The organism is Pseudomonas sp. FFUP_PS_473 (assembly GCF_002858665.1).
Classification (GTDB): Bacteria; Pseudomonadota; Gammaproteobacteria; order Pseudomonadales; family Pseudomonadaceae; genus Aquipseudomonas; species Aquipseudomonas defluvii.
On the sequence record NZ_PJQQ01000010.1, the window covers coordinates 57,672 to 156,231 of the forward strand.

The following is a 98,560-nucleotide window of genomic DNA, read 5'->3' on the forward strand; positions in this document are numbered from 1 at the left end:
CTTGCCGGTGGACATGTTCTGCTGTGCCGTGCTGCTCAATATGAGTTTTCAGCGGCGTACGGTGGAGGTCTGGAACGGCGGGATGCCTGATGCCTACCTGCTGCGGGTCGGTGGCGGTGAGCCGTTGCCGCTGGTGTCGCATTTTCTGCCGCTGGGTGTTCTGCCGCCTGAGCAGTTCGATGAGCATACGCAGGTACTGCCCATGACGGTGGGTGATCGCCTGTTTCTGCTCAGTGATGGGGTTGTTGATACCCGTGATGAGAATGAGCAGTTGTTCGGTGTCGAGCGCTTGCGTGAGGTGCTCATTGCCAATCGGGTGCCGGAGCAGTTGTTTGACGATATTCAGATGGCGTTGGCACGTTTTGGTGGGCATCCACGTGATGACGTCAGCATGATGGACCTGTGCATGGTCGAGCATCACGCGCTGTCGCTGCCGCCGCTCGCGTACACCGACAGTGGGCAGTCCAGCCCGTTGGACTGGTCGCTCAATCTCGAATTTCGTGCCGAAAGCCTCAAGCGCTTCAACCCACTGCCTTTCCTGTTGCACCTGCTGCAGGAAATTCACGGTTTGCGCGCCCAGAGTAGCGAACTGCACAGTGTGCTCAGCGAGTTGTACTCCAATGCGCTGGAACACGGCGTGCTGGCGCTTGATTCAAGGCTCAAGCGCGATGCCTGTGGGTTTACCGAGTACTACCGCGAGCGAAACAGGCGTCTACAGGCCTTGCAGGAAGGCTGCATCCGCTTGCGTCTGCAGGTAGAGCCGGCCGCCTCGGGCGGGCGGCTGACCATCGAGGTCGAAGACAGCGGTGCGGGTTTCGATGTCGAGCGCGTCCTTGGCTGTTCGCAGGGAGGGCACGGGTTTTATGGCCGGGGCCTGAGCTTGATACGTGGTTTGAGCCAGCAGGCGCAATGGTTTGATGGCGGGCGTCGTGCGTGCGTAGTGTTCGCTTGGGTGTCTGAGGCATAATCAAGCTTGATCAAGGAGTGAGCAAGTGTCTGACAATCATATTGATCGCAAGGTACTGAGCGATTTGCAGGAAGTCATGGAAGATGGCTACTTGTACTTGCTCGAGACTTTTCTCTCGGACTCCGAGACGCGCCTCAGTCAGCTCCATGAGGCCAAGAACGCCGAGGAGTTGGGGATGGTTGCCCATAGCTTCAAAGGCAGTACCAGCAATATGGGGGCTGTGGCGCTGGCCGAGCTGTGTCAGCAGCTTGAAGAACGGGTCAAGCAACGTCCGCTCTACGGCATCGAGGACCTCATCAATCGTATTGATCGTGAGTATGCCGCGGTTCGTCAGCTGTATTGCGCGGAGCGTCAACGGGTTCAGATAGGGTGATGTGTGTGGCTGGCGTGGAGTGTTGCTGCGTCCTGGCGTGACTTTTGCAGTGCCTTTTCCATTCCTGTATCAGACACGCTGCCGCGGAGACTCTTTCATGCCTGTCGCCACAAACCCATTGCTGCAATCGGGCTCCGTCGCCAATTCATCGCGCGCATCAGGTGCGTCATCGGACAAGTCGCAGCAGGCGCTTGGCGACAAGGCTTCAGGCTTCTCCCAAGTGCTTTCGCAATCCAAGGACAAGTTCGCGGGCGGGCCTTCCGTCGACAAGCCGTTCGCGCCAGCCAACACCGCCAGCAGTGGCAATTCCAAAGTGGACGGGCAGCAGAAAGTTGCCGGTAGCGGCAAAAGCTTGCCTGCCGATAACGCGAGTAAAAAAGAGGTTCAGGGCCAGGATGACGCACAGGTTGCCGACACGGCGCCGGCGCAAGATGCTGTAGCTACAGAGGATTCAACCGATCAGGCCGACCCGCAGTTGCTTGATCCGAGCCTGGTTGCCGGCCAGGTCACCGATGCCCAGCCAGGGGCGCAATTGATTCAGGCTCAGGCCGAGGCGGTGGCGCCAGTGGTGCAGGCTGCGCAGCTTCAGGCGCAGGTGCAGGCGCCCGCCAGTGATAGTGCTCCACAAGAGCCGCCTTTCGATCCGGATGTCGATCCGCTTGCCGATCTGCCAACGCTGCGCCTGGCGCTGGAGCAGAGTGCTCAGGCCCAGGGAACCACATCGGTGAATGCCGCGCCAACGGGCAAGTCTGCTCAGGCACAGCCAGAAGCGACGCAGGGGCAGTCTGCCGTCAATACACTGGCGGCCATCGTCGACAAGCCGGGTGCTGAGGCGGAGCAGGGCGAGCCGGGCGAGAAAGCCTTTGGCGCGCTGATGGATGATGGCCTGAAAGATCTCAAGGGGGCTGCCAGCGACACGCGTGTCGATAACTTTGCCGAGCGCTTGAGCGCCTTGACCCAGGCGGCAACCGCCAAGACCGCCAATGCCGTGCCGGTTCCGGCCGCGCCCCTTAATCAGCCGCTGGCGATGAACCAGAGCGGCTGGACTGAAGGGTTGGTCAACCGCGTCATGTACCTGTCCAGCCAGAACCTGAAGTCGGCGGATATTCAGCTTCAGCCGGCTGAACTGGGGCGCCTCGATATTCGCGTCAACCTGGCGGCGGACCAGCCAGCCCAGATCACCTTCGTCAGTGGTCATGTGGTGGTTCGTGATGCGCTGGAAGGGCAGGTTCATCGTCTGCGTGAGTTGTTTGCCCAGCAAGGCCTGGCGCAACCGGATGTGAATGTTTCCGATCAGTCGCGCGGCCAGCAGCAGGGTGCTCAAGAAGGCCCGCGCCTGAGCGGCGTTGCCGGGCGACGCGGTGAGGCGGGTGATGCCGCAGAGCAGGCGGAGGCTGATGCTGGCGTCAAGGCTGTCGAGCGCCAGGTGGTGATCGGTTCCAGTGCAGTAGATTATTACGCTTGATGTGAGCCGCGGCGCCTCGCGTAAAGCCCCTGCAGGCGCCGCCCCTCCAGGGGCGATCTTGCCGGTGCGCCATGGATTCCATCACCTGTTCCGGGAAACTGGCATAACACTTGCTGAACCCTCGCCATCTGAGTGAAATCTCGTGTGAGTGACGGATTATTGGCATGGCGAAGAACGACGCAGTGAAAGACCCCGCCTCGAAAGGCAAACTCAAACTGATCCTGTTGTTGGTGCTGGCATTGCTCCTGGCGATTGGTCTGTCCGTGGGGGCAACCTGGTTCTTCCTGCACAAGGCCGACAGCAAACCTGAGGCAAGCCCTGCGCAGGCGACCAACGTCAAGCCGGCAGCGATCTACGAACCCCTGTCTCCTGCATTCGTAGTCAACTTCAACCAGAACGGTCGTCAGCGTTTCATGCAGGTGAGCATCACCATGCAGGGCCGTGACCAGGCTGCGCTGGATGCACTGAAAGTGCACATGCCGGTGATCCGCAACAACCTGGTCATGCTGTTCTCGGGCCAGGGCTTCGATACCCTGGCAACCCCGGTAGGTCAGGAAATGTTGCGCCAGAAGGCCACTGCCAGTGTTCAGGAAGTGGCGCAGAAGGAAGTTGGCAAACTGGTTGTTGACCAGTTGCTGTTCACCAATTTCGTATTGCAGTAGGAGCCCAAGATGGCCGTGCAGGACCTGCTGTCCCAGGATGAAATCGATGCCCTGTTACACGGTGTCGACGATGGTCTGGTGCAAACCGAAAGCGCCGCTGAGCCCGGTAGCGTCAAAAGTTATGACCTGACCAGCCAGGATCGGATCGTCCGCGGACGCATGCCGACCCTGGAAATGATCAACGAGCGTTTCGCCCGTTATACCCGTATCAGCATGTTCAACCTGTTGCGTCGCTCCGCCGACGTGGCGGTGGGCGGGGTTCAGGTGATGAAGTTCGGTGAGTACGTGCATTCGTTGTACGTGCCGACCAGCTTGAACCTGGTGAAGATCAAGCCGTTGCGCGGCACGTCACTGTTCATTCTTGATGCCAAGCTGGTATTCAAGCTGGTGGACAATTTCTTTGGTGGTGACGGCCGTCACGCCAAGATCGAAGGCCGTGAATTCACCCCGACCGAGCTGCGCGTGGTGCGCATGGTGCTGGATCAGGCCTTCGTCGACCTCAAGGAAGCCTGGCAGGCGATCATGCCGGTCAACTTCGAGTACATCAACTCGGAGGTCAACCCGGCCATGGCCAACATTGTCGGTCCGAGTGAGGCGGTGGTGGTCTCGACCTTCCACATTGAGCTCGATGGCGGCGGTGGCGACCTGCATGTGACCATGCCGTACTCGATGATCGAGCCGGTGCGCGAGATGCTGGATGCCGGCTTCCAGTCTGACCTGGATGACCAGGATGAGCGTTGGGTCAAGGCCCTGCGCGAAGACGTACTGGACGTCAGCGTGCCGTTGAGCGCGACGGTAGCCCGGCGTCAGTTGCGTCTGCGCGACATCCTGCACATGCAGCCCGGTGACGTGATCCCTATCGAATTACCCGAAGAGCTGATTCTGCGGGCTAACGGCGTGCCGTCGTTCAAGGCCAAGCTGGGCTCGCACAAGGGCACCCTGGCCCTGCAGATAACCGATCCGATCGAGCGTCGCTAAGCGGCGCTGCTGGTTTACCCCCCGAATTGATTGCCCGTCGAGGACAAAATGGCTGACGAAAACGATATCACCTCCATGGAAGATCAGGCGCTGGCCGATGAGTGGGCCGCTGCCTTGAGTGAAACTGGCGAGGGCGGTCAGGCCGACATCGATGCCCTGATGTCCGGCGGTAGCTCCACGCCTGCTTCGGGCCGCCTGCCGATGGAGGAGTTTCCTTCCTCGCCACGCAGCAATGAACAGGTCAGCCTTGAAGGCCCGAACCTGGATGTGATCCTGGATATTCCGGTGAGCATTTCCATGGAAGTCGGCAGTACTGAAATCAACATCCGTAACCTGCTGCAACTCAACCAGGGTTCGGTGATCGAGCTTGATCGCCTGGCCGGAGAGCCGCTGGATGTGCTGGTTAACGGTACGCTGATTGCGCACGGTGAAGTGGTTGTGGTCAACGAGAAGTTCGGTATTCGTCTGACTGACGTGATCAGCCCGAGCGAACGTATCAAGAAGCTGCGCTAAGTGAAAAACACTCTGCTCAAGGGCCTGGCTGCGGCCAGCCTGTTCTGCGTCGACGTGGCCCTCGCGGCGCAGCCGGCGGCGACAGCGTCCGCGCCAGCTGCGCCGGGAAGTGTCGGTGGGCAGTTGGCGCAGTTGGTGCTGGGCTTGCTGTTGGTGGTGGGGTTGATCTTCTTTCTGGCCTGGCTGCTGCGCAGGGTGCAGCAGGCTGCGCCGCGAGGCGATCAGGTCATTGAGATCATCGGTACGCGGGCCTTGGGGCCGCGCGACCGCCTGCTGCTGGTCAAGGTAGGCAATGAGCAGATTTTGCTGGGGCACTCGCCTGGCACGATCGAAGCGTTGCATGTGTTGCGTGAGCCGGTCGAAGTGCCGTCGGGTGCGCGACAGGCTACACCGGAATTCGCTCAGCGCCTGATGGAGTTGCTGGGCAAGGATCAGAAGGACAAGACGTAATGGGCGCATTGCGCATGATGTTGACGCTGCTGCTGATGCTGGCGGCGCCGTTGGCCTTGGCTGCCGATCCGCTGTCGATCCCGGCGATTACCTTGTCCAATGGGGCGAATGGGCAGCAGGAGTACTCCGTCAGCCTGCAGATCCTGTTGATCATGACGGCGCTGAGTTTCATCCCGGCGTTCGTCATCCTGATGACCAGTTTTACCCGGATCATCATCGTCTTCTCGATTTTGCGCCAGGCCCTGGGCTTGCAGCAGACTCCGTCGAACCAGATCCTTACCGGCATGGCACTGTTCCTGACCATGTTCATCATGGCCCCGGTGTTCGACCGGGTGAATCGCGATGCGCTACAGCCTTACCTGAACGAGACGCTTACCGCGCAGGATGCGATTGCCAAGGCCGAAGTGCCGCTGAAGGATTTCATGCTGGCGCAAACCCGGCAGAGCGACCTTGATCTGTTCATGCGGCTGTCCAAGCGTACCGACATTGCAACGCCCGACCAGGCGCCGTTGACGATCCTGGTGCCCGCCTTTGTGACATCGGAACTCAAGACGGCGTTTCAAATCGGCTTCATGATCTTTATTCCGTTTCTGATCATTGACCTGGTGGTCGCCAGCGTACTGATGGCCATGGGTATGATGATGCTCTCGCCGTTGATCATCTCGTTGCCGTTCAAGATCATGCTCTTCGTGCTGGTGGACGGCTGGGCGCTTATCATTGGTACCCTGGCCGGCAGTTTCGGCGGCGTCTAGGAGAATCGCGCATGACCCCGGAAGTCGCTGTCGACCTGTTTCGCGATGCGCTGTGGCTGACCACGATGATGGTGGCGGTACTGGTAGTGCCGAGCCTGCTGGTCGGCCTGGTGGTCGCGATGTTTCAGGCGGCCACCCAGATCAACGAACAGACCCTGAGCTTCTTGCCGCGGCTGTTGGTGATGCTGGTGACCCTGATCGTGGTAGGGCCGTGGTTGGTTCGCACGTTCATGGAGTACATCCTGTCGCTGTACGGCAGTATTCCGCAGCTGATCGGTTGAGTACGGCATGCTCGAGTTGACCGATGCGCAGATCAGCACGTGGGTGGCGTCGTTCATCCTGCCGCTGTTTCGCGTCGCTGCCGTACTGATGACCATGCCGATATTCGGTACCACCTTGTTGCCAGCCCGCATCCGGCTGTATTTCGCGGTGGCTATTACGGTGGTCATCGTGCCTGGCTTGCCGCCTCTGCCTGAGGTCAATCCCTTGAGCCTCAGTGGGCTGCTGCTGATTGCCGAACAGGTGATCATCGGTGCCCTGTTCGGTATGGCGCTGCAGCTGTTCTTCCAGGCCTTCGTGATTGCCGGGCAGATTGTTGCGATTCAGATGGGGATGGCGTTTGCCTCGATGGTCGATCCGGCCAACGGCGTCAATGTCGCGGTGGTCAGTCAGTTCCTGACGATGCTGGTGACCCTGTTGTTTCTGTCGATGAATGGCCATCTGGTGGTTTTCGAGGTGCTCACCGAGAGTTTCACCACCTTGCCGATTGGCAGCGGTCTGTTGGTCAATCATTTCTGGGACATGGCCGGGCGCCTGGGCTGGGTATTGGGCGCAGCACTGCTGCTGGTACTGCCGGCTATTACCGCACTGCTGGTGGTCAACATCGCCTTTGGCGTGATGACCCGCGCCGCGCCGCAGTTGAACATTTTTTCCATCGGTTTTCCCTTGACCCTGGTATTGGGGCTCGGGATTTTCTGGGTCGGTCTGGCCGACATTCTATCCCATTACCAGTCATTGGCCTCCGAGGCCCTGCAATGGCTGCGTGAACTGGCGAGGGCGCGCTGAGCATGGCTGAGAGCGAGAGCGGTCAGGATAAAACAGAAGACCCCACCGACAAGCGCAAGAAGGACGCTCGTGAGAAGGGCGAGATTGCGCGCTCCAAAGAACTCAATACGGTTGCCGTGACCCTGGCGGGCGCGGGCGGGTTGCTGGTCTTCGGCGGTGCGTTGGCGGAAACGCTGATGGAGCTGATGCGGATCAATTTCACCTTGTCCCGCGAGGTGCTCATCGACGAGCGCTCCATGGGGATCTTTCTGTTGGCCTCGGGCAAGATGGCCATACTCGCCACTCAGCCGGTGTTGCTGGTGCTGCTGCTTGCAGCGATCATCGGGCCTATTTCCCTGGGCGGGTTTTTGTTTGCCGGCAGTAGCCTGGCACCGAAGTTCAGCCGAATGAACCCGATGTCCGGGATCAAGCGGATGTTCTCCATGCATGCGCTGACCGAGTTGCTCAAGGCGCTGGCCAAGTTCTTTGTGATCTTGCTGGTGGCCTTGGTGGTGCTGTCTTCAGATCGCGACGACCTGATTGCCATCGCGCACGAGCCGCTTGATCAGGCGGTCATCCATAGCGTTCAGGTGGTGGGCTGGAGTGCCTTGTGGATGGCGGCGGGATTGCTGCTGATCGCCGCCGTGGACGCGCCATTGCAGCTTTGGCAGGCACACAAGAAGCTGTTGATGACCAAGCAGGAAGTGCGTGACGAGTACAAGGACAGTGAAGGTCGCCCCGAGGTCAAGCAGCGCATTCGACAGACCCAGCGCGAGATGTCGCAGCGCCGGATGATGGCGGCGATTCCCGAAGCCGATGTGGTCATCACCAACCCGACGCACTATGCCGTGGCACTCAAGTACGACCCTGATAAGGGCGGTGCGCCATTGCTACTGGCCAAGGGCACTGACTTCATTGCGCTGAAGATTCGTGAAATCGCGGGTGAGCACAAGATCCAGATTCTTGAGTCGGCGGCGTTGGCGCGTTCGATCTACTACTCCACCGAGCTTGAGGAAGAAATCCCGGCCGGCCTCTACCTGGCGGTAGCCCAGGTACTGGCCTATGTCTTCCAGGTCCGCCAGTACCGTGCTGGCAAAGGCAAGGCGCCGGAACCCCTCAAGGACGTACCGATTCCGCCGGATTTGCGTCGGGACTCCTGATCCTGCCCTGATGTGATGGCGTCCTGTGGCCAGCCGGCTTGCCTGCGATGACCGTACCGCATACGTTCTGATCCCCCTGAAAGCCTCTTATTGCGTGACAGACGCAAAGTTGGAAGGCTTCTTGCAAAGGCAGCGCCACGCGCCTTCGTGGCGTCAAAAGTTTGCTTGAGAGGAATACCGGTGGATCGCACTCAGTTAATCAACAGCGCCCGTAGCAACCTGGTCGGCCTTGGCCGAGGAAACCTGGGTGTGCCGCTGTTGCTGCTGGTGTTGCTGGCAATGATGATGTTGCCGATCCCGCCGTTCCTGCTCGACGTGTTCTTCACGTTCAACATTGCCCTGTCGATTGTGGTCCTGCTGGTGTGTGTCTACGCACTGCGCCCACTGGATTTTGCTGTTTTTCCGACCATTCTGCTGGTGGCGACGCTGCTACGGCTGGCGTTGAACGTAGCGTCGACGCGGGTGGTCATGCTCCATGGTCATGATGGTCACGCTGCGGCCGGTAAGGTGATTCAGGCCTTTGGTGAGGTGGTGATCGGCGGTAACTACGTGGTCGGTATCGTGGTCTTCGCCATCCTGATGATCATCAACTTCGTCGTGGTTACCAAGGGTGCAGGGCGTATCTCCGAAGTGAGTGCGCGGTTTACCCTCGACGCGATGCCGGGCAAGCAAATGGCAATCGACGCCGACCTCAACGCCGGCCTGATCGATCAGGCCCAGGCCAAGGCGCGCCGCTCCGAGGTGGCTCAGGAGGCCGAGTTCTATGGTTCCATGGACGGTGCCAGCAAGTTTGTGCGCGGTGACGCCATCGCCGGCCTGCTGATTCTGTTCATCAACCTGATCGGCGGTATGGCCGTCGGTATGTTCCAGCACAACATGACCTTCGCCGATGCGGGCAAGGTGTACGCCTTGTTGACCATTGGTGACGGTTTGGTGGCGCAGTTGCCATCGCTGCTGTTGTCCACCGCCGCGGCGATCATGGTGACGCGTGCCTCGGGTTCCGAGGACATGGGCAAGCAGATCAACCGGCAGATGTTCGAGTCGCCGAAGGCCTTGGCGGTTTCGGCCGGGATCATGCTGGTCATGGGCCTGGTGCCGGGCATGCCGCACGTTGCCTTTATCGGCCTGGCGGCGCTGGCCGGTGGTGCTGCCTACATGGTGTGGCGCAAGCAGAATCTGGCCAAGCTCAAGGCGCAGGAAATGGCCCAGATGCAGCAAGACCTGCTGCCGTCTCCGCAGCGAGCGATGGAAACCAAAGAGCTGGGTTGGGACGACGTCACGCCGATTGACATGATCGGCCTGGAAGTGGGTTATCGCCTGATTCCGTTGGTCGACCGCAATCAGGGTGGGCAACTGTTGGCGCGGATCAAGGGCGTGCGCAAAAAGCTCTCCCAGGACCTCGGTTTCCTGATGCCGACGGTGCACATCCGCGACAACCTGGATCTTGCGCCAAGTGTTTACCGCCTGACGCTCATGGGGGTCATCCTGGCTGAGGCGGAAATTTATCCTGACCGGGAACTGGCGATTAACCCGGGGCAGGTCTTTGGTACGCTCAATGGCATTGCCGCCAAGGACCCGGCCTTCGGCCTGGAGGCTGTGTGGATCGACGTGGGGCAGCGCAGCCAGGCCCAGTCGCTGGGTTACACCGTGGTCGATGCCAGCACCGTGGTTGCTACGCACTTGAACCAGATCCTGCACAAGCATTGTCATGAGCTGATTGGTCACGAAGAGGTTCAGCAGTTGCTGCAGGTGTTGGCCAAGGGCTCGCCGAAACTGGCCGAGGAGCTGGTACCGGGCATTATGTCGCTGTCTGGGTTGCTCAAGGTGTTGCAGGCGCTGTTGTCCGAGCAGGTACCCGTGCGCGATATCCGCAGCATTGCCGAAGCCATCGCGAACAACGCCGGGAAGAGTCAAGATACCGCCGCTTTGGTGGCTGCGGTGCGCGTCGGATTGTGTCGCGCCATCGTGCAAAGCATTGTCGGCACTGAGTCTGAGCTGCCAGTCATCACGCTTGAGCCAAGGTTGGAACAGATTTTGCTCAATAGTTTACAAAGGGCCGGGCAAGGTCAAGAAGAGGGCGTTCTTCTTGAGCCAAGCATGGCTGAAAAGCTTCAGCGTTCGTTAATCGAGGCTGCCCAGCGTCAAGAAATGCAAGGGCAACCAGCGATCTTGTTGGTCGCAGGGCCGATACGGGCAATGTTGTCGCGTTTTGGTCGCCTGGCAGTACCGAATTTGCATGTTTTGGCGTATCAGGAAATACCTGACAACAAGCAAGTCACCATCGTTGCCACAGTAGGCCCCAACGGCTGAGGTAGTGGGTTATGCAAGTTAAGCGTTTTTTCGCAGCCGATATGCGTCAGGCCATGAAGTTGGTTCGTGATGAGCTGGGGGCTGAGGCCGCCATCATCGGCAACCGACGGATTGCTGGCGGTGTCGAGCTGACGGCTGCGCTGGACTACAAGTTGTCTGCCTTGTCGCCACGTGTTCCCAATGTCGAGCTTGAGGACGAGCTGCGCAAGACTCAGTCGCGCATCGTCACTGCCCAAGCCGAATTGAGCAGTCGCGTCGAGGGTGACGAGACGGCGAATCGTCAGTTGTTCGCCGGCCTGCCACTGACTGCGTCGGAGCCGCTGATCGAGCCGCATGTCGATGAGCCGGAGCGCCCTCGGGTCGCGCCGGCGCCTGCGGTAGATCAGCGCCTGTTTGACTCGATGCGTAACGAGCTGTCCGGTTTGCGTGAATTGCTGGAAGTGCAGCTGGGTTCGCTGGCGTGGACTCAACTGCAGGGCAGCAAGCCGCAGCAAGCGAGCCTCTGGCGCCGCCTGCAGCGTATTGGCTTGTCGGGACCGCTGTCGCGCGAGCTGCTTGACCTGACCGCCGAAATTGAAGAACCACGCCATGCCTGGCGGATGTTGCTGGCCCACCTGGCGCGGATGATCAGCGTGCCGGAAGTCGATCCGATCGAAGAGGGTGGCGTGATCGCCATGGTCGGTCCGGCGGGTATGGGCAAGACCACTACGCTGGCGAAGTTGGCAGCCCGCTACGTGCTCAAGTACGGCGCGCAGAACCTGGCCCTGGTGAGCATGGACAGTTTCCGCATCGGCGCCCAGGAACAACTGAAGACGTTAGGGCGTATCCTTAATGTTTCGGTCACCCATGTCGATCCGGGGCAGTCCTTGGGGCAGGCGTTGGAGCCCTTGCTGCGCAAGCGCGTGGTACTGATCGATACCGCAGGTTTGCAGGCCAGTGATCCGGCCCTGCGCATGCAGTTGGAGACGCTGGCCGGTCGTGGTATCCAGGCGAAGAACTACCTGGTGTTGGCGACGACCAGCCAGAAACAGGTGCTGACGGCGGCCTACCACAGCTACAAACGCTGCGGGCTGGCCGGTTGCATCCTGACTAAACTTGATGAAACCGCCAGCCTTGGTGAAGTGTTGAGCCTGGCGATCAGTCATGAATTGCCGGTGGCCTATCTGACCGATGGGCCGCGCATTCCGGATGACTTGCACTTGCCGCGCCGCCACCAGTTGGTCAGCCGCGCGGTCAGTGTGCAAATGCAGGACGAGCCCAGCGAGGAGGCCATGGCCGATATGTTCGCTGATCTCTATCACGGCCCCAAGCGTGTTGGCTGAGGTGTCGGTGAAGACGTTGCAAAGTATCTACATCAATGGTCTGCCAGGCATTTTTCAGGTGTTTGAAAGTGCAGCCAGTCATGTGGCCTCGGTCTAAGCAAGACAAGGTAAAGAACAAACATGGGTAGCATGCATCCCGTACAGGTGATCGCCGTGACCGGCGGCAAAGGTGGCGTTGGCAAGACTAACGTGTCAGTGAACTTGTCACTGGCGTTGGCCGAGCTCGGCCGTCGCGTCATGCTGTTGGACGCCGACCTGGGCCTGGCTAACGTCGACGTGTTGCTGGGCCTCACGCCCAAGCGAACCCTGGCCGACGTTATCGAAGGGCACTGCGAGCTGCGCGACGTGCTGCTGCAGGGGCCGGGCGGTGTGCGCATCGTGCCTGCCGCTTCGGGTACGCAAAGCATGGTTCACCTGGCGCCCGCTCAGCATGCCGGCCTGATTCAGGCGTTCAGCGATATAGGCGACAACCTCGATGTGCTGGTGATCGACACCGCTGCGGGTATTGGTGACTCGGTGGTCAGCTTCGTTCGAGCAGCCCAGGAAGTGTTGCTGGTGGTCTGTGACGAGCCGACCTCGATTACCGACGCCTATGCGTTGATCAAGCTGCTTAACCGTGATTACGGCATGAACCGCTTCCGCGTGCTGGCGAACATGGCGCAAAGCCCTCAGGAAGGGCGCAATCTGTTCGCTAAGTTGACCAAGGTCACGGATCGCTTCCTCGATGTCGCCCTACAATACGTCGGTGCAGTGCCGTATGACGAGTGCGTGCGTAAAGCCGTGCAGAAGCAGCGAGCGGTCTATGAAGCCTTTCCGCGTTCCAAGTGCGCGTTGGCGTTCAAGGCCATCGCCCAGAAGGTCGATAGCTGGCCGCTGCCAGCCAACCCACGCGGCCATCTGGAGTTCTTCGTCGAGCGTCTGGTGCAGCCGACCAGTGTGGGGCCTGCTCTATGAGTGCCAGCGGTTTCCGGATGTACAGCAAGGCTTCGCGCGACGCGCAGTATGAGTTGGTCGAACGCTACGCGCCGCTGGTCAAGCGCATCGCTTACCACCTGTTGGCGCGTTTGCCCGCCAGTGTTCAGGTTGAAGACCTGATTCAGGCCGGCATGATCGGTTTGCTTGAGGTGGCGAACAAGTATGACTCAAGCAAAGGTGCCAGTTTTGAGACCTATGCCGGTATTCGCATCCGCGGTGCGATGCTGGATGAGGTGCGCAAGGGGGATTGGGCGCCGCGTTCGGTTCATCGCAATACCCGCATGGTCAGTGATGCAATTCGCGCTGTTGAAGCAAAAACAGGTCGTGACGCTAAAGATCATGAGGTTGCTGCCGAACTTCAATTGAGTCTCGATGATTATTACGGGATTTTGAATGACACCTTGGGCAGTCGCCTGTTCAGCTTCGACGACCTGTTGCAGGACGGCGAGCATGAAGGGCTGCACGAGGACGGCGCCAGCGCCCAGGTCGAGCCTTCGCGCGATCTGGAAGACGAGCGCTTTCAGGCAGCGTTGGCAGATGCGATTGCCAACTTGCCTGAGCGTGAGCGGCTGGTGCTGGCGCTGTATTACGACGAAGAGCTGAACCTCAAGGAAATCGGCGAGGTGCTTGGGGTCAGTGAGTCGCGGGTCAGCCAGTTGCACAGCCAGTGTGCTGCACGCTTGCGTGGGCGGCTGGGAGAATGGCGCGCGCGTTGATTGCTGGGTTTCATGCAGTCGTGAAAATGTTGTGCCGGATTTGATTGAGTGCGCGTTCAGCGCTGAGCGCGTTAAAGACTGCTTGGAGGTCTAATTGGACAAGAACATGAAAATCCTCATCGTTGACGATTTTTCGACGATGCGGCGGATCATCAAGAACCTGTTGCGTGACCTGGGCTTCACCAATACCCAGGAAGCGGACGACGGCGTCACTGCACTGCCAATGCTGCACAGCGGTAACTTCGATTTTCTGGTAACGGACTGGAACATGCCTGGCATGTCCGGCATCGACCTGCTGCGTACGGTGCGCGCTGACGAACGCCTGAAACACCTGCCGGTGCTGATGGTAACGGCAGAGGCCAAGCGTGATCAGATCATTGAGGCGGCTCAGGCTGGCGTTAATGGTTACGTGGTAAAACCATTCACGGCTCAGGTGTTGAAAGAAAAGATCGAGAAGATCTTCGAGCGCGTCAATAGCTGAGGTACGCCACGGGGGCGCTTATGGAGCATAAACAATCGTCGTTGGGCGACTTCGAGTCGACACTGAAGAAACATGCCAACGAGCTTGTCGATAGCCTTGAACGAGGTAAATTCGGCGACGCGGTACAACTGATCCATCAGCTGAACCAGACCCGTGATCGCGGCCTGTATCAGGAAGTCGGCAAGCTCACCCGCGAGTTGCATAGTGCGATCGTCAGTTTTCATATTGACCCGCAGATGCCGCAGGCTGAGGAAGTGTCGCAGATCACCGATGCCACCGAGCGCTTGTCCTATGTGGTCAAGCTCACCGAGGGCGCGGCTAACCGGACCATGGACCTGGTCGAGCAAAGTACGCCGGTGCTTCAAGAATTGAGTGCCGAGGCAAGTACCTTGAGTGCCGACTGGCAGCGTTTCATGCGTCGAGAAGTGGCTGCGCCGGAGTTTCGCGAGCTGGCGCGTCGCGTTGACAGTTTTCTGACGCGCAGCGAGGCCGGCACCCGTGAAGTGGCAGGCCACCTCAATGACATTCTGTTGGCTCAGGACTACCAAGACCTGACCGGCCAGGTGATCAAGCGCGTCACGCAACTGGTTACCGAAGTAGAAAGCAATCTGCTCAAGCTCGTATTGATGGCCAGTCAGGTCGACCGCTTTGCCGGTATTGAACATGACCACCAGCAGCTACGTGCTGAAAAAGATCAAGAAAAACATCCGACTCGAGGTGAAGGTCCGCAGATTCATGCCGATAAGCGTGAAGACGTCGTGTCCGGTCAGGACGATGTCGACGATCTGTTGTCCAGCCTGGGTTTTTAGGGAGCACGTTTAATGAGCTTCGGCGCCGATGAAGAAATCCTCCAGGATTTCCTGGTAGAAGCCGGCGAAATTCTTGAGCAACTGTCCGAGCAATTGGTCGAGCTGGAAAGCCGGCCTGATGATGCGGATCTGCTCAATGCAATCTTTCGCGGCTTTCACACTGTAAAAGGGGGCGCCGGCTTCCTCCAGCTCAATGAGCTGGTGGAGTGCTGCCATATTGCCGAGAACGTGTTCGACATTCTGCGCAAGGGTGAGCGTCGCGTTGACTCCGAGCTGATGGACGTGGTCCTGGAAGCCCTGGACACGGTCAACAGCATGTTCGGCCAGGTCCGCGAGCGCAGCGATGTGACGCCGGCCACGCCAGAGCTTCTGGCTGCGCTGGCACGCTTGGCTGAGCCGGCTTCGGCCCAGCAGGCCGCTGCACCCGAGCCAGAGCCAGAGCCGGTTGCCGAGGTGCCCGCTGAGCAAGCCTCTGGCGACATTACCGATACGGAGTTCGAGCAACTGCTCGACTCGCTCAACGCCGTCAAGGCCGAGGCCGAGGCGCCTGCTGCTCCGGCAGCAGCGGCGGGTGATGAAATCACCGATGCCGAATTTGAGTCATTGCTCGACCAACTGCACGGCAAAGGCCAGTTTGCTGCCGACAGCCTTCCCACACCTGCTGCGCCTGCGTCGGCAGCGGTTGTCGAGGCAGGCACTGAAGCCAGCAACGAAATTACCGACGACGAATTTGAAGCGCTGCTGGATCAGCTTCATGGCAAGGGTACCTTTGCTGTGGATGCACTGCCGGCCGCGGCTGTCGAGCCCGCTGCTACCGAAGCGTCTGGCGACCATATTTCCGAGCACGAGTTCGAAGCGTTGCTCGATCAGATCCACGGCAAAGGTAAATTTGCCGAGGGCGCAGCAGCAACGGCCTCGGTCGCAGATGCGGCAGTAGCCAAGCCTGAGGCCAAACCTGCGGCCAAGCCCGTGCCCGCTGCAGCACCTGCACCTGCTCCCGTCGCCAAGCCTGCTGCCGCTGCAGCGGCAGCACCTGCGCGTCAGGCCGCTCCGGCGTCAGCCGACAAGCATGCCGCCAGCGAAGCCGAAACCACGGTGCGCGTCGATACTGCCCGCCTCGATGAGATCATGAACATGGTCGGCGAGCTGGTACTGGTGCGTAACCGCCTGGTTCGCCTGGGCTTGAACAGCGGCGATGAGGCCATGTCCAAGGCAGTGTCGAACCTTGACGTGGTCACCGCTGACCTGCAAACCGCGGTCATGAAGACCCGCATGCAGCCGATCAAGAAGGTCTTCGGGCGCTTCCCGCGCCTGGTTCGTGACCTGGCGCGCCAGTTGAAGAAAGAGATCAACCTGGAGCTGGTGGGCGAAGAGACCGACCTGGACAAAAACCTGGTCGAGGCCTTGGCCGACCCGCTGGTTCACTTGGTGCGCAACGCTGTCGACCACGGTGTCGAAACACCGGAAGAGCGTGAAGCCGCAGGCAAATCGCGTGGTGGCAAGGTCGTACTGTCGGCTGAGCAGGAAGGCGATCACATCCTCTTGTCGATCTCTGACGACGGCAAGGGCATGGACCCCAACGTGCTGCGCGCCAAGGCGGTGGAAAAGGGCCTGATGGACAAGGATGCAGCCGATCGCCTGAGCGAGTCGGACTGCTACAACCTGATCTTCGCCCCGGGCTTTTCCACCAAGACCGAGATCTCCGATGTGTCTGGCCGTGGTGTCGGCATGGACGTGGTGAAAACCAAGATCTCCCAGCTCAACGGCTCGATCAACATCTACTCGGCCAAGGGCCAGGGTTCGAAGATCGTGATCAAGGTGCCGTTGACCTTGGCGATCATGCCGACGCTGATGGTCATGCTGGGCAATCAGGCGTTCGCGTTCCCGCTGGTCAACGTCAACGAAATTTTCCACCTCGACCTGTCGCGTACCAACGTGGTTGACGGCCAGGAAGTGGTGATCGTACGCGACAAGGCGTTGCCACTGTTTTACCTCAAGCGCTGGTTGGTCAGCTCTGCCGCTCATGAAGAGCAGCACGAAGGCCATGTGGTGATCCTCTCGGTGGGCACTCAGCGGATCGGCTTCGTCGTCGATCAACTGGTCGGCCAGGAAGAGGTGGTCATCAAGCCGCTGGGCAAGATGCTGCAAGGCACCCCTGGGATGTCGGGCGCCACCATTACCGGTGACGGGCGCATTGCGCTGATCCTCGACGTTCCGAGCATGCTCAAGCGTTACGCTGCCCGGCGTATTTGATCCCGGTGGCGCGGTCTTTCGACCGCGCCCCGTAATGGAGTGTTTATGGCAGTCAAGGTCCTGGTGGTGGATGATTCCGGTTTCTTCCGCCGCCGTGTCTCGGAAATTCTTTCAGCGGACCCGACTATCCAGGTCGTGGGCACCGCGACCAACGGCAAGGAAGCGATCGACCAAGCACTGTCGCTCAAGCCTGATGTGATCACCATGGACTATGAAATGCCCATGATGGATGGCATCACTGCCGTTCGGCACATCATGCAGCGTTGCCCGACGCCGGTGTTGATGTTCTCCTCGCTGACCCATGAAGGTGCTCGCGTTACCCTTGATGCACTGGATGCCGGTGCGGTGGATTACCTGCCGAAGAACTTCGAGGACATCTCGCGCAACCCGGAAAAGGTCAAGCAACTGCTGTGCGAAAAGGTTCATACCATTTCCCGCAGTAACCGCCGCTTCAGCAGTTTCGCCACGCCAGCACCGGCTCCAGCGCCCAGCGCCCAGCACAGTGTCAGCAGCATGGCGTCGCCAGGCCTCTCGCGCCCAGCGCCTGCTAGCGCGCCAGCACGTGCGGCCGCACCCAGCTCGCCTGCACCCAAACGCAAGTCCTACAAGCTGTTGGCCATCGGCACGTCGACAGGCGGCCCGGTTGCCCTGCAGCGCGTACTGACCCAGCTGCCGGCAAACTTCCCGGCGCCGATCGTATTGATCCAGCACATGCCGGCGGCGTTCACCAAGGCGTTTGCCGAACGCCTGGACAAGCTCTGCAAGATCAGTGTCAAGGAAGCCGAGGACGGTGACGTGTTGCGTCCAGGCCTGGCGCTGCTGGCCCCTGGTGGCAAGCAGATGATGGTTGATGCGCGGGGTACGGTGAAAATCCTCCCGGGCGACGAGCGTCTGAACTACAAACCGTGCGTGGACATCACCTTTGGTTCTGCCGCGAAGTCCTACGGCGACAAGGTATTGGCCGTGGTGTTGACCGGCATGGGCGCTGATGGCCGCGAAGGTGCTCGCCTGCTCAAGCAGGGCGGCAGCCAGGTCTGGGCTCAGGATGAAGCCAGCTGCGTGATCTATGGCATGCCCATGGCGATCGTCAAGGCCAATCTGGCGGACGCGGTGTACGGCCTGGATGACATCGGTCGGCATCTGGTCGAGGCGTGCGTCTAATGGATGTCTTGAGCCTCATCGGGATCATCCTGGCCTTTGTTGCCATCATTGGTGGCAACTACCTGGAAGGCGGCCACCTGTCTGCGTTGATCAACGGCCCTGCGGCGCTGATCGTGCTCGGCGGCACGTTGGCGGCTTCGTTGCTGCAGTCGCCGATGAGCGCTTTCAAGCGCGCGATGCAGATTGTCATCTGGATCCTGTTCCCGCCACGGGTTGACCTGGCCGGTGGTATTGATCGGGTAGTCAACTGGAGCCTGACGGCGCGCAAAGAGGGCCTGCTGGGCCTGGAAGGGGTGGCTGACGCCGAGCCCGATCCCTATGCGCGCAAGGGCTTGCAACTGCTGGTCGATGGTGCGGAGCCGGAAGCGATTCGCAGCATTCTCGAGGTGGATTTCTACACCCAGGAAAGCCGCGATATCCAGGCTGCAAAAGTGTTCGAGAGCATGGGCGGCTATGCGCCAACCATCGGCATCATCGGTGCGGTAATGGGTTTGATCCATGTGATGGGCAATCTGGCCGACCCGTCCCAGCTGGGCAATGGCATTGCCGTTGCGTTCGTGGCGACGATCTATGGTGTTGCCAGTGCCAACCTGATCCTGCTGCCGGTCGCCAACAAGCTCAAGGCGCTGGCCCTGCGTCAGTCGCGTTACCGGGAAATGCTCCTGGAAGGCCTGTTGTCGATTGCAGAAGGTGAAAACCCGCGTTCGATCGAGTTGAAGCTTCAGGGCTTCATGGAGTAATACATGGCTCGTCGTCGCGCCCCCGAGGAACATGAGAACCACGAACGCTGGCTGGTGTCGTACGCCGACTTCATTACCTTGTTGTTCGCCTTCTTCGTGGTCATGTACTCGATCTCCTCGATCAACGAGGGCAAGTACAAAATAATTTCCCAGGCCCTGCTCGGGGTTTTCAATGACCCCGAACGGAGCATGCGGCCGATTCCGATTGGCGATGAGCAGCCGCTCAGCGTCAAACCAGCCGAACCGCTGATCCGCGATAGCGAACAGGTCGATGCCGGGCTTGCTCAAACCAACAGCGATCCACTCAAGACCATCACCAACGATGTTCGGGACGCCTTCGGTGATTTGATCAAATCCGATCAGATGACGGTGCGCGGCAACGAGTTGTGGGTGGAGATCGAGTTGAACTCTTCGCTGCTGTTTGGCAGTGGCGACGCCATGCCCAGCGACGCGGCCTTCAATATCATCGAAAAAGTGGCGCGGATCCTGAAGCCTTTCGCCAACCCGGTGCATGTCGAAGGGTTCACCGACGATTTGCCGATTCGCACGGCGCAGTACCCGACCAACTGGGAGCTGTCGTCGGCGCGTGCGGCCAGCATTGTGCGCCTGTTGGCGATGGAAGGCGTTAACCCCGCACGCATGGCGTCGGTGGGCTATGGCGAGTTCCAGCCGATTGCCAGCAATACCACGGCAGAAGGGCGTGCGCGCAATCGTCGGGTGGTGCTGGTGATCTCGCGTAACCTGGAGGTGCGCCGCAGCCTGACCGGTACGGGCAGTGCCAATGCCACGCCAGATGCAGCAATGAAGCGAGCTGGCACACAAACTGCACCGCGAGTGGTATCACCGACGGTCGGGGCCAGCCCCGTCAATTCCCCGTCACCGACCTTATAACCGATCCCGGTAGGGCAGGTTGCCGTAGCGGGAGGAAGCAGCGCAATGAGAGTCTGGGCAGTAGCCAATCAAAAAGGTGGCGTCGGCAAGACCACCACGTCCATCGCCTTGGCCGGTTTGCTGGCTGATGCGGGCAAGCGCGTGGTCGTGGTTGACCTCGACCCTCATGGGTCCATGACCAGCTACTTCGGGCACAATCCCGATACCCTGGAGCACAGCAGCTTCGACTTGTTCTTGCACAAGGGCACTGTCCCCGAAGGCTTGCCGGGGCAGCTGCTGCTGCCGACCAGTCACGACAATATCTCGTTGTTGCCATCGAGTACCGCCCTCGCCACCCTGGAGCGTCAGTCTCCCGGGCAAAGCGGCCTGGGCCTGGTGATCGCCAAGAGTCTGGCGCAGCTGTGGCAGGATTTCGACTACGCCATCATCGACAGCCCACCGTTACTCGGCGTGTTGATGGTCAACGCCCTGGCTGCCAGCCAGCAACTGGTGATTCCAGTGCAAACCGAATACCTGGCGGTCAAAGGCCTGGAGCGCATGGTCAGCACGCTTGCGATGGTGAACCGCTCACGCAAGCAGGCGTTGCCGTTCCATATCGTGCCGACGTTGTTCGATCGGCGTACCCAGGCTTCCATGGGCACGCTGCGGGTGCTGCGTGACAGTTACCCGGAACATATCTGGCAGGGCTACATCCCGGTTGATACGCGCCTGCGTGATGCCAGCCGGGCCGGTTTGACGCCTTCGCAATTCGATGGCAAAAGCCGTGGCGTAACCGCTTACAGGGCGCTGCTCAAGCAGTTGCTTACCCACAACGCTGCAGCGCAGGTGGCTTGATGACTCGCCCCGCGTTGATCGCCACCCGGCCACAACTGGCCCTGCAATCCTACCTGGATGGCTTGTTGCAGGAAGCGACCGAAGAGCTGGAGCCGCCGCGTGTTGAAACGCTTCGCCCGCCTGTCGAAGTGCCAGCGGAACTGGACGAATTTCAGGCTGCCGTGCTTGAAGAGCAGGTGCGTGATGCCAAGCGCCAGCCGTCTGTATCGGTAGAAGTCACCACAACGGTCTTTGCCGAGCCGAGCCCGCTGGTAATGCCTGTTATCGCGCCACCGCTGGAGGTCGCGGTAGCACCAGCGGCTCCGGTGGTTGAGGCGCCAGTGCCGGTTGAACCCTTGGTTGAGGTTCATCTGCCGCCTGCGCTCAATCCGCCAGTGCCTCCGGCTACCACAGACGGTCGCCCAGCCTGGGCTGCCGAACCGTTTGAATGCCTGTTGTTCGATGTCGCCGGGCTGACGCTGGCCGTTCCGCTGGTCTGCCTGGGCTCGATCTACTCGCTGGCGGGTCAGGAACTGACACCGTTGTTCGGCCAACCTGACTGGTTTCTTGGCATTCTGCCGAGCCAGGCCGGCAACCTGAAAGTGCTGGACACTGCCCGTTGGGTCATGCCGGACCGCTACCGCGATGATTTCCGTCAGGGGCTGCAGTATGTGATTTCGGTGCAAGGCTACGAGTGGGGGCTGGCGGTGCATCAGGTCAGCCGCTCGCTGCGCCTGGACCCCGGCGAAATCAAATGGCGTAGCCAACGTGGCCAGCGGCCATGGCTGGCCGGTACCGTGATTGAGCATATGTGCGCGTTGCTGGATGTCGCCGAATTGGCTGAGCTGATTGCCAGCGGCGCGGTCAAGCAGATGCACAAACAACCATAAATGATGGCCGCACCGCGTGCGGTCACACTGAGCACACCGCCAACGGCGGATTTTGAGGGTTAGGGGAATGAAAAAGACATCTGCACAAGGTTCCGAAGATCCGATTCTGCAGTGGGTGACCTTCCGCCTGGACAACGAGTCCTACGGCATCAATGTGATGCAAGTGCAGGAAGTGCTTCGCTACACCGAGATTGCGCCTGTGCCGGGTGCGCCGAGTTACGTGCTGGGCATCATCAACCTGCGCGGTAACGTCGTCACCGTGATCGATACGCGTCAGCGCTTTGGCCTGGCACCGACCGATGTCAGCGACAACACCCGTATCGTCATCATCGAAGCGGACAAGCAAGTCGTTGGTATTCTGGTCGACAGCGTTGCCGAAGTGGTTTACCTGCGCCAATCGGAAGTTGAAACCGCGCCGAATGTGGGCAACGAGGAATCGGCCAAGTTCATTCAAGGCGTATGCAACAAGAACGGCGAGCTGCTGATTCTGGTTGAGTTGGACAAGATGATGACCGAGGAAGAGTGGTCAGAGCTGGAGAACATCTGATTTGATTTTCGAGGTTGCAGTCATTTTTCTGGCGCTGCTCTGGGCGGTGAGCCTGTGGCTGTTTCTGGGGTATAGCAAGCGCCAGCGTGAGCTGGCCTCGCAACAGGCCCAGGGGGATGCGCTGCGCGATCAGCGCATCAAGGACCTGGCCAAGCGCCTGGACGACTACCAGAATGGCACCGTGCGAATGGGCGAAGCCCTGCATGAGTTGCGTGCGGTCGTGGCACCGTTGCCTGACAAGCTGATGCAGTTGGAGCAGCGTGACCCCAACAGCCTGTCGTTTGCCCAGGCCGAGCGCTTGGTCGGCATGGGTGCCAGCGTTGACGAACTGACCCAGTCCTGCGGCCTGACCCAGGCCGAGGCAGAGCTGATGAGTAAGCTGCACCGCGGCTAAGCACCCAATCAGCTGCATCAAGGCCAAGATAAACCGCCGTTTACCTTCACGGATAAGCGGCGAGTTCCTCCCTTATCCCGACAACCGGCCCTGCGCTACGTGAAGCCTTCGCGGACAAGCGAAGCAGCGAGCATCTGCGAGTGCTTTGCTGGTTAGTGCGCGGAATGTCAGGCGCTGCAAGGCGTCCCTTCAGGAGGCTGAGTGGAGCCATCGCGTAGTGGGGTGCGAGGCATGGATGCCTCGCAAGTGCTGATGGGCCATGGATGGCCCGTCGGCGCGTCCACACGGGAGCGATGGCGTAAGGAAGGAACCCGAAGCGCAGCGTAGGGCCGGATGTCGGGACAGGGCGTTTTGCCCACTTTTGTGCCGTTCAAAAGTGGGTCGCCGTAAAAGGCGAAACCAGCCGGTGGTGCCGCTGCAGGGAATGGATATGTCCGCGAGACAAGTGCCACAAATCACAAACCTGTATCGCCGCTAATGCAAGCAGGCATATCCATTCGCGATGTCGGGCCTGATACCCCGTTCCGCCTTTACGGCGTGTCACTTTTGTCGGGGCAAAAGTGACCAAAACCCCTCGTCCCAACATCCGGCCCTACGCTGCGCTGCGGGTTCTCTCACTCCGGCAGTGCTCCCGCCGGGGCCGTGCTGAAGGGCCTTCCTGGCCCTCAGCCCTTGCCAGGCTCCCTGCCTGGCACCCGACTACGCACTGCCTGCGTTCGACCTCCTGAAGGGACAATTTGGCGGCGCCTGCGAGTTCAGTGCATAAAAAGCAACGCTGAAAAGCCCAAAATCTTCGCAGGCAGGCAAAACAGCGAGCCTCTGCTTGTCGGTGCGCGGAATGTCAGGCGCTGCAGGGCGTCCCTTTGCAGGGAATGGATAAGTTCGCGAGACAAGTGCCAAAAATCCCCCGTTTCCCTTTACAGCGGTGCCTGTAGGCCCAGTGCCTGTGGCGTTACATCCCGTTCCTGCGGTCCCTCATCTACAAAATCCACCGGCACCTTGCCTTTGAGTTGCCAGGCGAAGGCGATGATTTCGGCGATGGTCAAGTACAGCGCTTCGGGTATACGGTCGCCCAGTTCCATCCGTGCCAGCAGTTTCACCAGGTCGGCGTTTTCATAGATGGGCACTTCGTGCTCGCGCGCCAGGGCCAGGATCGCCTCGGCCAGTGCGTCATCGCCTTTGGCCGTGAGGGTGGGCGCTTGTTGGCCGTCGTAGCTCAGGGCAATGGCCTGGCGGGGTGTTTGCTCAGTCATGCGTTTTCATCTACCCAACGTTGTTCCAGGCGTGTACGCGGCCCTTGCGGCGGCGTGCCGTGATGACAGTTCAGCTCGCCGACGCTCAGCCCCCGTGCTAGTAAACGAGTGCGCAGCTCGCTCAGCTGGCTTTCGATCAGGCGCACTGTGCTGGGCAGCTCGGCCCACAGCTGGCTCGACAGGCAGCCCTGGGCAAGCTGCGCCTGCACTTGCAACGGCCCCAGCGGGCTGAGGTCGAACGACAGCTCAATCTTCCAGAGCATTTCCAGAGGGTCGCGCTTTTCACGTTCCGGGTCGGCCTGTTGCTCAGGCGTTTCTTCGCGTTGCAGCTTGACCTGCAAGGGCATGAAGTCCTGGCCAGTGCGCAGCGGAATTTCCAGTTGCCAGGTGGTCTGCAGGGTGCCGTCGGCGGTACTGCCGGTTTGCTCCAGGCTAGCCAGTTGATGGCTTTGCAGTCGAGAGACGGCCGCCGCCGCGAGGCGCAGCACGTGCTCAAGGTCGCCTTCGCCCTCCAGGCTCTGCAGCAGCCGCGAGGGCAGGGGGAAGCTGGAAGGGGTGATCCGTGCACCCACCTGGCCGAGCATGCCCAGTGCGTTGCGCAGCATGCCCGGCATGGCCTGGGACAGGGTGGTCGCTGCGGTGGCGGGGTTGAATGGAGTGCTGGTGGGCAGCCCCGGCAGTATCTGTGCGATCAGGCGTACTACCTGGGCCTTGAGGTCCGGTGCAAGGCCGCTTGGCAGGCCGTTGAGCAACTTGGCTTCCAGAAACAGGCCGCTGTTGTTCATGGCGTGGGCCAGGCCCTTCGCATCGCTGAGCTGGCGTACATCCGGCAGGCTGGCGAGCAGCGTGTCGATACGGGTACGCAATGGGGCAGGTTGTTGATCATCGCTGGCGATCCGCTGCAAGGCCGCCAGCAGGCCTGGTAATGATGCCTGGCGGGTTTGCTGGCTGCTCAGGTGTTGGGCGATTGCCAACTGGTCCTGGCGACCACTCAGCGGCATGAACGACAGCTGTTGTTCACCGCGTACGACGGCGCTGAGCAAGCTGCCCAGCGGCAGCGGGCGCGGGCTGTCCACGGCCAGCGTGGCGCCTGCCTGGACAGTATTGAGCAGGCTCACCAGTGAGCGGAACACGCTGGCCTGGCCGTTGGCCTGGGGCAGGGCCTGGCCGTTGGCCTGGGGCAGGGCCTGGCTGGTCAGTACCTTGCCTTGCAGCAGGGTGCCGACCGGCAACTGGCGGGTGTCGATCTGGGTCAATGTGGTGACAGTACTGGCCTTGGCCTGTTGCACGCCAATAGCCAGGGCCGAGGCGCTGGGCTGGCTGACGGTAAGCTGGGTGCCTTGGGCCAGCGGCTGGCTGCTGTTGGCTTGTACATTGGTTTGCCGCCCGCTGTCCTGGGTCAACTTGATCAATAGCTGGAAGTCTTGACCATTCTGCTTCAGCGAGAGAACTTCGGCGTCTGCCGTTTCGCCGGGGGCCAGCAGGCCCTGCTGAGGCTGCAAAAGCCTTAGCAGTTCGCCGGTCATGGCGGCACCGCGCGCCTGTGGATTGGCCAGTGCCTGCGTGCCGACGCTGTTGATTTCGCCTGTCATCAAGTTACAACCTGTCGAAATAGCCCTCTTTGCAGTAGGACATGGCATGTATAATGCGGCCCGAACTTTCGGGGAGCCTTGAGCTCGCGGTCTGGTGCTCTTTTGAACAGACCAGTCGGCCGCGTCACCGTTCCAGTATAACGGCCGCGCCGGGACCGACTTGAGACAGTCATCCGAACCAATAAGGCAAACCTGTGACCCCTCAACTCGAAGCGGTGGATCTGGCCTGCGAGCGCGACTGGCGAATGCTCTTCGAGCATCTCGATCTGCAGTTGGCCGCCGGCGACATGCTCCAGATCAGCGGCCCCAACGGCAGCGGTAAAACCAGCCTGTTGCGGTTGCTGGCCGGTTTGATGCGCCCGACCAGTGGCCAGATCCTGGTTCAAGGCAAGCCCTTGGCTGAGCAACGCGGCGAACTGGTCCGGCTGCTGCTGTGGATCGGCCATGCGGCGGGGATCAAGGACCTGCTGACGCCAGAGGAGAACCTTGCCTGGTTGTGTGCCTTGCACCGCCCGGCCGGGCGCGAGGCGATCTGGCAGGCACTGGCGGCGGTTGGCCTGCGTGGCTTCGAGGACGTGCCTTGTCATACCCTGTCGGCCGGTCAGCAGCGTCGCGTGGCCCTGGCCCGGTTGTACCTGGACAGCCCGCCGTTGTGGATTCTCGACGAACCGTTCACCGCACTCGACAAGCAGGGGGTGGCCCAGCTCGAAGCGCATCTGGCACACCACTGTGAAACGGGTGGCATGGTGATCCTCACCACGCACCACACGCTGGAGCGCAAACCCTCCGGTTACCGTGAACTGAACCTGGGGCAGTGGGCCGCATGAGTGTATTTGTCCTGTTGCTGAGCCGCGAAGCGCGGCTGCTGTGCCGTCGTCCGGCCGAGCTGGCCAACCCCTTGGTGTTCTTCGCCATCGTCATTGCACTGTTTCCTTTGGCGGTCGGTCCTGAGACACAATTGTTGCAAACCTTGTCACCTGGGTTGGTGTGGGTGGCTGCACTTTTGTCCGTCCTGCTCTCGCTGGACGGGCTTTTTCGCAGTGATTTCGAGGATGGATCACTGGAACAGTGGGTCCTTTCGTCGCACCCCCTGCCTCTTCTGGTATTGGCCAAGGTGCTGGCACACTGGGCCTTTTCCGGCCTGGCACTGGTATTGTTGGCACCGCTGCTGGCCTTGATGCTCGGCTTGCCAAGTGCCAGCCTGCCCGTGCTGCTGGCATCACTTTTGCTCGGCACCCCGGTGTTGAGTCTGTTGGGCGCTGTGGGTGCAGCCCTGACAGTCGGCTTGAAACGTGGTGGCCTGCTACTGGCGCTGCTGATTCTGCCGTTGTATATCCCGGTGTTGATTTTGGGCAGTGGCGCGTTGCAGGCGTCGCTGCAAGCGATGCCGGCGACCGGTTATCTGCTCTGGCTTGGTAGCCTGACCGCCCTGGCAGTAACGTTGGCACCCTTTGCAATAGCGGCTGGCCTGAAGATCAGCGTCGGCGAATAATGAGGTCTGGGCTCGCTGCCCAGCAAAGACCCTGGATGTACCGTGATGAAAAGCAGCGCAATCAGCTGGACGTGGTTTCATAAACTGGGTTCGCCCAAGTGGTTCTATTCCATCAGTGGGCGGATGCTGCCTTGGCTGGCGATCGCCGCCGTGCTGCTGTTGACGGTCGGTGTGGTCTGGGGCCTGGCCTTTGCCCCTCAGGATTACCAACAGGGCAACAGTTTTCGCATCATCTACATCCATGTGCCCGCCGCCATGCTGGCACAGTCCTGCTATGTGATGCTGGCAGTGGCCGGCGTGGTCGGCCTGGTCTGGAAAATGAAGATCGCCGACATTGCATTGCAGTGCGCTGCGCCCATTGGCGCCTGGATGACCGCCGTGGCGCTGGTTACCGGCGCCATCTGGGGTAAGCCGACCTGGGGCAGTTGGTGGGTCTGGGATGCCCGACTGACGTCGATGCTTATCCTCCTGTTTCTGTACTTCGGTCTGATTGCCCTGGGGCAGGCGATCAGCAATCGTGAGAGCGCGGCCAAGGCCTGTGCAGTGCTGGCGATTGTCGGGGTGATCAATATCCCGATCATCAAGTATTCGGTGGAGTGGTGGAACACCCTGCACCAGGGCGCAACCTTTACCTTGACCGAGAAACCGGCGATGCCGGCGGAAATGTGGTTACCGTTGCTGCTCACGGCACTGGGTTTCTACTGCTTCTTCGGCGCGGTACTGCTGATGCGCATGCGCCTTGAAGTACTCAAGCGCGAAGCCCGCAGCAGTTGGGTGAAAAGTGAAGTCATGAATACCCTGGGTCGGGAGTTGGCACGATGAGTTTCACCTCCTTCAGCGATTTTCTCGCCATGGGCCACCACGGCCTGTATGTCTGGTCGGCCTACGGCATTAGCCTGTTAGTGCTGGCGATCAACGTCGCGGCGCCGATCCTGGCCCGTCGCCGTTACCTGCAAGAAGAGGCGCGCCGTCTGCGCCGGGAGAGCAATCAGTGAATCCGCAACGCAAGAAGCGCCTGTTCATCATTCTCGGCCTGCTCGCCGGCCTCGGCGTTGCCGTGGCACTGGCATTGAGTGCCTTGCAGCAGAACATCAACCTGTTCTACACCCCAACCCAGATCGCCAATGGCGAGGCGCCCCTGGACACCCGTATCCGTGCGGGTGGCATGGTTGAAAAAGGTTCCCTGCAACGTTCCGGTGATTCGCTGGACGTGCGTTTCGTGGTCACCGACTTCAACAAGTCCGTGCCCATTACCTACCGCGGCATTCTTCCGGATCTGTTTCGCGAAGGGCAGGGCATTGTCGCACTCGGCAAACTGAATGCCGAAGGTGTGGTAGTGGCGGACGAAGTGCTGGCCAAGCACGATGAAAAGTACATGCCGCCAGAAGTGACCAAAGCCCTGAAGGAAAGCGGTCAGGCTGCGACTGACGCTGGCCAGGCCGGAGGCAAACCATGAACGCCGCTTTGGTAATCCCCGAACTGGGCCAATTGGCCATGATCCTGGCGCTGTGCTTTGCCTGCGTCCAGGCCAGTGTGCCATTGCTGGGTGCCTGGCGCGGTGACAGCCTGTGGATGAGCCTGGCACGGCCTGCGGCCTGGGGCCAGTTCGCATTCCTGGCCTTCGCCTTTGCCTGCCTGACCCACGCCTTCATGACCGATAACTTCTCGGTTGCCTATGTCGCCAGCAACTCCAACAGCGCCCTGCCTTGGTACTTCAAGTTCAGCGCGGTGTGGGGCGCTCACGAAGGGTCGCTGCTGCTCTGGGCGCTGATCCTCGGCGGCTGGACCTTTGCCGTGTCGATCTTCTCCCGGCAGTTGCCACAGGTGATGCTCGCCCGCGTGCTGGCGATCATGGGCATGATCAGCGTGGGCTTCATGTCGTTCCTGATCGTCACCTCCAACCCGTTCCAGCGGCTGTTGCCGCAGGTGCCGACCGATGGTCGTGACCTCAACCCGCTGTTGCAGGATGTGGGCCTGATCGTTCACCCACCCATGCTCTACATGGGCTATGTCGGTTTCTCGGTCGCGTTTGCCTTCGCCATCGCTGCGTTGCTCGGCGGTCGTCTTGATGCGGCCTGGGCGCGCTGGTCGCGGCCCTGGACCATCATCGCCTGGGCCTTTCTCGGCATTGGTATCACCCTGGGCTCCTGGTGGGCCTACTACGAGTTGGGTTGGGGCGGCTGGTGGTTCTGGGACCCGGTAGAGAACGCCTCGTTCATGCCGTGGCTGGTCGGCACTGCCCTGATCCACTCCCTGGCCGTGACTGAAAAACGCGGCGTGTTCAAGAGCTGGACGGTACTGCTGGCCATTGCCGCATTCTCGTTGAGCTTGCTGGGTACCTTCCTGGTTCGCTCGGGCGTGTTGACCTCGGTGCATGCCTTCGCTTCCGACCCGGAGCGCGGTGTGTTCATCCTGATGTTCCTGCTGTGCGTGGTCGGCGGCTCGCTGACCCTGTTCGCGCTGCGTGCGCCAGTCGTCAAGAGCCAGGTTGGCTTTGCCCTTTGGTCGCGTGAAACCCTGCTGCTGGCCAACAACCTGATACTGGTGGTCGCGGCCTCGATGATCCTGCTCGGCACGCTGTATCCGCTGGTGCTCGACGCGTTGACCGGGGCGAAGCTGTCCGTCGGCCCACCGTACTTCGATGCGCTGTTCCTGCCGCTGATGGCCCTGTTGATGGTGGTGTTGGCCATAGGCGTTCTCGTGCGCTGGAAAGACACCCCCGGCAAATGGCTGCTGGGCATGCTCACCCCGGTACTGGTCGGCAGCGCCATTCTGGCGCCGATCGGCGGGCTGATCGTGGATGACTTCGATTGGCCAGTACTGACCACCTTTGCCCTGGCGGCCTGGATCGTGCTTGCCGGCGTGCGTGACCTTCTCGACAAGACGCGCCACAAGGGTGTGTTCAAGGGCATGCGAAGCCTCACCCGCAGCTACTGGGGGATGCACGTCGCTCACTTCGGCCTGGCGGTTTGCGCGCTGGGTGTGGTGCTGTCGAGCAACAACAGTGCCGAGCGCGACCTGCGCCTGGCGCCGGGCGAGTCAGTGGAACTGGCGGGCTACCACTTCATTTTCGAGGGCGCCAAGCATTTCGAGGGGCCGAACTTCACCTCCGACAAGGGCACGGTTCGGGTGGTCAAGGATGGGCGTGAGATCAGCGTCCTGCACCCGGAGAAACGCCTCTACACCGTGCAGCAATCGGTGATGACCGAAGCGGGCATCGATGCCGGCTTCACTCGCGACCTCTATGTTGCTCTCGGCGAACCGCTGGACAACGGCGCCTGGGCTGTACGGGTTCATGTCAAACCGTTCGTGCGCTGGATCTGGCTGGGCGGTCTGCTGACTGGCCTGGGTGGCCTGCTGGCCGCGTTGGATGGGCGTTATCGGGTCAAGGTGAAAAGCCGTGTACGTGAAGTACTGGGCATGTCTGGAGCAACTGCATGAAGCGTTGGATCATGGTGCTGCCGCTGGCGGTGTTTCTGCTGGTGGCGGTCTTCCTCTATCGCGGGTTGTACCTGGACCCGGCTGAACTGCCTTCGGCAATGATCGGCAAGCCGTTCCCGCATTTCTCCCTGCCAGCCGTGGAGGGCGAGAGCACCCTGACCCAGGCCGACCTGCTGGGCAAGCCGGCACTGGTCAACGTCTGGGGTACCTGGTGCGTGTCCTGCCGGGTCGAGCACCCGGTGCTGAACAAGCTGGCCGAACAGGGCGTGCGGATCTACGGGGTCAATTACAAAGACGACAATGCGGCGGCGCTGAAGTGGCTGAAGGACTTCCACAACCCGTATCAGCTCAATATCCGCGATGAGCAGGGCACCCTGGGTCTGGACCTGGGTGTATACGGCGCGCCGGAAACCTTCCTGATCGATGCCAAGGGCATCATCCGTCACAAGTTCGTGGGTGTCGTCGACGAGACTGTCTGGCGCGAGCAACTGGCGCCGTTGTACCAAGGCCTTGTCGACGAGGGCCGGCAATGAAGCGCTGGCTAGCAGCGGCCTTACTGGGCCTGAGCCTGGCCGGCGTGGCCCAGGCGGCAATTGATACCTATCAGTTTGCCGATGATGCTGAACGTGAGCGTTATCGCGACCTGACCAAGGAACTGCGTTGCCCCAAATGCCAGAACCAGGACATCGCAGACTCCAACGCACCCATTGCCGCCGACCTGCGTCGGGAAATTTTCCGGATGCTGGGCGAGGGCAAGAGTAACCAGCAGATCATCGACTTCATGGTTGACCGTTACGGTGATTTCGTCCGTTACAAACCGGCTCTGACTGCGCGTACCTGGTTGCTGTGGTTCGGCCCCGGTGCACTGCTGCTGGGCGGCGTCGTGGTGCTTGCGGTGATCGTGCGCAAGCGCCGCGCCCCGGTTGTGAACGGCACCGCCGACCTTTCTCCCGAGGAGCGTGAGCGCCTCGCCAAACTGTTGGAAAAAGAACAGACCCATGACTGATTTCTGGCTTGCTGCAGGCCTGCTGTTACTGGTAGCCCTGAGCTTTTTGCTGATCCCGGTGCTGCGCGGACGTCGTGCGCAACTGGAAGAAGACCGTACCGCACTGAACGTTGCCCTGTATCAGGAGCGCGTCGCCGAGTTGCAGGCGCAACAGGCTGCCGGTGTACTTAGCGCCGAACAACTGGCGAGTGGGCGTGACGAAGCGGCCCGCGAGCTGCTCGACGATACCGAAAATGCCGAGCCTGCACGGCTGGCTCGCCTTGGCAAACCGCTGCCACTGCTGGCTGCGGTATTGGTGCCATTGATGGCCCTGGGCCTGTACCTGCATTTTGGCGCCAGTGACAAAGTGGCCCTGACCCAGGAATTTGCCCAGGCACCGCAGTCGCTGGAAGAAATGACCGCACGCCTGGAGCGCGCCGTTGCTGCCCAGCCTGATTCGGCCGAGGGCCTGTACTTCCTTGGTCGTGCCTACATGGCGCAAGAGCGTTCCGCCGATGCCGCCAAGACCTTCGAGCGTGCCGTGGGCCTGGCCGGGCGCCAGCCCGAGCTGCTCGGGCAGTGGGCGCAGGCGCTTTACTTTGCCAACGGCAAGCAGTGGACCCCGCAGCTGCAGGGGCTGACCGACGAAGCCCTCAAGGCTGATCCGCAGGAAGTCACCAGCCTTGGGCTCTTGGGTATTGCCGCGTTCGAAGGTCAGCGCTATCAACAGGCCATTGATTACTGGAACCGCCTGTTGGCGCAACTGCCTGCCGGTGATGCCTCCCGTGCGGCGCTGGAAGGCGGCGTGGCACGTGCTGCCGACAGGCTCAAGGCCAGCGGTGTTGAGCCCGTAACAACCCCTGCCGTCAGCGACAAGGCACCGGCGCGGCTCAAGGTACGGGTCGAACTGGCGGCAGCGCTGAAGGACAAGGTTCAGCCAGGTGACAGCGTGTTTATCTTTGCCCGTGCGAGCGAAGGCCCGCCCATGCCGTTGGCAGTGAAGCGGGTGACGGTGGCCCAGTTGCCCATCGAGGTCGAATTGGCGGATAGCGACGCAATGATGCCGAGCATGAAACTGTCGAACTTTCCTGAAGTCCAACTGGTTGCGCGCGTCTCTCGCGCAGGCCAGCCGACCAAGGGTGAGTGGATCGGCCGCAGTTCGCCGCTGGCCAGCAGTACCGAGGCGCAGCAGCACCTGACCATCGACAGCCCGGATCCTTAAGCGAGTAGCCTCATGAACAGCACCGTACGCCTCACCCTGATTACCCTGTTTCTGGGCCTGAGTGCGTGTACGGTGCAGCAGCCTTCGACTTACCCTGAACCGCCCATAGGGCGTCAACCACCAGGGCCGGTGATCAAGCCGACGCCGCGCCCGGGCACAGTGCCGAGCAAGCCAACCGTTACCCCTTCGCAGAAACCGATGCCGCGCACCTCGGCCAGCTTCGCACCGCCACCCGGCGGTGCCAGCCACTGGGACCCGCGCCTCGGGGTTTACGTCCTCGAAGGCCAGACCAACACCTTCTACCGACAGCGCACCTACTACCGCTGGAATAACGGCTGGAGCTGGTCGACCAGCCTCCAGGGGCCTTGGCAGGAAACCGACAGCAGCGGTGTTCCGGGTGGTCTGGGACGGGCCTTTTCCAACTAGTCCGTGCTGGCGCACAATGCGCCCTCGCGGACAGTTCTGGAGCAAGGCATGACAAAGACGGTACTGGTGCTGGTAGAAACGGTCGACGACTACCTGCACCTGCTGCGCAACAACGGTTTCAACCTGATTCTTGCGCAGACGCCAGCGCTACGGCGCGAGGCCATTGCTCGCCATGGCAGTGAAATCGATGTGGTGCTTACGCGCGGGCCGCTGGGCCTGCATGCCGATGAAATGGCGGCATTGCCACACCTGAAAATCATCTGCGTGATTGGTGCCGGCTATGAGCAGGTTGACCTTGCGGCAGCGGCAGGACGCGGCATCACCGTCACCAATGGGGCGGGCGCCAATGCATCGACGGTGGCTGACCATGCCATGGCCCTGCTGTGTGCGGTGGTTCGTGATATCCCCCGTGCCGATGCTTCAACCCGTCGTGGCGAGTGGAACCGGGTAATCAGCCCATCGCTGGCCGGCAAGCGTCTGGGCATTCTCGGCTTGGGGGCAATTGGCCAGGCCATCGCCAAGCGTGGCGCTCTTGGTTTCGACATGCAGGTCAGTTATCACAGCCGCCAGCCACGTAGCGGCCTGTCCTACACCTATTGCGACAGTGTGCTGGCGTTGGCACAGGCCTCGGATTTTCTGGTGGTTGCCACGCCGGGTGGTGCCAGTACCCGGCACCTGATCGACGCCACGGTGCTGGAGGCATTGGGTGAAGCGGGCTTCCTGGTGAACATCGCCCGCGCCAGCGTGGTCTGTACCGCCGACCTGGTCGATGCGTTGCAGCGAAAGCGTATCGCCGGTGCTGCGCTGGACGTTTTCGATGAAGAACCTGCGGTACCTGAAGCGCTCAAGGCACTGCCGAATGTGGTGTTGACCCCGCACGTTGCCGGGCAGTCGCCGGAAGCGGCGGGTGACACGGTGCGTCTGGTGCTGCAGAACCTGCAGGCGTTCTTTTCCGGTAAGCCTGTTCTGACCCCGGTCACCGCCTGATACGCACCACGCAGTAACACGCGGGCGTGGTCAACCGTTCGCCATCAGCCAGTCAGCAAAGACCTTCGCCGCAGGCGAAGGCATCACCTGTTTGTCGTGCACCAGGTAGTCAGCCTGCCCGGTATGCACGACAAAGTCCGAAACCGCGCGGATCTGCCCACTGTCGATCCGCTCGCGCGCCATGAACTCCCAGCCCAATCCCACACCCATGCCCTGCATCACTGCATCGAACACCAGATTGACCTGGTTGAATGTCACCGCGTCGGCCGGTGCTTTGTAGCGCACGCCCTGATGGTTGAACCAGTCGTGCCAGTCCAGGCAGTTCCAGGCTGAGGCGTCCAGTTGAATCAGGGGCAAGGCCTGCAGCTCACTGAGTGAGTGCACCGCTGGCAGTGGGCGTTGGGCACTGACAATCGGATAGATGCATTCGTCAAACAGCTTGTTGGCCTGCAGCGAGCGCCAGCGGCCATGACCGTAGAGGATGCCGAAGTCGTAGTCGGCGATCACGCTCTCGCTGATCTCGTTGCTGGCGTGAATGTTCACCGTCAGTTCGGGGTGTTGTTCGTTGAAGCGCAACAGGCGCGGGAACAGCCAGTACTGCGCCACAGCGTGTGTACAGATAACGCTGACATTGCGGCTGCCATGACCGCTCTTGAGCCGCAGCACATTAGCCAGCAGGCTCTCCAGCAGGGGTTCGACGATGGCATTGAAGGCGGTACCGGCCTGGGTCAGGGCAATACCGCGTGCGCGCCGCTCGAACAACGGCGCCGACAAGTGATCCTCCAGCACCTTTATTTGCTTGCTGACTGCGCTTTGCGTCAGGCATAGCTCGCTGGCAGCGCGGGTAAAGCTGCCAGTGCGGGCGACCGCTTCAAAGGCAATCAAGGTGTCGAGAGGCGGCAAGTGTCGGTTGAAGCGGCTCATGTTCCAGGCCTGCGTTTACGGAATGCCCTGATCATAAGATCGAAGGCTGACGGGGGAAAGGTATTCCATATGGGAATGGCTGCATGCCGAATGATCTTTTGTCGAGGGGCGTGTGAGCGGCTAGCCTGCCCGCATCAATCCATCAAGAGGTGTGTGCGGTGAAACGGGGTGTGGCCTATGCCGGCGTGGCCGGAGCGATGTGGGGAATGGTACTGATGGTGCCGCAGTTGTTGCCGGAGTTCAGCCCGGTGCTGCTCAGCTGCGCACGCTTCGTACTGTTCGGGGTGATTTCGCTGGTGCTTGCCATTCCCCTGCGTCAGGCCTTGCGCAAATTGACCCTGAGCGACCTGTGGATGCTCACGCGGCTATCAGTGATCGGCAACCTGATCTACTTCATTTGCCTGGTGGCCGCGATTCAGCGCCTGGGCGTGGCGCCAGCTTCGCTGATTGTCGGGGTACTGCCCTTGACCATCACCCTGTACGGTCGCCATGACAGCGGCGCAATTGCCTTGTCGCGGCTGGCCGGCCCATTAGGTTTGATCCTCGCCGGCATGCTCTGTATCAACCTGCAAACCTTCGCCGTAGAGCCGGGCGCCATGGCTGACAAGTTTATCGGTGTGCTGTACGCCTTGGGTGCGCTGCTGAGCTGGACCTGGTACGCCGTCCACAACAGCCGCTACCTGAAGCAGTCCGGGCATTTCGACAGCCACCAGTGGTCGGTGTTCTGTGGTGTGGCCACGGGCCTGTTCAGCTTGCTGCTGGTCGCTGCGATCTGGCTGTGGCAACCGGCTCAGTTGCACGTCGAGGCGCCGGCTGGCCGCTGGAGCCTGTTCTGGCTTTACAGCCTGGGCAGCGCCTTGTTTGGCTCGTGGTTGGCCGCCTTGCTGTGGAACGCCGCGTCCAAGCGGATGCCGTTGACCATGAGTGGCCAGTTGATCGTATTCGAAACGCTGTTTGCCCTGCTGTATGCCTTCATCTGGCGGCACAGCGGCCCGAGCGTGCTGGAAGCCGCCGCGATTGTGCTGGTGATTGGCGGCGTGTGCTGGTCGATGCGTCAGCATGAACCCCAGCGGGCGGTAAGCGTTGCCTGAACTGAGGGTGTTGCCGGCTTACAGATTGCCGAGATCGGCTGGGACAATGGGGGATGGTGGCACTCGTGCAGAGCGTGGATTTCCTGCGTGGGCTTTGTTTTTCAGTGCGCGAAGTAGCAAGTGCTGATGGGCCATGGATGGCCCGTCGGCGCGTCTACACGGGAGCGATGGCGTAAGGAAGGAACCCGAAGCGCAGCGTAGGGCCGGATGTCGGGACAGGGCGTTTTGCCCACTTTTGTGCCGTTCAAAAGTGGGTCGCCGTATAGAGGCGAAACCAACCGGTGGTGCCACTTCAGGGAATGGATAAGTTCGCGAGACAGGTGCCACAAATTACAAACCTGTATCGCCGCTGGTTTTTGTCGGTGCTTGCCAAACGTGCGCATTCCTGAGAAAAGGCTGCGGCAATAGCGTACGTACGTTTCAACGAGGACAAGCATGAGCAGCGAACTGCAAATTACCGATATCCAGGTGGGCGAAGGCAAGGCCGTGGTAAAGGGGGCCTTGATCACCACCCAGTACCGCGGCTTTCTCGAAGACGGCACACCGTTCGATTCTTCCTATGAGCGGGGCAAGCCGTTCCAGTGTGTCATCGGCACCGGGCGCGTGATCAAGGGCTGGGACCAGGGCCTGATGGGCATGAAGGTTGGCGGCAAGCGCAAGCTGTTCGTGCCATCTCACCTGGCCTATGGCGCACGCAAGATGGGCCCGGTGATCAAGCCTCACTCGAACCTGGTCTTCGAGATCGAATTGCTGGAAGTACTGACCCGCGACGATTGACCGCGGGCCCAGGCTGGCACGGCCATTACCCACCCGGCTGTGCCAGTGCGTGCCCACTCTACCAGCCATCTGTTTTTAGGTTTCTTGCCCCTCCTTTGAGCTGATTTTTTGTCTGTCTGTAGGACAAGATTGGTAGCATAGTGCTATCGACTTGGTCTCGTTGCTCGCGTCTTCGGACACTGGGTTCTTGCTCGGTCGACGTGTTAATGGACGATTGGCGGCAATGAGTGCAATGACCCTAGATAATTCAGATGTGATGTACAGGTTGCTGGTGCAGGGTGTGGTCGATTATGCGATCTACATGCTAAGCCCAGAGGGTACCGTGGCGAACTGGAACGCCGGTGCCGAACGCGCCAAGGGGTATCGGCAAGAGGAAATAGTCGGTCGGAATTTCGCGTGCTTTTACTCCCCGGAGGAACAGGCCGCAGGTGTGCCTCAGCGAGGGCTTGAGATCGCACGTCGTACGGGCCGCTTCGAGGCCCAGGGTTGGCGTTTTCGCAAAGACGGAAGCGCGTTCTGGGCGAACGTGGTCATCGACGCCATTTACGATGAACAGGGCGCGTTCATCGGCTTCGCCAAGGTCACCCGTGATATCACGGAGTTGCGTAACCGAGAGCAGCAACTGCTCGAGGCCAAGGAGCTGGCTGAACGTTACAGTGAACAGATGGCATCAATGTCGATGTTCCTGGATACGGTGATTGCCAATATCCCCTCCAGCGTTGTGGTTCAAGATGCCGTGACGCGGCAGATCCTGTTGGCCAACCGACAGGCTGAAACACTGTTCGATTGCCCGCACGCGGACATGGTCGGTAAACGCAGTGAGGAATGCCTGGCCCCGCAGATAAGCGAATATTTTGAGCAGCTAGCGGACATAGCCCTGCTTACCGAGGTTGCACACCGTTCTGAGGACCAGCTTGAGACACCGCGAGGTACTCGCACGCTGCGCTCACGAGCACTGAGCATTCATGGCCATGAGTCAGGCAAGCGCTACTTGATGTTGATTGCCGATGACATTACCGAAGAGAACGCGGCCAATGAAAAGATTCGCTTTCTGGCGCATCACGACATCCTGACGGGCTTGCCCAACCGCGTGCAACTGCGCCAGCGGCTGCACGACGCGTTGCTCCTCGATAACCTGATGTCATGTGTGACAGCAACCCTTTGTCTGGACCTGGACAACTTCAAGAACGTCAATGATGCCCTCGGGCATCAATACGGCGATGAACTGCTGCGCCAGCTTGCCGAGCGATTGCGCAAGGTGTTGCGCGGCCACGACACCCTGGCCCGTCTGGGTGGGGATGAGTTTGCGGTAATTCTTCCGGGCCTTTCAAAACCTGCTGATGCAGCGGAAGCGGCTCAACGGCTGATCGAGGCGGTAGAGCCGGAGTTCCTGATCGATGGGCATCGCGTATCGGTGGGGATCAGTGTGGGGATCGCCTTGGCTCCGGGTGATCACACCACCCCGGAAAAGCTGCTGCGTTATGCCGACATGGCGTTGTATGAAGCCAAGCGCAATGGGCGTAACTGCCATGCGTTTTTCCGGTTGGATATGGATGAGGCGGCGCGTAACCGGCGCACCATCGAACTGGAACTGCGCGATGCGATTGCCAACGAACAGTTGCAGTTGTACTACCAGCCGATCACGGATCAGGACCACACTGAGGTGGTGGGATACGAAGCGTTGATGCGTTGGCGTCATCCTGTCAACGGTCTGGTCGGGCCCCTGGATTTCATACCGATCGCCGAAGAGTCCGGCCTGATTCACGAAGTGGGAGCATTGGCGCTGAAGGAGGCATGTCGTGAAGCCGCCAGTTGGCCGGGCCAGCAGACGGTGGCGGTAAACCTGTCACCCATGCAGTTCAGAAACAGCCAGTTCGTCGCGCTGGTTGAACATGCGCTGAAGAGCTCGGGCCTTGAACCTCATCGGCTGGAACTGGAAATCACCGAATCCGTGTTGTTGGAAAATTCGCTGGGCAACATTGAAGCCCTGCGGCAGATCAAAGCCTTGGGCGTACGTATTGCCCTGGATGATTTTGGTACGGGTTATTCGTCATTGGGCTATCTGCGCTCGTTCCCGTTTGACAGAATCAAGATCGACAAAACCTTTACTCAGGATATGGAGCGCAGCCGTGAGGCGCTGGCCATTGTCAGTGCAATCACCGGTATTGGCAGAAGCCTCGACATCCAGACCACCGCTGAAGGTGTCGAAACCCGTACCCAGTTCAAGGGCCTCGTAGAGCAAGGCTGTTCTCACTTCCAGGGTTATCTGTTTGGCCGGCCTGAGCCTGCCGAACGGCGCCTGGAGAGCATTTCCTCACTGATCTGACGCAATGGAGACGTATCGCATGGATGCTGTTGTACAGCAGGAACCTACCGGATGCGGCATTGCCGCCTGTGCCGCCCTGGCACAGATTGATTATGGTCAGGCGCGGCAGGTGGCCAATGCGCTGGGTATCTTTGCCGAGGACCGCGCGCTGTGGTCGGACACTCACTATGTTCGCCGTCTGCTCGGCGAACTGGGTATCGTTGCGGCCCCTGAGCAGCACCCCTTTGACGGGTGGGAGGCGTTGCCCGACCGCGCCCTGTTGGCGATCAAGTGGCGGCTGGTGGCTGGCCGGCCTTTTTGGCATTGGGTTGTCTTCGTGCGCGATGCAGAGGGCTGTTTTGTGCTGGACTCAAAAAAAGCCCTCAAGCACAACCGGCGCCAGGATTTCGGGCGCATGAAGCCCAAGTGGTACATCGCCGTGCCACGTTGAGGTTGATGGCCCTTTGCCTGTTCTGTGACCGTTAGTGTGTCAGGAATGTCGAATAGGGGAATTGTTTCCCTTGTTGGCGATCTCGCCAGGTTAGTCGGGCGTGAAACAACACCCTGAGCGGCATTACGGGCAGTTGCCAAGAGGGCAGCGTACGGCCGAGGCAGGGTTTCAGGGTCGTTTTGCATCAGTTAAAGGATGAGTGTTGATGCTTTCGATTTACCACCTCAAACCGCGCTTCCAGCGCGTACTGCGTCCGTTCGTCACCCGCTTGCAGCAGCGCGGCGTGACGGCCAATCAGGTCACTGTGACGGCGGCAGTTGTTTCCTTGCTCATTGGGTTGCTGGTGGCACTGTTTGCCAGCCGGGCCTGGCTGTTTGCCCTGATACCGGTGTGGATGTTCCTGCGCATGGCCCTCAATGCCGTGGATGGCATGCTGGCCCGTGAGTTCGGTCAGCAGTCCAGGCTGGGGGCTTACCTCAATGAGCTGTGCGATGTGATCGCCGACAGTGCCTTGTACCTGCCGTTTGCCCTGCTGGTTGGGGTGTCGCCATTGCTGGTGGTGTTGGTGGTGGTGTTGGCCGTGATCAGTGAATACGCCGGGGTACTGGGCCTGATGGTCGGGGCTGAGCGCCGTTACGACGGGCCGATGGGCAAGAGTGACCGTGCGTTTGTTTTTGGCGTGCTGGGCGCAGGTGTCGCCAGCGGCCTGTTGAGCAGCGTCTGGATCAACGGCCTGTTGGCCCTGGTATTGGCCCTGCTCGTGTACACCATCGTCAACCGTGTCCGCCAGGGGCTGGCACATCCTTGCACCTCCATCAATCCAACGGAATGAATCAATTGATGCGCGAAGCCCTGCAGCAGTCCTTCAGTACCCATGACAACGTCAGCCTGTTTTACCGCCACTGGCCGGCGGTTCAGCGCGATGAGGCCACGCCTCGCCGAGCGCTGGTGCTGTTCCACCGAGGGCATGAACACGGTGGCCGGATGGCTCACCTGGCCGATGAGCTGGACCTGCCGGACTTCGATGTGTTTGCCTGGGATGCACGTGGTCATGGCGAGTCGCCAGGTGCGCGAGGCGACAGCCCTGGCTTTGCCACCAGCGTGCGCGATGTACAGACCTTCATCGAGCATATCCGTGACCAGTACGGTATTGCGGTTGACCACATGGCGGTGGTTGCGCAAAGCGTCGGTGCGGTATTGATCGCGACCTGGGTTCACGACTATGCGCCGCCAATACGTGCACTGGTTCTGGCTTCGCCGGCCTTCAAGGTCAAGCTGTATGTACCGTTTGCCCGTACGGGCCTGAAGCTGATGCGCGCCTGGCGCGGCAACTTCTTCGTCAACAGCTACGTCAAGGCCAAGTTCCTCAGCCATGACCCGCAACGCATTGCCTCTTACGAGAGCGATCCCCTGATTACCCGACCGATTTCGGTCAACATGCTGCTGGGGCTGTATGACGCCGCCGAGCGGGTGGTGGCTGATGCGCAGTCGATCCAGACACCGACCCAACTGCTGATCTCCGGTGCCGACTTTGTCGTGCACCGCAAACCGCAGGAGCAGTTCTTCGACCGGCTGGGCAGTGTGTGCAAGGAAAAACACATCCTGCCAGGCTTTTTCCACGACACCCTGGGTGAGCGTGAGCGCGCACAGGCTACCCAGCGTATGCGCCGTTTCATTTTGCGCAACTTCGCCGAGCCTATCGTCAGGCCGTCATTGCTCGACGCCGACCAGATCGGCTGGAGCTGCGCCGAGTCCGAAGCCCTGGCTGCCCCCCTGCCGCTGAACTCGCCGCGTGAACTGTATTGGCGGGCGACTCGTGCCGGGCTGAAACTCGGCGCTACCCTCAGTGCCGGTGTCAAGCTGGGTTTCGACACCGGTTTCGATTCGGGCAGTACCCTGGACTACGTCTACCGTAACCAGCCCACCGGCAACTCGCCGCTGGGCCGCCTGATCGACCGCAACTACCTGAACGCTATTGGCTGGCGCGGTATCCGCCAGCGCAAGGTGCACGTCGAGGAGCTGTTGCGCCAGGCGATGGCATCGTTGCGTGAACAGCAGCGCCCCGTGCATATCGTCGACATTGCTGCCGGGCATGGTCGCTATATCCTCGAATCGTTGGAGCAGGGCGCGCAACGGCCTGAGTCGATCCTGCTGCGCGACTACAGCGACCTGAACGTACGTGATGGTTCGGCCCTGATCGAGCAGAAAGGGCTGGGTGATATCGCCCGCTTCGTCAAAGGCGATGCCTTCGACCGTGAGGACCTAGCCGCGCTGGAACCCAAGACCCTGGCCGTGGTTTCCGGGCTCTATGAGCTGTTCGCCAGCAATGCCATGGTGAGTGATTCGCTGGACGGTCTGGCCGCTGCAGTGGAAGAGGGGGGTTACCTGGTGTACACCGGGCAGCCTTGGCACCCGCAACTGGAATTCATTGCCCGCGCCTTGACCAGCCACCGTGAAGGGCAGGCCTGGGTGATGCGTCGGCGCAGCCAGGTTGAAATGGACCAATTGGTTGAGCGTGCCGGTTTCCGCAAGGTGACCCAGCGTGTGGACGAGTGGGGTATCTTCACCGTGTCTCTGGCTCAACGGGTGTCGTGATGGCGCCTGTTGAGGCAAGGGAGGCCGGGCTTTGGAAGCGCGGTGTGCTCTGGCTGTTACTGCTCGGGCCACTGTTTTTCGCCAGTTACGGCTTCGCCAACCGGTTTACCGGCCAGCGTGATGATGTTGGTAGCCTGGTCTTTGCCTGGGAACAACACCTGCCGTTATGGCCCTGGACAATCGTGCCTTACTGGTCGATTGACCTGCTGTACGGTTTGTCATTCCTGCTACCGGCCAGTCGCCGCGAAATGGACCGGCATGGTCTGCGGCTGCTCAGTGCGCAGGTGATCTGCATTGCCTGTTTTCTTCTCTGGCCCCTGCGTTTCACCTTCGAGCGCCCGCCACTGGAAGGGACGTTCGGGCTGATGTTCGACCTGCTGATGGGCTTCGATAAACCCTTCAATCAGGCGCCTTCGCTGCACATCACCTTACTGGTCGTGCTCTGGGCCTGCTTTGCCCGGTATGCCCGTGGCGTCTGGCGCGTTCTGTTGCACGGTTGGTTCGTGCTGATTGGTCTGTCGGTCCTGACCACCTGGCAGCACCATTTCATTGATGTGCCGACCGGTGTGGCCGGGGGCTTGTTCTGCCTGTGGCTCTGGCCCAGCGAGGGGCAAAGCCCCTTGCGTACGCTGCAGCGGGCGACCGACCCGAAACGCCGGCTGTTGGCTGTGCGCTACGGTCTGGGCAGCGCGGTGCTGGTGGCGCTGGCCTTGACCCTGAAAGGCAGCGCACTGTGGCTACTGTGGCCGGCGCTGTCGTTGCTGTTGGTGGCGCTGAACTACGGCCTGTTCGGTGCCGAAGGCTTTCAGAAGCGTGCGGACGGGCGCCTGTCAGCCGCTGCGCAAGGGTTACTGGCGCCTTACCTGCTGGCTGCCTGGGTCAACTCCCGGGTATGGACGCGGCAGCACCCACATCCCGTTCAGGTCGCTGACAACGTCTGGCTTGGGCGAATTCCAGCCGCCGGGCAGGCCCAACCGTTTGCCGCGATCGTAGACCTGTGTGCGGAATTGCCGGTCGACAGCCGTGGCAAGGCCTATCGCAGCTTCCCGGTGCTCGACCTGACGGCGCCAAGCGCAGCCCGCTGCGAGGCGGCGGCGCAGGCCATCGAGGCCTTGCGCCAACAGGGGCCGGTACTGGTGTGCTGTGCGCTGGGTTACTCGCGTAGCGCAACGGCGGTGGCGGCCTGGTTGTTGTACACCCGCCGTTGCCGCGACATCGACAGCGCCCTGGCCTGTGTGCGCAAGGCTCGACCGCAGGTGGTGCTGGCCCAGGCTCAGCGCCAGGCCCTTATGCCTCTTGCAACGGTGGTGTCCGATGGCTACTGAGATGCACCTGAAACTGGTCGTCAACCTGCTGCGCCGGGGGCGTGACCTGGACCGGTTTTCCACGGTGCTGACAGGGGTAGCGCTGCTTGTCGGGTTGGCGCCGTTGTTTGGGGTTGCACCTTCGTTGTTTGCTGCGCTGCTGGCCTCAGCCTTGCTGTTCTGTGGGGTGGTACAAAAATACTTCGCCCTGCGGGTTGCCTTGGATGCCGACCTGTTCACCTGCCTGGCACAGCCGCCACAGGCCTTTGACCTGAAGGCCGAGGCCCTTGATAGCGCATTGCACGAGCTGGGCTTGCAGCCTGTGGCAACGGATTGCAGAAGCCTGTTTGAACGTAGCCGGGGCGCATTGCGCTTGCTTCGGTTCCAGGCGTTCTGGGTGTGTGCGCAATGCCTGATCGTGCTCCTGGCGTGCCTGTGCATGCCGTGGTTTTCCCTCATCGCGTAAGGAATTCTCGATGCTTGTTTCTCTGGTTGCCTTCGCCATAACCTCCGGTGCGCGGCTGCTGACCGGCGCACGTGCACTGTGGCTGGGGTGTAGCCCTGAGCCGGTGCAACGTATCTACTTTGCCAACCACAGCAGCCACGGTGACTTCGTGCTGTTCTGGGCCTCGCTGCCCGCCCATTTGCGTCAGCGTACCCGCCCTGTGGCCGGTGCCGATTACTGGCTCACTGGGCGGTTGCGGCGTTTCCTGATCCAGCGGGTGTTCAACGGCGTACTGATCGACCGCCAGCATGCGCTTCCAGACAGCCAGCCGTTGCAGGCGATGCTTGATGCGCTGGAGCAGGGCGACTCACTGATCCTGTTCCCTGAGGGCACGCGCAACCTCAGCGACGAAACCTTGCTGCCGTTCAAAAGTGGCCTGTACCACCTGGCGCGGCAACGACCGGACATCGAGATCATTCCGGTGTGGATCGCCAACCTCAACCGTGTGATGCCCAAAGGCCGGGTGTTGCCGTTGCCACTGTTATGCACCTTGAACTTCGGCGAACCGATTTCGCTGGCGGCGGATGAGAGCAAGGCCATGTTCCTTGAACGATCACGGGACGCCTTGTTGGCCCTGGCAAAGGAGGGGGTCTGAAATGGACAGCACAACACTGCAACTGTTTGCCGGTATTGGCGGCATTCTGGTTCTGGCCACGGTCGTCGGCCAACTCCTGAAATGGCGGGCCTCGGCACCTAACCCGGTGATCGACAACCTTAATGCCCGCATCAATGCCTGGTGGGTGATGGTCGCGGTGATCGGCATCGCCTTCATGATCGGTCAGGTTGGCGTGATCCTGCTGTTTTATGGCGTGTCGTTCTATGCCCTGCGCGAGTTCATGACCCTGACGCCTACCCGGCGTAGCGACTATCCGGCGCTGGTGGCCGCGTTCTACTTTGCCTTGCCGGTGCAGTACCTGTTGATCGGGATGGACTGGTACGGGCTGTTCTCGATCTTCATCCCGGTCTACCTGTTCCTGCTGATGCCGATCCTGTCGTCACTGGGCGGCGACACCACGCACTTTCTGGAGCGCACCTCGAAAGTCCAATGGGGCCTGACGATTGCGGTCTACTGCGTGTCCGCCGTGCCCGCGTTGCTGACCCTGGATATTCCAGGCTATGAGGGGCGCAACCTGTTGCTGATCGCCTGGCTGATCCTGGTGGTGCAGCTGTCGGACGTGTTGCAGTACGTCTGCGGCAAACTGTGGGGCAAGCACAAGATTGCGCCTAACCTGTCGCCGTCGAAAACCACCGAGGGCTTCTTCGGCGGCATCGCGCTGGCGACCCTGATCGGTGCGGCGCTGTACTGGATTACCCCGTTTGCGCCCTGGCAGGCCGCGCTGCTTGCGTTGGTGGTGTGCCTGCTGGGCTTTGCCGGTGGCCTGGTGATGTCGGCCATCAAGCGTGATCGTGGCGTCAAGGATTGGGGGCACATGATCGAAGGCCACGGCGGCATGCTCGACCGGCTGGATTCCGTCTGTTTTGCCGCCCCAGTGTTTTTCCACCTGGTGCGCTACGGCTGGAGTTGAACCGGCCATCGGCCATTCAATTAATTCATCGGCGGTAAACGGCGCTTGACCGGGGTCTTCTTGACGATGGCGGTGTTGGTCTCGGCATGGCTGTTGAGGCGGTCGAGCAGGGTGTCGAGCTGTTCCATCGAGCGCACATGCAGGCGGGCAATGAAGCAGTCGTCACCCGTGACCTTGTCGCATTCAGTGAATTCGGGGATGGCCTGGATCTGCCGTTCGACCTCCTGCAACTGACCGGGCAGGGGGCGGATACGCACGATGGCCTGCAACTGGTAGCCAAAACTGCGTGGGTCGACGTCCACCGTATAGCCCTTAAGTACGCCGCGCTCCTCCAGGCGGCGCAGGCGCTCACTGACACTTGGCGCCGACAGCCCGCTGAGCTGGGCCAGGGCCTTGAGCGAGCGTCGAGAGTCTTCCATCAGGGCGTTGATCAGCAGTTGGTCGATGTCGTCAGTCATATCCGCCTCGTTAGGCAAAAAGGAAAAAGTGCCTTGATAAAAAAGGTTAACGCCAAGTTTAGCCTGCTTTTTCCGCTGGAATGGCCACCTCGGCGCTCGTCATACTTTGTCCATCGTATCGGAGGTGAGTGATGGACAGTTCAATACGTCGTGGGTCGTTGGAAATGGTCGCCGCCATGTTGATTTCGGGGACCATCGGTTGGTTTGTGCTGGTGTCCGGGCAACCGGTGCTGGATGTCGTGTTCTGGCGTTGCGTGTTCGGTGCCGGCACCTTGCTGGTGATTTGCGCGCTGTTTGGTTTCCTGCGCCCGGGCATCCTCAGCTGGGCTACCTTCGCCTTGGCGGTGCTCAGTGGCGTGGCCATCGTCGGCAACTGGGTGTTGCTGTTCGCCTCCTATTCGCGGGCGTCGATTGCCATTGGTACAGCGGTGTACAACGTCCAGCCGTTCATGCTGGTGGCACTGGCCGCAGTGTTTCTCGGCGAGAAGATTACCCTGCCGAAAGTGTTCTGGTTGAGCATTGCCTTTGCCGGCATGCTGGCGATTGTCAGCGCTCATGGTGCTCAGCAAGGTTCGGGGGATGACTACCTGGCGGGGATTGGCCTGGCCTTGGGGGCAGCATTCTTGTATGCCGTTGCCGCGTTGATCATCAAGCGTCTGAGCGGCACACCACCGCACCTGATCGCGTTGATTCAGGTCGGCACCGGCGTGTTGCTGCTGGCGCCCTGGGCCAACACCAGCGGGTTGCCGCACGAAGCGAGCGAGCTGGCCAGCCTGGTGACATTGGGTATGGTTCATACCGGGCTGATGTACGTGCTGCTGTACGGCGCCATTCAAAAACTGCCAACCGCCCTGACCGGCGCCTTGTCGTTCATCTACCCGATTGCGGCGATCTTCGTCGACTGGCTGGCCTTTGACCATCGCCTGAGCCTGCTGCAGTGGCTGGGTGTCGCCGCGATCTTGCTGGCGGCGGCCGGTATGCAGCAGCGCTGGTGGTCCAAGCCGGCAAGGCCTGCGCCCGGGGTGGGGGAGTCGGGTTAGAATAGGCCGCTTTACAGCCTCGATCCTTGCCATGACTTCTGTTATCGACACCCTGCGCGAACACCTGCTCGACGCCCTCAACCCCGCTCCGGCGGAAACCCGGCGCCTGTTCCATGGCCGCGGTCGCTGCTGGCTGGGGCTTGAGCAGATCACCGTCGACTGGTTGCAGGGCGTGTTGTTGGTGTCATTGTTTCGCGAACCGCCTGAGGGCCAGTTGCCGGCCCTCGAGCAGATGCTGTTGGCGCTGGCGGCAGGCCCGCAGTGGCCCGGGCAGGCGATTCTGATTCAACACCGCTATCTGCCGGACAGCCCGGGGCATTGGTTGTTGGGTACACCGAGCGAGCATTGGCTGATCGACGAAGACGGCCTGCGCTACAAGCTCGACCTGGGCCTGAAGCAGAACACTGGGCTGTTTCTCGACATGCGCCATGGCCGTCGCTGGGTACGTGAGCAGGCAGCGGGCAAGCGCGTATTGAACCTGTTTGCCTACACCTGCGGCTTTTCCGTGGCGGCGATTGCCGGTGGCGCCGAACAGGTGGTCAACCTCGACATGGCCAAGGCCGCCTTGAGCCGTGGGCGCGAGAACCACCGGTTGAACGAGCATGAACTGGCGCGGGTAAGCTTCCTCGGCCATGAGTTGTTCAAGTCCTGGGGCAAGGTGCGCAAGGGCGGCCCCTATGACCTGATCATCATCGACCCGCCGACCTTCCAGCGTGGCAGCTTTGTCCTGACCCACGACTACAGCAAGATCTTGCGCCGCTTGCCAGAACTGCTGACAGAGCAGGGCGTGGTGCTGGCGTGCGTCAACGATCCGGCCATTGGCCCTGAGTTTCTCATCGAAGGCATGGCCGCCGAAGCGCCACAACTGCATTTCGTCGAGCGCCTGAGCAACCCGCCGGAGTTTCCCGACAACGACCCGGCGGGCGGCCTCAAGGCACTGGTGTTTACCCGAGGGGGCTAGTGGTTTTGCGCGTCACGGTGCGCGTTCAGGTTGTGGCTTTCGATGCCGTCGAGCACGGCATCGACCAGCCCTTTGGCCATTTGCACGGAATGTAGTGTGCTCCAGGCAAAGCCACGGCCCGTTTCATCGGTGTACTGCACGGCCTGAGGGCACGTGTCGATGGCGCACTTGAGGTAAAGCGCTGCATGGACCAGTGCGTCTTCAGCACTGATGCCCGGCCGCACGGTAAACAACGGCGGGTGGCCTTCGCACTCGCCAAAGGTGGTTTCGGCTGTTTTGGCGAAAAGAAACGCGGGGGGATCGGGGACGATTTTTTTCACGATGAACTCCTGTATTGAACTGGAGCTACCACCTGAATCGTCGCCAAACGAAAGGGTGGCAGCTGTACGCAGGTTGGCGAACCGGTCAACACAGGAAATCCGGCAGGGCCGAAGCCCTCCCGCGCACAGCCACCATAAAAACGACGCAGACGTCTAACACGCCAACCATCGAAATCGGGGCATCTCTGCATATATTCCCGGGTCGCCAAACCCGATCGCTGAAACGTCAGCGACCATTCGAGACTACGTGCGAAGCGCTTCCCCGTGCAATCATTCGAGGTGGACAGAGGTTGTAGGATAATTCCTATGGCTGGGTTCAGCCAATAAGGTGAGAGGGCATATGCGTACCTTGTTGGAGTTGGCTTGCCAACGATGCCGACACCGCGCACTCGTTGGCACCCCGTCAAAGCCATCGCAGGCAAGCCAGCTCCAACAAAGACCGCACCAGCTGTTGTGGGAGCGGGTCTTGCCCGCGATGCAGGCACCGCGTACTTGCAGGCAAGCCTGCTCACACAGAACGCAGTGTTCTTCGCTTACTGCCCGGTGTAGATCTGGTCGAAGACGCCGCCGTCATTGAAGTGGGTCTTTTGCACGGTACGCCAGTCACCGAAGGTCTTCTCTACCGAGAGGAAGTCGACTTTCGGGAAGCGGTCGGTGTATTTGGCCAGTACGGCAGGGTCGCGTGGACGCAGGTAGTTGTTGGCGGCGATTTCCTGGGCCTCGGGCGACCATAGGTACTTCAGGTACTCTTCGGCGGCGGCACGGCTGCCTTTCTTGTCGACCACCTTGTCGACCACGCTCACTGGTGGCTCAGCTTCGGCGGAAACGCTCGGGTAGATCACTTCAAACTGATCGCGCCCAAACTCCCGGGCAATCATCTCGGCTTCGTTCTCGAAGGTTACCAGCACGTCGCCAATCTGGTTGGTCATGAAGGTGGTGGTGGCGGCACGGCCGCCGGTGTCGAGCACTGGCGCCTGTTTGAACAGTTTGCCGACAAAGGCCTTGGCCTTGTTCTCGTCGCCACCGTTCTTCAACACATAGCCCCAGGCCGAAAGGTAGGTGTAGCGGCCGTTGCCCGAGGTTTTCGGGTTAGGCACGATGACCTGTACGCCGTCTTTGAGCAGGTCTGGCCAGTCTTTCAGGGCTTTCGGGTTGCCCTTGCGGACGATGAACACGGTGGCCGAGGTAAAGGGCGCACTGTTGTTCGGCAGGCGGGTCACCCAGTTGTCCGGGACCAGTTTGCCGTTGTCGGCCAAGGCGTTGATGTCGGTGGCCATGTTCATGGTGATGACATCGGCAGGCAGGCCGTCGATCACCGAGCGTGCTTGTTTGCTCGAGCCGCCGAAGGACATCTGTACGGCGATTTTCTCTTTGTGCTCGGCTTCCCAGTGCTTCTGGAAGGCGCTGTTGTAGTCCTTGTAGAAGTCGCGCATCACGTCATAGGAGACGTTGAGCAGGGGTGGCGCGGCCTGGGCCAGGTTGCCCAAGGCCAGGCCTGCGGCGAGAAGCGAGGCACTGAAGAGTTTTTTCACTGCGCATTCCTTGTTCTAGTGGGGTTAGCGGCATTATGCCTGCGACTATAGCGGTTCGGCCTTAGTCGATAAAAGATTAAAAAGTGATTTGTTTATTCGCTTTTCTTGAACAGTGCATTGCCACAGCGTGAGCAGAATGCTGCGCTGTTTTCATGGCTGTCCTTGCGGCATACCGGGCAGGGGTGCTGCAGCTTTTCACCGCGCATGGCGTTGGCCAGCTCGGCAGTGAAGATGCCTGTGGGCACGGCAATGATCGAGTAACCGGCAATCATCACCAGTGATGAGAGCATCTGCCCTAAAGGGGTCTTCGGCACGATATCGCCGTAGCCGACGGTGGTCAGTGTGACGATGGCCCAGTAGATGCCTTTCGGGATGCTGGTAAAGCCACGGTCCGGCCCCTCAATCACGTACATCAGGGTGCCGAACACCGTTACCAGGGTCGACACGCTGAGCAGGAACACGATGATCTTCTGGCGGCTGCCTTGCAGGGCCGCGAGCAGGTAGTTGGCCTGCTTGAGATAGGGCATCAGTTTGAGTACCCGGAAAATCCGCAGCATTCGGATCACGCGGACAATCAATAGGTACTGCGCATCGCTGTAGTACAGGGCAATGATGCCAGGCACGATCGCCAGCAGGTCTACCAGGCCGTAGAAGCTGAAGGCATAGCGCAGCGGTTTGGGCGAGCAGTACAGGCGCAGAATGTATTCGACCAGGAAAATCGCGGTGAAGCCCCACTCGAGCGTCGTCAGCAGCCCAACGTAGTCGCGGTGTATCTCGTCGATGCTGTCCAGCACCACGGTGACCAGGCTGGCGAGGACGATCAGCAGCAGGATGCTGTCGAAGAGCCGGCCCGCGCGGGTGTCGGTTTGGAAAACAATGATGTAGAGCCGCTCTCGCCAGCTCACAGGGGTGTCCATAGGCTCGTTCCGGTAATTAACGGAGCAGAGCCTAGGGGTTGGGTCTTAGCTGTGCAAGCGATGTGAGCCTTGGGCGTGCGGCTGGCGCACTACACGAATACCGATATGCAGCAGCCAGCACGCCAGCACGAACGGTGCAGTCAGGCCCGGTATGGCGAGGTGGGTGAAGCACGGCTGCAGCAGGATTGCCAGGATGATTGCCAGCAGTGGGCGCCAGGGCTGGCTTCGGGTCTGGCTGAAGGCGAGCGCGGTGAGTGCGGCGTTGAAGCCATAGAGGCCATTGAAGGCCGCATGGGGTTCACCGCCAACCAGCAGTGCCACGCTGCCGCCGAGGGCTGAGCCAAGCAGGGCCCAGGCTGCGGCGTAACGGTTGGCGATCAGCAGGCCGAGGGCAATCAGCAGGCCGGCCAGAGGCTGGTCGAGCAGGAAGATCTGGCCCATGCCACGGGCGAGGGCGAATAACAGGTTGCTATCGACCGCTGTGTTGCTCACGGCCGGCTCGCTAAGCGCCAGTGTGGCCCAGCCGAGCAGTACGAACGGTGCGGTATAGGCAGGCAGCCAGCTGTTGGGGCCCGCGCGCTTGAGCCACTGGTGGACGAGTATGCTGCTCATGCCGCCTGCGGCAATGATCAGCGGCGGCAGGATTGCCGTCCAGGGCAACGCGTGGCTGAGCAGCAGGCCAATCAGGACGCCGTTGTAGCTGTACAGGCCCGCTTGGCGGTCGCTGCGGGTGTAGCCACGGCGCTGGGCAGTGAGCAGCCCGGCCAGCGCTCCCAGCAAGGCGCCGCCAATCAGGTCGGGGGCCGTCAGCAGGATGGCCAGCAGGCAGAACAGGCCGCACAGCGGGTTGCGCTGCAGCAGTACCTGGCTGAAGCCGTTGAGCAAGGCCGTGGCCCAGTCGGGGCACGGGTTCACGAAATTCTTGGTGTACATGGCAGTCGGTCTGGGTGAAACGTATTTTGGGGTTGCTCTATCGCAGACAAGCCTCGCAGGCAAGCCAGCGCCAACACACAGGTAGGCGCTGGCTTGCCTGCGATTTGCTATCAGATCAGGGTTTCGATCCGCAGTGAGTTAGTCGATCCTGGCTTGCCGAAAGGCACACCGGCGGTGATCAACAGGGTGTCGCCACGCTCGGCCATGCCCTGCGCCTGGGCGATTTCCAATGCGGTGGAGCAGACTTCGTCAACCTGGCGCAAGCGGTCGTTGACCACCGAATGCACGCCCCAGGCAACGGTCAGGCGGCGTGCGGTGTTCAGGTTCGGGGTCAGGTTGAGGATCGGTGAGCGTGGCCGCTCGCGGGCCGTGCGCAGGGTCGAGTTGCCCGACTCGCTGTAGTTCACCAGGACGGCAATCGGCAGGATGCTGCTGATGCGCCTGATTGCGCAGCTGATGGCATCGGACACGGTCGCCTCGGCCTGGGGCCGGCCAACATCGAGCTGGGCCTGGTAGTCCGGGCCGCTTTCCACCTGGCGGATGATCTTGCTCATCATTTGCACGGCTTCGAGTGGGTAGTCGCCCGATGCGGTCTCGGCGGAGAGCATCACCGCATCGGCGCCTTCGGCTACCGCATTGGCAACGTCGGTGACTTCCGCACGGGTCGGTGCCGGAGAGAAGCGCATCGACTCGAGCATCTGCGTGGCCACAACCACGGGTTTGCCCAGTTGTCGGCAGGTGCCGATGATGCGTTTCTGGATGTGCGGCACGCTTTCGGCGGGCACTTCTACACCCAGGTCTCCCCGGGCAACCATGATCGCGTCACTCAGTTCGGCGATGGCCTGCAGTTGGGTGACTGCCGAGGGCTTTTCGATCTTGGCCATCAGGTAGGCGCGGTCGCCGATCAGTTCGCGGGCTTCGCGGATGTCCTCGGGACGCTGTACGAACGACAGGGCCACCCAGTCCACACCCAGGTCGAGGCCGAAGGCCAGGTCGCGGCGGTCTTTGGCGGTCAGCGGGCTCAGGTCCAGCACGGCCTGTGGCACGTTGACGCCTTTACGGTCGGATAACTCGCCACCGTTGAGCACTTGGGTTTCGATGGCGTCGGCGTGCTTGGCGGTCACTTGCAGGCGCAATCTGCCGTCGTCGACCAACAGGTCCATGCCCGGCTCCAGCGCGGCGATGATTTCCGGGTGTGGAAGGTTGACCCGGCGTTGATCGCCCGGGGTTGGGTCCAGGTCCAGGCGCAGGGCCTGGCCGCGTTGCAGCTGGACCTTGCCTTCGGCAAACCGGCCAACACGCAACTTGGGGCCCTGCAGGTCCATGAGGATGCCCAGCGGGTAGTTCAGCTGTTGCTCGACTTCGCGGATCCACTGGTAGCGTTGAGCGTGGTCGGCATGTTCACCGTGGCTGAAGTTGAGACGGAAAATATTCACCCCGGCCTCGACCAGTTGACGAATGTCGTCGATGCCGTTGGTCGCAGGGCCGAGGGTGGCGAGGATTTTGACTTTTTTGTCAGGCGTCATGTTGGGCAGTCTCAAGAATCAGGATGGCGCGGAAGTCGTTGACGTTGGTCCGGGTCGGTTCGGTAACGATCAAGGCATCGAGCGCGGCGAAGTAGCCGTAGCCGTTGTTGTTGTCCAGCTCGTCGGCAGCCGACAGGTCCAGGGCCTCGGCGCGGGCATAGCTGTCGGGGGTCATGAAGGCCCCGGCGTTGTCTTCCGAGCCGTCGATGCCGTCGGTGTCGCCCGCCAAGGCGTAGACGCCAGGCAAGCCCTTCAGGCTTTCGGTCAGGCTCAGGAGAAATTCGGCATTGCGCCCGCCACGGCCATTGCCGCGCACGGTCACGGTGGTTTCACCGCCAGAGAGGATCACGCACGGTGCCGGCAATGGCTGACCATGCTGGACGATCTGCCGGGCGATACCGGCGTGAACCTTGGCCACTTCCCGCGACTCGCCTTCAAGGTCGCCTAGGATCAGTGGGTTGAAACCGGCCTGGCGGGCTTTGACCGCGGCCGCTTCCAGCGACTGCTGGGGGCGCGCGATCAACTGGAAGTGGCTGCGGGCCAGGGCGGGGTCACCGGCTTTGACGGTTTCCGAGGCGGGGTTGTTCAGCCAGTCGATGACCGCGGCCGGTGCCTGGATGTTGTAGCGCTTGAGAATCGCCAGCGCTTCTGCCGAGGTGCTGGGGTCGGCCACGGTGGGGCCGGAGGCGATGACCGTGGCCAGATCGCCCGGTACATCGGAAATCGCATAGGTGTACACCGTGGCCGGCCAGCAGGCCTTGGCCAGGCGGCCACCCTTGATCGCCGAGAGGTGCTTGCGCACGCAGTTCATCTCGCCAATGGTGGCGCCGGATTTGAGCAGGGCCTTGTTGATCTGTTGCTTGTCGGCCAGGGTCAGGCCGTCTGCTGGCAGTGCGAGCAGGGCCGAACCACCGCCAGACAGGAGGAATATCACCCGGTCGTCGGCACTCAGGTCACTGACCATCGCCAGCACACGCTTGGCCACTGCCAGGCCGGCTGCATCAGGTACCGGGTGGGCGGCTTCGACTACTTCGATTTTCGAGCAGTTGGCGCCGTGGCCGTAACGGGTGACGACCAGGCCTGAGACGTCGCCTTGCCAGTTTTTTTCGACCACTTCGGCCATGGCGGCGGCGGCTTTGCCAGCGCCGATGACGATGACGCGACCGCTGCGATCGCTGGGCAGGTGGGGCTCAAGGACATGGCGCGGGTGGGCGGCTTCGATGGCCGTGGCGAACAGTTCGCGCAGAAAGTGTTGCGGATCGACCGACATGGCAGGCTCCCAATCGTGTTGTTCTGTGTCTGTCTGAGAGGGCGGTGTCGTCTGCAATCGCCGCCAGGGCCGGCGCAGGTAGGGCGGCCTTGGCGGCGGTGAGGGCCGTAGTGACGACACCTCATCTCACGGTAGAGCAGGTCTTACTTGTCGCCACGGATCGAGAAGTTGGCCATGTGCTCCAGGCCTTTGATCAGTGCCGAATGGTCCCAGTTTGCACCACCGATGGCGGCACAGGTGCTGAACACCTGTTGGGCGTTGGCAGTGTTTGGCAGGTTGATCGACAGCTCTTTGGCGCCTTGCAGGGCCAGGTTCAGGTCTTTCTGGTGCAGGCTGATGCGGAAGCCTGGATCGAAGGTGCCCTTGATCATGCGCTCGCCATGCACTTCGAGGATCTTCGAGGAAGCAAAACCGCCCATCAGCGCTTCACGCACCTTGGCAGGGTCTGCGCCGTTCTTGGCGGCGAACAGCAGCGCTTCGGCAACGGCCTGGATGTTCAGGGCGACGATGATCTGGTTGGCAACCTTGGCGGTCTGGCCGTCACCATTGCCGCCGACGCGGGTGATGTTCTTGCCCATGGCCTGGAACAGTGGCAGTGCGCGCTCGAAGGCATTCGGGCAACCGCCGACCATGATGCTCAGGGTCGCGGCTTTGGCACCGACTTCGCCGCCGGAGACCGGTGCGTCGAGGTAGGTGGCGCCGGTGGCCTTGATTTTTTCTGCGAAGACTTTGGTTGCGGTCGGCGAGATCGAGCTCATGTCGATGACGACTTTGTTCGGGCCAACACCCTGAGCCACGCCGTTTTCACCGAACAGGACGGCTTCGACCTGCGGGGTGTCCGGCACCATGACGATGATGAATTCAGCTTCCTGAGCCACTTCTTTCGGGTTGGCCAGGGCGACGGCGCCAGCGGCGAGCAGTTCAGCCGGGGCCGCGTCGTGGTGGGTGGAGACGAACAGGCTGTGGCCCGCTTTCTGAAGGTTCTGAGCCATTGGCAGGCCCATGATACCCGTGCCGATAAATCCGATTTTAGCCATGAAAAATGCCTCTTGTAGTTGTATGCATGCGGCCGGCGCACAACGCCTCTGGGGTGTGAGTGCGCGTTAGAGTGCGTTGTGGGTCTTCAGCCAGACCAGGCCTGCTTCAGTGGTGGTCAGTGGCTTGTACTCAGCGCCGACCCAGCCCTGGTAGCCAATACGGTCCAGGTGTTCGAACAGGAAGCGGTAGTTGATTTCACCGGTACCCGGTTCGTGACGGCCCGGGTTGTCGGCCAACTGGATGTGGTTGATGCGCGACAGGTGGGTTTCCATCGTGCGCGCCAGGTCACCTTCCATGATCTGCATGTGGTAGATGTCGTACTGCAGGAACAGGTTGCTGCTGCCCACGGCGTCCTGGATTTCCAGCGCCTGTTGGGTGGTGTTCAGGTAGAAGCCGGGGATGTCGCGGGTATTGATCATCTCCATCACCAGCTTGATGCCTTCGGCCTGGAGCTTGTCGGCCGCGTACTTCAGGTTGTCGATGAAGGTTTTCTTCACCGTGGCGCAATCCGGGCCTTGTGGGCGAATGCCGGCCAGGCAGTTGACCTGGGTGTTGCCCAGTACCTTGGCGTAAGCGATGGCCAGGTCGACACCGGCACGGAATTCTTCAACACGGGCCGGGTCGCAGGCGATTCCGCGGTCACCCTTGGCCCAGTCGCCGGCCGGCAGGTTGAACAGCACCTGGGTCAGGCCGTTGGCGTCCAGTTGCTGCTTGATTTCAGCCGAGCTGTAATCGTACGGGAACAGGTATTCGACCCCGGTGAACCCGGCATCGGCGGCCGCTTTGAAGCGGTCGAGGAAGTCCTGTTCGGTGAACAGCATGGACAGGTTGGCGGCGAAACGTGGCATGGTTGTCTCCTTGCAAAGTAGGGCCCGCTGCCACGAGGGCAGGGGCCGCTTGTGCGATCAGTCGAGCAGCGAAATCGCAGTCGGTGCATCGTTGCCGACCAGCGCCAGGTCTTCGAATTCGTTGACGGCGTTGATTTCGGTACCCATGGAAATATTGGTCACACGCTCGAGAATCACCTCGACCACAACCGGTACCCGGAACTCTTCGGCCATCTTCTGGGCCTTGAGCAGGGCTGGTGCAATCTCGCCCGGCTCAAAGACGCGGATCGCCTTGCAACCCAGGCCTTGAACCACGGCAACGTGGTCAACACCGTAGCCGTTGAGCTCCGGCGCGTTGAGGTTCTCGAACGCCAGCTGTACACAGTAATCCATCTCGAAGCCACGTTGGGCCTGACGGATCAGCCCCAGGTAGGAGTTGTTCACCAGTACGTGGACGTAAGGCAGATTGAACTGCGCGCCGACGGCCAGTTCTTCGATCATGAACTGGAAGTCATAGTCGCCGGACAGTGCGACCACCTTGCGGGTCGGATCAGCCTTGACCACACCCAGCGCGGCCGGAATGGTCCAGCCCAGTGGGCCGGCCTGGCCACAGTTGATCCAGTGACGTGGCTTGTAGACGTGAAGGAACTGGGCGCCGGCGATCTGCGACAGACCGATGGTGCTGACGTAGCAGGTGTCTTTGCCGAACACCTGGTTCATTTCCTCGTATACGCGCTGTGGCTTGACCGGCACGTTGTCGAAGTGGGTCTTGCGGTGCAGGCTGGCTTTGCGCTGTTGGCAGTCTTTCAGCCACTCGCCACGGCACTTGAGCTTGCCGGCGGCTTTCCACTCGCGGGCCACTTCCAGGAACATGTCCAGCGCGGCGCCCGCGTCCGAGACGATACCCAGGTCTGGGTTGAACACGCGGCCGATCTGGGTGGGCTCGATGTCGACGTGGATGAAGCGACGACCTTCGGTGTAGACGTCCACGGAACCGGTGTGGCGGTTGGCCCAGCGGTTACCGATACCCAGCACCATGTCGGACTTCAGCAGGGTGGCGTTGCCGTAGCGGTGCGAGGTCTGCAAACCGACCATGCCGACCATCTGTGGGTGATCGTCAGGGATGATGCCCCAGCCCATCAGGGTTGGAATCACGGGAATGCCGGTCAGTTCAGCGAACTCAACCAGTTTCTCGCTGGCGTCGGCGTTGATGATGCCGCCACCGGCTACCAGCAGTGGGCGCTCTGCGCTGTCGAGCATGGCCAGGGCCTTCTCGATCTGCACGCGGTTGGCCGCAGGCTTGTGCACGGGCAGTGGCTGGTAGGCCTCGATGTCGAATTCGATTTCGGCCATCTGCACGTCGAACGGCAAGTCGATCAGTACCGGGCCTGGGCGACCGGAACGCATTTCATAGAAGGCTTTCTGGAAGGCGTAAGGCACTTGGCCGGGTTCCAGAACGGTGGTCGCCCACTTGGTTACCGGCTTGACGATGTTGGTGATGTCGACGGCCTGGAAGTCTTCCTTGTGCAGGCGAGCGCGAGGTGCCTGGCCGGTGATGCAGAGGATCGGGATCGAGTCTGCCGAGGCGCTGTACAGGCCGGTGACCATGTCGGTACCGGCTGGGCCGGAGGTGCCGATGCACACGCCGATGTTACCGGCCTTGGTACGGGTGTAGCCCTCGGCCATGTGCGAGGCGCCTTCAACGTGGCGAGCGAGGACGTGATCGATACCGCCGACTTTTTTCAACGCCGAGTACAGCGGGTTGATCGCTGCGCCCGGGATGCCAAAAGCGGTTTCAACACCTTCGCGGCGCATCACCAGAACGGCTGCATCAATTGCTCTCATTTTGCTCATGGTTTTGTGCCTCATTGGTTTTGTAATTGTATACAAATGGCTTTGCGTCAGAGTGTATTCACGGTATGTGGCTCTGGTCAATCCATTTTCATCGGCTGCCAGTGCTTTGCTCGTCGTGCCGCTAGAAAAGGCATTTTGTCCGATTGTGATCATCTGGCGAAAATTATTGTATACAAAAATATTCTCCATTGTGTTCTATTTGTCGTATTGGATTTTCACTTGCCCCTCTGGGCTTCTAACAACAAGAGGACCTGTCCATGAACGCTCTGACCTTGAAAGTCGCTGTCAGCCTGGTAAACGGCGCCATTGCCGCCGGGCGCAAGATCTCGGCTGCACCTTTGACCATTGCGGTGCTCGACAGCGGTGGTCATCTGCTGGCCCTGCAACGTGAGGACGGTGCCAGCCTGCTGCGTCCGCAGGTGGCAATGGGGAAGGCCTGGGGCGCCATTGCCCTGGGCAAGGGCTCGCGCTTGCTGGCGCTGGACGCGCAGCAGCGCCCGGCGTTTTTCGCCGCGCTCAATGGCCTGGGCCAGGGCGCCGTGGTTCCGGCGCCGGGTGGGGTGCTGATCCGTGATCAGAGGGGCGTGGTGCTGGGAGCTATCGGTATCAGTGGTGATACCTCGGACATCGACGAACAGTGCGCGATCAGTGCGATCGAGGAGGTTGGGCTGACCGCGGATGCGGGCGTGGCAGCCTGAGGGTAGCGGCGGGTTGTCAGCGCGTGCGCGGCGCCCGTCTGGTGAGCTGCTCCCAGATCAACCGGTGGTATGGGTGTCGGGTGCGCAGCCCTTGAGTACCAGACGAATGATGGTCTGTGCCGCGGCTTCATAGTCGGCATCGTCCAGCTTGGCTTTGCCGGTGACGACGGAGATCTGCCAGTCGAAATCGGCGTAGGTCTGGGTTGCGGCCCAGATGCTGAACATCAGGTGGTGTGGGTCGAGCGGGGCGATCTGGCCGCGGTCGATCCAGCGCTGAATGCACGCGATGTTGTGCCGGGCCTGCAGGTTGAGTTGTTCGACCTGTGTCGGGCTCAGGTGCGGCGCACCGTGCATGATTTCACTGGCGAAGACCTTGGAGGCAAAGGGCAGGTCGCGTGATATGCGGATTTTTGAGCGAATGTAGGCGCTCAGCACCTCCTCAGGCTCACCCTCGGCATTGAATGGGGTGGAGGCCTGCATGATCGGCTCGATGATGCTTTCCAGCACCTCGCGGTAGAGGTTTTCCTTGGACTTGAAGTAGTAGTAGACGTTGGGCTTGGGTAGCCCGGCCTTGGCCGCGATGTCGCTGGTCTTGGTGGCGGCGAAGCCTTTTTCGGCGAATTCTTCGCTGGCTGCGCGCAGGATCAGCTCTTTGTTGCGCTCGCGAATGCTGCTCATGATTGGCGCTGTTCCTTGTGTCGGGCCGCAGGCGGCCCAGGCCTGGGCAGGCGGTGGCGCATGGTAGCACCGGGTTTGCGCGAGGCTCAAGGCTGCCACTTTCACGCACAGTCACGCTATGCTTTGGGCCTTTCAACTCTCTGGATACGCAAGCATGGCAGGAAGCAGTCTACTGGTGCTGATCGACGATATCGCCACCGTATTGGACGATGTCTCGGTGATGACCAAGGTAGCGGCGAAAAAGACCGCCGGGGTTTTGGGTGACGATCTGGCGCTCAATGCTCAGCAGGTCAGTGGCGTGCGCGCCGACCGGGAGTTGCCCGTGGTATGGGCCGTGGCCAAGGGCTCGCTACTGAACAAGGTGATTCTGGTGCCTGCGGCGTTGGCAATCAGCGCCTTCATTCCGTGGGCGGTGACCCCATTGTTGATGGTCGGCGGCGCCTACTTGTGTTTTGAGGGGTTCGAGAAGCTGGCGCACAAGTTTCTTCACAGTGCAGCCGAGGACGATGCCGGGCATGCCGCCCTGAGTGAAGCGGTGGCCGACCCTTCAGTCGACCTGGTGGCCTATGAGAAGGATAAGATCAAAGGTGCCGTGCGTACCGACTTCATCCTGTCGGCAGAAATCATCGCCATCACCCTGGGTGCGGTCGCTGGCGCGCCGTTGTCACAGCAAATCGTCGTGTTGTCGGGTATTGCCTTTGTCATGACCGTAGGGGTGTACGGGCTGGTTGGCGGTATCGTCAAGCTGGATGACTTTGGCCTGTGGCTCACGCACAAAACCGGGCGTGCCGCCCAGACGATCGGCAACGGCATTCTGCAGGCCGCACCGTACTTGATGAAGGGGCTGTCGGTCGTTGGCACGGCGGCGATGTTTCTGGTGGGTGGCGGGATTCTGGTGCATGGCGTTGCGCCGCTGCATCACGCTGTCGAAGCCTTCAGTGAAGGGCGGGGCGGGGTACTGACCTCAAGCCTGCTCAATGCGGGCATCGGTATTCTTGCTGGTGCTGCCGTACTGGCCGTGGTATCGCTGGCCAGCAAGCTCTGGCGGGCTGCAAGAGGCTAAGTGCGGCGCCCTGTTCACGGGCGCCGCGTCAGCTCAGTCAGTTTTTACCGGCTGTCTTTTCGCTGTCTTCAGGCACCCAGTCGAGCAGGTGGTGCTTGAAGCCGTAGCTGGCTGCCTGGTAGTAGGTAATGGCGCGCTTGATCAGCGGGTTGTTGCTGTCACCCACCACCTCACGGCTTTCGCCCAGGGCCTGCTCATGAAGGCGCAGGCCATCGCGAGGGCTGAGGATGGCCAGGTCCTGGCCATCGAACAGGCCCAAGTGCTGGTAGTTACCAATCAGTACGCGCGGTGGCAGTGTGTCTTCAAGCATCAGGTTACGGCCGAAGAACGTCGAGGTGTAGCTCATGTTCAACAGGCCAAGCAGGGTAGGCGCCAGGTCGATCTGGCTGGCCAGTTTCGATTCCTCACGCGCTTCGATCAACTTCGGCCCGTAGATGAACAGCGGGATCTGGTAGTTGCGCACCGGCAGGTCCTCTTTACCTGCGCTGCCAGCGGTATGGTCGGCAACGAAGATGAACAGGGTGTTGTCGAACCACGGCTTGCTGCGGGCCTGCTCAAGGAAACGACCGATGGCGTAGTCGGTGTATTTCACTGCACCTTCACGGCCATCGCCAGACGGGATATCGATACGGCCGTCAGGGTAGGTGTACGGGCGGTGGTTGGAGGTCGTCATCAGTTGCAGGAAGAACGGCACCTGATTGGCGAAATCGGCGTCTGCCAGCTGCATGGCCTGGTTGTAGAGGTCTTCGTCGGACATGCCCCAGGCGTTCTTGAAGCTGATGTCGCTTTCTTTCACGCTGCTCTGGTCAACAACCCGATAGCCGTTGCCGCTGAAGAACGCGTTCATGTTGTCGAAGTAGCCACGGCCACCATAGACGAACACGCTGTCGTAGCCCGCTTCACTCATGTGCTGGCCAAGGCTGGCGAAGCCGCTTTCACGGCCCACGCGCTTGACGATCGAGCGGCCAGGGGTTGGCGGAATCGACAGGGTAATGGCCTCCAGGCCACGGTCGGTGCGGGTGCCAGTGGCATAGAAGTTGTTGAAGTACAGGCTCTGTTTGCGCAGGGCATCCAGGTTTGGGGTCAGGTTGCGGTTATCGCCGTTGCTGCCCATGTACTTGGCGCTGAAGCTCTCAATGGTCACCAGGACCACGTTGGGTGTACGCGCCGGTGCGTTGCTGGTGATGGTGCGGCGAGTATCCAGGGGTTCCTTGCCGACGAAACTTGCATCGGGTTGGCGCAGCTCGCTCTGGATCTGCGCGTTCACATCCTGCTCAGGCAGGCTGCTATAGAACTGCGGGTAATCGAGTTCGTTGTTGCGGAACGCGGCGAAGAACTGGTAAGGGCCGTTGCTGGCCAATTCATGTTGGTAGGCATTGCCGCCTTGGCCACGCGGGCGGTCCTGGTCGATCACCTGCACGCACAGCCCTGCCAGCACGGCCAGCACGGCAAAGCTCATCAGGCGCTGGCGAAAAGCGGGCACCGGTGCATTCAGGGCCCGCTTGAGCGGTGCGCGCAGTGCCAGGCTCAGGGCAATGGCGATAACGGCCAGGATGCTCAGCAGCAGGCCGATCGGGTAGGACTCGAGGATGTTGTTCAACACTTCATCGGAATAGACCAGGTAGTCGACAGCAATGAAGTTGAAGCGCACGCCGAACTCGTCCCAGAACAGCCATTCGGCGACAGCAGTGAACAGCATCACGAACACACTGAGCACCATGATGCCCTGCAGGAACCCCTGATGTGCTCGCGAGCGCCACAGCCGCGCAGGGCACAGCAGCAGGTAAAGGCCCAGTGGCAGTGCGGCATAGAGCAGGAAGCTCAGATCGTACAGCAGCCCGATACCGAAGATCGAGAAGACATTGCTCCCGGCCTCGTTCAAGTGGCTGAAAAACAGCACGCCTCGGGTGAGCAGAAAAATCGCCAGCCATACTGAGGTCAGTAGCAAGAGGTAGCGTTGGGGCGCTGATTGTGGAACGCGCATATGAATTCCTTTTGTCTCTCTTCATGCCTGGCCACTACAGGCACAGCAGTGGTGCACCCGCTGTAAATACATTGTGGTGTCGAGTGTTTGTGGTCGCGGCGAAAAGTAGCGACTGCGAAGAGAAAAAAACGTCAAAGCAATGCTAGGCGCGTGTGAAAAGCTGAACGACGACGCGTTAGGCGTAACAAGCACCCATCGCTTGCACGCTCTGTTTGTATAGCAGTGACATCGATGCGTGCCAGGGCTGCGGTGTTAAACGCTTTGGCCCTGGCTGTCGCGGCTCAACCGATCAGAAGTGCACTTTGACCAGCAGGCTGGTGGTGTTCTGGTTGGTGTCGAAGGCCGGGGTGTCTTCGATACCGTACTTGTCTTTCCAGTAGTCGTATTCGACACCCACGTACAACTGCTTCTCACCCAGGCTCAAGGCCTTGCCCAGGTCGTATTTGATCTGTGGGTTGAAGTGCAGGTTGGCGTGGTAGGTGCCACGGTTGCGGGTTTCGTCGTTGTCCACGACCCAGTCCATGTAGCCATCGATCAGAACGTCGGATTTGCCCATCGGGATGGTGTAGGACCATACCGGGGTAATTTGCCAGACGTTATCGCCTGCGCGGCTGCCTTCGGTGTTGCGCTGGTAGAAGTTCAACTGGAAGTAGTCGAAGCCTGGAATCGCCAGGTCAAAGCCCGGGCCGATCAGGTACGACTCGTTGTCGCCTTCACCGAACTCGTAGGTCATGGCCAGCAGCACATCCTTCACTGGGCCGAACTCAAGTTTCTGGTCGAAGATCTTGCCGAACGACAGGCGAGGGGTGAATTCGCCGTAGTAGGTGTTAGGGCCGGCGTTCGAGTCTTTCTTGCCGTTGTAGAAGATCTTGTCGATGAACAGGAAGTTGTCGCCGTACTTCCAGGCGTCCGCATGTTCAAAGGTAAAGGTTTGCTGGATCTCCGGGTTAACGGTGAAATCCTTGCCGTACAGGTAGGTCAGGCTGTTGTTCTGCCATTGCAGCAGGTCGCCGGCCATGGCGCTGCTGGCAGCCAGCAGGCCGCCGGCAAGGATCAGGCTATTACGGGTACGCATGGTGTGCTCCAAAGGTTGATTTCTCGTTGTTCTGTTGTCGGCATTCTCGAGTGATGCCGTTTGTTGACTTAATGGTCGGTTTTTCGGTTCGGCGCAGCGATACAGCAAGGGTTGCGCCAACCTTTCGGGGCGCGCGCAATCAGCGTGTTCGACCGTGCTGTGAACCGATGGAAAAGAGGCGCTTCAAGCGGGCAAGGCGTCTGTCGAACGCCTGTGTTTATTGACGGGTGGGTCAGCAAACCCGGGCGCATGCCGTCTTGCCCTGTGTAAAAGGGCGCGCAGATTACTGGCTGGGCGGATAGCTGTCCACGCTGAAGTGATGGATGTCGCGAGGGTGAGGTGCGTAGAGGCACCCGTTGACGGCGATATTGACTGAGCCGTCAGCAAACGAGGGCAGGATGCGGCCTGCCCTCGATTGAAGGGCGCGCAGCGTGGGGCTGTCGCGCCGGCCCTTGAATGCCCTGTTCAGGGGCGCAAGGGGTTAATACTGTGCACTCAGTCAGCTTTTAGAAGTGCATTTTCACCAGGAAGCTGGTGACGCTCTCGTTGGTGTCAAAGCGCTGAGTGTCCTCGATGCCGTACTTGTCTTTCCAGTAGCTGTACTCCACGCCCACGTAAAGCTGCTTGGCGCCCAGGTTCAAGGCTTTGCCCAGGTCGTATTTGACCTGTGGGTTAAGGTGCAGGTTGGCGTGGTAGGTGCCACGGCGAGTGCTGTCGTTGTCAACGACCCAGTCCATGTAGCCGTCGACGAGGATGTCGGACTTGCCTGCGGGGATGGTGTAGGAGAACGTCGGTGTGATCTGCCATACGCGATCGCCCGGGCGGCTGCCCTCGGTGTTGCGCTGATAGAAGTTCAAGGTGAAGTAGTTGAAGCCGGGAACTGCCAGGTCAAAGCCTGGGCCGATCAGGTAGGCCTCGTTATCACCTTCGCCAGACTCATAGGTCATGGCCAGCAACACGTCCTTGATTGGGCCGAACTCGAATTTGCGGTCGAAGATCTTGCCGAACGACAGGCGAGGGCTGAATTCGCCATAGTAGGTGTTGTTGCCTTTGTTACGGTCGGTTGCGCCGTTGTAGAAGGTCTTGTCGACGAACAGGAAGTTGTCGCCGTATTTCCATTTGTCGGCGTGCTCGAAGGTCACCGTTTGCTGGATGGCGGGGTTGACGGTGAAGTCTTTGCCGTACAGGTAGCTGATGCTGTTGGTTTGCCAGAGCAGCATGTCTCCCGCGACTGCAGGCAAGGCTGCCAGCAGTCCGCCGCCCAGCAGGAGAGATGAAGTGATCCGTTTCATGGTGTGATTCCCGGCTGTTGTTATTGTTTGTTTGCGGTTTTTTGGCGCAAAGCGCCCCGATCGACCCGCTTCTACGGGTCGACGGTCGTGCTCGAGGTATGCCGGGCGGCGAGCGCCGCCCGCCGGTTCAATGCTGGTGGGCAGTTTCGTTATGGGCTGCGCGCTCGACACCACCGAGGATGTTGAACAGCAGGTTCAGGATCAGCGCACTCACGGTGGCCATGGCGATTCCGCTGTGGGTGATAGGCTCCATCCACTGTGGCATTTGTGCAAAAAACTCCGGACGTACCACCGGGATCAAGCCCATGCCGACGCTGACGGCCACCAGCAACTGGTTGCGGCGGTCGCCGATGTCGGCTTCCTGAAGAATCTTGATACCCGTGGCGGCTACCATGCCGAACATGGCAATGGAGGCCCCCCCCAGAACGGCGGGCGGAATCGAGGCGATCAGGAATGCAGCTTTGGGCAGCAGGCTGAGCATGATCAGGAAGGCGCCTGCAACGATGGTGACGTACCGGCAGCGCACACCGGTCATTTGCACCAGGCCGATGTTCTGGGCAAACGAGGAGTGGGTGAAGGTGTTGAAGAAACCCGCGATGAAGGACGCACCAGCATCACACAACAGGCCGCGACGGAGCATGCCCGGGGTGACTTCACGGTCGGTGACCTTGCCCAGTGCGAGGAACATGCCGGTGGACTCAACGAAAATGATCACCACCACCAGGCACATGGACAGGATTGGCGCCAGGCTGAATGTCGGCATGCCAAAGTGCAGGGGCGTCACCACCTGCAGCCACGGCGCTTGGTCCAGCCCGGAAAGGTCGACCATGCCGATGGAGCCGGCCAGCATGTAGCCAACGCCCATGCCGATCAGCACTGACACATTGACCCAGAAACCACGCATAAAACGGTTGATGAGCAGGATGATTGCCAGCACCAGGCCAGCAACCATCAGGTAGACCGGTGAGCCGAAGGGTGCGGCACTGGCGCCGCCACCGGCCCAGTTCACCGCGACCGGGAACAGCGACAGGCCGATGGAGGTGATCACGGTACCGGTTACCAGAGGCGGGAAGAACCGCACCACCTTGGACATGAACGGCGCGATCAGCATGCCGAAGAAGCCGGCAGCGATGGTCGCACCGAATATTCCCTGCAGGCCTACACCGGGCATTCCGGCCATGGCGACCATGCTGCCGACGGCGGCGAAGCTGGCGCCCATCATGACCGGCATGCGGATACCCACGGCACCAATGCCGAACGACTGAATGACGGTAGCGACACCGGCAACCAACAGATCGGCATTGATCAGAAAGGCGACTTCTTCACGGGTCAGGCCACAGGCCTGGCCAATGATCAGCGGCACCGCGATGGCGCCCCCATACATCAGTAATACGTGTTGCAGACCCACCAGGATGAGTTGCGGCAGTGGCAGTGGCTGTCGTGGGGGCGCAACGGGTATGGACGCCTTGCGTGACTTTGACATGCAACACCTCGGTTTTGTTTTTATTGTTCATTGTTCTGCGACGCCGAGCAGGACGCCGGTGGGCGGCTCTTGCGAGCCGCCCGGTGCATCAGTTGGTTGGAGCGCCCTTGGCGATCCAGGCGCCGATCAGTTCACGTTCTTGCTGGGTCATCTGAGTGATGTTGCCCAACGGCATGATCTGGCTGGCGACGGCCTGGGCCTGGATGCGCGGTGCCAGTTGCTGGATTTGTTGCGGGGTGTCGAGCATCACGCCCGCAGGCGCAGTGCTGAACAGTGGGCTGGTCGGCTTGGCCGAGTGGCACACGGTGCAGCGTTCCTGAATGACATTGTGGATCTTGTCGAAGTTCGAGGTTTCTACCGAGGCGGTGGCAGGCTTGGCCGCTTCCTCGGCTTTGGCCGGAGCCGGCTCGGCGGCTTTCTCAGCAGCAGTCTTGCCGCCCAGTGCGGTTTCCGGCAGCGGTTGGTACTCGATTTTCGCTGCAGCCTGCTCAGGCGCTTTCGGCATCGGCGAAGGGCCGGTGACATAGGCCAGGCAGATCATTGCCAGGGCGCCGACAGGCAGGGTCCAGGCGAACTTGTTGCTGTCGTGACGGGTGTTGAAGTAGTGACGTACCAACACCGCAGCCACCGCGATACCCGCCAGGATCAACCAGTTGTACTGGCTGCCGTAGGTGCTCGGGAAGTGGTTGCTGATCATGATGAACAGCACCGGCAGGGTGAAGTAGTTGTTGTGACGCGAGCGCAACAGACCCTTGGCCGGCAGCACTGGATCGGGGGTGCGGTTCTGCTCGATGGCCGCGACCAGCGCACGCTGGGCCGGCATGATGATGCGGAACACGTTACCGACCATGATGGTGCCGATGATCGCACCGGTGTGCAGGTACGCACCACGGCCGCTGAACACCTGGCTGAAGCCGAAGCAGGCCGCGATAACCAGCACGAACAGTACCAGGCCCAGCAGGGCAGGGCGTTTGCCCAGTGGTGAGTCGCAGAGGAAGTCGTAGATGAACCAGCTGGCGATCAACGAGCCGACACCAATGGCCACGCCTTCTGCGCCACTCAGGCCGCTGCCCGGTGCCAGCAGGTACAGGGTCGGGTTGGAGTAGAACACCACGCACAGCAGGGCCACGCCCGACAGCCAGGTGAAATACGCTTCCCATTTGAACCAGTGCAGGTTCTCCGGCATTTTCGGTGGAGCCAGCTTGTATTTCTCCAGGTGGTAGATACCACCGCCGTGGATGGCCCAAAGGTCACCCGACAGGCCCTCGCGCGGGTTGGCGCGGTTAAGGTTGTTTTCCAGCCAGACGAAGTAGAACGATGCACCGATCCAGGCGATACCGGTGATCATGTGAACCCAGCGCACGCTCAGGTTTAGCCACTCGAACAGATGTGCTTCCACAGTATGTACCTCTTTCCGATCACCGATTTCCGATGACCAGTCTTCTCTTATTGGTGGGGGTTGAGGATCAGCAGCTCATCCTCATTGAAGAAATGTTCGTCGCAGTTGTTGCCGGAACCACTGCGATCAACCACCAGGAAGTCATCCCGCTTTTCGATCGTCAGCACCGGGTGGTGCCAGACGCCGCGATGGTAATTAATGCCCTGCCTGCCATTACTGGCAAAGGCACGGACCAAGCCCGATACAGGTGCATCGCCAAGTGGCGCGACCACGATCAGAAAGGGATTGCCGAGCAGCGGAATGAACGCTTGGCTGCCCAGCGGATGGCGCTCCAGCATGCGGACGGTCAGGGGCATTTCCAGCGCGTCGGCGCGGAAGATGCTGATGATCGCCTTGTCGTCGGGCTGCGCGGTTTCTACCGTGGCCAGACGATGGAAGCGCATGGTCGAGCCGTTGTTGATCATGAAGTGGTCGCTGCCGTCGGTTTCGATCACGTCACCGAAGGGGGCGAAGGCTTCTTTGGTCAAGGGCTCAATCACTAAAGTGCGCATGCGGATCTGTCTCTAATTCTATGTTGTTGGGGCTGTCGCTCTTGCCCACAACGCCGGCTCTCGGGAGCCGGCGTTGTGGGTGATCAGGGGCAGCGCTTACTTCGCGACTTTGCCCAGTACGCGCAGACGGCTGATGCCGCCATCCGGGAACACGTTGATCCGGATGTGGGTGATCGGCCCCAGGTCATTGATCTGCTCCTGGAAACTGTGCTCGGCGTGCATCTGCAGCTTCTGGCTTGGCAGCAGTTCGCGCCAGAACAGGCTCTGGGTTTCGATCTGGCTGTCGGTACCGCCCTTGACGAATGCGCCCTGGATCGAGCAGCTGTCGGGGTAGTTGCCTTTGAAGTGCAGGGTGTCGACGACAACCTGCTCGACCACGCCGGCATGGCCCAGGGCAACGATGACCCAGTCATTGCCTGGGGTGCGGCGGCGCGCGGTTTCCCAGCCGTCGCCCATGTTGATGCCACGGCCCGGGTTGAGGATGTTGCTCATGCGGCCGAAGTGTTCGTCGGAGCAGGCCAGGGCACGGCCACCGTTCAACGCTGCTGCCAGGTCGACTTGCTCGTTGTCGCCTACTGCCGACCAGTCACGGAATGGCACGCCGTAGACACGCAGACGGGCAACACCGCCGTCCGGGTAGATGTTGAAGCGCAGGTGGCTGAAGGCCTGGTCGTTGTTGATTTCGTGGTAGTGGTGGCTGTTGCCTTGCAGCTCGACGGCCGACAGCACTTCAACCCACTGGGTTTGTTCGGTCGGGTCGCCTTCAGCGACGAAGCAGCCTTCCAGGGACGCCGAAGGTGGGAAGTTGCCGGTGAAGAACGAGGTGTCGATGTCGACGCCCTTGATGGTGCCGGGAACGCCCAGGCGGATCACCGCGCTGTCGAAGCCTTCGAAACGCTTGCGGCGCGTTTCCCAGCCGTCCATCCACTTGCCGTTGTCGTCGAACACACCCTCCTTCCACACGGCCGGTGTCGGCTGGAACAGGCGCTCGGCAGCGGCGAACCACTCATCGGTGACCGAAACGATCTTGGTGCCCAGGCGCGCGTCGGCCAGGTTGACGAATTTCTCGAAGGGTACGGCGTATGCTTTCATTTTTTCTTGTCTGCCTTGAATGGGTGGCTGGGGATGCTTGCAAGGCCCTGGGTACGCGCTGCGTTCATGAGCGCACTCGGGCCACGCTCACTAAAGCTGCAGTAATCGGAACAGGGCGATCAGGTTGATCTGCGCCAGCGCTTCCTTGAACTCGGCCTCGACCGAGTTATGGATGCGCGTTTCGAACGCGGCGAGGATCTGATGCCGGTTGCTGCCTTTTACCGCCATGATGAAGGGAAACTTGAACTTGGCTTTGTAGGCGTCGTTCAGCTCGGTGAAGCGTTGGAACTCTTCGGCCGTGCATTGGTGAATACCGGCGCCAGCCTGTTCGTGAGTGCTGGCTTCGGTCAGTTGGCCCTGGACGGCCGCTTTGCCGGCCAGGTCCGGGTGAGCGTTGACCAGTGCCAGCTGGCTGGCAGGGTCGGCGCTCAACAGGATATCGCTCATGCGTTGGTGCAGATTTTCGATCTGGTCCAGCTCCTGGCGCTGGCCCAGGTCGAATGCCTTCTCGGCAACCCATGGCGAATGTTCGTAGATATCGGCGAAAGCTTCGACGAACGCGGTGCGGTCGAGGGTCGAAGGCTTCAGCGTCTTGAAGTCGGTCATTATGCGTTCTCGGCGTTGAAAGGGTGGGTGGCATGCCAGTGGCGGGCGATGTCCACGCGCCGGGCAAACCAGACCTGCTCATGGCTTTGTGCGTATTCGACAAAGCGCTTGAGGGCTGCCAACCGGGCAGGGCGGCCGACCAGGCGGCAGTGCAGGCCGATGGAGAGCATCTTCGGTGCCTCGGCACCTTCGGCATACAGCACGTCGAACGCGTCCTTGAGGTACTGGAAGAACTGCTCGCCACAGTTGAAACCCTGAACCTGGGTGAAGCGCATGTCATTGGTGTCCAGGGTGTAGGGGATCACCAGGTGTGGCTTGCCGGTCGGGTTGTTGGGTTCCCAATAGGGCAGGTCGTCGTCATAGGTGTCGCTGTCATAGAGGAAGCCACCTTCCTCCATCACCAGGCGGCGGGTGTTTGGCCCGGTGCGGCCGGTGTACCAGCCCAATGGGCGCTCGCCGGTCAGTTCGGTGAGGATGCGGATCGCTTCGAGCATGTGCTCGCGCTCCTGGGCCTCGTCCATGTACTGGTAGTCGATCCAGCGGTAGCCGTGACTGCAGATCTCATGGCCGGCTTCAACCATGGCACGGATCACTTCCGGGTGGCGCTGGGCGGCCATGGCCACGGCAAACACGGTCAGCGGAATGCCAGTGTCCTTGAACAGTTTGAGCAGGCGCCAGACGCCTGCGCGGCTGCCGTACTCGTAGAGCGATTCCATGCTCATGTTGCGTGCGCCCTGCAGCGGCTGGGCGGCAACCATTTCAGACAGAAATGCTTCCGACTCTTTATCACCGTGGAGGATGTTGCGTTCGCCACCTTCTTCGTAATTGAGCACGAAAGACAAAGCGATGCGGGCGTTCCCCGGCCAGCGCGGATGGGGTGGAGTATTGCCGTAACCGATCAGGTCGCGAGGATAATCAGCGCTCACTGCAGTCTTCCTTCTTGTACGTGAAAACGGGGGTAGAGTGGCCTGTGTGGTGTATCGACCACGCTGATGGAGTGATTGTATACAACTTTATTGTCAGTTTGTAAGCCTGTTTTTTCGGATTTCTTTCCTGGCCCGCCACCCCATGCCCCTGCAATAAATCTGCCGGAATGGTCAGATAATGACGTGCTCGTCATTGTTCTGCTTGGGTTTGCGACTGATGGCCTGTTTGCTGGGCGAGGTGGCTAAGCTAACAAAGAAGTCGGAATTATTGTGTACAATTTTCAATAAAAATGTCTTAATAATCCAACAGCCGTACGCTGCCGTGCTTGCATGCGGTGCGATACGGGTATTTTTTGCCCACAGATCAAGAAGAGGCGAGCAACCTTATGGGACGTTTGACCACGCATGTACTGGACGCCGCGCATGGCTGCCCTGGCAGCTCGATCAAGGTCGAGCTCTACCGCGTCGAAGGCCAGCAGCTAGAGCTGGTGACCACTGCCCTGACCAACAGCGACGGTCGTTGCGACGCACCGTTGCTGCAGGGTGACGATTACCGCAGCGGTGTCTACCAGCTGCAGTTCAGTGCCGGTGACTACTACCGTGCACGCGGCGTGAAGTTGCCTGAGCCTGCGTTCCTCGATGTGGTCGTTCTGCGTTTTGGCATCAGTGCCGAGCAGGATCATTACCACGTTCCATTGCTGATTTCGCCTTACAGCTACTCGACCTACCGCGGAAGCTAGCAGGTCAGCCAACAGAATCTTCGTAGGTCCTTGCCCGCTCACACTGCGGGCTTTTTTTTGCCTGAAGGAAAAGCATTATTTATCTCACATGGTTTGAGCGGCTGTTTTGAAATGTCGGCTGGGTCGCTTGCGCAGGGTGTGCAGGCGCCATTCGATAGCAGGGACACAGACCATGGATGTAGCAATTCCTCCTCACTTGCTCAGCAACACTGAGGCGTTGGCAGCGTTGGAAAAGGCTGCGGCGCTCTGGACACAACAGGGCAGCGCGCTGCCGGACATTGTGCCGCTGCTCGCAACGGCCTTTGATGATGAGCTCAAGCGTCAATACCCGCAGCTTGAACTGGATGCGCGAAACACCTGGGTAAAAACCTTTTCGCTCACGGATAACCCGGAGCACTGCACCTTGCAGACGAACAAGACCCTCGAGCAGGTAATGCGCGAGCGCCTGGTGGGTGCCGCAACGGTGTATGACGAGGGCTTGTCAGGGATTTACGCCGATGGTCGCGAGGATGATCAACCCGGAACGCGCATGGCCGGCACGCGCGGGCTGGAGGGGGCCATCGACACGTTGACGCTCAAGCTGGGTTATCTGTATCGGGATGCAGTCACTGCCTACTGGAACGCCGCGACAGCGGAGCACACCTCACGCGACCAGCAACTGGCTGATGCCCTGGCGCAGGCGTTGTACCTCGACGCGGCACGGCGCTTGAGTAAGGACGAGCAGGCGTTGTTGAGCAGCGCGCTGTCGACCCCGGCGGACAGCCGCAGGGCTTTTTTTGCCTACAGCCTTAGCCTGTTGTTCGAGGGGGCAGAGGCCGCGCACCTGGCCGGTGCATTCATTCTTCGCAGGCAACCGGTGGCCGATGCGTCGCAGGCGGACGCTGTTCCGACGCTGCTGTACCTGCCGGGTGACGGGCTTTCCAGCCATGGCTCATTGGGCGAACTGTTCGATGCACTCTTGCCGCGCCGTGAACAATGGTCGGGCTTGCTGAGCTTGAGCCATCAACGCGCACTGGATGGCCAGCGTCGTATCGAATGGCAGTGCCGGGAGATCGCCGCCCACCTGCTGAGTGACGTTGTACAGGCCCAACTGAAGTGTCAGCAGGCAGATATCATCGACATTCTGCAAACCCGCCGCACGACCTTCGCGTCGTATCAGGTGCTGTTCGAAGCGCTGGCAGCGGCTACCCAGCGGATCATCGTCAACGGCCCACCCGGCATGGCCGTGGTGTGGCACGCAGAGCACGCGGCCTATGAGGCCTACCGGCAGTTACCGTATTGGATGAAACTGTGCAGTACCGAAGAGCGGCAGCGCTACGTCGACAAATTGCAGGCCTATCAATACGCTCAGGAGGATCTGTGTCAGGCGCTGGGCAAGGCCGAGTCGCCAGAGCAATTTGCCCGTGTCACGGTGGCGTTGCGCCTGCGCGAAGCGCTGGGCGTTGACCTGGACCCCGATCAACTGTGGGTCACCACCGAGCGTCGTTTGCCGGTAACCCGTGAGGTCTATACCGAGCAGGCATCGTTGAGCAGCCTGGCCCTGTACGGGCTGCACCCTGGGGATGAAGCCCAGGCTTCTGATTTCATCACGGGCAGCACCTTGCAGTATCAAGGCCTGCCGGTTGAGCAGGTATTCGAAGGGTTGACCCCTGCAACGCTTGCCCCAGTGCTTGCCCCGCTGCAACTGAGGAGCACATTTTCTCAACAGTGGCGTGAAGCGATCACGCCAGGTGTTCTCCAGCGCATGCAGGTCGTGATGTCGCTACGGCTACAGGCCTCGCTCTGCGCTGCGGGGTTTCAAGGCATCCTGGCCGAGGATCAGGTTCAGGCAGTCGGGGTGTTGCACACACCGTTTGTCGAGCAGACGGCGCTTCGTGCGACGGCTTACCTGTTAAAGATCAACGGCGCCGAGTTGGCGGATGTCATGGTCTTTTGCTTGACCCAGGCCGATGGCGAAGCTGCCGGCCTATTGCTTTATGCCCCAGATGTGCCTGGCCGCGAGCCGTGGCTGAAGGTGCTGGATGAGCGCCGCTTGTTGCACGAAATTGTCGGTTGGACCGCTGTGCCGGCACTGCGTGACTACCTGTTGGCACGCGTTCCGCAAGCCGCGCGTAACGCCTTGGACAACGTGTTGATTGCCCTGGCGCAGAAGCCGGCTGCCGAGGCCGATTTTCTTACGCTCTCGCCTCAGGTCGACTATCCGACGGCCTTGCAACGCTTGGTCGCGCTAGATGTCGAGCTCACCCAGGCGCGCTTTGACGCTCACACGCCGGCCTGGTACCGCGATGCGCCGCTGGCTGAGCGGCAGCAGTTGCATGCACTGGAGACGCAGGTCGCCGCTGCCTCGCAACGGTTTACCGAGCAGTCCTTGCTGCAGGTTCCGGATTTTGAAAGCTTCGTCAAAGCCCAGGCTACGGAAAAAATCAATCAGCTGCTGGGTACACCCGCGGGCACGGTCGACCCGGACACGATCATTATCACCTCGCCCCGGGAGCGGGCTACGTTCACCCACTTGTTGCGCAATGGCTATGACGACTCGATCAGCCTGACGCAAGCCACGCTGGACACTTCTGCGACGTTTGAAGGCCCGGAAGGTGTTGACCTCTCGCCCCTGCGGCCGGAGAACGTCTCGGGCGCTATTCGCGGCCAATGGGTGGCGGACCGCTACATTCAAGTGCTGCGCGATACGCTGCTGAACCCTGAGCACGAGGGCTATGCCACCCGCCGACAGGCCAGTGTCACGCTGACACAGTTGCAGATGTCGGTTGCAGCCCTGCGCAGCAAGCTGATGGGGCAGATCACTGGCGAGCAGTACGCTTGGTTGAGTCAAACGTTGAGTTCTTTTCAGCGCGAGGATGCGCCGACACGCCTGGCGCATCCGGTGCATCTGCTGAACTTCAATCTTGAGGCGGTATTCAATACCGCTGAGTACCCCTGGCTGGCGTACCTGGGCCATCTGTCGTGGATGAACGAGCACTTGGGGACGGTGGAAACCGTCGAAGGCAACTACGTCATGCTGGCGCCGGAGAACACCGGGCAGCCCGCCTTGTTGTACACCCCCGATGCGCCGGATGGCCTGGCATTCCGTGAGTTCCAGTCATTCGAGGCGTCCCTGGCCCATGCCGGCATGGGGGATTATTACAAGGACCGCATGCGCCACAAGCTGGGTCGCTGGATGTCCTATAGGCTGCACGCCGTCAGGCGTGGCGCAGCTACGGGGCCGGTGCTGTCGAGTGCGCCAGTCATGAGCCTGCAGAAGGCCTTCCATGACCAGCGAATCGAACGCAAGATGACCGATGTGGCGGACCTGGAGCTCGGTCGGGCCGACATGATCTGCCGTATTACCTGGACTGGGGTCGAGTTGGTTGCCACGGCAGTAACACTGCCATTTCCACCGGCCAGCTTTGCGGTGGGTGCGTTTTTTGCCCTCAAGGAGTCGGCCTCGGCGATCAAGGCACTGGCCGATGGTGATCGCGCCAAGGCCGTGCAGCACGCACTGTCGTCGGCCTTCAATACCTTGGGGGCCTTGGGCGACATGAAGCACGGGTTCAAGGGGCTGGGCAAGCTCTGGAAAATGCTGCCTCATGCCTCTGACGTCAGCACCACGCGGATCGCCTTGGCGGGTAACGATGCGCTGCACGGTGTTGCGCCGCCGTTGTCGAACAGGGTCATTGATCGCTCGTTTGCGCTCAAGCAGCGGCCTAAAGACTTGACCTTGCGCACCGATGGCGATTTTAACGGCGTGTATGAGGGAGAGGTTGGCGCGGACGGCTTCCCGCACTACTACATTACCGATACGCGGGGCCGCTACTATCAGGTCCAGTACAAGGGTGGGGTGGCCCTTGAACCCTGGCGCATCGTCGAAACGCGACGCCGTGGCTACGGTCCTGCGGTGCGGCGCAATATTTTGGGACACTGGGAAGTGTCGTTTGACGTGGGGTTGCGCGGCGGTGCACCGCAAACTCCGGCTGAAGTTATCCAGCAAGGTTTGCAGACGGTGACGCGCGAAGACGTGCAAGTGCTTGCAAACCAGCTCGGGCTGCCATCGCAATGGACGCTGGAGGCGATCCTGGAGGTTTTCCGTCGCTTTACCCTTGATGAGGCCGCGCAGGTCTTGCGGCGTTTCAGCCTGCCGGCCGATGATCCCGACCTGGCACGTTTGCTGGCCGATCAGTTTGTTCAGCACAAACGCTTTCCTGAGTGGGCCTTGCAGTTCCTGCCAGGTCGCACACCGGACCCGGCCTGGAAGATGATTCAGCGCGCGGAGCCCGGGCAATCGCAGGCAGCAGCCGAGGCGTTCCTGCGTCGTTTCAATTTCACCGAGGGCGAGCGAGCCGCAAAGGAGTGGGCGCTTGCGCTGCACTTCGAAAGCCGAGGCTACTTGCCATTCTGGAGCATCGAGCATCTGCCGCCAGCGACAGGCGCGACAGTACCCGTCATTGCACCCCTTCACGGGGTTTCCAGGGTTCAACAGATGTTCGACTGGCGCAGTTGGAGCACCCCGGTTGATGGCCCGCTGATTGAAACTGCCAGCAACTCGGGCATTTTCGTGAGCGCTCAAAACACAGCGCGGCGTGTGATCCAGGTGGATAATGCGTACTACGAGGTGCTCGACGACGGGGTTGAGCTCGTGGCCGATTGTGCGGTACTCAAGCCGCCTCCGAGCTTGGACGGCGTTCTGCCGCGTTATCATCGGATGCAGCGCGTCAATGGCGTCTGGTCGCTCGGTTCAGGGCTTCGCGTTGATCACATGATGTACACCATCAAGCGCCGTTTCCCGCGATTGACCGATCAGAGCACCAAGCAGTTCTCTCGGCGCCTGATGGAGTCTGCCAGCATAAACGGCAAGCTGACCGCTGCCGGCGTCCTCAAGCTGGACCTGTTGTTGGGTGTGCTGGATAACCCGCTGACTAAAAATGGCGCGTCCGTCGTCGACCCGTTCGGGTGGCTGCGCGGTCGTCCGGAGGTGGCAGCAGGGGCAGGGTTCAGTTTGCACAGTGAAACGGCCCGGTTTACCGCAGTGGAGTTTGTGGTTTCAGAGGAACAGTTTGCACGGGCCCCGCTGCATGCGGTTGTCCGGGATGTGCTGACGGCAAACTATTACACTGTGGGCCAGGTCTTCAGTGACCAGGCCTTCGGGCCGGGGCAACTGCTGGTGCGTTGCAACGGCTCAGACCGGCTCTACCTGGTGATCGTCAGGCCAACGCACGCGTCGCATGTGTACCCGCTCTCGTCCAGCACGCTGAAACGACTGATGACGTCGATGGATGCCGAGACGCGTCAGGCGTTGCGTCAGGCTCGGGCGGCGAAAGAGCTGGTCGTGCTGATGGCGGGCAAGCGCGTCAGTGCTTCTGGCAGGGATGAAGGGCTGGTCTTTATCAGGCCGCAGTTCGCCTGAGGTTCTGCCCCGTTGCCGCCAGGCGGCAGCGGGGCAGGCAGTGGTTTAGCGGCTCAGCAGTGCGGCGACGCCCGCGCCGCCGAACAGCCCGGCGCTGATCCGGTTGAATCCACTCTGCCCCTTGCCGGAGCGCAGGTAGCGGGCGGCACCTTGCGCACCCAGGCCGTAGGCCAGCTTGCACCCCAGGTCGAGCACCGTCCAGGTGGCGATCAAGACCAGCAATTGACTGAGCAATGGCTGCTCTGCACTGAGAAATTGCGGCAGGAAGGCGGCGAAGAACAGGATATCTTTCGGGTTGCTCGCGCCCAGCGCAAAGGCGCGCAGGAACAAGCCACGAAAGCCTGGCGTCGGCATGGCCTCAGGCACATTGGCGCCCTGCGAAGGTTGGCGCGATTGCTGCCAGCTTTGCCAGGCGAGGTAAAACAGGTAAAGGCCACCGACAATCTTTAAGACGCTAAACAGCTGCTCCGAAGCCATCAACAGCGCCCCCAGCCCCAGTGCCGAGGCGCTGAGCAGGCAGATCGACGCAATGACACCGCCGAGAAACGCAGGGTAGGAGCGACGCAGGCCATAGTTCAGGCTGTTGCTGATCATCAGCAAGGACAACGGGCCGGGGATCGCAATGACGATCAGTGCCGCGCCACAGAACAACAGCCAGGTTTCCACACTCATTTATTTTCTCCTTATGTGCGAAGGCCTCACCCGAAGGCGAGGCCGTTTTTACTGCGGTACAACCGTTACAAAAACATGAACTTGGCGATGAAAATGGCGCACAGCACCCACAGGCTCGCCGAGATTTCCCTGTATCGCCCGGTGCCGGCCTTGAGGGCGACATAGGTGATGAAGCCCAAGGCAATGCCGTCGGCAACCGAAAAGGTCAGGGGCATCATGATTGCGGTGACGATCGCCGGGATGCTGTCGGTGGCTTCATCCCAGTTGATGTGGGCCATGCTGCCCATCATCAGCATGGCCACGTAGATCAGGGCACCAGCGGTGGCATAGGCCGGGATCATGCCCGCCAGAGGGGCGAAGAACATGGCCGTGATGAACAGCAGGCCAACGACCACGGCCGTCAGGCCGGTGCGCCCGCCTGCGGCCACCCCGGCCGCGCTCTCCACGTAGCTGGTCACCGGTGGCACACCCACCACCGCGCCGAAGACGCTGGAGGCGCTGTCGGCTTTCAGTGCGCGGGAAAGGTTTTCGATGCGGCCCTCGGCGTTAACCAGGTTGGCGCGCTGCGCAACGCCCATCAGGGTGCCGGCGGTGTCGAACATGTGCACGAACAGAAACGCCAGGACCACGCTGATCATGCTGACGTTGAACACCCCGGCCACGTCCATGGCCATCCAGGTGGGGGCGAGGCTGGGAGGCAACGAGAAGACGCCGCCGTATTCGACCAGCCCCAGGCCCCAGCCGGCCAGCGTGACAGTGATGATGCTGATCAGGATGGCGCCGAACACCCGCCGATAGCTGAGTATCGCGATCATCAGGAAGCACACTGCGGCCAGCAGGGGTGCGGGTTCGTGCAGCGAGCCGAGCTTGATCAGGGTGGCAGGGCTGTCGACGACAATGCCGGCGGTTTTCAGGCCGATCAACCCGAGAAACAGCCCGACCCCGGCACCCATGGCGTGGCGCAGGCTGACCGGGATACTGTTGAGCAGCCACTCGCGCACGCGTGACAAGGTCAGCAGCATGAACAGCACGCCGGAAACGAACACCGCCCCCAAGGCCGCTTCCCAGGTGTAGCCCATGGTGCCGACGACCGTGTAGGTAAAGAATGCATTGAGGCCCATGCCCGGTGCCAGGCCGACCGGCCAGTTGGCGTACAGGCCCATCAACAGGCAGCCCAGGGCGGCGGCGATGCAGGTAGCAACGAACGCCGCACCATGGTTGATCCCGGCATCGGCCATGATGTTCGGGTTGACGAAAATGATGTACGCCATGGTGATGAAGGTAGTCATGCCGGCAATCAGCTCGGTCTTGACGGTGGTGCCATGCAGCTTGAGTTTGAAAATCCGCTCCAGCCAGCTCGTTTCGAGCGGTGGGGCAAGATCCAGCGTAGGGGCTTCGGATTTGCGGCTTTCCACAGCATGTACTCCTCAAGTCTTTTCTTGTTTTGCAGAGCCAGGCCTGCGCACGCACTGGGGGGCTCTGTGAGAGGGTAGGGTGGCAGGCGACCGGACTGCTTTGTTGACCTTGAAGTCAGGAAGTTGCACGCTGCGATTATGCTTTTGTATACAAATAAATCAAATAATGTTTTATGTGGTGTGTGCATATTATTTGGCAATACAGCTATAAAGGCTATCGCTACCTGCAGAATTGCTGCTGGCTGTGTACAATGTGGCAGTACCGATTCCCTTAAATTTTCTATTCACGGCTTGCCAACGACCTACTGTGCGGTATTACAGTTCGGATCCAATTGCCGGTTATCTGCCCGAGAATCCATGAACGAACAGCTGCAACCCCTCAAGAAACCCGCGCGTGTTGGCAAGGCCGGCCGCAGCGGCACCCAGGACGACATCGTTTACGCACATATTTTCGAGGCTATCCTCGAGCAGCGTCTGGCGCCGGGTACCAAGTTGAGCGAGGAAGCCCTGGGCGAGATTTTCGGTGTCAGCCGCACCATCATTCGCCGCGCGCTGTCGCGTCTGGCCCATGAAAGCGTGGTGCTGCTGCGGCCCAACCGGGGTGCCGTGGTTGCCAGCCCCACGGTAGAAGAAGCCCGCCAGGTGTTCTTTTCCCGGCGTCTGGTCGAGCGGGCGATCACCGAGCTTGCGGTTCAACACGCTACCGTCGAGCAGTTGAACGAACTGCGGCAAATGGTGCGCGATGAGCGCGACAGCTTTTCCCGGGGCGACCGCGGCGCCGGTATTCGCCTGTCTGGCGAGTTTCACCTCAAGCTGGCCGAGGCTGCTGGCAATGCCCCGCTGATCAGCTTCCAGCGCAGCCTGGTGTCGCAGACCTCGCTGATCATTGCCCAGTATGAAAGCGGCAACCGCTCGCACTGCTCCTATGACGAGCACATGCAGTTGATCGACGCCATCGAAGCCCGTGATGCGACGCTTGCGGTCAACCTGATGATGCACCACATGGACCATATCGACAGCAAGCTCAACCTCGATGAGGACAGCGCGTCCGATGACCTGCATGCGGTGTTCTCGCACCTGTTGCAGACCAAGAAACGTGGCAGCGCGGCCTCGACCAAAGGCTGATACGTCTGCCAGGGTTGGCACTCCAGCAGCTCTGGCTGTTCTGGGTGGCGCCGCTGATCGGTGCAGTGATCGGCGGCGCACTGTATCGCGGCCTGGCGCGCGAGCCTTAGCGGCTCAGCGTTGATGCACGCTGCGACCGGCCGCAAAGGTTTCGCGGACGGTGCGATCGTCGCCCAGGGTCATCAGCACGAACAGTGTCTCCTCGATGCTGTTCGACTGCTGCAGGCGGTAGGACAGCAGCGGCGTCGCGTTGTAGTCGAGCACCACGAAGTCGGCATCACGGCCCGGCGTGAGGTTGCCTATGCGCTCCTCCAGGCACAGGGCCCTGGCGCCGCCCAGGGTGGCCAGGTACAACGATTTGAACGGGTTGAGCCGTGCGCCCTGAAGCTGCATGACCTTGTAGGCTTCGTTGAGGGTGTTGAGCAGCGAGAAACTGGTGCCGGCGCCCACGTCAGTGCCCAGGCCGACCTTCACCTTGTGCTGTTCGGCTTGCGGCAAGTTGAACAAGCCACTGCCGAGAAACAGGTTGGAGGTCGGGCAGAAGGCCACGGCAGAGCCGGTTTCCGCCAGGCGCTTGCACTCGTCGTCGCACAGGTGCACGCCATGGGCAAAGACGGAGCGCTCGCCCAGCAACTGGAAGTGATCATAGACATCCAGGTAGCCCTTGCGCTCCGGGAATAGTGCCTTGACCCACTCGATTTCCTTGAGGTTTTCGCTCAGGTGGGTGTGCAGGTACAGGTCGGGATACTCGCCCAGCAGTTGCCCGGCCAAGGCCAGTTGCTCTGGCGTGCTGGTCGGGGCGAAACGCGGGGTAACCGCATAGTGCAGGCGACCCTTGCCGTGCCAGCGCTCGATCAGGGCCTTGCTGTCCAGGTAGCTGGACTCGGCGGTGTCGGTCAGGTAATCCGGTGCATTGCGGTCCATCATCACCTTGCCGGCGATCATCCGCAGGTCCAGGCGCTGCGCCTCTTCGAAGAAGGCATCCACCGATTCGGGGTGGACACTGCCGAACACCAGCGCCGTGGTGGTGCCGTTACGCAGCAGTTCCTTGATGAAACGCTTCGCGACCTGCTCGGCATGGGCCTTGTCGGCGAACTGCCGTTCGCAGGGGAAGGTGTAGGTATTGAGCCAGTCCAGTAGCTGCTCGCCGTAGGAGCCGATCATGCCGGTCTGCGGGAAATGGATATGGGTGTCGATAAAGCCTGGGGTGATCAGGGCATTCTCGTAGTGCACCACGTTCAGGTCGGCCGGCAGTGTAGGCAGCAATTCACTGGCGTGGCCAATGGCGCTAATCTTGCCATCTTCGACCACCAGCAGGCCGTCTTCAAAGTACTGGTAGGACGCGTCCACACCGACTTCGGCGGGGTCGTCGAGGCTGTGCAGGATGGCGGCACGGTAGGCGTTGGGTTTTGCGCTCATGAGGCTCTCGTCATTGGGCTTGGCTGCGCCGCGAGGGCGGCAGCAGTTGGGCAATGGGGCCAGCATTGGCGGCAGCGTCGTGCTGGCCAAAGCTGGCGTTGTAGGTGGCAATGATTTCGGCGGCGATGGACACGGCGATCTCGATCGGCAGCTTGCCCTTCACCTCGGCAATCCCCATCGGGCAGCGCATCCGCTGCAGCCGCTCCGGGGTGAAACCACGTTCATGCAGGCGGTGCTCGAACTTGGCCCGTTTGGTTTTCGAGCCAATCAGCCCGAACCAGGTGAAGTCATTGCGTTTAAGGATGGCCGCCGTCAGCTCCAGGTCCAGTTGATGATTGTGGGTCATGACGATGCAGTAACTGCCGACCGGCAGGTCGTCGACTTCATCGACCGGGTCTTCGCTGACGATTTTGCTGACCCCCGCAGGGATCGCCTCGGGGAACTCCTGCTCGCGTGAGTCGATCCAGCGAACCCGGCACGGCAAGGCGGCCAGCAAGGGTACCAGCGCGCGACCGACGTGGCCTGCACCAAATACCGCGATCTGCGCCTGAACCCGGCCCATCGGTTCGAACAGCAACACCGTGGCGCCGCCACAGCATTGGCCGAGGCTGGCGCCGAGGCTGAAGCGCTCCAGATGGGGCGCCTGGCGCCCCTCGGCGAGCATCTGCCGGGCAATGTGCAGGGCTTTGTATTCCAGGTGGCCGCCACCGATGGTGTCGAACAACTGCTCGGCACTGACCACCATTTTGGAACCGGCGTTGCGCGGTGTCGAGCCGCGCTCCTCGATGATGGTGACCAGTACGCAGGGTTCACCGCGTGCCTGCAGGTCGGCGAGGGCGTTGATCCAGGTGTGCATGTTCAGTGACCTCCTGGGTGACCGTAAGGCTGTGCGGGCGATAGGGCGTTCATGGTGCTGCTGTCTCGGCTTCGGTGCGCGGGTGAGCCGCCATCGCCTTGCGCATTTGCTCGCAGCCCCAGAGCACGCGCTCCGGTGTGGCCGGGGCGTCGATCAGCGGTTGCTCACGGTAATCGGCCAGGCTGGCCACGGCATCCTTGATGGCACACCAGACGGCGATACCGAGCATGAACGGCGGCTCGCCTACGGCCTTGGAGTGGAACACCGTGTCCTCCGGGTTCTTGCGGTTCTCGACCAGGCGCACCCGCAGGTCGATCGGCATGTCGGCCACGGCCGGAATCTTGTAGCTGGCCGGGCCGCTGGTCATCAGTTTGCCCTTGGCGTTCCACACCAGCTCTTCGGTGGTCAGCCAGCCCATGCCCTGAACGAAACCGCCTTCCACCTGGCCGATGTCGATGGCCGGGTTCAGTGACGCGCCGACGTCATGCAGGATGTCGGTGCGCAGTACCTTGTACTCGCCGGTCAGGGTGTCGACGATCACCTCGGCGCAGGCCGCGCCAAAGGCGTAGTAGTAAAAGGGGCGGCCACGGGCCTGGCTGCGGTCGTAGTAGATTTTCGGGGTCTTGTAGAAGCCGGTGCTCGACAGTGAAACCTGAGCGAAGTAGGCCTGCTGCACCAAGGCGTCAAAGGTCAGGATCTCATCGCGCACACGCACATGGCCATTGTGAAACACGACGTCTTCCGCGCTGACCTTGTACTGCCGCGCGGCAAATTCGACCAGGCGTTGCTTCAGGGTTTCAGCCGCGTTCTGCGCAGCCTTGCCGTTCAGGTCGGCGCCGCTGGACGCCGCAGTCGGCGAAGTGTTGGGCACCTTGTCGGTGTTGGTCGCGGTGATCTGGATACGCGAGATATCGACCTGGAATACTTCGGCCACCACCTGGGCAACCTTGGTGTTGAGGCCTTGGCCCATCTCCGTGCCGCCGTGGTTCAGGTGGATGCTGCCGTCGGTATAGAGGTGTATCAGCGCACCGGCCTGGTTAAGGAAGCTGGCGGTAAAGGAAATACCGAATTTCACCGGTGTCAGGGCCAGGCCTTTCTTCAGTATCGGGCTGTTGGCGTTGTAGCGGCGAATCGACTCGCGGCGCTCGGCGTAGTCGCTGCTGGCTTCCAGCTCTGCGGTGATCTCTTCGAGCATGTTGTGCTCGACGGTCTGGTGGTAGTGGGTGACGTTGCGTTCGGTCTTGCCGTAATAGTTGGCCTTGCGCACCGCCAGCGGATCGAGCACCAGATGGCGGGCGATACGGTCCATCACTTCCTCGATGGCGACCATCCCCTGTGGGCCGCCGAAGCCCCGGTAGGCGGTGTTTGAGGCGGTGTTGGTCTTGCAGCGGTGGCCGTTGATCGTGGCGTCGCCCAGGTAATAGGCGTTGTCGGCGTGGAACATGGCGCGGTCGACGATGGACGCCGACAGGTCGGGCGAGCAGCCGCAGTTACCGGCCAGCTCGAAATTGATGCCCTGCAGGCGACCGCGGTCATCGAAACCGACATCGTATTCGACATAGAAGGGGTGACGCTTGCCGGTCATGACCATGTCTTCCATGCGAGGCAGGCGCATCTTGGTCGGCTGGCCGGTCAGGTGCGCGATCACCGCGCACAGGCAGGCGGGGCTCGCCGCCTGGGTTTCCTTGCCGCCAAAGCCACCGCCCATCCGGCGCATGTCGACCACCACCTTGTTCATCGGTACATCGAGCACTTCGGCAACCAGCTTCTGCACCTCGGTGGGGTTCTGGGTCGAGCAGTAGACGATCATGCCGCCGTCTTCGGTAGGCATCACCGAAGAGATCTGGGTTTCCAGGTAGAAATGCTCCTGGCCGCCGATATGCAGGGTGCCCTGCAAGCGATGGGGTGCATCGCGCAATGCGCTGGCCGAGTCCCCGCGCCGGTGGGTGTGGTTGTCGAGGACAAAGTGCTTTTTGCGCAGCGCTTCGACCACATCGAGCACCGGCTCCAGGTCTTCGTAGGTGATGATCGCTGCCAGCGCGGCGCGGCGCGCGGTGTCGAGGTCGCGTGCGGCCACAGCCACCACCGGCTGGCCGACGAACTGCACGGTGTCGATGGCCAGCAAGGGGTCGCCCGGAAGCAGCGGGCCGATGTCTTTCAAGCCCGGTATTTCTTCGTGAGTAATGGCAATGCGCACGCCCTCGAAGGCGTAGCAGGGCGCGGTGTCGATACTGACAATGCGCGCATGGGCACGGTCGGACAACCGGGCATACACGTGCAACTGATTCGGGAACTCCAGGCGGTCATCGATATACACCGCTTCGCCGGACACATGCTTATCGGCGCTGTCGTGCTTGACACTGCGGCCTACACCGCTGGTCATGTCCTGGCTGAACAGGTCGGCCAACTCTGCCTGGCTCTTGGCGACGTGAGGATGGTTAGACATAAGCGGTCACCCGAGTCTCGATGTGCGGTGTTTGCAGTTCGATGAAGTATTTGCGCAGCAGGTTCTGCGCACTGAGCAAGCGGTACTCCTTGCTCGCGCGAAAATCCGACAGCGGTGTGAAGTCTTCGCTCAAGGCCTGGCAGGCCTGTTCAATCAGTGCCTGGCTCCAGGGCTTGCCTGTCAGCAGCGTTTCACAGGCCTGGGCGCGTTTCGGGATGGCCGCCATGCCGCCGAAGGCGATGCGTGCCTCGTGGATGACGCCGCCTTCGATGCGCAGGTTGATTGCCGCGCAGACCGCCGAGATATCGTCGTCCAGGCGCTTGGACAGCTTGTAGGCGCGGAACGCCCAGCCGGGCGAAGCCTTCGGCACGATGATCTTCTCGATGAACTCGCTCTCCTGGCGGGCGGTGATGCGGTAATCGATGAAGTAGTCTTCCAGGGCCAGGGTGCGCTGGCTGTCGCCTTTGCGCAGGACGATCTGGGCGCCCAGGGCGATCAGCAGGGGCGGGGCGTCGCCAATCGGTGATGCGTTGCCAATATTGCCGCCCAAGGTGCCCTGGTTGCGGATTTGCAGCGAGGCGAAGCGGTGCAGCAGCTCGCCAAAGTCGGGGTACTCGGCGCTCAGCGCGCCATAGCAGTCGGTCAATGGCGTGGCGGCACCAATCTCGATATGCGCGTCGACGTGCTCGATGCGCTTCATCTCGGCGACGTTACCGACGTAGATCATCACCGGCAGGGTCTTGTGGAACTGGGTTACCTCAAGTGCCAGGTCGGTACCACCGGCCAGAAGGCGCGCTTCCGGGTGCGAGCCATAGAGCTCGGCCAGGTCGGCCACGGTCAGTGGAACCAGGCAGCGTTTATCGCCGCTGTTGAGCTCGCCGGTTTCTTTGGGCGCAATCGCCTTGAGCCGGGCGATGGTTTGCGCCTCGGCGGCATCGAACGGGTCGGCTGGCGGCTGGCAGCAGGCCTGTTCTGCGGCTGCCAGAATCGGCCGGTAACCGGTGCAGCGGCAGAGGTTGCCGGCCAGCGCCTCCTGGGCCTTGTGCAGGTCCGGGGCGTCGCTGTTCTTCTGCAGGGCGAACAGCGACATCACCACGCCGGGCGTGCAGAAGCCGCATTGTGAACCGTGGCAGTCGACCATTGCCTGTTGAACGCTGTGCAACTGCCCTTGGTGTTTGAGCCCTTCAACACTGATCAGTTGTTTGCCATGCAGCGCCGACACAAAGGTCAGGCACGCATTCAGGCTGCGATAGCGCAGGCGTTCGAGGCCGTCCTGATCCGTATGGCGCTCAGCGACCACGACAGTGCAAGCGCCGCAGTCGCCGCTGGCGCAGCCTTCCTTGGTGCCGGGTTTGCCCAGGTGTTCACGCAGGTATTCAAGCACTGTCAGATTGGGGTCCAGGGCGTGCTCACTGCGCAGCTCCTGATTAAAGAGAAACTGGATCACGGAAGGCCTCACAAGCGAATTATTGTTGTTGAGCGGGGTTGTGCTGACTCTAAGCAGGCCTGACTTTTCGGTCAACATCTTTCTGACTTGTGGGTCAGGAAAATGATCGAAATGGCGCTTGGTACGCTCTACACCTGACTTTTTAAGCATAGAACGGGCCGAGAGGCCCTGCGCGAGTGGGGGGCAAGTGCGCTACAATCCCGCCCTTGTGCACCGTTCAAAGAGTTTGAAGGAAAACCATGACGTTCAAGGCGCCGGACAGCCTCTCCGAGCAAATTGCCCATTACCTGGCCGAGCGGATCATTCGCGGCGAGCTCAAACCCGCCGAGCGTATCCAGGAGCTGAAGGTCACCCAGGCGCTGAATGTCAGCCGCGGCTCCGTGCGTGAGGCGCTGCTGATTCTCGAACGCCGGCATCTGGTCACGATCCTGCCGCGTCGCGGCGCGCACGTTACCGAGCTAAACGAGCACAATGTACGCAGCCTCTGCACGCTGATGAGCGAGCTGTACATCCTGTTGGGCAATGCCGTTGCCACGCACCTGCGCAGCGACAGCGAGCTTGCTCCGTTTCTGGTCATTCAGCAGCGTTTGCGCGCTGCCTGCGAGCGCAAGGACATCAAGGCATTCGTTGAAGACAGCTTCGCGGTAATGCGCGCGGCCTATCCGTTTGCCAACAACCCTTACCTGCAGGAAACCGTCGAAAACCTGCAGCCGGCCATGAGTCGCACGTATTACCTGGCGCTGGATCAGCGCAAGGCCGAAATGGATGACTTCCTGGTGCTGTTCGCGCAATTGCTCGAGGCCGTGGTTGCACGTGACCTGCCGCGCATCCGCAGTGTGCTGGTCGAGTATTGTCAGCGCAGTTGCGACCTTGTGCTGACGGCGCTGGTACCTGCCTGAGCATGCGCCTCAAGTGCATTCGCCTGGCCGGGTTCAAGTCCTTCGTCGACCCGACCACCGTCAACTTCCCCAGTAACATGGCGGCCGTTGTCGGGCCCAATGGCTGTGGCAAGTCCAACATCATCGACGCGGTGCGTTGGGTGATGGGCGAAAGCTCGGCCAAGAACCTGCGTGGCGAGTCGATGACCGATGTCATCTTCAATGGTTCGACCAGCCGCAAGCCGGTCAGCCAGGCGAGTATCGAGCTGGTCTTCGACAACAGCGACAACACCTTGGTCGGCGAGTACGCCGCCTATGCGGAGATCTCCATTCGCCGCAAGGTCACCCGAGACGCCCAGAACACCTATTTCCTCAATGGCACCAAATGTCGGCGCCGTGACATTACCGATATCTTTCTCGGCACTGGCCTGGGGCCACGCAGCTACTCGATCATCGAACAGGGCATGATCTCCAAGCTGATCGAAGCCAAGCCCGAAGAGCTGCGCAACTTCATCGAAGAAGCCGCCGGTATCTCCAAGTACAAGGAGCGCCGCCGCGAAACCGAGAACCGTATTCGCCGCACCCATGAAAACCTCGAGCGCCTGACCGACCTGCGCGAAGAGCTTGAGCGCCAGCTTGAGCGCTTGCACCGCCAGGCCCAGGCTGCCGAGAAGTACAAGGAATACAAGGCCGAGGAGCGCCAGCTCAAGGCGCAACTGGCGGCACTGCGCTGGCGCGCACTGAACGATCAGGTGGGCCAGCGTGAAGCGATCATCGGCGATCAGGAAGTGGCCTTCGAGGCATTGGTTGCGGAACAGCGCAATGCCGATGCCAGTATTGAGCGCCTGCGTGACGGTCACCATGAGCTGTCTGAACGGTTCAACCTGGTTCAGGGGCGCTTCTATTCGGTGGGCGGTGATATCGCCCGGGTCGAGCAGAGCATCCAGCATGGCCAGCAGCGCTTGCGCCAATTGCAGGACGACCTCAAGGAGGCCGAGCGTTCGCGTCAGGAAACCGAGTCGCACCTGGGGCATGACCGCACGTTGCTGGCAACCCTGGCTGAAGAGCTGGAAATGCTCGAGCCCGAGCAGGAAATGACCCTGGCTGCTGCCGAAGAGTCTGCCGCGACGCTGGAAGAAGCCGAAGGCACCATGCATGGCTGGCAGGAGCAGTGGGACAGCTTCAATACCCGTTCGGCCGAGCCGCGCCGTCAGGCCGAAGTGCAGCAGTCGCGCATTCAACAGTTGGAACACAGCCTGGAGCGTCTGGCCGAGCGTCAGCGCAAACTGGGCGAGGAGCGTGACCAGCTCAGTGCCGACCCTGAAGACGCGGCGATACTGGAGCTGGGCGAGCAATTGGCCAGCAGTGAACTGCTCCTTGAAGACCTGCAACTGGAAGAGCAGCAGGCCGTCGAGCGGCTTGAGGTGCTGCGCGAGCAGTTGCAGCAGGTTGGCAGCGCTCAGCAGCAAACCCAGGGCGAGTTGCAGCGCCTGGGTGGTCGTCTGGCCTCGCTGGAAGCCTTGCAGCAGGCCGCGCTGGACCCGGGCAGCGGCACCGCTCGCTGGTTGCAGGCGCAGGGCCTGGCGCAGCGTCCGCGACTGGCCGAGGGCTTGCGCGTCGAGCCGGGCTGGGAACTGGCGGTCGAGACCGTGCTGGGCGCTGACCTGCAGGCCGTGCTGGTCGATGCGTTCACCGGCCTGGACCTGGCCAGCTTCGATCAAGGCGCATTGCGCCTGCTCGATGTTCGCGGCACTGCGACGAGCCTGCCGGGCAGTTTGCTCGACAAGGTTCAAGGCCGTGTCGACCTGGCCCCGTGGCTGGGGCAGGTACGCCCGGTGGAAGATCTCGATGCGGCGTTGGCGCTGCGTGGCCAACTGGCCGAAGGGCAGAGCCTGGTCAGCCGTGACGGTTATTGGGTCGGGCGGCACTTCTTGCGGGTGTCGCGTGCCAGTGATGCCGAGGGCGGGGTGCTCGCCCGAGGGCAGGAGCTTGAGCAACTGCGCCTTGAGCACGAAGCCTTGCAGACCGAACTGGAGCTTCTGGACGAGCAACTGCTCACGCTGCGCGAGCAACAGCGCAGCCTGGAGGACGGTCGCGAGCAGATCCGTCGCCGGGCACAGGACGAAGCGCGCCAGCAGGGCGAGCTCAAGGCGCAGTTGTCGGCGGGCAAGGCGCGTGCCGAGCAGCTGGCGCTGCGCCGTCGCCGTCTTGACGAGGAATTGAGCGAGGTGCTTGAGCAGCGTGCCATCGAGCACGAAAGCCTCGGTGAATCGCGCTTGCAACTGCAGGAAGCGCTTGACCTTATGGCCCAGGACACCGAGCAGCGTGAGCTGTTGCTGGCCCAGCGCGACAACCTGCGCGAGCGGCTTGACCGGGTGCGCCAGGAAGCGCGGCAGCACAAGGACCACGCCCACCAGTTGGCAGTGCGTTTGGGCTCGCTCCGTGCCCAGCACGACTCCACGCGTCAGGCGCTGGAGCGCCTCGAGTTGCAGTCCGAGCGGCTGACGGAAAAGCGTGAGCAGTTGACGCTGAACCTGGAAGAGGGCGAGGCGCCGCTGGAAGAGCTGCGGCTCAAGCTCGAAGAGTTGCTGGAAAAACGCATGAGCGTCGATGACGAAATGCGTCAGGCGCGCCTGCACATGGACGAAGCCGACCGCGAGTTGCGCGAGGCCGAAAAACGTCGCAGCCAGGCGGAGCAGCAGTCCCAGTTGCTGCGCGGCCAGCTTGAGCAGCACCGTATGGAATGGCAAGGGCTGAGCGTTCAGCGCAAGGCCCTGCAGGAACAACTGCACACCGATGGCTATGACCTGCATGGCGTGCTCGAAACCCTGACCGAGCAGGCCAGCGAGCAGGAAGCGGCGCTTGAGCTGGAGCGTATCGACGGGCGTATCCAGCGCCTGGGCGCCATCAACCTGGCGGCCATCGATGAGTACCAGCAGCAGTCCGAGCGCAAGCGCTACCTGGACGCGCAGAACGATGACCTGGTCGAGGCGCTGGAGACGCTGGAAAACGTCATCCGCAAGATCGACAAGGAAACCCGTAATCGCTTCAAGGATACCTTTGATCAGATAAATGCCGGTTTACAGGCACTTTTCCCAAAAGTTTTCGGTGGCGGCAGCGCTTACCTGGAACTGACGGGCGAAGATTTACTCGATACAGGGGTGATGATCATGGCGCGCCCGCCTGGGAAGAAAAACAGCACCATCCACCTGTTGTCCGGTGGGGAGAAGGCGTTGACTGCCCTGGCGTTGGTGTTCGCGATCTTCAAGTTGAACCCGGCACCGTTCTGTATGCTCGACGAAGTCGATGCACCACTGGACGATGCCAACGTGGGGCGTTATGCCCGGCTGGTAAAAGAAATGAGCCAGACCGTGCAATTCATCTATATCACCCACAACAAGATCGCCATGGAAATGGCCGATCAATTGATGGGGGTGACCATGCACGAGCCCGGTTGCTCGCGCCTGGTGGCGGTTGATGTGGAGGAGGCGATGGCCATGGTCGACGCCTGATCGGGTGCCATAAAGCGTGAACCTGCGCTTAATGGACCTGTCAGTTGCGACAGACGGTGTAAAGTTATCTTTGGTCGTGCTAGCTTAATGGCAATTTTTATTACGCGTGGGCAAAACGCCTGTCAGAACATAGAGTTGGCGCCACGTTTTAAAGGGCTTTAAGCCCTTTATTTATCAGCATTTTTTACAGAGGCACGGGATTACATGGAAATCGGTCTGCGCGAGTGGCTGATCGTCATCGGCATTATTGTCATCGCCGGTATTCTTTTTGACGGCTGGCGTCGTATGCGTGGTGGCAAGGGTAAGCTGAAATTCCGTCTGGATCGCAGTTTCTCCAACCTGCCTGACGAGGAGAGCAGCCCTGATGTGCTGGGGCCTTCCCGTGTGCTGGACAATCACAAGGAGCCGGAGCTGGATGAGCATGACCTGCCGTCCATGAGTGCGCCGCTGCGTGAACGTGAGCGTGAGAGCAAGCCGAAGTCTTCCAAGCGCAACAAACGTAACAGCGAGCCGCAGCAGGGCGACCTGAACCTGGCCGCTGAGCCACGTGAGCCGGACCTGTTCGTCGATGCGTCCGATGACTTCCCGGACGAAACACGCACCAAAAGCACCGGCTTTGGCGCTGCCAATGCAGGCAAAGAGTTGCCGCCGGTAGAAGAAGTGCTGGTGATCAGCGTGATTTCCCGTGACGAGGGCGGCTTCAAGGGCCCGGCGCTGCTGCAGAACATTCTTGAAAGCGGTTTGCGTTTTGGCGAAATGGACATTTTCCACCGTCATGAAAGCATGGCCGGTAACGGCGAAGTGCTGTTCTCCATGGCCAACGCAGTCAAGCCAGGTGTATTTGACCTGGACGACATCGACCACTTCAGCACGCGTGCAGTGAGCTTCTTCCTGGGCCTGCCGGGCCCGCGTCATCCGAAGCAGGCATTCGACGTGATGGTGGCGGCTGCACGCAAACTGGCCCACGAGCTCAATGGTGAGCTCAAAGATGACCAGCGTAGCGTCATGACCGCGCAGACCATCGAGCACTACCGCCAGCGCATCGTCGAGTTCGAGCGTCGGGCACTGACCCAGAAGCGTTGATCCCAAGCACCCTAAACACTCAAGGAGCAGCCACGGCTGCTCAGGTTGCTGACAGCCCCCCTGTGTGATCTTCGTGGGAGCAGGCGTGCCTGCGAAGCGATCGATGGGGTGCCCGTGAATTCGCGGCGCCTGCATCGCAGGCAAGCCTGCTCCCACCGTGAGAAAACCGCTGAAAAGCGGGGATGTGTCAGCAGCCTGGGCAGCCAGGGTTGCTCTTTTGCATGGCAAGAGAACACGAACATGACCGTCGAAACCCGAATCCTCGCACTGCGTGCCGAACTCCAGCTGCACAACCGGCGCTACTACGAGCAGGATGCCCCGAGCATTCCGGATGTCGAGTATGACCGCCTGTTCCGCGAACTGCAGGCCCTGGAAGCAGAACACCCCGAACTGGTGACAGCCGACTCGCCCACCCAGCGGGTCGGTGGCGCTGCGCTGTCGGCCTTCAGCCAGGTGCGCCATGAAGTGCCCATGCTGAGCCTGGGTAACGCTTTCGAGGAAAGCGACCTGCGTGACTTCGATCGACGGGTGGTCGAAGGGCTGGAGCTGCCAGCGGGCGACCTGTTCGGAGGCGGCGCGGCCGTGGAGTACAGCTGCGAGCCGAAGCTCGATGGCCTGGCGGTCAGCCTGCTCTATCGCGATGGCCTGCTGGTGCAAGGCGCAACCCGTGGCGATGGCACCACCGGCGAAGACATCAGTGTCAACGTGCGTACCGTGCGCAACATTCCGCTCAAGCTAGAGGGGGCAGGGTGGCCGGCCGTTTTGGAGGTGCGCGGTGAAGTGTTCATGTCCAAGGCGGGCTTCGATCGGTTGAACGCCAGCCAGATCGAAAACGGCGGCAAAACCTTCGCCAACCCGCGTAACGCCGCCGCAGGCAGCCTGCGTCAGCTCGACTCGAAAGTCACCGCGAGCCGGCCGCTGGAGTTCTGCTGCTATGGCCTGGGGCAGGTCTCGGCAGACATTGCCGACACCCATGTCGGCATTTTGCAGCAACTCAAGGCCTGGGGCTTGCCGATCAGCCACGAACTGAAACTGGCCGTGGGCGTGGCGCAATGCCTGGACTACTACCGCGACATCGGCCGTCGCCGCAATGACCTGCCCTATGAAATCGACGGCGTGGTGTTCAAGGTCAACAGCCTTGCCTATCAGCGCGAGTTGGGTTTTCGCGCGCGTGAGCCGCGTTGGGCGATTGCCCACAAGTTTCCGGCCATGGAAGAGCTGACCGAAGTACTCGACGTGGAATTTCAGGTGGGCCGTACCGGCGCGGTGACGCCAGTGGCGCGCCTGAAGCCGGTGAAGGTCGCCGGGGTCACGGTAGCCAACGCGACCTTGCACAACATGGACGAAGTCGACCGGCTGGGCTTGCGGATCGGTGACACGGTGATCATCCGCCGTGCTGGCGACGTGATCCCTCAGGTCATGCAGGTGGTGCTGGAACGGCGCCCGGCAGATGCACGCCCGGTTCATATTCCGCACACCTGCCCGGTGTGTGGTTCGCACGTCGAGCGTACCCAGCTGGTCAAGCGCAGCAAGGGCAAGGAAACCGTCAGCGAGGGCGCCGTCTACCGCTGTGTCGGGCGCCTGGCGTGTGCCGCGCAGGTCAAGCAGGCGATCATCCATTACGTCTCGCGCCGCGCCATGGACATCGACGGGCTGGGTGAGAAAAGCGTCGAGCAACTGGTCGACGAAGGCCTGATCCGTTCGCCTGCCGATCTCTACAGCCTGACCTTCGAACAGATCGTCGACCTGGAAGGCTTTGCCGAGTTGTCCAGCAAGAACCTGCTGGCGGCCATTGAGCAGAGCAAACAGCCAGCGTTGGCGCGGTTCATTTATGCCTTGGGTATTCCTGATGTCGGCGAAGAAACCGCCAAGGTGCTGGCGCGCTCCCTGGGTTCGCTGGCGCGGGTGAGGGTGGCGTTGCCTCAAGTGCTGACCTACCTGCCGGACATCGGCCTGGAAGTGGCCCATGAGATCCACAGTTTCTTTGGCGACGCCCACAACCAGGCGGTCATCAACCAATTGCTCGGCGCCGGCATCGCCTTGCAGGATGAAGGCGAGGTGCATGCCGAGTTCGCTGCCAGCACCACCCTGGCAGGCCTCATCGAAAAACTGAACATCCCGGGCATTGCCGCAACCGGCGCCAGGAACCTGGCCGAAAAAGCCGGCAGCCTCGAGCAGGTGATTGCGCTGAGCCGCGACTGGCTCGAACTGAGCGTCATGAAAGGCCTTAACGAAAAGGCCAAGCAGGGCTTGCGTGAATTTTTCGCCGTACCGGACAACGTAGCCCAGGCGCTTGCCATCGAGGCGCAATTGTCTGAGTTCGGCATGCACTGGGCCAGTGAGAAAAAAGTCGCCGAAGGCTTGCCGCTGGCCGGCCAGACCTGGGTGCTCACCGGTACCCTGGAGCGCATGAGCCGCGACGTGGCGAAGGTCAAGCTGGAAGGGCTGGGTGCCAAGGTTGCCGGCTCGGTCTCGGCCAAGACCCACTGCGTGGTCGCCGGCCCCGGCGCAGGTTCCAAGCTGGCCAAGGCCAATGAACTGGGCCTTCAGGTGATGGATGAGGACGCCTTTGTCGTCTTCCTTGCCAGCCACGGCATCGAGGCATGAAGCCAAGTCCTTGAGAAACGTTGGTTTTTTCTTGAGGCAGAGGTTGTAACTTGGCGCAAGACCGGTACAATGGCGCGGCTCGTCGCTTGATGAGCCGCGTAGTGGTGGCCCCATCGGTCCCCCCGCAACGATTACCCGTCAACCTGGTCAGGCCCGGAAGGGAGCAGCCATAGCGGGAACATCGTGTGCCGGGGTGTGGCTGGTGGGGTCGCCTCCATTTAGAAAGTCCCCCCTCCTTATATTCCCTCTCTCAGACAGCGCTTTTGCTGTGTGAGCGGTCTGCTTTTCGACGATTGAGCCGCCTGCTGCCTGTCCTATTGCACAGCGTAGACGACACCGGATGCAATTTTGCCCCCGCTCCGCTAGCATTAGCCCTCTTCAGCTTCTGGATCGCGACGGTTTTCGATGAGTTATCAGGTTCTTGCACGTAAATGGCGTCCGCGCTCGTTCCGCGAAATGGTCGGCCAGACCCATGTGCTCAAGGCCCTCATCAACGCACTGGACAACCAGCGCCTGCACCACGCCTACCTGTTTACCGGTACCCGGGGTGTGGGCAAGACCACCATCGCGCGCATTATTGCCAAATGCGTTAACTGCGAAACCGGCATCACCTCGACCCCGTGCGGCACCTGTTCAGTCTGCCGGGAGATCGACGAAGGGCGTTTTGTCGACCTGATCGAGATCGACGCCGCCAGCCGGACCAAGGTCGAGGACACCCGCGAGCTGCTCGACAACGTGCAGTATGCCCCCAGCCGTGGGCGCTTCAAGGTCTACCTGATCGACGAAGTCCACATGCTCTCCAGCCACTCGTTCAACGCCTTGCTCAAGACGCTGGAAGAGCCGCCGCCTTACGTCAAGTTCATCCTCGCCACCACCGATCCGCAGAAACTGCCGGCCACGATCCTGTCGCGCTGCCTGCAGTTTTCGCTGAAAAACATGACCCCGGAGCGCGTCGTCGAACACCTGAGCCATGTGTTGGGTGTCGAGAACGTCCCGTTTGAAGACGATGCGTTGTGGCTGCTCGGTCGCGCCGCCGATGGTTCGATGCGCGACGCCATGAGCCTGACCGACCAGGCCATCGCCTTTGGTGAAGGCAAGGTGTTGGCCGCCGATGTCCGGGCGATGCTCGGTACCCTTGACCACGGTCAGGTCTACGGAGTGCTCCAGGCACTGCTTGAGGGCGATGCCAGGGCATTGCTCGAGGCGGTTCGGCAATTGGCCGAACAGGGCCCGGACTGGAGCGGTGTGCTTGCTGAAATGCTCAATGTGCTGCACCGCGTGGCCATTGCCCAGGCCTTGCCCGAGGCGGTCGATAATGGCCAGGGTGACCGCGAACGCGTGCTGGCACTGGCGCAGGCACTGCCTGCCGAAGATGTGCAGTTTTACTACCAGATGGGCCTGATTGGCCGCCGTGACCTGCCGCTGGCACCCGACCCGCGCAGTGGTTTCGAGATGGTGCTGTTGCGGATGCTGGCCTTCCGTCCGGCCGATACCCCGGACGCACCCAGGCCAACGCTAAAGCCAGTGGGGATCAGCCAGGCCACAGCTGATTCCACGGTAGCAGTGGCTGCGGCCACCGCTATGCCGCCGGTACAGGCGCCCGTGGCCGTGGTCGAGTCACCAGCCCCTGTGCCGGTCTTGCCGGCTGAGCCTGAGCCTGAGCCGGTTGCAGAACCCGCTCCCGTTGTGTCGGCACCGGCTGAGGCCGAGATCGATCTGCCGTGGAACGACCCGCCCATGGCGCAGCCTGCTGTAGAGCCAGAGCCAGAGCCAGAGCCAGAGCCAGAGCCAGTCGCTGAAGCGGACGTGGTCGAGGCGGCACAGCCTGTTGTTTCAGTAGCCGCGCCGGTGCAGGAAGCGCCGCCACCGCATGATGATGCCAGCTACAGCCCTGCGGGTATGGAGCGTGACGACGAGCCGCCGCTGGACGAGGATTACTACGAACCTGAGCTGGACCCAATGGGCTACAGCTACCTGGACGAACTGGCCAGCGAAATGGTGCCCGCCGTTGCCGAGCCTGAACCGGTAGTCTTGCCGGCAGCCCAGCCGGCCACCGGGCTTGCGCTGCAATGGTTGGAAATGTTCCCTGCGTTGCCGGTTTCCGGCATGACCGGCAATATCGCCGCCAACTGCACCCTGATGGCCGCCGAGGGCGACAATTGGCTGCTGCATCTGGACCCAGGGCAGGGCGCGTTGTTCAACGCCACCCAGCAACGTCGCCTTAACGACGCGCTGAACCAGCACCTGGGGCGCAGCATCAACCTGGTCATTGAACTGATCCAGCCCCAGCAGGAAACCCCGGCCCAGGCCGCTGCGCGTCGTCGTGCCGAGCGCCAGCGTGATGCTGAAGCGTCAATTCATGCTGATCCGTTCATCCAGCAGATGATCCAGCAGTTCGGTGCCGTGGTGCGTGAGGATACTATTGAACCTGTGGACGCTTTGGTTGGCCAAAGCGAGTAACTGAATGACACTGGCGGCCTGGAGCGTGCTCCTGGCCGTATTCCGTAATGTGATACTTGAGGTGATCCCCATGATGAAAGGTGGCATGGCCGGCCTGATGAAGCAGGCGCAGCAGATGCAGGAAAAAATGGCCAAGATGCAGGAAGAACTGGCCAATGCTGAAGTGACCGGTCAATCCGGTGCAGGCCTGGTCAGCGTGGTGATGACCGGGCGTCACGACGTCAAGCGCATCAGCATCGACGACAGCCTGATGCAGGAAGACAAGGAAGTCCTCGAAGACCTGATCGCTGCCGCCGTCAACGACGCGGTACGCAAGGTCGAGCAGAACAGCCAGGACAAAATGGGCAGCATGACCGCCGGCATGCAACTGCCGCCGGGTTTCAAAATGCCGTTCTAAGGCATCAGTCGTAAAAAATGCCAGGCCAATGCCTGGCATTTTTTTTGTTCGAACATTAGAGATTGCTTGTAGGCAAATGATGCGAAATTGAAAGTCCTGAGGAAAATTCCTACGTTCCTCGAGCTCTGCGCCTACATAAGTCGGGCAGAAGGATGTCGATAATGTGCGCATTGGTTGGCAGCGACTGCGATCTGAATGATAGCGCTGCAGGCCATGAACAGGGGGCGCCGGTTGGCGTTTCTGTTAAGCCTTACTAACCGCTTGAATTCGTACATTATCAAAGGTGCATATCATGAAATACTGGATCATCCCGTTCGCCATGCTCGCTGCCGGTAGCGTTTTTGCCAGTAACACCGTTCGCAAGCAAGTTGAAGTCATTGCCCATATTCCTGCCGCTGCGTTTTATGTTGTGGCTGAAAACGGCTGGGATACTCGGGTGCAAGAGTTGAGCTACAACGTGGTAACCGAAACGCTGAGGCCCGTCGTTCAGCGCCTGATTGCCAAGAGCACCACCGGGGCCATTGAGGCCCGGCTTGAAGGCCCGGCCCAGATGAATAGTGGCGCCGATGCAATCAACCTTAATGTCAGCATCAATGGGGTTGATCTGGACAATACCGCCAAGATTGTGGTGCCTGAGAGTCAAAGGGGCAACCAGGTGTTCATTCCGATCGAAATCTCTGCCCAGGCGGGCCCTTATGCGCCGGGTAGTTACTCGGGCATGGTCAACATGACCTTTGAAACACCGCTTGTTTCGCGCTGATTGCTCAGCATATAGCGCTTCTGTCAAACCCGGGGTTCGCACTTGATGCAGTGCGAACCCCGGGTTTTTTCGTTTAGGTCTACGGCACCCCACCGAAGCCATCGTCCTGTAGGAGCCGGGCTTGCCCGCGATGCAGACGCCACGCACTCACTGACACCCCACCGAAGCCATCGCAGGCAAGCCAGCATCCTGTAGGAGCGGGTCTGAACTGGCCTAATGATTTTGGACACTTTGATCGGGCGCTATGATGGCGCCCATATCAGAGGATGTTCCGATGCGA

At 60.9% G+C, this 98,560-nt stretch carries 89 protein-coding genes, 1 other RNA gene and 1 pseudogene (1 of these 91 running past the window's edge); 62 read left to right on the plus strand and 29 right to left on the minus strand.

Features of this window, described 5'->3' with window-relative positions; all coding sequences use genetic code 11:
- From CYD26_RS09005 to CYD26_RS09125, 25 genes are all read left to right on the plus strand, one after another.
- Nucleotides 1-967 carry the 3' portion of a fused response regulator/phosphatase gene (locus CYD26_RS09005; RefSeq protein ID WP_065759992.1) on the plus strand. 737 nt of this gene lie to the left of the window's left edge, so the window shows 967 of its 1,704 coding nt (coding positions 738-1,704); its start codon lies off the left edge, out of view; the stop codon is at nt 965-967.
- Between the two features lie 25 nt (nt 968-992).
- The gene (locus CYD26_RS09010; protein ID WP_065759993.1) at nt 993-1,340 is read left to right on the plus strand and encodes an Hpt domain-containing protein; all 348 of its coding nucleotides are present in this window, start codon (nt 993-995) and stop codon (nt 1,338-1,340) included.
- A 97-nt stretch (nt 1,341-1,437) separates the two neighbouring features.
- A complete protein-coding gene (locus tag CYD26_RS09015) occupies nt 1,438-2,805 on the plus strand; it encodes a flagellar hook-length control protein FliK (RefSeq protein ID WP_102052416.1) in 1,368 nt (455 codons plus the stop codon).
- Nucleotides 2,806-2,969: 164 nt separating this feature from the next.
- The gene (gene fliL / locus CYD26_RS09020; RefSeq protein ID WP_065759995.1) at nt 2,970-3,467 is read left to right on the plus strand and encodes a flagellar basal body-associated protein FliL; all 498 of its coding nucleotides are present in this window, start codon (nt 2,970-2,972) and stop codon (nt 3,465-3,467) included.
- A 9-nt stretch (nt 3,468-3,476) separates the two neighbouring features.
- Nucleotides 3,477-4,445, plus strand: a complete 969-nt coding sequence (fliM, locus tag CYD26_RS09025) for a flagellar motor switch protein FliM (RefSeq protein WP_065759996.1) — start codon at nt 3,477-3,479, stop codon at nt 4,443-4,445.
- Nucleotides 4,446-4,493: 48 nt separating this feature from the next.
- Nucleotides 4,494-4,958: a flagellar motor switch protein FliN gene (gene fliN / locus CYD26_RS09030; protein WP_099773928.1), complete on the plus strand. Its 465-nt coding sequence runs from the start codon at nt 4,494-4,496 to the stop codon at nt 4,956-4,958.
- Nucleotides 4,959-5,408, plus strand: coding sequence for a flagellar biosynthetic protein FliO (gene fliO, locus CYD26_RS09035; protein ID WP_178081700.1), 450 nt, complete (start codon nt 4,959-4,961; stop codon nt 5,406-5,408).
- On the plus strand, nt 5,408-6,160 hold the full coding sequence (fliP, locus tag CYD26_RS09040; RefSeq protein ID WP_065759999.1) for a flagellar type III secretion system pore protein FliP: 753 nt from the start codon (nt 5,408-5,410) through the stop codon (nt 6,158-6,160). The genes fliO and fliP overlap by 1 nt, the downstream gene beginning before the upstream one ends.
- An 11-nt stretch (nt 6,161-6,171) precedes the next feature.
- The gene (gene fliQ / locus CYD26_RS09045) at nt 6,172-6,441 is read left to right on the plus strand and encodes a flagellar biosynthesis protein FliQ (RefSeq protein WP_065760000.1); all 270 of its coding nucleotides are present in this window, start codon (nt 6,172-6,174) and stop codon (nt 6,439-6,441) included.
- Between the two features lie 7 nt (nt 6,442-6,448).
- Nucleotides 6,449-7,225: a flagellar biosynthetic protein FliR gene (gene fliR, locus CYD26_RS09050; RefSeq protein ID WP_065760001.1), complete on the plus strand. Its 777-nt coding sequence runs from the start codon at nt 6,449-6,451 to the stop codon at nt 7,223-7,225.
- Nucleotides 7,226-7,227: 2 nt separating this feature from the next.
- Nucleotides 7,228-8,364: a flagellar biosynthesis protein FlhB gene (gene flhB, locus CYD26_RS09055; protein WP_102052417.1), complete on the plus strand. Its 1,137-nt coding sequence runs from the start codon at nt 7,228-7,230 to the stop codon at nt 8,362-8,364.
- A 180-nt stretch (nt 8,365-8,544) separates the two neighbouring features.
- Nucleotides 8,545-10,674 (plus strand): flagellar biosynthesis protein FlhA, encoded by a 2,130-nt coding sequence (flhA, locus tag CYD26_RS09060; RefSeq protein WP_065760003.1) that lies wholly within the window; start codon nt 8,545-8,547, stop codon nt 10,672-10,674.
- A gap of 11 nt (nt 10,675-10,685) precedes the next feature.
- Complete coding sequence (gene flhF / locus CYD26_RS09065) at nt 10,686-11,996, plus strand: flagellar biosynthesis protein FlhF (RefSeq protein WP_065760004.1); 1,311 nt, start codon at nt 10,686-10,688, stop codon at nt 11,994-11,996.
- Between the two features lie 120 nt (nt 11,997-12,116).
- Nucleotides 12,117-12,950 (plus strand): flagellar synthesis regulator FleN, encoded by an 834-nt coding sequence (gene fleN / locus CYD26_RS09070; protein ID WP_065760005.1) that lies wholly within the window; start codon nt 12,117-12,119, stop codon nt 12,948-12,950.
- A complete protein-coding gene (fliA, locus tag CYD26_RS09075) occupies nt 12,947-13,687 on the plus strand; it encodes an RNA polymerase sigma factor FliA (RefSeq protein ID WP_065760006.1) in 741 nt (246 codons plus the stop codon). The genes fleN and fliA overlap by 4 nt, the downstream gene beginning before the upstream one ends.
- A 106-nt stretch (nt 13,688-13,793) precedes the next feature.
- A complete protein-coding gene (locus CYD26_RS09080) occupies nt 13,794-14,168 on the plus strand; it encodes a chemotaxis response regulator CheY (RefSeq protein ID WP_176717425.1) in 375 nt (124 codons plus the stop codon).
- A gap of 20 nt (nt 14,169-14,188) precedes the next feature.
- Nucleotides 14,189-14,977, plus strand: a complete 789-nt coding sequence (locus CYD26_RS09085) for a protein phosphatase CheZ (protein WP_065760008.1) — start codon at nt 14,189-14,191, stop codon at nt 14,975-14,977.
- 12 nt (nt 14,978-14,989) lie between these two features.
- Nucleotides 14,990-17,230: a chemotaxis protein CheA gene (locus CYD26_RS09090; RefSeq protein WP_065760009.1), complete on the plus strand. Its 2,241-nt coding sequence runs from the start codon at nt 14,990-14,992 to the stop codon at nt 17,228-17,230.
- A 45-nt stretch (nt 17,231-17,275) separates the two neighbouring features.
- Entirely contained in the window at nt 17,276-18,391 is a 1,116-nt protein-coding gene (locus CYD26_RS09095) for a chemotaxis response regulator protein-glutamate methylesterase (RefSeq protein WP_065760010.1), read from the plus strand.
- Nucleotides 18,391-19,131, plus strand: coding sequence for a flagellar motor protein (locus CYD26_RS09100; RefSeq protein WP_065760011.1), 741 nt, complete (start codon nt 18,391-18,393; stop codon nt 19,129-19,131). Before CYD26_RS09095 ends, CYD26_RS09100 begins: the two co-directional genes overlap by 1 nt.
- A gap of 3 nt (nt 19,132-19,134) precedes the next feature.
- On the plus strand, nt 19,135-20,022 hold the full coding sequence (gene motD / locus CYD26_RS09105) for a flagellar motor protein MotD (protein WP_065760012.1): 888 nt from the start codon (nt 19,135-19,137) through the stop codon (nt 20,020-20,022).
- A 45-nt stretch (nt 20,023-20,067) separates the two neighbouring features.
- Nucleotides 20,068-20,856 (plus strand): ParA family protein, encoded by a 789-nt coding sequence (locus CYD26_RS09110; protein ID WP_065760013.1) that lies wholly within the window; start codon nt 20,068-20,070, stop codon nt 20,854-20,856.
- Nucleotides 20,856-21,725 carry a CheW domain-containing protein gene (locus CYD26_RS09115; RefSeq protein ID WP_102052418.1) on the plus strand — a complete coding sequence of 290 codons (870 nt, stop codon included), beginning with the start codon at nt 20,856-20,858 and terminating at the stop codon, nt 21,723-21,725. The genes CYD26_RS09110 and CYD26_RS09115 overlap by 1 nt, the downstream gene beginning before the upstream one ends.
- 67 nt (nt 21,726-21,792) lie before the next feature.
- Nucleotides 21,793-22,272 (plus strand): chemotaxis protein CheW, encoded by a 480-nt coding sequence (locus CYD26_RS09120; protein ID WP_065760015.1) that lies wholly within the window; start codon nt 21,793-21,795, stop codon nt 22,270-22,272.
- Nucleotide 22,273: 1 nt separating this feature from the next.
- Nucleotides 22,274-22,666 carry a DUF2802 domain-containing protein gene (locus tag CYD26_RS09125; RefSeq protein ID WP_065760016.1) on the plus strand — a complete coding sequence of 131 codons (393 nt, stop codon included), beginning with the start codon at nt 22,274-22,276 and terminating at the stop codon, nt 22,664-22,666.
- A 917-nt stretch (nt 22,667-23,583) separates the two neighbouring features.
- Here CYD26_RS09125 and CYD26_RS09130 read toward each other — a convergent pair.
- Both CYD26_RS09130 and CYD26_RS09135 read right to left on the minus strand, forming a co-directional pair.
- Complete coding sequence (locus CYD26_RS09130) at nt 23,584-23,919, minus strand: EscU/YscU/HrcU family type III secretion system export apparatus switch protein (protein WP_065759852.1); 336 nt, start codon at nt 23,917-23,919, stop codon at nt 23,584-23,586.
- Entirely contained in the window at nt 23,916-25,511 is a 1,596-nt protein-coding gene (locus tag CYD26_RS09135) for a flagellar hook-length control protein FliK (protein ID WP_102052419.1), read from the minus strand. The genes CYD26_RS09130 and CYD26_RS09135 overlap by 4 nt, the downstream gene beginning before the upstream one ends.
- 194 nt (nt 25,512-25,705) lie before the next feature.
- Here CYD26_RS09135 and ccmA point away from each other — a divergent pair, with 194 nt between their 5' ends.
- From ccmA to CYD26_RS09190, 11 genes are read left to right on the plus strand one after another with little or no spacing between them, the layout of a single operon-like run.
- A complete protein-coding gene (ccmA, locus tag CYD26_RS09140) occupies nt 25,706-26,338 on the plus strand; it encodes a cytochrome c biogenesis heme-transporting ATPase CcmA (protein WP_102052420.1) in 633 nt (210 codons plus the stop codon).
- Complete coding sequence (gene ccmB, locus CYD26_RS09145) at nt 26,335-27,003, plus strand: heme exporter protein CcmB (RefSeq protein ID WP_065759853.1); 669 nt, start codon at nt 26,335-26,337, stop codon at nt 27,001-27,003. The genes ccmA and ccmB overlap by 4 nt, the downstream gene beginning before the upstream one ends.
- 45 nt (nt 27,004-27,048) lie before the next feature.
- Nucleotides 27,049-27,825: a heme ABC transporter permease gene (locus tag CYD26_RS09150; protein WP_065759849.1), complete on the plus strand. Its 777-nt coding sequence runs from the start codon at nt 27,049-27,051 to the stop codon at nt 27,823-27,825.
- The gene (ccmD, locus tag CYD26_RS09155) at nt 27,822-27,998 is read left to right on the plus strand and encodes a heme exporter protein CcmD (RefSeq protein WP_102052421.1); all 177 of its coding nucleotides are present in this window, start codon (nt 27,822-27,824) and stop codon (nt 27,996-27,998) included. The genes CYD26_RS09150 and ccmD overlap by 4 nt, the downstream gene beginning before the upstream one ends.
- Nucleotides 27,995-28,459, plus strand: coding sequence for a cytochrome c maturation protein CcmE (gene ccmE, locus CYD26_RS09160; protein WP_065759847.1), 465 nt, complete (start codon nt 27,995-27,997; stop codon nt 28,457-28,459). The genes ccmD and ccmE overlap by 4 nt, the downstream gene beginning before the upstream one ends.
- On the plus strand, nt 28,456-30,444 hold the full coding sequence (locus CYD26_RS09165) for a heme lyase CcmF/NrfE family subunit (RefSeq protein WP_065759846.1): 1,989 nt from the start codon (nt 28,456-28,458) through the stop codon (nt 30,442-30,444). Before ccmE ends, CYD26_RS09165 begins: the two co-directional genes overlap by 4 nt.
- Nucleotides 30,441-30,977, plus strand: coding sequence for a DsbE family thiol:disulfide interchange protein (locus CYD26_RS09170; protein ID WP_065759845.1), 537 nt, complete (start codon nt 30,441-30,443; stop codon nt 30,975-30,977). The genes CYD26_RS09165 and CYD26_RS09170 overlap by 4 nt, the downstream gene beginning before the upstream one ends.
- Nucleotides 30,974-31,450, plus strand: a complete 477-nt coding sequence (locus CYD26_RS09175; RefSeq protein WP_065759844.1) for a cytochrome c-type biogenesis protein — start codon at nt 30,974-30,976, stop codon at nt 31,448-31,450. Before CYD26_RS09170 ends, CYD26_RS09175 begins: the two co-directional genes overlap by 4 nt.
- Complete coding sequence (gene ccmI / locus CYD26_RS09180; protein ID WP_065759843.1) at nt 31,443-32,651, plus strand: c-type cytochrome biogenesis protein CcmI; 1,209 nt, start codon at nt 31,443-31,445, stop codon at nt 32,649-32,651. The genes CYD26_RS09175 and ccmI overlap by 8 nt, the downstream gene beginning before the upstream one ends.
- Nucleotides 32,652-32,663: 12 nt before the next feature.
- A complete protein-coding gene (locus CYD26_RS09185; RefSeq protein ID WP_065759842.1) occupies nt 32,664-33,077 on the plus strand; it encodes a hypothetical protein in 414 nt (137 codons plus the stop codon).
- 48 nt (nt 33,078-33,125) lie between these two features.
- Nucleotides 33,126-34,064: a 2-hydroxyacid dehydrogenase gene (locus tag CYD26_RS09190; RefSeq protein WP_099773940.1), complete on the plus strand. Its 939-nt coding sequence runs from the start codon at nt 33,126-33,128 to the stop codon at nt 34,062-34,064.
- 30 nt (nt 34,065-34,094) lie between these two features.
- On the opposite strand, the gene CYD26_RS09195 is transcribed toward CYD26_RS09190, so the two are convergent.
- Nucleotides 34,095-34,988 carry a LysR substrate-binding domain-containing protein gene (locus CYD26_RS09195; RefSeq protein ID WP_099773941.1) on the minus strand — a complete coding sequence of 298 codons (894 nt, stop codon included), beginning with the start codon at nt 34,986-34,988 and terminating at the stop codon, nt 34,095-34,097.
- A gap of 158 nt (nt 34,989-35,146) precedes the next feature.
- Here CYD26_RS09195 and CYD26_RS09200 point away from each other — a divergent pair, with 158 nt between their 5' ends.
- The 10 genes from CYD26_RS09200 (at nt 35,147) to CYD26_RS09245 (ending at nt 45,542) form a co-directional block, all read left to right on the plus strand.
- Complete coding sequence (locus CYD26_RS09200) at nt 35,147-36,079, plus strand: DMT family transporter (protein ID WP_065759839.1); 933 nt, start codon at nt 35,147-35,149, stop codon at nt 36,077-36,079.
- A gap of 435 nt (nt 36,080-36,514) precedes the next feature.
- Nucleotides 36,515-36,856, plus strand: coding sequence for an FKBP-type peptidyl-prolyl cis-trans isomerase (locus CYD26_RS09205; protein WP_065759838.1), 342 nt, complete (start codon nt 36,515-36,517; stop codon nt 36,854-36,856).
- Between the two features lie 232 nt (nt 36,857-37,088).
- A complete protein-coding gene (locus CYD26_RS09210; RefSeq protein ID WP_102052422.1) occupies nt 37,089-39,182 on the plus strand; it encodes a bifunctional diguanylate cyclase/phosphodiesterase in 2,094 nt (697 codons plus the stop codon).
- A gap of 19 nt (nt 39,183-39,201) precedes the next feature.
- On the plus strand, nt 39,202-39,612 hold the full coding sequence (locus tag CYD26_RS09215; protein ID WP_102052423.1) for a hypothetical protein: 411 nt from the start codon (nt 39,202-39,204) through the stop codon (nt 39,610-39,612).
- A 205-nt stretch (nt 39,613-39,817) separates the two neighbouring features.
- Nucleotides 39,818-40,444 (plus strand): CDP-alcohol phosphatidyltransferase family protein, encoded by a 627-nt coding sequence (locus CYD26_RS09220; RefSeq protein ID WP_102052424.1) that lies wholly within the window; start codon nt 39,818-39,820, stop codon nt 40,442-40,444.
- 8 nt (nt 40,445-40,452) lie between these two features.
- Entirely contained in the window at nt 40,453-42,207 is a 1,755-nt protein-coding gene (locus CYD26_RS09225) for a bifunctional alpha/beta hydrolase/class I SAM-dependent methyltransferase (protein ID WP_102052425.1), read from the plus strand.
- Nucleotides 42,207-43,532 carry a phosphatase PAP2/dual specificity phosphatase family protein gene (locus CYD26_RS09230; RefSeq protein WP_102052426.1) on the plus strand — a complete coding sequence of 442 codons (1,326 nt, stop codon included), beginning with the start codon at nt 42,207-42,209 and terminating at the stop codon, nt 43,530-43,532. The genes CYD26_RS09225 and CYD26_RS09230 overlap by 1 nt, the downstream gene beginning before the upstream one ends.
- A complete protein-coding gene (locus CYD26_RS09235; protein WP_102052427.1) occupies nt 43,522-43,977 on the plus strand; it encodes a hypothetical protein in 456 nt (151 codons plus the stop codon). The genes CYD26_RS09230 and CYD26_RS09235 overlap by 11 nt, the downstream gene beginning before the upstream one ends.
- Before the next feature lie 10 nt (nt 43,978-43,987).
- Complete coding sequence (locus CYD26_RS09240) at nt 43,988-44,611, plus strand: lysophospholipid acyltransferase family protein (protein WP_065759831.1); 624 nt, start codon at nt 43,988-43,990, stop codon at nt 44,609-44,611.
- Between the two features lies 1 nt (nt 44,612).
- Nucleotides 44,613-45,542 carry a phosphatidate cytidylyltransferase gene (locus CYD26_RS09245; protein WP_065759830.1) on the plus strand — a complete coding sequence of 310 codons (930 nt, stop codon included), beginning with the start codon at nt 44,613-44,615 and terminating at the stop codon, nt 45,540-45,542.
- Nucleotides 45,543-45,562: 20 nt separating this feature from the next.
- Here CYD26_RS09245 and CYD26_RS09250 read toward each other — a convergent pair whose 3' ends face one another.
- Entirely contained in the window at nt 45,563-46,000 is a 438-nt protein-coding gene (locus CYD26_RS09250; protein WP_065759829.1) for an Lrp/AsnC family transcriptional regulator, read from the minus strand.
- Between the two features lie 131 nt (nt 46,001-46,131).
- Between CYD26_RS09250 and CYD26_RS09255 the strand changes: the two genes are divergently transcribed.
- Both CYD26_RS09255 and CYD26_RS09260 read left to right on the plus strand, forming a co-directional pair.
- Nucleotides 46,132-47,040 carry a DMT family transporter gene (locus CYD26_RS09255; protein WP_102052428.1) on the plus strand — a complete coding sequence of 303 codons (909 nt, stop codon included), beginning with the start codon at nt 46,132-46,134 and terminating at the stop codon, nt 47,038-47,040.
- A 31-nt stretch (nt 47,041-47,071) separates the two neighbouring features.
- Nucleotides 47,072-48,001 (plus strand): class I SAM-dependent methyltransferase, encoded by a 930-nt coding sequence (locus CYD26_RS09260; RefSeq protein WP_102052429.1) that lies wholly within the window; start codon nt 47,072-47,074, stop codon nt 47,999-48,001.
- Here the strand turns inward: CYD26_RS09260 and CYD26_RS09265 are convergent.
- The 9 genes from CYD26_RS09265 to gcl all read right to left on the minus strand — a co-directional run bounded on the left by CYD26_RS09265 (nt 47,998) and on the right by gcl (nt 58,218).
- The gene (locus tag CYD26_RS09265) at nt 47,998-48,324 is read right to left on the minus strand and encodes a DUF3077 domain-containing protein (protein WP_102052430.1); all 327 of its coding nucleotides are present in this window, start codon (nt 48,322-48,324) and stop codon (nt 47,998-48,000) included. The genes CYD26_RS09260 and CYD26_RS09265 overlap by 4 nt on opposite strands.
- 530 nt (nt 48,325-48,854) lie before the next feature.
- The gene (locus CYD26_RS09270; protein ID WP_065759825.1) at nt 48,855-49,853 is read right to left on the minus strand and encodes a sulfate ABC transporter substrate-binding protein; all 999 of its coding nucleotides are present in this window, start codon (nt 49,851-49,853) and stop codon (nt 48,855-48,857) included.
- A gap of 92 nt (nt 49,854-49,945) precedes the next feature.
- Nucleotides 49,946-50,770: an ion transporter gene (locus CYD26_RS09275; RefSeq protein WP_102052431.1), complete on the minus strand. Its 825-nt coding sequence runs from the start codon at nt 50,768-50,770 to the stop codon at nt 49,946-49,948.
- 45 nt (nt 50,771-50,815) lie between these two features.
- Nucleotides 50,816-51,703 (minus strand): urea transporter, encoded by an 888-nt coding sequence (locus tag CYD26_RS09280; protein ID WP_102052432.1) that lies wholly within the window; start codon nt 51,701-51,703, stop codon nt 50,816-50,818.
- Between the two features lie 110 nt (nt 51,704-51,813).
- A complete protein-coding gene (pyk, locus tag CYD26_RS09285; RefSeq protein ID WP_065759822.1) occupies nt 51,814-53,229 on the minus strand; it encodes a pyruvate kinase in 1,416 nt (471 codons plus the stop codon).
- On the minus strand, nt 53,219-54,499 hold the full coding sequence (locus CYD26_RS09290) for a glycerate kinase (protein ID WP_102052433.1): 1,281 nt from the start codon (nt 54,497-54,499) through the stop codon (nt 53,219-53,221). Before CYD26_RS09290 ends, pyk begins: the two co-directional genes overlap by 11 nt.
- Nucleotides 54,500-54,642: 143 nt before the next feature.
- Nucleotides 54,643-55,536 (minus strand): 2-hydroxy-3-oxopropionate reductase, encoded by an 894-nt coding sequence (locus tag CYD26_RS09295; RefSeq protein WP_102052434.1) that lies wholly within the window; start codon nt 55,534-55,536, stop codon nt 54,643-54,645.
- 66 nt (nt 55,537-55,602) lie between these two features.
- Entirely contained in the window at nt 55,603-56,385 is a 783-nt protein-coding gene (gene hyi, locus CYD26_RS09300) for a hydroxypyruvate isomerase (RefSeq protein WP_099773954.1), read from the minus strand.
- Between the two features lie 57 nt (nt 56,386-56,442).
- Nucleotides 56,443-58,218: a glyoxylate carboligase gene (gcl, locus tag CYD26_RS09305; protein WP_065759818.1), complete on the minus strand. Its 1,776-nt coding sequence runs from the start codon at nt 58,216-58,218 to the stop codon at nt 56,443-56,445.
- Nucleotides 58,219-58,475: 257 nt separating this feature from the next.
- On the opposite strand from gcl, the gene CYD26_RS09310 reads away from it, so the two are divergent.
- Entirely contained in the window at nt 58,476-58,916 is a 441-nt protein-coding gene (locus CYD26_RS09310) for a heme-binding protein (RefSeq protein WP_065759817.1), read from the plus strand.
- A 57-nt stretch (nt 58,917-58,973) separates the two neighbouring features.
- Here the strand turns inward: CYD26_RS09310 and CYD26_RS09315 are convergent, their stop codons facing one another.
- Entirely contained in the window at nt 58,974-59,594 is a 621-nt protein-coding gene (locus CYD26_RS09315; protein WP_102052435.1) for a TetR/AcrR family transcriptional regulator, read from the minus strand.
- Between the two features lie 154 nt (nt 59,595-59,748).
- On the opposite strand from CYD26_RS09315, the gene CYD26_RS09320 reads away from it, so the two are divergent.
- Nucleotides 59,749-60,657, plus strand: a complete 909-nt coding sequence (locus tag CYD26_RS09320; protein WP_102052436.1) for a DUF808 domain-containing protein — start codon at nt 59,749-59,751, stop codon at nt 60,655-60,657.
- Nucleotides 60,658-60,694: 37 nt separating this feature from the next.
- Here CYD26_RS09320 and CYD26_RS09325 read toward each other — a convergent pair whose 3' ends face one another.
- The 9 genes from CYD26_RS09325 to puuE form a co-directional block, all read right to left on the minus strand.
- The gene (locus tag CYD26_RS09325) at nt 60,695-62,641 is read right to left on the minus strand and encodes an LTA synthase family protein (RefSeq protein ID WP_102052437.1); all 1,947 of its coding nucleotides are present in this window, start codon (nt 62,639-62,641) and stop codon (nt 60,695-60,697) included.
- Nucleotides 62,642-62,930: 289 nt separating this feature from the next.
- Nucleotides 62,931-63,716, minus strand: coding sequence for an outer membrane protein OmpK (locus CYD26_RS09330; protein ID WP_065759812.1), 786 nt, complete (start codon nt 63,714-63,716; stop codon nt 62,931-62,933).
- 506 nt (nt 63,717-64,222) lie between these two features.
- Entirely contained in the window at nt 64,223-65,008 is a 786-nt protein-coding gene (locus CYD26_RS09335) for an outer membrane protein OmpK (RefSeq protein WP_099773958.1), read from the minus strand.
- Between the two features lie 127 nt (nt 65,009-65,135).
- Nucleotides 65,136-66,491 (minus strand): nucleobase:cation symporter-2 family protein, encoded by a 1,356-nt coding sequence (locus tag CYD26_RS09340; RefSeq protein ID WP_099773959.1) that lies wholly within the window; start codon nt 66,489-66,491, stop codon nt 65,136-65,138.
- Nucleotides 66,492-66,579: 88 nt separating this feature from the next.
- Nucleotides 66,580-67,890, minus strand: a complete 1,311-nt coding sequence (locus CYD26_RS09345; RefSeq protein ID WP_099773960.1) for a urate hydroxylase PuuD — start codon at nt 67,888-67,890, stop codon at nt 66,580-66,582.
- 47 nt (nt 67,891-67,937) lie between these two features.
- Nucleotides 67,938-68,441 carry an ureidoglycolate lyase gene (locus tag CYD26_RS09350; protein WP_102052438.1) on the minus strand — a complete coding sequence of 168 codons (504 nt, stop codon included), beginning with the start codon at nt 68,439-68,441 and terminating at the stop codon, nt 67,938-67,940.
- A 96-nt stretch (nt 68,442-68,537) separates the two neighbouring features.
- Entirely contained in the window at nt 68,538-69,533 is a 996-nt protein-coding gene (alc, locus tag CYD26_RS09355; protein ID WP_065760394.1) for an allantoicase, read from the minus strand.
- 90 nt (nt 69,534-69,623) lie between these two features.
- Complete coding sequence (gene uraD, locus CYD26_RS09360) at nt 69,624-70,139, minus strand: 2-oxo-4-hydroxy-4-carboxy-5-ureidoimidazoline decarboxylase (RefSeq protein WP_065760393.1); 516 nt, start codon at nt 70,137-70,139, stop codon at nt 69,624-69,626.
- On the minus strand, nt 70,139-71,065 hold the full coding sequence (puuE, locus tag CYD26_RS09365; protein WP_065760392.1) for an allantoinase PuuE: 927 nt from the start codon (nt 71,063-71,065) through the stop codon (nt 70,139-70,141). Before puuE ends, uraD begins: the two co-directional genes overlap by 1 nt.
- Before the next feature lie 386 nt (nt 71,066-71,451).
- On the opposite strand from puuE, the gene uraH reads away from it, so the two are divergent.
- Nucleotides 71,452-71,805, plus strand: a complete 354-nt coding sequence (gene uraH, locus CYD26_RS09370; protein WP_065760391.1) for a hydroxyisourate hydrolase — start codon at nt 71,452-71,454, stop codon at nt 71,803-71,805.
- A 172-nt stretch (nt 71,806-71,977) separates the two neighbouring features.
- Entirely contained in the window at nt 71,978-77,203 is a 5,226-nt protein-coding gene (locus tag CYD26_RS09375) for a hypothetical protein (protein WP_102052439.1), read from the plus strand.
- A gap of 45 nt (nt 77,204-77,248) precedes the next feature.
- Here CYD26_RS09375 and CYD26_RS09380 read toward each other — a convergent pair whose 3' ends face one another.
- Nucleotides 77,249-77,875, minus strand: a complete 627-nt coding sequence (locus tag CYD26_RS09380; protein WP_065760389.1) for a LysE family translocator — start codon at nt 77,873-77,875, stop codon at nt 77,249-77,251.
- A 65-nt stretch (nt 77,876-77,940) separates the two neighbouring features.
- The gene (locus CYD26_RS09385) at nt 77,941-79,290 is read right to left on the minus strand and encodes an NCS2 family permease (RefSeq protein WP_065760388.1); all 1,350 of its coding nucleotides are present in this window, start codon (nt 79,288-79,290) and stop codon (nt 77,941-77,943) included.
- A gap of 357 nt (nt 79,291-79,647) precedes the next feature.
- Here CYD26_RS09385 and CYD26_RS09390 point away from each other — a divergent pair, with 357 nt between their 5' ends.
- On the plus strand, nt 79,648-80,415 hold the full coding sequence (locus CYD26_RS09390) for a GntR family transcriptional regulator (RefSeq protein WP_065760387.1): 768 nt from the start codon (nt 79,648-79,650) through the stop codon (nt 80,413-80,415).
- Nucleotides 80,416-80,426: 11 nt separating this feature from the next.
- Nucleotides 80,427-80,525 (plus strand): annotated as a pseudogene (locus CYD26_RS25225) (aquaporin); the annotation flags it as partial.
- Nucleotides 80,526-80,529: 4 nt separating this feature from the next.
- Here CYD26_RS25225 and guaD read toward each other — a convergent pair.
- From guaD to xdhA, 4 genes are read right to left on the minus strand one after another with little or no spacing between them, the layout of a single operon-like run.
- A complete protein-coding gene (guaD, locus tag CYD26_RS09395; RefSeq protein WP_102052440.1) occupies nt 80,530-81,834 on the minus strand; it encodes a guanine deaminase in 1,305 nt (434 codons plus the stop codon).
- 10 nt (nt 81,835-81,844) lie between these two features.
- Nucleotides 81,845-82,690 carry a xanthine dehydrogenase accessory protein XdhC gene (xdhC, locus tag CYD26_RS09400; RefSeq protein WP_102052441.1) on the minus strand — a complete coding sequence of 282 codons (846 nt, stop codon included), beginning with the start codon at nt 82,688-82,690 and terminating at the stop codon, nt 81,845-81,847.
- A gap of 49 nt (nt 82,691-82,739) precedes the next feature.
- Entirely contained in the window at nt 82,740-85,136 is a 2,397-nt protein-coding gene (gene xdhB, locus CYD26_RS09405) for a xanthine dehydrogenase molybdopterin binding subunit (RefSeq protein WP_102052442.1), read from the minus strand.
- Nucleotides 85,129-86,583: a xanthine dehydrogenase small subunit gene (gene xdhA / locus CYD26_RS09410; RefSeq protein WP_102052443.1), complete on the minus strand. Its 1,455-nt coding sequence runs from the start codon at nt 86,581-86,583 to the stop codon at nt 85,129-85,131. Before xdhA ends, xdhB begins: the two co-directional genes overlap by 8 nt.
- 239 nt (nt 86,584-86,822) lie before the next feature.
- Here xdhA and CYD26_RS09415 point away from each other — a divergent pair, with 239 nt between their 5' ends.
- From CYD26_RS09415 to CYD26_RS09450, 8 genes are all read left to right on the plus strand, one after another.
- Nucleotides 86,823-87,482: a GntR family transcriptional regulator gene (locus CYD26_RS09415; RefSeq protein ID WP_102052444.1), complete on the plus strand. Its 660-nt coding sequence runs from the start codon at nt 86,823-86,825 to the stop codon at nt 87,480-87,482.
- 2 nt (nt 87,483-87,484) lie between these two features.
- Nucleotides 87,485-90,973: a chromosome segregation protein SMC gene (gene smc / locus CYD26_RS09420; protein ID WP_102052445.1), complete on the plus strand. Its 3,489-nt coding sequence runs from the start codon at nt 87,485-87,487 to the stop codon at nt 90,971-90,973.
- A gap of 204 nt (nt 90,974-91,177) precedes the next feature.
- A complete protein-coding gene (zipA, locus tag CYD26_RS09425) occupies nt 91,178-92,056 on the plus strand; it encodes a cell division protein ZipA (RefSeq protein WP_065760380.1) in 879 nt (292 codons plus the stop codon).
- A gap of 240 nt (nt 92,057-92,296) precedes the next feature.
- Entirely contained in the window at nt 92,297-94,663 is a 2,367-nt protein-coding gene (ligA, locus tag CYD26_RS09430; protein WP_102052446.1) for an NAD-dependent DNA ligase LigA, read from the plus strand.
- Between the two features lie 111 nt (nt 94,664-94,774).
- An RNA gene (ffs, locus tag CYD26_RS09435) (signal recognition particle sRNA small type) lies at nt 94,775-94,871 on the plus strand.
- Between the two features lie 197 nt (nt 94,872-95,068).
- Nucleotides 95,069-97,123: a DNA polymerase III subunit gamma/tau gene (gene dnaX, locus CYD26_RS09440; RefSeq protein WP_102052447.1), complete on the plus strand. Its 2,055-nt coding sequence runs from the start codon at nt 95,069-95,071 to the stop codon at nt 97,121-97,123.
- Between the two features lie 70 nt (nt 97,124-97,193).
- Nucleotides 97,194-97,520: a YbaB/EbfC family nucleoid-associated protein gene (locus tag CYD26_RS09445; RefSeq protein ID WP_065760970.1), complete on the plus strand. Its 327-nt coding sequence runs from the start codon at nt 97,194-97,196 to the stop codon at nt 97,518-97,520.
- Nucleotides 97,521-97,812: 292 nt separating this feature from the next.
- On the plus strand, nt 97,813-98,280 hold the full coding sequence (locus CYD26_RS09450; RefSeq protein ID WP_065760957.1) for a CS1 type fimbrial major subunit: 468 nt from the start codon (nt 97,813-97,815) through the stop codon (nt 98,278-98,280).
- Nucleotides 98,281-98,560 lie beyond the last annotated feature (280 nt).

Excerpts from the sequence above, each read along its gene's own strand:
- CYD26_RS09015 (WP_102052416.1), top strand. The coding sequence starts at position 1,438 with ATGCCTGTCGCCACAAACCCATTGCTGCAATCGGGCTCCGTCGCCAAT.
- fliL (WP_065759995.1), top strand. The coding sequence starts at position 2,970 with ATGGCGAAGAACGACGCAGTGAAAGACCCCGCCTCGAAAGGCAAACTC.
- fliM (WP_065759996.1), top strand. The coding sequence starts at position 3,477 with ATGGCCGTGCAGGACCTGCTGTCCCAGGATGAAATCGATGCCCTGTTA.
- fliN (WP_099773928.1), top strand. The coding sequence starts at position 4,494 with ATGGCTGACGAAAACGATATCACCTCCATGGAAGATCAGGCGCTGGCC.
- fliP (WP_065759999.1), top strand. The coding sequence starts at position 5,408 with ATGGGCGCATTGCGCATGATGTTGACGCTGCTGCTGATGCTGGCGGCG.
- fliQ (WP_065760000.1), top strand. The coding sequence starts at position 6,172 with ATGACCCCGGAAGTCGCTGTCGACCTGTTTCGCGATGCGCTGTGGCTG.
- fliR (WP_065760001.1), top strand. The coding sequence starts at position 6,449 with ATGCTCGAGTTGACCGATGCGCAGATCAGCACGTGGGTGGCGTCGTTC.
- flhB (WP_102052417.1), top strand. The coding sequence starts at position 7,228 with ATGGCTGAGAGCGAGAGCGGTCAGGATAAAACAGAAGACCCCACCGAC.
- flhF (WP_065760004.1), top strand. The coding sequence starts at position 10,686 with ATGCAAGTTAAGCGTTTTTTCGCAGCCGATATGCGTCAGGCCATGAAG.
- fleN (WP_065760005.1), top strand. The coding sequence starts at position 12,117 with ATGGGTAGCATGCATCCCGTACAGGTGATCGCCGTGACCGGCGGCAAA.
- fliA (WP_065760006.1), top strand. The coding sequence starts at position 12,947 with ATGAGTGCCAGCGGTTTCCGGATGTACAGCAAGGCTTCGCGCGACGCG.
- CYD26_RS09080 (WP_176717425.1), top strand. The coding sequence starts at position 13,794 with ATGAAAATCCTCATCGTTGACGATTTTTCGACGATGCGGCGGATCATC.
- CYD26_RS09085 (WP_065760008.1), top strand. The coding sequence starts at position 14,189 with ATGGAGCATAAACAATCGTCGTTGGGCGACTTCGAGTCGACACTGAAG.
- CYD26_RS09090 (WP_065760009.1), top strand. The coding sequence starts at position 14,990 with ATGAGCTTCGGCGCCGATGAAGAAATCCTCCAGGATTTCCTGGTAGAA.
- CYD26_RS09095 (WP_065760010.1), top strand. The coding sequence starts at position 17,276 with ATGGCAGTCAAGGTCCTGGTGGTGGATGATTCCGGTTTCTTCCGCCGC.
- CYD26_RS09100 (WP_065760011.1), top strand. The coding sequence starts at position 18,391 with ATGGATGTCTTGAGCCTCATCGGGATCATCCTGGCCTTTGTTGCCATC.
- motD (WP_065760012.1), top strand. The coding sequence starts at position 19,135 with ATGGCTCGTCGTCGCGCCCCCGAGGAACATGAGAACCACGAACGCTGG.
- CYD26_RS09110 (WP_065760013.1), top strand. The coding sequence starts at position 20,068 with ATGAGAGTCTGGGCAGTAGCCAATCAAAAAGGTGGCGTCGGCAAGACC.
- CYD26_RS09115 (WP_102052418.1), top strand. The coding sequence starts at position 20,856 with ATGACTCGCCCCGCGTTGATCGCCACCCGGCCACAACTGGCCCTGCAA.
- CYD26_RS09120 (WP_065760015.1), top strand. The coding sequence starts at position 21,793 with ATGAAAAAGACATCTGCACAAGGTTCCGAAGATCCGATTCTGCAGTGG.
- CYD26_RS09130 (WP_065759852.1), bottom strand. The coding sequence starts at position 23,919 with ATGACTGAGCAAACACCCCGCCAGGCCATTGCCCTGAGCTACGACGGC.
- CYD26_RS09135 (WP_102052419.1), bottom strand. The coding sequence starts at position 25,511 with ATGACAGGCGAAATCAACAGCGTCGGCACGCAGGCACTGGCCAATCCA.
- ccmB (WP_065759853.1), top strand. The coding sequence starts at position 26,335 with ATGAGTGTATTTGTCCTGTTGCTGAGCCGCGAAGCGCGGCTGCTGTGC.
- CYD26_RS09150 (WP_065759849.1), top strand. The coding sequence starts at position 27,049 with ATGAAAAGCAGCGCAATCAGCTGGACGTGGTTTCATAAACTGGGTTCG.
- ccmD (WP_102052421.1), top strand. The coding sequence starts at position 27,822 with ATGAGTTTCACCTCCTTCAGCGATTTTCTCGCCATGGGCCACCACGGC.
- CYD26_RS09165 (WP_065759846.1), top strand. The coding sequence starts at position 28,456 with ATGAACGCCGCTTTGGTAATCCCCGAACTGGGCCAATTGGCCATGATC.
- CYD26_RS09170 (WP_065759845.1), top strand. The coding sequence starts at position 30,441 with ATGAAGCGTTGGATCATGGTGCTGCCGCTGGCGGTGTTTCTGCTGGTG.
- CYD26_RS09175 (WP_065759844.1), top strand. The coding sequence starts at position 30,974 with ATGAAGCGCTGGCTAGCAGCGGCCTTACTGGGCCTGAGCCTGGCCGGC.
- ccmI (WP_065759843.1), top strand. The coding sequence starts at position 31,443 with ATGACTGATTTCTGGCTTGCTGCAGGCCTGCTGTTACTGGTAGCCCTG.
- CYD26_RS09185 (WP_065759842.1), top strand. The coding sequence starts at position 32,664 with ATGAACAGCACCGTACGCCTCACCCTGATTACCCTGTTTCTGGGCCTG.
- CYD26_RS09190 (WP_099773940.1), top strand. The coding sequence starts at position 33,126 with ATGACAAAGACGGTACTGGTGCTGGTAGAAACGGTCGACGACTACCTG.
- CYD26_RS09195 (WP_099773941.1), bottom strand. The coding sequence starts at position 34,988 with ATGAGCCGCTTCAACCGACACTTGCCGCCTCTCGACACCTTGATTGCC.
- CYD26_RS09205 (WP_065759838.1), top strand. The coding sequence starts at position 36,515 with ATGAGCAGCGAACTGCAAATTACCGATATCCAGGTGGGCGAAGGCAAG.
- CYD26_RS09210 (WP_102052422.1), top strand. The coding sequence starts at position 37,089 with ATGACCCTAGATAATTCAGATGTGATGTACAGGTTGCTGGTGCAGGGT.
- CYD26_RS09215 (WP_102052423.1), top strand. The coding sequence starts at position 39,202 with ATGGATGCTGTTGTACAGCAGGAACCTACCGGATGCGGCATTGCCGCC.
- CYD26_RS09220 (WP_102052424.1), top strand. The coding sequence starts at position 39,818 with ATGCTTTCGATTTACCACCTCAAACCGCGCTTCCAGCGCGTACTGCGT.
- CYD26_RS09225 (WP_102052425.1), top strand. The coding sequence starts at position 40,453 with ATGCGCGAAGCCCTGCAGCAGTCCTTCAGTACCCATGACAACGTCAGC.
- CYD26_RS09230 (WP_102052426.1), top strand. The coding sequence starts at position 42,207 with ATGGCGCCTGTTGAGGCAAGGGAGGCCGGGCTTTGGAAGCGCGGTGTG.
- CYD26_RS09235 (WP_102052427.1), top strand. The coding sequence starts at position 43,522 with ATGGCTACTGAGATGCACCTGAAACTGGTCGTCAACCTGCTGCGCCGG.
- CYD26_RS09240 (WP_065759831.1), top strand. The coding sequence starts at position 43,988 with ATGCTTGTTTCTCTGGTTGCCTTCGCCATAACCTCCGGTGCGCGGCTG.
- CYD26_RS09245 (WP_065759830.1), top strand. The coding sequence starts at position 44,613 with ATGGACAGCACAACACTGCAACTGTTTGCCGGTATTGGCGGCATTCTG.
- CYD26_RS09250 (WP_065759829.1), bottom strand. The coding sequence starts at position 46,000 with ATGACTGACGACATCGACCAACTGCTGATCAACGCCCTGATGGAAGAC.
- CYD26_RS09255 (WP_102052428.1), top strand. The coding sequence starts at position 46,132 with ATGGACAGTTCAATACGTCGTGGGTCGTTGGAAATGGTCGCCGCCATG.
- CYD26_RS09260 (WP_102052429.1), top strand. The coding sequence starts at position 47,072 with ATGACTTCTGTTATCGACACCCTGCGCGAACACCTGCTCGACGCCCTC.
- CYD26_RS09275 (WP_102052431.1), bottom strand. The coding sequence starts at position 50,770 with ATGGACACCCCTGTGAGCTGGCGAGAGCGGCTCTACATCATTGTTTTC.
- CYD26_RS09280 (WP_102052432.1), bottom strand. The coding sequence starts at position 51,703 with ATGTACACCAAGAATTTCGTGAACCCGTGCCCCGACTGGGCCACGGCC.
- pyk (WP_065759822.1), bottom strand. The coding sequence starts at position 53,229 with ATGACGCCTGACAAAAAAGTCAAAATCCTCGCCACCCTCGGCCCTGCG.
- CYD26_RS09290 (WP_102052433.1), bottom strand. The coding sequence starts at position 54,499 with ATGTCGGTCGATCCGCAACACTTTCTGCGCGAACTGTTCGCCACGGCC.
- CYD26_RS09295 (WP_102052434.1), bottom strand. The coding sequence starts at position 55,536 with ATGGCTAAAATCGGATTTATCGGCACGGGTATCATGGGCCTGCCAATG.
- hyi (WP_099773954.1), bottom strand. The coding sequence starts at position 56,385 with ATGCCACGTTTCGCCGCCAACCTGTCCATGCTGTTCACCGAACAGGAC.
- gcl (WP_065759818.1), bottom strand. The coding sequence starts at position 58,218 with ATGAGCAAAATGAGAGCAATTGATGCAGCCGTTCTGGTGATGCGCCGC.
- CYD26_RS09310 (WP_065759817.1), top strand. The coding sequence starts at position 58,476 with ATGAACGCTCTGACCTTGAAAGTCGCTGTCAGCCTGGTAAACGGCGCC.
- CYD26_RS09315 (WP_102052435.1), bottom strand. The coding sequence starts at position 59,594 with ATGAGCAGCATTCGCGAGCGCAACAAAGAGCTGATCCTGCGCGCAGCC.
- CYD26_RS09320 (WP_102052436.1), top strand. The coding sequence starts at position 59,749 with ATGGCAGGAAGCAGTCTACTGGTGCTGATCGACGATATCGCCACCGTA.
- CYD26_RS09325 (WP_102052437.1), bottom strand. The coding sequence starts at position 62,641 with ATGCGCGTTCCACAATCAGCGCCCCAACGCTACCTCTTGCTACTGACC.
- CYD26_RS09330 (WP_065759812.1), bottom strand. The coding sequence starts at position 63,716 with ATGCGTACCCGTAATAGCCTGATCCTTGCCGGCGGCCTGCTGGCTGCC.
- CYD26_RS09335 (WP_099773958.1), bottom strand. The coding sequence starts at position 65,008 with ATGAAACGGATCACTTCATCTCTCCTGCTGGGCGGCGGACTGCTGGCA.
- CYD26_RS09340 (WP_099773959.1), bottom strand. The coding sequence starts at position 66,491 with ATGTCAAAGTCACGCAAGGCGTCCATACCCGTTGCGCCCCCACGACAG.
- CYD26_RS09350 (WP_102052438.1), bottom strand. The coding sequence starts at position 68,441 with ATGCGCACTTTAGTGATTGAGCCCTTGACCAAAGAAGCCTTCGCCCCC.
- alc (WP_065760394.1), bottom strand. The coding sequence starts at position 69,533 with ATGAAAGCATACGCCGTACCCTTCGAGAAATTCGTCAACCTGGCCGAC.
- uraD (WP_065760393.1), bottom strand. The coding sequence starts at position 70,139 with ATGACCGACTTCAAGACGCTGAAGCCTTCGACCCTCGACCGCACCGCG.
- uraH (WP_065760391.1), top strand. The coding sequence starts at position 71,452 with ATGGGACGTTTGACCACGCATGTACTGGACGCCGCGCATGGCTGCCCT.
- CYD26_RS09375 (WP_102052439.1), top strand. The coding sequence starts at position 71,978 with ATGGATGTAGCAATTCCTCCTCACTTGCTCAGCAACACTGAGGCGTTG.
- CYD26_RS09380 (WP_065760389.1), bottom strand. The coding sequence starts at position 77,875 with ATGAGTGTGGAAACCTGGCTGTTGTTCTGTGGCGCGGCACTGATCGTC.
- CYD26_RS09390 (WP_065760387.1), top strand. The coding sequence starts at position 79,648 with ATGAACGAACAGCTGCAACCCCTCAAGAAACCCGCGCGTGTTGGCAAG.
- guaD (WP_102052440.1), bottom strand. The coding sequence starts at position 81,834 with ATGAGCGCAAAACCCAACGCCTACCGTGCCGCCATCCTGCACAGCCTC.
- xdhC (WP_102052441.1), bottom strand. The coding sequence starts at position 82,690 with ATGCACACCTGGATCAACGCCCTCGCCGACCTGCAGGCACGCGGTGAA.
- xdhB (WP_102052442.1), bottom strand. The coding sequence starts at position 85,136 with ATGTCTAACCATCCTCACGTCGCCAAGAGCCAGGCAGAGTTGGCCGAC.
- CYD26_RS09415 (WP_102052444.1), top strand. The coding sequence starts at position 86,823 with ATGACGTTCAAGGCGCCGGACAGCCTCTCCGAGCAAATTGCCCATTAC.
- smc (WP_102052445.1), top strand. The coding sequence starts at position 87,485 with ATGCGCCTCAAGTGCATTCGCCTGGCCGGGTTCAAGTCCTTCGTCGAC.
- zipA (WP_065760380.1), top strand. The coding sequence starts at position 91,178 with ATGGAAATCGGTCTGCGCGAGTGGCTGATCGTCATCGGCATTATTGTC.
- ligA (WP_102052446.1), top strand. The coding sequence starts at position 92,297 with ATGACCGTCGAAACCCGAATCCTCGCACTGCGTGCCGAACTCCAGCTG.
- dnaX (WP_102052447.1), top strand. The coding sequence starts at position 95,069 with ATGAGTTATCAGGTTCTTGCACGTAAATGGCGTCCGCGCTCGTTCCGC.
- CYD26_RS09445 (WP_065760970.1), top strand. The coding sequence starts at position 97,194 with ATGATGAAAGGTGGCATGGCCGGCCTGATGAAGCAGGCGCAGCAGATG.
- CYD26_RS09450 (WP_065760957.1), top strand. The coding sequence starts at position 97,813 with ATGAAATACTGGATCATCCCGTTCGCCATGCTCGCTGCCGGTAGCGTT.